101 protein-coding genes, 1 tRNA gene, 1 other RNA gene and 2 pseudogenes (2 of these 105 only partly in view) are annotated in these 115,343 nt (G+C 52.5%); 33 read left to right on the plus strand and 72 right to left on the minus strand.

Going from position 1 to position 115,343, the window contains the following annotated elements:
* The 5 genes from gcvT to B9P82_RS08790 all read right to left on the minus strand — a co-directional run.
* Positions 1-837: the 5' portion of a glycine cleavage system aminomethyltransferase GcvT gene (gcvT, locus tag B9P82_RS08770; RefSeq protein ID WP_101700206.1), read on the minus strand. The gene continues 258 nt to the left of window position 1, outside the view; only the first 837 of its 1,095 coding nucleotides appear in the window; it begins with the start codon at positions 835-837; its stop codon lies off the left edge, out of view.
* Between the two features lie 452 nt (positions 838-1,289).
* On the minus strand, positions 1,290-2,492 hold the full coding sequence (gene ubiI / locus B9P82_RS08775) for an FAD-dependent 2-octaprenylphenol hydroxylase (protein ID WP_016154357.1): 1,203 nt from the start codon (positions 2,490-2,492) through the stop codon (positions 1,290-1,292).
* Between the two features lie 139 nt (positions 2,493-2,631).
* Positions 2,632-3,810, minus strand: a complete 1,179-nt coding sequence (ubiH, locus tag B9P82_RS08780; protein WP_016154358.1) for a 2-octaprenyl-6-methoxyphenyl hydroxylase — start codon at positions 3,808-3,810, stop codon at positions 2,632-2,634.
* A complete protein-coding gene (gene pepP / locus B9P82_RS08785; RefSeq protein WP_047357826.1) occupies positions 3,807-5,132 on the minus strand; it encodes a Xaa-Pro aminopeptidase in 1,326 nt (441 codons plus the stop codon). Before pepP ends, ubiH begins: the two co-directional genes overlap by 4 nt.
* A 24-nt stretch (positions 5,133-5,156) precedes the next feature.
* Positions 5,157-5,735, minus strand: coding sequence for a YecA/YgfB family protein (locus tag B9P82_RS08790; RefSeq protein ID WP_016157420.1), 579 nt, complete (start codon positions 5,733-5,735; stop codon positions 5,157-5,159).
* Between the two features lie 167 nt (positions 5,736-5,902).
* On the opposite strand from B9P82_RS08790, the gene zapA reads away from it, so the two are divergent.
* The 3 genes and pseudogenes from zapA (at position 5,903) to B9P82_RS08810 (ending at position 7,072) form a co-directional block, all read left to right on the plus strand.
* Positions 5,903-6,232, plus strand: coding sequence for a cell division protein ZapA (zapA, locus tag B9P82_RS08800; RefSeq protein ID WP_003026980.1), 330 nt, complete (start codon positions 5,903-5,905; stop codon positions 6,230-6,232).
* A 41-nt stretch (positions 6,233-6,273) separates the two neighbouring features.
* Positions 6,274-6,457: non-coding RNA, 6S RNA (ssrS, locus tag B9P82_RS08805), on the plus strand.
* A gap of 19 nt (positions 6,458-6,476) precedes the next feature.
* Positions 6,477-7,072: pseudogene (locus B9P82_RS08810) on the plus strand (5-formyltetrahydrofolate cyclo-ligase).
* Positions 7,073-7,453: 381 nt separating this feature from the next.
* Here B9P82_RS08810 and serA read toward each other — a convergent pair.
* Both serA and rpiA read right to left on the minus strand, forming a co-directional pair.
* Positions 7,454-8,686, minus strand: a complete 1,233-nt coding sequence (gene serA / locus B9P82_RS08815; protein ID WP_016154363.1) for a phosphoglycerate dehydrogenase — start codon at positions 8,684-8,686, stop codon at positions 7,454-7,456.
* Between the two features lie 270 nt (positions 8,687-8,956).
* The gene (gene rpiA / locus B9P82_RS08820) at positions 8,957-9,616 is read right to left on the minus strand and encodes a ribose-5-phosphate isomerase RpiA (RefSeq protein WP_016154364.1); all 660 of its coding nucleotides are present in this window, start codon (positions 9,614-9,616) and stop codon (positions 8,957-8,959) included.
* A 170-nt stretch (positions 9,617-9,786) separates the two neighbouring features.
* Between rpiA and argP the strand changes: the two genes are divergently transcribed.
* The 5 genes from argP (at position 9,787) to B9P82_RS08850 (ending at position 16,326) form a co-directional block, all read left to right on the plus strand.
* Entirely contained in the window at positions 9,787-10,680 is an 894-nt protein-coding gene (argP, locus tag B9P82_RS08825; protein WP_003825477.1) for a DNA-binding transcriptional regulator ArgP, read from the plus strand.
* A gap of 226 nt (positions 10,681-10,906) precedes the next feature.
* Positions 10,907-13,051, plus strand: a complete 2,145-nt coding sequence (scpA, locus tag B9P82_RS08835) for a methylmalonyl-CoA mutase (protein ID WP_101700207.1) — start codon at positions 10,907-10,909, stop codon at positions 13,049-13,051.
* Positions 13,044-14,039: a methylmalonyl Co-A mutase-associated GTPase MeaB gene (gene meaB / locus B9P82_RS08840; RefSeq protein ID WP_016154366.1), complete on the plus strand. Its 996-nt coding sequence runs from the start codon at positions 13,044-13,046 to the stop codon at positions 14,037-14,039. The genes scpA and meaB overlap by 8 nt, the downstream gene beginning before the upstream one ends.
* A 10-nt stretch (positions 14,040-14,049) precedes the next feature.
* On the plus strand, positions 14,050-14,835 hold the full coding sequence (gene scpB, locus B9P82_RS08845; RefSeq protein WP_016154367.1) for a methylmalonyl-CoA decarboxylase: 786 nt from the start codon (positions 14,050-14,052) through the stop codon (positions 14,833-14,835).
* Between the two features lie 24 nt (positions 14,836-14,859).
* Positions 14,860-16,326 carry an acetyl-CoA hydrolase/transferase family protein gene (locus B9P82_RS08850; RefSeq protein ID WP_101700208.1) on the plus strand — a complete coding sequence of 489 codons (1,467 nt, stop codon included), beginning with the start codon at positions 14,860-14,862 and terminating at the stop codon, positions 16,324-16,326.
* Here the strand turns inward: B9P82_RS08850 and B9P82_RS08855 are convergent.
* The 3 genes from B9P82_RS08855 to argO form a co-directional block, all read right to left on the minus strand.
* Positions 16,323-17,219: a LysR family transcriptional regulator SrsR gene (locus B9P82_RS08855; RefSeq protein ID WP_046274941.1), complete on the minus strand. Its 897-nt coding sequence runs from the start codon at positions 17,217-17,219 to the stop codon at positions 16,323-16,325. The genes B9P82_RS08850 and B9P82_RS08855 overlap by 4 nt on opposite strands.
* A gap of 186 nt (positions 17,220-17,405) precedes the next feature.
* Positions 17,406-18,128 carry an oxidative stress defense protein gene (locus tag B9P82_RS08860; protein WP_029139653.1) on the minus strand — a complete coding sequence of 241 codons (723 nt, stop codon included), beginning with the start codon at positions 18,126-18,128 and terminating at the stop codon, positions 17,406-17,408.
* A gap of 93 nt (positions 18,129-18,221) precedes the next feature.
* Positions 18,222-18,857 carry an arginine exporter ArgO gene (gene argO / locus B9P82_RS08865; RefSeq protein WP_003027005.1) on the minus strand — a complete coding sequence of 212 codons (636 nt, stop codon included), beginning with the start codon at positions 18,855-18,857 and terminating at the stop codon, positions 18,222-18,224.
* A 200-nt stretch (positions 18,858-19,057) separates the two neighbouring features.
* On the opposite strand from argO, the gene dctP reads away from it, so the two are divergent.
* Positions 19,058-20,104, plus strand: a complete 1,047-nt coding sequence (gene dctP / locus B9P82_RS08870) for a TRAP transporter substrate-binding protein DctP (RefSeq protein ID WP_101700292.1) — start codon at positions 19,058-19,060, stop codon at positions 20,102-20,104.
* Positions 20,105-20,145: 41 nt separating this feature from the next.
* On the opposite strand, the gene B9P82_RS08875 is transcribed toward dctP, so the two are convergent.
* From B9P82_RS08875 to tkt, 11 genes are all read right to left on the minus strand, one after another.
* Positions 20,146-21,006, minus strand: a complete 861-nt coding sequence (locus tag B9P82_RS08875; protein ID WP_019077645.1) for a small-conductance mechanosensitive channel MscS — start codon at positions 21,004-21,006, stop codon at positions 20,146-20,148.
* Between the two features lie 191 nt (positions 21,007-21,197).
* Entirely contained in the window at positions 21,198-22,277 is a 1,080-nt protein-coding gene (gene fbaA / locus B9P82_RS08880; protein ID WP_003027029.1) for a class II fructose-bisphosphate aldolase, read from the minus strand.
* 88 nt (positions 22,278-22,365) lie between these two features.
* Complete coding sequence (gene pgk, locus B9P82_RS08885) at positions 22,366-23,529, minus strand: phosphoglycerate kinase (RefSeq protein WP_003027032.1); 1,164 nt, start codon at positions 23,527-23,529, stop codon at positions 22,366-22,368.
* 39 nt (positions 23,530-23,568) lie between these two features.
* Positions 23,569-24,597, minus strand: a complete 1,029-nt coding sequence (epd, locus tag B9P82_RS08890; RefSeq protein WP_016154379.1) for an erythrose-4-phosphate dehydrogenase — start codon at positions 24,595-24,597, stop codon at positions 23,569-23,571.
* A 286-nt stretch (positions 24,598-24,883) separates the two neighbouring features.
* Complete coding sequence (locus B9P82_RS08900; protein ID WP_016157432.1) at positions 24,884-25,594, minus strand: nucleoside/nucleotide kinase family protein; 711 nt, start codon at positions 25,592-25,594, stop codon at positions 24,884-24,886.
* Positions 25,591-26,100, minus strand: coding sequence for an MltR family transcriptional regulator (locus B9P82_RS08905; RefSeq protein WP_016154381.1), 510 nt, complete (start codon positions 26,098-26,100; stop codon positions 25,591-25,593). The genes B9P82_RS08900 and B9P82_RS08905 overlap by 4 nt, the downstream gene beginning before the upstream one ends.
* Positions 26,101-26,115: 15 nt before the next feature.
* The gene (gene glpX, locus B9P82_RS08910; protein WP_016154382.1) at positions 26,116-27,087 is read right to left on the minus strand and encodes a class II fructose-bisphosphatase; all 972 of its coding nucleotides are present in this window, start codon (positions 27,085-27,087) and stop codon (positions 26,116-26,118) included.
* Positions 27,084-28,361 (minus strand): zinc-binding dehydrogenase, encoded by a 1,278-nt coding sequence (locus B9P82_RS08915; protein ID WP_016154383.1) that lies wholly within the window; start codon positions 28,359-28,361, stop codon positions 27,084-27,086. The genes glpX and B9P82_RS08915 overlap by 4 nt, the downstream gene beginning before the upstream one ends.
* Before the next feature lie 24 nt (positions 28,362-28,385).
* Positions 28,386-29,765 carry a PTS mannitol transporter subunit IIBC gene (locus tag B9P82_RS08920; protein ID WP_016154384.1) on the minus strand — a complete coding sequence of 460 codons (1,380 nt, stop codon included), beginning with the start codon at positions 29,763-29,765 and terminating at the stop codon, positions 28,386-28,388.
* Positions 29,766-29,792: 27 nt separating this feature from the next.
* Positions 29,793-30,236, minus strand: coding sequence for a PTS mannitol transporter subunit IIA (gene cmtB, locus B9P82_RS08925; RefSeq protein ID WP_047414452.1), 444 nt, complete (start codon positions 30,234-30,236; stop codon positions 29,793-29,795).
* Between the two features lie 316 nt (positions 30,237-30,552).
* Positions 30,553-32,544, minus strand: coding sequence for a transketolase (tkt, locus tag B9P82_RS08930; RefSeq protein ID WP_016154386.1), 1,992 nt, complete (start codon positions 32,542-32,544; stop codon positions 30,553-30,555).
* Between the two features lie 279 nt (positions 32,545-32,823).
* On the opposite strand from tkt, the gene B9P82_RS08935 reads away from it, so the two are divergent.
* Complete coding sequence (locus B9P82_RS08935) at positions 32,824-33,582, plus strand: metalloprotease LoiP (RefSeq protein WP_016154387.1); 759 nt, start codon at positions 32,824-32,826, stop codon at positions 33,580-33,582.
* A 111-nt stretch (positions 33,583-33,693) separates the two neighbouring features.
* Here B9P82_RS08935 and speB read toward each other — a convergent pair whose 3' ends face one another.
* The 5 genes from speB to B9P82_RS29315 all read right to left on the minus strand — a co-directional run bounded on the left by speB (position 33,694) and on the right by B9P82_RS29315 (position 37,976).
* Positions 33,694-34,614: an agmatinase gene (gene speB / locus B9P82_RS08940; protein WP_016154388.1), complete on the minus strand. Its 921-nt coding sequence runs from the start codon at positions 34,612-34,614 to the stop codon at positions 33,694-33,696.
* Between the two features lie 132 nt (positions 34,615-34,746).
* Positions 34,747-35,478, minus strand: coding sequence for a hypothetical protein (locus tag B9P82_RS08945; RefSeq protein WP_101700209.1), 732 nt, complete (start codon positions 35,476-35,478; stop codon positions 34,747-34,749).
* Between the two features lie 152 nt (positions 35,479-35,630).
* Positions 35,631-37,607 (minus strand): biosynthetic arginine decarboxylase, encoded by a 1,977-nt coding sequence (speA, locus tag B9P82_RS08950; RefSeq protein ID WP_016154389.1) that lies wholly within the window; start codon positions 37,605-37,607, stop codon positions 35,631-35,633.
* Positions 37,608-37,615: 8 nt separating this feature from the next.
* A complete protein-coding gene (gene yqgB, locus B9P82_RS08955; protein ID WP_049041971.1) occupies positions 37,616-37,747 on the minus strand; it encodes an acid stress response protein YqgB in 132 nt (43 codons plus the stop codon).
* Positions 37,748-37,838: 91 nt separating this feature from the next.
* Positions 37,839-37,976 carry a hypothetical protein gene (locus B9P82_RS29315; protein ID WP_269149342.1) on the minus strand — a complete coding sequence of 46 codons (138 nt, stop codon included), beginning with the start codon at positions 37,974-37,976 and terminating at the stop codon, positions 37,839-37,841.
* Positions 37,977-38,515: 539 nt separating this feature from the next.
* Between B9P82_RS29315 and metK the strand changes: the two genes are divergently transcribed.
* From metK to ruvX, 8 genes are all read left to right on the plus strand, one after another.
* Complete coding sequence (metK, locus tag B9P82_RS08970; protein ID WP_003027071.1) at positions 38,516-39,670, plus strand: methionine adenosyltransferase; 1,155 nt, start codon at positions 38,516-38,518, stop codon at positions 39,668-39,670.
* Positions 39,671-40,067: 397 nt separating this feature from the next.
* Positions 40,068-41,462: a galactose/proton symporter gene (galP, locus tag B9P82_RS08975; RefSeq protein ID WP_016154390.1), complete on the plus strand. Its 1,395-nt coding sequence runs from the start codon at positions 40,068-40,070 to the stop codon at positions 41,460-41,462.
* Between the two features lie 77 nt (positions 41,463-41,539).
* Positions 41,540-42,037: a SprT family zinc-dependent metalloprotease gene (locus B9P82_RS08980; protein WP_101700210.1), complete on the plus strand. Its 498-nt coding sequence runs from the start codon at positions 41,540-41,542 to the stop codon at positions 42,035-42,037.
* Between the two features lie 94 nt (positions 42,038-42,131).
* Complete coding sequence (endA, locus tag B9P82_RS08985) at positions 42,132-42,839, plus strand: deoxyribonuclease I (RefSeq protein ID WP_101700211.1); 708 nt, start codon at positions 42,132-42,134, stop codon at positions 42,837-42,839.
* A 75-nt stretch (positions 42,840-42,914) separates the two neighbouring features.
* On the plus strand, positions 42,915-43,646 hold the full coding sequence (gene rsmE / locus B9P82_RS08990) for a 16S rRNA (uracil(1498)-N(3))-methyltransferase (protein ID WP_016154393.1): 732 nt from the start codon (positions 42,915-42,917) through the stop codon (positions 43,644-43,646).
* A gap of 12 nt (positions 43,647-43,658) precedes the next feature.
* Positions 43,659-44,606, plus strand: a complete 948-nt coding sequence (gene gshB / locus B9P82_RS08995) for a glutathione synthase (RefSeq protein WP_016154394.1) — start codon at positions 43,659-43,661, stop codon at positions 44,604-44,606.
* A gap of 176 nt (positions 44,607-44,782) precedes the next feature.
* Complete coding sequence (locus tag B9P82_RS09000) at positions 44,783-45,346, plus strand: YqgE/AlgH family protein (RefSeq protein ID WP_016154395.1); 564 nt, start codon at positions 44,783-44,785, stop codon at positions 45,344-45,346.
* On the plus strand, positions 45,346-45,762 hold the full coding sequence (gene ruvX / locus B9P82_RS09005) for a Holliday junction resolvase RuvX (RefSeq protein WP_003825428.1): 417 nt from the start codon (positions 45,346-45,348) through the stop codon (positions 45,760-45,762). The genes B9P82_RS09000 and ruvX overlap by 1 nt, the downstream gene beginning before the upstream one ends.
* Here ruvX and B9P82_RS09010 read toward each other — a convergent pair.
* Positions 45,759-46,739, minus strand: coding sequence for a type IV pilus twitching motility protein PilT (locus tag B9P82_RS09010; RefSeq protein WP_101700212.1), 981 nt, complete (start codon positions 46,737-46,739; stop codon positions 45,759-45,761). The two genes, ruvX and B9P82_RS09010, sit on opposite strands and share 4 nt — an antisense overlap.
* 17 nt (positions 46,740-46,756) lie before the next feature.
* On the opposite strand from B9P82_RS09010, the gene B9P82_RS09015 reads away from it, so the two are divergent.
* The 8 genes from B9P82_RS09015 to B9P82_RS09050 all read left to right on the plus strand — a co-directional run bounded on the left by B9P82_RS09015 (position 46,757) and on the right by B9P82_RS09050 (position 53,212).
* Positions 46,757-47,461: a YggS family pyridoxal phosphate-dependent enzyme gene (locus B9P82_RS09015; protein WP_101700213.1), complete on the plus strand. Its 705-nt coding sequence runs from the start codon at positions 46,757-46,759 to the stop codon at positions 47,459-47,461.
* 18 nt (positions 47,462-47,479) lie between these two features.
* Positions 47,480-48,046 carry a YggT family protein gene (locus B9P82_RS09020; protein ID WP_016154401.1) on the plus strand — a complete coding sequence of 189 codons (567 nt, stop codon included), beginning with the start codon at positions 47,480-47,482 and terminating at the stop codon, positions 48,044-48,046.
* A complete protein-coding gene (yggU, locus tag B9P82_RS09025) occupies positions 48,043-48,333 on the plus strand; it encodes a DUF167 family protein YggU (RefSeq protein WP_101700214.1) in 291 nt (96 codons plus the stop codon). The genes B9P82_RS09020 and yggU overlap by 4 nt, the downstream gene beginning before the upstream one ends.
* 7 nt (positions 48,334-48,340) lie before the next feature.
* The gene (locus B9P82_RS09030; protein ID WP_016154402.1) at positions 48,341-48,934 is read left to right on the plus strand and encodes an XTP/dITP diphosphatase; all 594 of its coding nucleotides are present in this window, start codon (positions 48,341-48,343) and stop codon (positions 48,932-48,934) included.
* Positions 48,927-50,063: a radical SAM family heme chaperone HemW gene (gene hemW / locus B9P82_RS09035; RefSeq protein ID WP_047357839.1), complete on the plus strand. Its 1,137-nt coding sequence runs from the start codon at positions 48,927-48,929 to the stop codon at positions 50,061-50,063. Before B9P82_RS09030 ends, hemW begins: the two co-directional genes overlap by 8 nt.
* Positions 50,064-50,376: 313 nt before the next feature.
* Positions 50,377-51,363 (plus strand): TRAP transporter substrate-binding protein, encoded by a 987-nt coding sequence (locus tag B9P82_RS09040; RefSeq protein WP_016157444.1) that lies wholly within the window; start codon positions 50,377-50,379, stop codon positions 51,361-51,363.
* Positions 51,364-51,407: 44 nt separating this feature from the next.
* Complete coding sequence (locus B9P82_RS09045; protein WP_101700215.1) at positions 51,408-51,911, plus strand: TRAP transporter small permease; 504 nt, start codon at positions 51,408-51,410, stop codon at positions 51,909-51,911.
* Complete coding sequence (locus B9P82_RS09050; protein ID WP_016157446.1) at positions 51,911-53,212, plus strand: TRAP transporter large permease; 1,302 nt, start codon at positions 51,911-51,913, stop codon at positions 53,210-53,212. Before B9P82_RS09045 ends, B9P82_RS09050 begins: the two co-directional genes overlap by 1 nt.
* Positions 53,213-53,275: 63 nt before the next feature.
* Here B9P82_RS09050 and ansB read toward each other — a convergent pair whose 3' ends face one another.
* From ansB to trmB, 4 genes are all read right to left on the minus strand, one after another.
* Positions 53,276-54,322 (minus strand): L-asparaginase 2, encoded by a 1,047-nt coding sequence (gene ansB, locus B9P82_RS09055; RefSeq protein ID WP_101700216.1) that lies wholly within the window; start codon positions 54,320-54,322, stop codon positions 53,276-53,278.
* Positions 54,323-54,510: 188 nt separating this feature from the next.
* Complete coding sequence (locus B9P82_RS09060; protein ID WP_016157447.1) at positions 54,511-55,230, minus strand: YggN family protein; 720 nt, start codon at positions 55,228-55,230, stop codon at positions 54,511-54,513.
* Between the two features lie 49 nt (positions 55,231-55,279).
* Positions 55,280-55,606 (minus strand): YggL family protein, encoded by a 327-nt coding sequence (locus B9P82_RS09065; RefSeq protein ID WP_016154406.1) that lies wholly within the window; start codon positions 55,604-55,606, stop codon positions 55,280-55,282.
* Positions 55,606-56,325 (minus strand): tRNA (guanosine(46)-N7)-methyltransferase TrmB, encoded by a 720-nt coding sequence (trmB, locus tag B9P82_RS09070; RefSeq protein WP_016154407.1) that lies wholly within the window; start codon positions 56,323-56,325, stop codon positions 55,606-55,608. The genes B9P82_RS09065 and trmB overlap by 1 nt, the downstream gene beginning before the upstream one ends.
* A gap of 160 nt (positions 56,326-56,485) precedes the next feature.
* On the opposite strand from trmB, the gene mutY reads away from it, so the two are divergent.
* The 4 genes from mutY to B9P82_RS09090 all read left to right on the plus strand — a co-directional run bounded on the left by mutY (position 56,486) and on the right by B9P82_RS09090 (position 60,488).
* Complete coding sequence (mutY, locus tag B9P82_RS09075) at positions 56,486-57,538, plus strand: A/G-specific adenine glycosylase (RefSeq protein ID WP_101700293.1); 1,053 nt, start codon at positions 56,486-56,488, stop codon at positions 57,536-57,538.
* A 27-nt stretch (positions 57,539-57,565) separates the two neighbouring features.
* On the plus strand, positions 57,566-57,841 hold the full coding sequence (locus B9P82_RS09080) for an oxidative damage protection protein (protein ID WP_016154409.1): 276 nt from the start codon (positions 57,566-57,568) through the stop codon (positions 57,839-57,841).
* Between the two features lie 94 nt (positions 57,842-57,935).
* Positions 57,936-59,021, plus strand: a complete 1,086-nt coding sequence (mltC, locus tag B9P82_RS09085; RefSeq protein WP_016154410.1) for a membrane-bound lytic murein transglycosylase MltC — start codon at positions 57,936-57,938, stop codon at positions 59,019-59,021.
* A 210-nt stretch (positions 59,022-59,231) separates the two neighbouring features.
* On the plus strand, positions 59,232-60,488 hold the full coding sequence (locus tag B9P82_RS09090; protein ID WP_101700217.1) for a nucleoside permease: 1,257 nt from the start codon (positions 59,232-59,234) through the stop codon (positions 60,486-60,488).
* Between the two features lie 55 nt (positions 60,489-60,543).
* On the opposite strand, the gene B9P82_RS09095 is transcribed toward B9P82_RS09090, so the two are convergent.
* Positions 60,544-62,679, minus strand: coding sequence for an ornithine decarboxylase (locus B9P82_RS09095; protein ID WP_101700294.1), 2,136 nt, complete (start codon positions 62,677-62,679; stop codon positions 60,544-60,546).
* Positions 62,680-63,146: 467 nt separating this feature from the next.
* Here B9P82_RS09095 and B9P82_RS09105 point away from each other — a divergent pair, with 467 nt between their 5' ends.
* From B9P82_RS09105 to B9P82_RS09115, 3 genes are all read left to right on the plus strand, one after another.
* Positions 63,147-63,854 (plus strand): DUF554 domain-containing protein, encoded by a 708-nt coding sequence (locus B9P82_RS09105; RefSeq protein WP_047357842.1) that lies wholly within the window; start codon positions 63,147-63,149, stop codon positions 63,852-63,854.
* 105 nt (positions 63,855-63,959) lie between these two features.
* Positions 63,960-64,035 (plus strand) — tRNA-Phe (locus B9P82_RS09110).
* Between the two features lie 175 nt (positions 64,036-64,210).
* Positions 64,211-65,401: a tyrosine-type recombinase/integrase gene (locus B9P82_RS09115; protein ID WP_101700218.1), complete on the plus strand. Its 1,191-nt coding sequence runs from the start codon at positions 64,211-64,213 to the stop codon at positions 65,399-65,401.
* A 52-nt stretch (positions 65,402-65,453) separates the two neighbouring features.
* On the opposite strand, the gene B9P82_RS09120 is transcribed toward B9P82_RS09115, so the two are convergent.
* The 40 genes and pseudogenes from B9P82_RS09120 to B9P82_RS29385 form a co-directional block, all read right to left on the minus strand.
* The gene (locus B9P82_RS09120; RefSeq protein WP_101700219.1) at positions 65,454-66,443 is read right to left on the minus strand and encodes a hypothetical protein; all 990 of its coding nucleotides are present in this window, start codon (positions 66,441-66,443) and stop codon (positions 65,454-65,456) included.
* A 349-nt stretch (positions 66,444-66,792) separates the two neighbouring features.
* Positions 66,793-70,143 (minus strand): hypothetical protein, encoded by a 3,351-nt coding sequence (locus B9P82_RS09125; RefSeq protein ID WP_143704265.1) that lies wholly within the window; start codon positions 70,141-70,143, stop codon positions 66,793-66,795.
* A 202-nt stretch (positions 70,144-70,345) separates the two neighbouring features.
* Entirely contained in the window at positions 70,346-71,707 is a 1,362-nt protein-coding gene (locus B9P82_RS09130; RefSeq protein WP_101700221.1) for a hypothetical protein, read from the minus strand.
* A gap of 433 nt (positions 71,708-72,140) precedes the next feature.
* Positions 72,141-72,425, minus strand: a complete 285-nt coding sequence (locus B9P82_RS28865) for a hypothetical protein (protein ID WP_246842099.1) — start codon at positions 72,423-72,425, stop codon at positions 72,141-72,143.
* A gap of 44 nt (positions 72,426-72,469) precedes the next feature.
* A complete protein-coding gene (locus B9P82_RS09135; protein WP_246842101.1) occupies positions 72,470-74,473 on the minus strand; it encodes an AAA family ATPase in 2,004 nt (667 codons plus the stop codon).
* A complete protein-coding gene (locus B9P82_RS09140; RefSeq protein WP_101700222.1) occupies positions 74,448-75,113 on the minus strand; it encodes an ABC-three component system middle component 1 in 666 nt (221 codons plus the stop codon). The genes B9P82_RS09135 and B9P82_RS09140 overlap by 26 nt, the downstream gene beginning before the upstream one ends.
* Positions 75,094-76,326, minus strand: coding sequence for an ABC-three component system protein (locus B9P82_RS09145; protein ID WP_101700223.1), 1,233 nt, complete (start codon positions 76,324-76,326; stop codon positions 75,094-75,096). The genes B9P82_RS09140 and B9P82_RS09145 overlap by 20 nt, the downstream gene beginning before the upstream one ends.
* A 56-nt stretch (positions 76,327-76,382) precedes the next feature.
* Positions 76,383-76,631, minus strand: a complete 249-nt coding sequence (locus tag B9P82_RS09150; protein WP_101700295.1) for a PerC family transcriptional regulator — start codon at positions 76,629-76,631, stop codon at positions 76,383-76,385.
* Complete coding sequence (locus B9P82_RS28870) at positions 76,618-77,406, minus strand: hypothetical protein (protein WP_246842103.1); 789 nt, start codon at positions 77,404-77,406, stop codon at positions 76,618-76,620. The genes B9P82_RS09150 and B9P82_RS28870 overlap by 14 nt, the downstream gene beginning before the upstream one ends.
* A gap of 17 nt (positions 77,407-77,423) precedes the next feature.
* Complete coding sequence (locus B9P82_RS09160; RefSeq protein ID WP_101700224.1) at positions 77,424-78,794, minus strand: VasL domain-containing protein; 1,371 nt, start codon at positions 78,792-78,794, stop codon at positions 77,424-77,426.
* A 103-nt stretch (positions 78,795-78,897) separates the two neighbouring features.
* A complete protein-coding gene (locus B9P82_RS09165) occupies positions 78,898-79,368 on the minus strand; it encodes a hypothetical protein (RefSeq protein WP_101700225.1) in 471 nt (156 codons plus the stop codon).
* A gap of 14 nt (positions 79,369-79,382) precedes the next feature.
* Positions 79,383-79,832: a type VI secretion system baseplate subunit TssE gene (gene tssE, locus B9P82_RS09170; protein WP_101700226.1), complete on the minus strand. Its 450-nt coding sequence runs from the start codon at positions 79,830-79,832 to the stop codon at positions 79,383-79,385.
* 2 nt (positions 79,833-79,834) lie between these two features.
* Positions 79,835-81,064 carry a DUF3396 domain-containing protein gene (locus B9P82_RS09175; protein ID WP_101700227.1) on the minus strand — a complete coding sequence of 410 codons (1,230 nt, stop codon included), beginning with the start codon at positions 81,062-81,064 and terminating at the stop codon, positions 79,835-79,837.
* A 9-nt stretch (positions 81,065-81,073) separates the two neighbouring features.
* Entirely contained in the window at positions 81,074-82,363 is a 1,290-nt protein-coding gene (locus tag B9P82_RS09180) for a VRR-NUC domain-containing protein (protein WP_101700228.1), read from the minus strand.
* Positions 82,363-84,894 carry a type VI secretion system Vgr family protein gene (locus tag B9P82_RS09185; protein WP_101700229.1) on the minus strand — a complete coding sequence of 844 codons (2,532 nt, stop codon included), beginning with the start codon at positions 84,892-84,894 and terminating at the stop codon, positions 82,363-82,365. The genes B9P82_RS09180 and B9P82_RS09185 overlap by 1 nt, the downstream gene beginning before the upstream one ends.
* A 4-nt stretch (positions 84,895-84,898) precedes the next feature.
* Positions 84,899-85,426: a type VI secretion system lipoprotein TssJ gene (gene tssJ, locus B9P82_RS09190; protein WP_101700230.1), complete on the minus strand. Its 528-nt coding sequence runs from the start codon at positions 85,424-85,426 to the stop codon at positions 84,899-84,901.
* Positions 85,427-85,502: 76 nt separating this feature from the next.
* On the minus strand, positions 85,503-86,582 hold the full coding sequence (tssG, locus tag B9P82_RS09195; protein WP_101700231.1) for a type VI secretion system baseplate subunit TssG: 1,080 nt from the start codon (positions 86,580-86,582) through the stop codon (positions 85,503-85,505).
* Positions 86,546-88,315, minus strand: a complete 1,770-nt coding sequence (tssF, locus tag B9P82_RS09200) for a type VI secretion system baseplate subunit TssF (protein ID WP_101700232.1) — start codon at positions 88,313-88,315, stop codon at positions 86,546-86,548. The genes tssG and tssF overlap by 37 nt, the downstream gene beginning before the upstream one ends.
* Before the next feature lie 27 nt (positions 88,316-88,342).
* Positions 88,343-89,005, minus strand: a complete 663-nt coding sequence (locus B9P82_RS09205; protein ID WP_246842104.1) for a DUF2726 domain-containing protein — start codon at positions 89,003-89,005, stop codon at positions 88,343-88,345.
* Positions 89,006-89,018: 13 nt separating this feature from the next.
* A complete protein-coding gene (gene tssA / locus B9P82_RS09210; protein ID WP_101700234.1) occupies positions 89,019-90,638 on the minus strand; it encodes a type VI secretion system protein TssA in 1,620 nt (539 codons plus the stop codon).
* On the minus strand, positions 90,639-94,010 hold the full coding sequence (locus B9P82_RS09215; RefSeq protein ID WP_101700235.1) for an ImcF-related family protein: 3,372 nt from the start codon (positions 94,008-94,010) through the stop codon (positions 90,639-90,641).
* 26 nt (positions 94,011-94,036) lie between these two features.
* Positions 94,037-95,197 (minus strand): hypothetical protein, encoded by a 1,161-nt coding sequence (locus tag B9P82_RS09220; protein ID WP_101700236.1) that lies wholly within the window; start codon positions 95,195-95,197, stop codon positions 94,037-94,039.
* A gap of 2 nt (positions 95,198-95,199) precedes the next feature.
* Positions 95,200-95,457, minus strand: coding sequence for a PAAR domain-containing protein (locus tag B9P82_RS09225; RefSeq protein ID WP_101700237.1), 258 nt, complete (start codon positions 95,455-95,457; stop codon positions 95,200-95,202).
* 19 nt (positions 95,458-95,476) lie between these two features.
* Positions 95,477-96,223 (minus strand): hypothetical protein, encoded by a 747-nt coding sequence (locus B9P82_RS09230; protein WP_101700296.1) that lies wholly within the window; start codon positions 96,221-96,223, stop codon positions 95,477-95,479.
* Between the two features lie 8 nt (positions 96,224-96,231).
* Positions 96,232-97,092, minus strand: a complete 861-nt coding sequence (locus B9P82_RS09235) for a hypothetical protein (RefSeq protein WP_101700238.1) — start codon at positions 97,090-97,092, stop codon at positions 96,232-96,234.
* Entirely contained in the window at positions 97,089-99,584 is a 2,496-nt protein-coding gene (locus B9P82_RS28875) for a penta-EF hand family protein (protein WP_246842106.1), read from the minus strand. Before B9P82_RS28875 ends, B9P82_RS09235 begins: the two co-directional genes overlap by 4 nt.
* Positions 99,585-99,595: 11 nt before the next feature.
* Positions 99,596-101,950 carry a type VI secretion system Vgr family protein gene (locus B9P82_RS09245; RefSeq protein WP_101700239.1) on the minus strand — a complete coding sequence of 785 codons (2,355 nt, stop codon included), beginning with the start codon at positions 101,948-101,950 and terminating at the stop codon, positions 99,596-99,598.
* Positions 101,950-104,607 (minus strand): type VI secretion system ATPase TssH, encoded by a 2,658-nt coding sequence (tssH, locus tag B9P82_RS09250; protein ID WP_101700240.1) that lies wholly within the window; start codon positions 104,605-104,607, stop codon positions 101,950-101,952. Before tssH ends, B9P82_RS09245 begins: the two co-directional genes overlap by 1 nt.
* 168 nt (positions 104,608-104,775) lie before the next feature.
* Positions 104,776-105,266, minus strand: a pseudogene (locus B9P82_RS09255) (Hcp family type VI secretion system effector).
* Positions 105,267-105,270: 4 nt separating this feature from the next.
* Positions 105,271-106,953, minus strand: coding sequence for an OmpA family protein (locus tag B9P82_RS09260; RefSeq protein WP_101700242.1), 1,683 nt, complete (start codon positions 106,951-106,953; stop codon positions 105,271-105,273).
* Entirely contained in the window at positions 106,953-107,681 is a 729-nt protein-coding gene (tssL, locus tag B9P82_RS09265; protein WP_101700243.1) for a type VI secretion system protein TssL, short form, read from the minus strand. The genes B9P82_RS09260 and tssL overlap by 1 nt, the downstream gene beginning before the upstream one ends.
* On the minus strand, positions 107,678-109,027 hold the full coding sequence (tssK, locus tag B9P82_RS09270; protein ID WP_101700244.1) for a type VI secretion system baseplate subunit TssK: 1,350 nt from the start codon (positions 109,025-109,027) through the stop codon (positions 107,678-107,680). The genes tssL and tssK overlap by 4 nt, the downstream gene beginning before the upstream one ends.
* 18 nt (positions 109,028-109,045) lie before the next feature.
* A complete protein-coding gene (gene tssC / locus B9P82_RS09275) occupies positions 109,046-110,593 on the minus strand; it encodes a type VI secretion system contractile sheath large subunit (protein ID WP_101700245.1) in 1,548 nt (515 codons plus the stop codon).
* Between the two features lie 34 nt (positions 110,594-110,627).
* The gene (gene tssB / locus B9P82_RS09280) at positions 110,628-111,128 is read right to left on the minus strand and encodes a type VI secretion system contractile sheath small subunit (RefSeq protein ID WP_101700246.1); all 501 of its coding nucleotides are present in this window, start codon (positions 111,126-111,128) and stop codon (positions 110,628-110,630) included.
* A 675-nt stretch (positions 111,129-111,803) separates the two neighbouring features.
* Entirely contained in the window at positions 111,804-112,415 is a 612-nt protein-coding gene (locus tag B9P82_RS09285; protein ID WP_101700247.1) for a DUF2913 family protein, read from the minus strand.
* Positions 112,416-112,506: 91 nt separating this feature from the next.
* Complete coding sequence (locus B9P82_RS09290; RefSeq protein WP_101700248.1) at positions 112,507-113,055, minus strand: YagK/YfjJ domain-containing protein; 549 nt, start codon at positions 113,053-113,055, stop codon at positions 112,507-112,509.
* 75 nt (positions 113,056-113,130) lie between these two features.
* Positions 113,131-113,547 carry a putative zinc ribbon protein gene (locus B9P82_RS09295; RefSeq protein WP_101700249.1) on the minus strand — a complete coding sequence of 139 codons (417 nt, stop codon included), beginning with the start codon at positions 113,545-113,547 and terminating at the stop codon, positions 113,131-113,133.
* Positions 113,535-113,957: a putative zinc ribbon protein gene (locus B9P82_RS09300; protein ID WP_101700250.1), complete on the minus strand. Its 423-nt coding sequence runs from the start codon at positions 113,955-113,957 to the stop codon at positions 113,535-113,537. The genes B9P82_RS09295 and B9P82_RS09300 overlap by 13 nt, the downstream gene beginning before the upstream one ends.
* A 266-nt stretch (positions 113,958-114,223) precedes the next feature.
* Positions 114,224-114,484 (minus strand): helix-turn-helix transcriptional regulator, encoded by a 261-nt coding sequence (locus B9P82_RS09305; RefSeq protein WP_101700251.1) that lies wholly within the window; start codon positions 114,482-114,484, stop codon positions 114,224-114,226.
* Positions 114,485-114,636: 152 nt separating this feature from the next.
* Positions 114,637-115,343, minus strand: partial view of an inovirus Gp2 family protein gene (locus B9P82_RS29385; RefSeq protein ID WP_371412080.1) — the 3' portion only. Its footprint extends 13 nt past the window's final position; only the last 707 of its 720 coding nucleotides appear in the window; its start codon lies beyond the right edge, outside the window; its stop codon occupies positions 114,637-114,639.

Below are 115,343 nucleotides of genomic sequence, written 5' to 3' on the forward strand. Positions count from 1 at the left end.
TTCGTGGCCTTTTTCACGCTGCATTTCCAGCGCTTCCCGACCGATAAAGTCGCGGTCAGTCGGTTCCCACGCGATGGTCCAGCCCATGTTGGCCGCCAGCGGAGAAATGGCTTCGTCCATCTCCTGACCGTACAGGTTCATGCCGGCTTCCAGACGCAGCGTGTCGCGCGCGCCAAGACCGCAAGGTTTGACACCTGCTTGTACCAGCGCACGCCAGAAGTCTGCCGCCTTTTCACTCGGCATAGCAATTTCATAGCCTGCTTCGCCGGTATAACCGGTGGTTGCGATAAACAAATCACCCGCCTGAACGCCGAAGAACGGCTTCATGCCTTCTACCGCCTGACGCTGCTCGTCAGTAAACAATGTGGCTGCTTTTTCCTGCGCGTTTGGACCCTGCACCGCAATCAGCGACAGATCGTCTCGAACGGTGATGTCGATGGCGTAAGGTTCAGCGTGTTGGGTAATCCAGGAGAGGTCTTTTTCGCGGGTGGAGGAGTTTACAACGAGGCGGAAGAAATCTTCAGTGAAGTAGTAGACAATCAGGTCATCTATCACGCCGCCCGAAGCGTTGAGCATACCGGAGTAGAGGGCTTTACCCGTCTTCGTTAGCTTCGCGACGTCGTTTGCCAGCAGATAACGCAAGAACTCCCGGGTGCGGCTACCGCGCAGGTCGACGATGGTCATATGTGACACATCAAACATTCCGGCATCGGTGCGAACAGCATGGTGTTCATCAAGCTGAGAACCGTAATGCAGTGGCATCATCCAGCCATGGAAATCTACCATGCGCGCGCCACATAGCGTGTGTTGTTCGTACAAAGGAGTCTGTTGAGCCATCTTTTCCTCGTTGAATAAGCGGGGCTACCAACTCTTTCGCGGTGAAATTTTCGCCACGAAACCCAGCACCGCAGCCGCTCCAGGGGCCACGACGCAAACGTTCTCTTTGTCCTGAACTTACCACCGAAACAGACGCTAAACCATAAGGCAAAATTAACCATCACATTAGCTTATGGCCAAAAACAGCAAAATCACCGACAGAACAAAAGTCCATCCATACGGCAAATAATCAGAATAAAAAATAAATACAAGCTGGAATTAACAGCACCAACCAACATTAAATGTGGAAAAATTGTCAAAAATGGCGTTATGAAAAAAACGTAATATTAAAAAAACTAATGCGAAAAAAGGCGTGGAATTAGATTATTTCAAATGAGAGAAGCACCCCGACGCGCAGGCCGGGAGTGGAAAGTGTGACGGGTCTCAAACTCTTAAGATTGTCCTTACGGACGCTAGCGTAACCACTCAGGAAGATCGTTCAGTCCCATCGCCTGGCGGATGAGCTGTGGTTTTACGCCTGGCAGGGTATCGGCCAGTTTCAGACCAATATCACGCAGCAGTTTTTTCGCCGGATTCTCGCCTGCAAACAGTTCACGAAAGCCCTGCATACCGGCCAGCATCATCGCTGCGCTGTGCTTACGGCTGCGCTCGTAGCGACGCAAATAGAGATACTGACCAATATCTTTGCCCTGACGCTGGAGCCGCTTCAGCTCATCGATCAGCTCCGCCGCATCCATAAATCCAAGGTTAACCCCCTGACCCGCCAGCGGGTGGATGGTATGCGCCGCATCCCCCACCAGCGCCAGACGATGAGCAGCGAACTGACGGGCATAGCGTCCCGTCAGCGGAAACGCCTGACGCTCGCTTTCAAGGCTGCACAGCCCCAGGCGATTATCAAAAGCGATATTCAGCGCCTGATTAAACTCGTCAACGCTTGCCTGCTGCATGCGTTCTGCTTCTTGCGGCGAAAGCGACCAGACGATAGAGCACAGGTGCGGGTCACTGAGCGGCAGGAACGCCAGGATCCCCTCACCGTGAAACGCCTGCCGCGCAACCGCGCCGTGAGCTTCCTGCGTACGGATAGTCGCCACCAGCGCATGATGACGGTAATCCCAGAAAGTGAGCGGAATATCCGCTTTGTTGCGCAGCCAGGAGTTAGCGCCATCGGCGCCGACCACCAGGCGAGCTGTCAGCATTGCGCCATCTTTCAGGGACAGAAATGCCTCATTCTCACCCCAGGCTACCTGCTGTAACTCAGCGGGCGCCATCAGCGTAATATCCGCTGAACGCTGCGCTTTTTGCCAGAGTGCGTAATGGATCTCTGAGTTTTCAACGATGTGGCCTAAATGGCTGTAACCCATGCTCTGGTCATCAAACGCAATACGCCCAAAGCTGTCTTTGTCCCAGACTTCCATGCCGTGGTAGCAACAAGCGCGACGGGCAACAATGTCGGACCAGACGCCCAGTCGGCTAAGCAGTTTTTCACTGGCGGCATTAATGGCCGATACGCGAAGCTGAGGAGGTGCATCCGCCGCCAAAGGCTGCGGAACATGTTGTTCTAACACTGCAACGCGCAACCCGCTGCCCTGCAAGCCGCAGGCAACCGCCAGTCCCACCATGCCGCCACCAACAATTGCTACATCAACACTTTGCACTGTTTGCTCCTGAAAATAGGACAATCAAAAACCGTAGGCCGGATAAGGCAAAGCCGCCATCCGGCATTACTTCCGCGACATTGCCTGATGGCGCTGCGCTAATCAGGCCTGCTTTTTTAATTCGGCCTACAGGTTATATCTATCGCGCAACCCAACCGAGGGTCCGCTCCGCCAGCGCATCGCGCGCAGGCGTGAATAATTCCATCGCCATCAGCCCGACATTACGCCCAACGACCAGTGGGGCCCAGCGATTGGCAAACAAATACACCAAATTGTTGGTCACACCAATCGTCGTTTCGCGATCGCGTTCGCGGCGCTGCTGATAGCGTGCCAGCACCGCATAATCACCGATATCTTCCGCGCAGTTTTGCGCCTGCGTCAACGTCTCAGCCAGGCTCATCACGTCGCGCAGACCAAGGTTGAAACCTTGTCCGGCAATGGGATGCAGCGTCTGTGCTGCGTTCCCCACCAGCACAGTACGATGGGTAATGGCTTTTTGCGCCGAGGTTAATGAAAGTGGATAGGCGTTGCGTTTACCGGCTTGGGTAATACGCCCCAACCGCCAGCCAAACGCAGTTTGCAGTTCGCGGCAAAATTGTTCGTCGGACCAGGCCATAATCTCATCACGCCTCTCCAGCGGATGGCACCACACCAGCGAGCAGCGACCATCAGACATCGGTAGCATTGCCAGAGGACCATATTGCGTGAAACGTTCGAACGCTCGCCCGTCATGCGCAACGGAGGTCGTGACGTTGGCAATCACCGCCAGTTGTTCATAGGGTTGTTGCTGCCAGTCAACGCCGCAGGCGGTAGCCAGCGCGGAGCGCGTGCCATCGGCGGCCACCAACAGGCGACCATTAATCATCTCACCATTTTCCAGCGTAACCTCAACGCGTTCCTGCGTGCGTGACACGCTGGCTACACGGTCGGGGCAGTGCAGCGTGATGCCCGGCGCTTTACGCAGCAGCGCAAACAAACGCAGCCCGACATCGTGCAGTTCTACCACCTGGCCCAGCGCCGGAATACGGTATTCCTGCGCATCCAGCGTCACAAATCCGGCATGGCCGCGATCGCTGACGTGAACCGTTTTGATCGCCGTTGCGCAATCGGCAATCGCCTGCCATACGCCAATTCGCGCCAGCTGTTGGCAGGTCCCTGCCGCCAGCGCGATCGCCCGGGCGTCAAACCCTGGATGGCGGTCAGTTTCAGGTTCGCTCGCTTCTATCAGGTGAACAGGCAGAGTCCCGTGGCTGAGCTGAGAAATGGCCAGCGCCAGCGTCGCACCGACCATACCACCACCAACGATAATCACGCTCATTGCAGTCGCGCCGCAGCCATTAAGGCTTCAATGTCATCCGCTTTCTTCACCACGCTGGCGGTCAGGTTCTCATTGCCGTCCTCGGTGATGAGGATGTCATCTTCAATACGAATGCCGATACCACGATAAGCAGGCGGCACATCGGCGTCCGGTGCGATATACAGCCCCGGTTCGACGGTGAGCACCATTCCTGGCTCGAGAATACGTGAGCGGTCCTGACCATAAACGCCAACGTCGTGCACATCCAGTCCCAGCCAATGGCTAAGACCATGCATAAAGAATGGGCGATGCGCATTTTCGGTAATCAGTTGGTCGATCTCGCCGTGCAAAATGCCAAGCCTCACCAGACCCGTAATCATGATGCGCACCACTTCGCCGGTGACTTCCTGGATGGACGTCCCCGGGCGATACAGGCGCAGGCTGGTCTCTAATGACTCCAGTACGATGTCGTAGATTTCACGCTGAGCAGGGGAAAATTTGCCGTTTACCGGGAAGGTACGCGTAATGTCGCCCGCATAACCTTTGTATTCACACCCGGCGTCAATTAACACCAGATCGCCATCGCGCATTTCACTTTCATTTTCGGTGTAATGGAGAATACAGCCGTTTTCGCCGCTGCCGACAATCGTGTTATAGGATGGGTAACGCGCGCCATGGCGAGTAAACTCGTGGTGAATCTCCCCTTCCAACTGGTATTCAAACATTCCCGGACGGCATTTTTCCATCGCGCGGGTATGCGCCAGCGCACTGATCTCTCCAGCACGGCGCATGACCGCAATTTCTTCTGCTGATTTGAACAAGCGCATTTCATGGACCATTGGACGCCAGTCGATGATCGCGGCGGGTGCGTGCAGATTTTGTCTGGAGCCTTTACGCAGTTTATCCAACGCCGTGCACACAATCTCGTCTGCCCAGGCATATTCGCCCTGCGCGTGATACACCGCGTCCAGGCCATTGAGCAACAGGTGCAGCTGTTGGTTGATTTCACTGAAGGCCAGCGCCCGGTCAACGCCGAGTTTTGCCGGTGCGGCATCCTGGCCCAGACGGCGGCCAAACCAGATCTCCGCCGTCAGATCGCGAACCCGATTAAACAAAACGCTGTGGTTATGAGTGTCATCACTTTTAATCAGCACCAGCACGGCTTCCGGTTCGTTAAAACCGGTGAAGTACCAGAAATCACTGCTTTGGCGGTACGGGTATTCACTGTCCGCGCTGCGCGTCGCTTCAGGCGCGGCAAAAATCAGCGCGGCGCTGCCGGGCTGCATTTGTGCCAGTAAAGCCTGGCGACGACGCTGGAATTCTTGCTGAGATATCTCGCTCATCACACTCTCCTTTGCGTTTCGTTCTTAGTGCAGAGTCGGTTTACGGACTTCCGGCGCGGTCGGCTGCTGACGCGTAAACGTGTCATGACACAGCAAGGCGGCTACGCGCACGTATTCGATAATCTCTTCGAGCGACATTTCCAGCTCTTCCTGATCTTCGTCTTCGTCATATCCCAACTGAGCGATATTGCGCAGGTCGTCAATCGCTTCACCGGTTTCACCGGTCACTTTGTCGAGCTTTGGCTGCGTAACGCCAAGGCCCAGCAAAAAGTGGTTTACCCACCCCGCCAGCGCATCGGCACGATCAAACACGCTAACGTCGTCGCCTTCAGGTAGATAAAGCTGAAAAAGGAAACCGTCGTCCTCGAGGGCATCGCTGGTGGCAGAGTGCATTTTCATCAGTGCCTGAGCCAGCTCGTGACCGAAGGCCAAACCTTCGTTCGTCAGGTCGTGCAGCAGCGGCTGCCATGAGCTGTCGTTGTTGCCGCCGCAAATCATCCCGCTGATCAAGCCGTGCATTTCGGCCGGGGTTAATCCAGCCCCTTGTTGGTTCAAAAACTGGCTAACGTCGTTGTAGCCAGGCATTTCGTTCTGTATAGACATAAGCATTCGTCATCAAAGGGAGGAATATTCATGGTATGCTACCACTTTGGACCCTGGTGGACCAGAAAAGGGCTTGTATCTTGATACCAGGGTAGCTATAGTGTCGCCCCTTCGCGGACCCAAGGTCTGGAGACGAAGGCAGCGCAGTCAATCAGCAGGAAGGTGGCATGTCTGCACAACCCGTCGATATCCAAATATTTGGCCGTTCACTGCGAGTGAATTGCCCGCCTGAACAAAGGGATGCGTTGAATCAGGCTGCGGACGATCTTAATCAGCGATTGCAAGATCTGAAAGTTCGCACTAGAGTCACAAATACTGAGCAGTTGGTTTTCATCGCCGCGTTGAACATCAGCTATGAATTAACTCAGGAAAAAGCGAAGACGCGTGAGTACGCGGCGAGCATGGAACAACGTATTCGGATGCTACAACAGACCATCGAACAGGCGTTGCTTGATCAGGGTCGCATAACCGAAAAAACGGGCCAAAACTTTGAATAACACTTTTCGGTTTACTGTGGTAGAGTGACCGTGAAGACAAAATTTCTCTGAGATGTTTGCAAGCGGGCCAGTCCCCTGAGCCGATATTTCATACCACAAGAATGTGGCGCTCCATGGTTGGTGAGCATGCTCGGCCCGTCCGAGAAGCCTTAAAACTGTGACGACGCATTCACCTTGAACCAAGGGTTCAAGGGTTACAGCCTGCGGCGGCATCTCGGAGATTCCCTTCTACCTGGCAACAGCCATGACACTACTTTCTGAACTCCCTTTATCCCGGCAAGAAATTCGTCAACTGATTCGACAGCGTCGTCGCGCGCTGACCTCTGAACAGCAACGACACTACGGTCAGCAAGCCGCGACCCGAATGCTCAGTTTTCCCCCTGTTGTATTCGCGCATACTGTGGCGGTATTTCTCTCGTTCGATGGTGAACTCGATACCCAGCCGCTGATAGATCAGCTGTGGCGAGCGGGCAAGCGCGTTTACCTTCCGGTTCTTCATCCCTTCAGTCCCGGTAATTTACTGTTCCTGCACTATCATCCGCGCAGCGACCTGGTGACCAATCGCTTAAAGATCCAGGAACCACGGCTTGATGTACGCGACGTATTGCCACTGTCAAAGCTGGACGTACTGATTACGCCGTTAGTGGCATTTGATGAGGACGGGCAGCGCCTGGGCATGGGCGGTGGATTTTACGACCGCACGCTACAAAACTGGCAGCAGCACAAGATCCAACCCGTGGGCTCGCGCATGACTGCCAGTTAGTAGAAAAATTGCCGGTTGAAGAGTGGGATATCCCGCTGCCAGCGGTGGTGACGCCGTCCAAAATCTGGGAGTGGTAGCCGTTTTTTGCCGATTGACAGCGCCGTTTTTTTGACCTAAATTCCTCGGTGAAGGGTGAGGGAGGCGAACCTCCCTCCTGCGTACTCTCTGTTAATATGCTGGCCAAGCGATGATTAACAGGATCAGCAGCATGATGACGTATCTCATCATCGTCCCTTTCCTTTTTAGAGCCCCTGCTTCGGTAGGGGCTTTCCCGTTTCAGCGCTATGCTGCGCCCCTATCGTAAATTCCTTTTATTGCTGTACAACACGCAACGCTGCCTTTAGTTGCCAACTGCGGCAAAGCTCGAAAACAGAATGTATGCGTTACAGAAAGAGATTTTGAGGCAGGGAAATCAGAGGAAAGATGGGCAGGTCAACCGCCTGCCCATGTAGAGGAAATCAGTACAGCAGACGAGCGCGAATGGTTCCCGGAAGGGCTTTCATCGCCAGCAGCGCTTTCTCCGCCACATCTTCATCCGCTTCAATATCAATAACCACATAACCTACCTGCGCGGAAGTCTGCAGATACTGCGCGGCAATGTTGACGCCCTGCTCGGCAAAAATCTGGTTCAGTGCCGTCAGTACGCCCGGACGGTTTTCGTGAATGTGCATCAGACGACGACCACCGTGCAGCGGCAGAGAAACTTCCGGGAAGTTTACCGCAGACAGCGTAGAGCCGTTGTCGGAATACTTGGTCAGTTTCCCAGCCACTTCCAGACCGATGTTTTCCTGCGCTTCCAGCGTTGAACCACCAATGTGCGGCGTCAGGATCACGTTATCGAAATCACACAGCGGCGAAGTGAAAGGATCGCTGTTAGTTGCCGGCTCGGTTGGGAATACGTCGATTGCAGCCCCCGCCAGATGTTTAGTCGCTAATGCGTCGCACAGCGCAGGAATATCAACAACCGTACCGCGTGCGGCGTTAATCAGCAGCGCCCCCGGCTTCATCAGCGAAATTTCACGCGCGCCCATCAGGTTTTTGGTGGAGGCATTTTCCGGCACGTGCAGACTGACCACGTCGCTCATATTGAGCAGGTCGGAAAGATGCTGTACCTGCGTGGCATTGCCAAGCGGGAGTTTATTTTCAATATCATAGAAAAAGACATGCATCCCGAGCGATTCCGCCAGAATGCCCAACTGAGTACCAATGTGGCCGTAGCCGATGATCCCCAGTTTTTTCCCACGCGCTTCAAAAGAGCCGGTAGCCAGTTTATTCCACACGCCGCGGTGCGCTTTGGCGTTCGCTTCGGGTACGCCACGTAGCAGTAGCAGCAGTTCGCCAATCACCAGCTCAGCAACGGAACGTGTGTTAGAGAATGGTGCGTTAAACACAGGGATCCCGCGCTTTGCCGCTGCACTTAGATCAACCTGGTTGGTGCCGATACAGAAGCAGCCAATCGCGACCAGTTTCTCTGCGGCGTCAATCACATCTTCAGTCAGATGGGTACGGGATCGCAGGCCAATGAAGTGGGCATCACGGATGGACTCTTTCAGTTGTTCAGTGTCCAGAGCACCTTTGTGAAACTCGATGTTGGTATAACCTGCTGCACGAAGGCTTTCGAGTGCTTTTTGGTGCACGCCTTCAACCAGCAGAAATTTAATCTTATCTTTCTCCAGTGATACCTTTGCCATTTCCCCGACCCTGTCTTTTTTGTTCAAACTGATGTGTTGTGTGTGGGATTTTCATCCGTCTCTTCAACATATCAAAAAATAATATTGCGGCAATATGAACGTTTGCGTCGCCGTGCTGAAGAAATGTCATTCAACGGGAAATGTCAGAGGAAAATACTGGCGATAACTTTTTCTTTGGAGAGATCGGCAGGACAATATTATAAACGTGACACAAGTCACCAAATTTGCCCTGCCAAAATTTTTTTAACGGGAGAAGACGCTCCCGTCAGATCATTTTACGATAGTTTTCACGCCGTCAGGCGTACCGATCAGCGCGACATCCGCACCACGGTTGGCAAACAGGCCGACGGTTACCACACCTGGAATCGCATTGATGGCATTCTCCAGCGCGATGGCGTCGAGGATCTCCAGACCGTGCACATCGAGGATGACGTTGCCGTTGTCCGTCACGACGCCCTGACGGTATTCAGGACGACCGCCCAGCTTCACCAACTGGCGAGCCACAGCGCTGCGCGCCATTGGGATCACTTCGACCGGCAGCGGGAAGTTGCCGAGAATATCGACTTCTTTAGACGCATCCGCGATGCAAATAAATTTCTTCGCCACGGAAGCAATGATTTTTTCACGGGTCAACGCTGCGCCGCCGCCCTTGATCATCTGCATGTGACCGTTGATTTCATCCGCGCCGTCAACGTATACGCCGAGGCTATCCACTTCGTTAAGATCGAACACGTGGATGCCAAGGCTTTTGAGTTTTTCAGTCGATGCGTCCGAACTGGATACCGCACCTTCAATCTGACCTTTCATTGTGCCCAGCGCATCAATAAAGTGTGCGGCTGTTGAACCTGTACCTACGCCCACAATGGTGCCGGGCTGTACATACTGAAGTGCCGCCCATCCTACTGCTTTTTTCAGTTCATCCTGCGTCATGATCGTTTCGCCTGTGGTGTGAATATGGTGGGAAAATTCACGCGCATTATAGAACATTGTGCAGAAAAATGTCCCCACACCCGCTCGCAAGCGGCGGATTTCGTCTTTACCCAATCAAAAATTGTGTCATAGTGCAGAACAAGCAAAAATTTCAGGAGTGCGTCAAAGCAATGAAACGTCCGGACTACAGAACACTACAAGCACTGGATGCGGTTATTCGTGAACGAGGATTTGAGCGCGCGGCGCAAAAGCTGTGCATCACGCAATCCGCGGTTTCACAGCGCATAAAACAGCTTGAGAATATGTTCGGACAACCGCTGCTGGTGCGCACCGTACCGCCGCGCCCAACGGAACAGGGACAGAAACTACTGGCGCTTCTGCGCCAGGTTGAACTGCTGGAAGATGAGTGGCTGGGCGATGAACAAACCGGCTCGACGCCGCTTCTGCTTTCGCTGGCGGTGAACGCCGACAGTCTGGCGACCTGGTTACTTCCGGCACTGGCCCCGGTACTGGCTAATTCACCGATTCGACTGAACCTGCAGGTTGAAGATGAAACCCGAACCCAGGAACGTCTACGTCGGGGTGAAGTGGTCGGTGCGGTGAGTATTCAACATCAGGCGCTGCCAAGCTGTCTGGTGGATAAACTGGGCGCGCTGGACTACCTGTTTGTTGGCTCTAAACCTTTCGCCGAGCGTTATTTCCCAAACGGCGTCACCCGTTCCGCCCTGCTGAAAGCCCCGGCGGTCGCGTTTGACCATCTTGATGATATGCACCAGGCGTTCCTGCAACAAAACTTCGACCTGCCGCCGGGCAGCGTACCGTGCCATATCGTTAACTCGTCTGAAGCTTTCGTCCAGTTAGCCCGTCAGGGAACAACCTGCTGCATGATCCCACACTTACAGATTGAGAAAGAGCTGGAAAGCGGTGAGCTTATCGACTTAACCCCAGGCCTGTTCCAGCGTCGGATGCTGTACTGGCACCGCTTTGCACCAGAAAGCCGCATGATGCGCAACGTCACCGACGCGCTGTTGGCCTATGGCCACAACGTACTGCGTCAGGATTAACTCCTCGAACAGAGGCCGGATAGCGGCGTAAAGCCTCATCCGGCCTGCAATCCTTTCCCCTCATTTCATGCTATTCCCGCCACGTCTTTGAAATACATCACAAAATAAAACACGCCACACGGCAAAAAACGACGTCCTGTTGGCTATTTTTTGCTGGCGACAAGCCAAATGAAAAAGCACACCGTATTCGCAAAGATTCAACTTATTGCGTAATACGGAGCAAAAAATGGCAAACGTGCAGGAGTGGCAAACACTCGCCAATAAAGAACTCAGTCGACGGGAAAAAACCGTTGAGTCGCTGGAAAGACAGACGGCGGAAGGGATTGTCATCAAGCCGCTGTACACCGAAGCGGACCTCGATAATCTGGAAGTCACGGGCACCCTGCCCGGTCTGCCGCCTTACGTGCGTGGCCCGCGCGCCACTATGTATACCGCGCAGCCGTGGACGATTCGCCAATACGCCGGTTTCTCTACCGCCAAAGAGTCCAACGCCTTTTACCGCCGTAACCTCGCCGCTGGGCAAAAAGGGCTTTCCGTTGCCTTTGACCTTGCCACTCATCGTGGCTATGACTCAGACAACCCGCGCGTGGCGGGCGACGTCGGCAAAGCCGGCGTGGCGATCGATACCGTCGAAGATATGAAGGTGCTGTTCGACCAGATCCCGCTGGATAAGATGTCGGTATCGATGACCATGAACGGCGCGGTGCTGCCGGTACTGGCGTTTTATATCGTCGCGGCGCAGGAGCAAGGCGTGACGCCGGAACAGCTCACCGGGACCATTCAGAACGATATTCTGAAAGAGTACCTGTGCCGCAACACCTACATTTATCCGCCAAAACCCTCCATGCGCATTATCGCCGACATCATCGCCTGGTGCTCAGGCAACATGCCGCGCTTTAACACCATCAGCATCAGCGGCTATCACATGGGTGAAGCCGGGGCAAACTGCGTACAGCAGGTGGCGTTTACGCTGGCAGACGGTATTGAATACATCAAGGCCGCGCTTTCCGCCGGATTGAAAATTGATGACTTCGCCCCGCGCCTGTCATTCTTCTTCGGCATCGGCATGGATCTGTTTATGAACGTCGCCATGCTGCGCGCTGCACGGTATCTGTGGAGCGAAGCGGTCAGCAGTTTTGGCGCGACCAACCCGAAATCTCTCGCTCTGCGTACCCACTGCCAGACCTCAGGCTGGAGCCTGACCGAGCAGGACCCTTACAACAACGTGGTACGAACCACCATTGAAGCGCTCGGCGCTACGCTTGGCGGCACCCAGTCTCTGCATACCAACGCTTTTGATGAAGCGCTCGGTCTGCCCACCGATTTCTCCGCCCGTATTGCGCGTAATACGCAGATCATCATTCAGGAAGAATCAGAGATCTGCCGCACCGTCGATCCGCTGGCCGGATCGTATTACGTCGAATCACTCACCGATCAAATCGTGAAGCAGGCGCGCACGATCATCAAGCAGATTGATGAGGCAGGCGGCATGGCGAAGGCGATTGAAGCCGGACTTCCTAAACGGATGATCGAAGAAGCGTCCGCGCGCGAACAGTCGCTGATCGACCAGGGTAAGCGCGTTATCGTCGGGGTGAACAAATACAAGCTGGATAAAGAAGACGACACGTCGGTGCTGGAGATCGACAACGTGAAGGTGCGCAACGAGCAGATTGCCTCACTGCAGCATATCCGCGCCACCCGCGACAATGATGCGGTTAAAACCGCGCTATCCGCGCTGACCCACGCCGCGCAGCAGAATGAAAATCTGCTGGCAGCCGCCGTCAACGCCGCCCGCGTTCGCGCCACGCTCGGTGAAATCTCCGATGCGCTGGAGGCCGCCTTTGACCGTTATCTGGTTCCCAGCCAGTGTGTTACTGGGGTGATTGCGCAAAGCTATCACCAGTCCGATAAATCCGCCGATGAGTTCGATACCATTGTTGCGCAAACAGAACAGTTCCTCGCAGAAAATGGCCGCCGCCCGCGTATTCTGATCGCCAAGATGGGTCAGGACGGCCACGATCGCGGCGCAAAAGTGATCGCCAGCGCCTACTCCGATCTCGGCTTCGATGTCGATCTCAGCCCGATGTTCTCCACACCGGAGGAAATTGCCCGTCTGGCGGTAGAAAACGATGTGCATGTCATTGGCGCATCATCGCTGGCGGCGGGTCATAAGACATTGATCCCGGAGCTGGTCACCGCGCTCAAAGGCTGGGGACGCGAAGACATTTGCGTCGTCGCCGGCGGGGTTATTCCGCCACAGGATTACGCTTTCCTGCACGAGCATGGCGTGGCAGCCATATATGGCCCAGGCACGCCAATGCTCGACAGCGTCCGCGATGTGTTAACCCGTATCAGTCAGCATCATGATTAACGCCGCCACGCTTGAGGATACCGTCCGCCGCTTGCGACTCGGTGAACGGGCTACGCTCGCCCAGGCGATGACGCTGGTCGAAAGCAATCACCCGCGCCACCAGCCGCTGAGTACGCAATTGCTGGACGCGATTATGCCGTTCACCGGTAACGCCCTGCGTCTGGGGATCACCGGCACGCCGGGCGCGGGTAAAAGCACCTTTCTGGAAGCATTCGGCATGCTGTTAATTCGCCGCGGGTTACGGGTAGCGGTGATCGCCGTCGATCCCAGCAGCCCGGTCAGCGGCGGCAGCATTCTGGGTGATAAAACCCGCATGACGGAACTGGCTCGCGCAGAATCTGCGTTTATACGTCCGGTTCCTTCCAGCGGTCATTTAGGCGGCGCCAGCCAGCGCGCCCGCGAATTAATGCTGCTGTGCGAGGCGGCGGGCTTCAACGTGGTGATTGTGGAAACCGTCGGCGTTGGGCAGTCAGAAACCGAAGTCGCAGGCATGGTGGATTGCTTTCTCTCACTGCAAATCGCCGGCGGTGGCGACGATTTGCAGGGCATCAAAAAAGGCCTGATGGAGATGGCGGATCTGGTCGTCATCAACAAGGACGACGGTGATAACCGTACCAGCGTTGCCATCGCCCGCCATATGTACGAATCCGCCCTGCATATTCTGCGCCGCAAATATGACGAGTGGCAGCCGCAGGTTCTGACCTGCAGCGCCCTGGAAAAACGCGGCATTGAGGAGGTTTGGCAGGCGATAACCGACTTTAAAACGTGCCTTACCGCCAGCGGTCGACTGGAAAAAGTCCGCCAGCAGCAGGCGGTGGAATGGCTACACAAGCAGGCTGAAGAAGAAGCCCTGCATCTGCTGTTTGCACGGGCTGATTTCGACCAGTATTTCCAGCAGACGCTGCTGGCCGTCAAAAACAATGATCTTTCGCCGCGCACCGGCCTGCGGCACATCAGCGAATTTATCCAGCATCATTACTTTCAATAAAGAGAACATTATGTCTTATCAATACGTCAACGTGGTCATCATCCAGAAAGTCGCGGTCATTGAGTTCAATTACGCCCGCAAGCTCAATGCCCTGAGCAAAGTGTTTATTGACGATCTGATGCAGGCGCTGAACGACCTCAATCGTCCGGACATTCGCTGCATCATTCTGCGCGCCCCGAGCGGGGCCAAAGTGTTCTCTGCCGGGCATGATATTCATGAACTCCCCACCGGACGTCGCGATCCGCTCTCTTATGACGATCCGCTGCGTCAGATAACTCGTATGATCCAAAAATATCCGAAGCCGGTGATCTCCATGGTTGAAGGCAGCGTCTGGGGCGGCGCGTTTGAGATGATCATGAGTTCCGATCTGATCATCGCAGCCAGTACGTCTACCTTCTCCATGACCCCGGTCAACCTCGGCGTGCCCTATAACCTGGTGGGCATCCACAACCTGACCCGCGACGCTGGTTTTCACATCGTTAAGGAGCTGATTTTTACCGCCTCGCCCATCACCGCTCAACGCGCTATGGCGGTCGGGATCCTCAACCATGTCGTTCCAACCGAGGAACTGGAAGATTTCACCCTGCAAATGGCGCATCACATCTCGGAAAAAGCGCCGCTGGCAATCGCCGTCATCAAAGAAGAACTGCGCGTGTTGGGCGAAGCACACACCATGAACTCTGACGAATTCGAGCGCATTCAGGGCATGCGCCGCGCGGTGTATGACAGCGAGGATTATCAGGAAGGGATGAACGCGTTTATGGAAAAACGTAAACCTAATTTTGTTGGCCATTAATCACGTCCGACGAAGGAGACGGCCATGAAACGGATGAGCGCCGAACAGGCGGCAGAAATTATCCAGCACGATGATATGGTGGCGTTCAGCGGCTTTACCCCCGCGGGTTCGCCAAAAGCGTTACCCACCGCAATTGCCCAACGCGCCTGCGAACGGCATCAGGACGGGCAGCCTTTTCAGATCCGCCTGCTGACCGGGGCGTCAATTGGCGCCGCCGCTGATGATGCACTATCCGCGGCGGATGCCGTTTCCTGGCGTGCGCCTTATCAAACCTCATCTGGCCTGCGCGAGAAAATTAACCAGGGCCAGGTGAGGTTTGTCGATCTCCATTTGAGCGAAGTCGCGCAGATGGTTAATTACGGCTTTTTTGGCGATATCGATGTTGCCGTCATTGAAGCTTCCGCCATTGCGCCGGATGGCCGGATTTGGCTTTCCAGCGGTATTGGCAATGCACCCACCTGGCTGCTGCGGGCGAAAAAGGTGATTATCGAGTTGAATCATTACCATAATCCACGCGTGGCTGAGTTTGCCGACATCGTAATACCCGGCGCACCGCCGCGGCGTAACAGCGTGCCCATATTTCATACCATGGATCGCGTGGGCAGTCAGTGCGTGCAGATAGACCCCAGGAAAGTGGTCGCGGTGGTGGATACCGAGCTGCCCGATGCCGGGAATGTGTCGGATAAAACCAATCCGCTCAGCCAACAAATTGCCGATAACGTAGTCACTTTCCTACTGACAGAAATGGCGCACAAACGCATTCCAGCAGAGTTTCTGCCCTTACAAAGCGGCGTGGGCAATATCAATAACGCGGTAATGGCGAGACTGGGAGAGAATCCGGATATCCCGCCCTTTATGATGTATTCAGAGGTGTTACAGGAATCGGTGGTGCATCTGCTGGAAACGGGCAAGATCACCGGTGCCAGCGCCTCCAGCCTGACCATCTCAGCCCCGTCGCTACAGAAGATTTACGACAACATGGACTTCTTCGCCAGCCGAATTGTGCTGCGCCCGCAGGAGATCTCCAATAACCCGGAAATCATCCGTCGGCTGGGGGTCATTGCACTCAACGTTGGGCTTGAGTTTGATATCTACGGCCATGCCAATTCCACGCACGTTGCGGGCGTGAACCTGATGAACGGTATCGGCGGCAGCGGGGATTTCGAGCGCAACGCCTATCTGTCTATCTTTATGGCGCCGTCGATTGCCAAAGGCGGGAAAATCTCAACCATCGTGCCGATGTGCAGCCATGTCGACCACAGCGAACATAGCGTTAAAGTGATCGTGACCGAACAAGGGATTGCCGATCTGCGTGGGTTATCTCCGATGCAGCGGGCGCACACGATTATCGATAACTGTGCGCATCCCCTTTACCGGGACTACCTGCACCGCTATCTGGAAAAAGCGCCCGGCGGGCATATCCATCACGATCTCAGCCATGCGTTCGATCTGCATCGCAACCTTCTCGAGACAGGATCGATGCTCGGTTAACTTGCCGTACCGTCACGATCTTCAGCAATATGCTGGAGCATGGTGCCGGTATAGCGATGATTTTTCAGCGAATAGAGAAACTCCTGCATATACATGGGGCTGCCGGGCGCGTCGAAATACTTTAGCGTCGACGGATTCACCAGCCGCCAGGCAAAATGAGGGATCACCGTCAAAAACTGCCCGCGCTCCACCGCGCTAATCTTGGCCATAAAGCTGTACGGACGGTAGATAATCGTCGGATTGATCCCACAGGGCCGCATATAAGCATCCAGCATCGCCTCAAAGTTGGCGCGATTCTGGAAGCGCATTTGCAGCCAGGGTAGCTCGCGCAGCAGATCCTGCGGCTGTTTCTCTTCGTAGCGCCGGGAAACGAGAAACCCCAGACGTAGCGGAGGCAGTTCGCTGATCGCCAGATTTTCCAACTCCTGTACGCGGGGAGAAACGTGCTGCGGCGAGATAATGAAATCCAGTTTGCGGTCGAACAGATTATCAATCACCCCATTCTCACTGAATTCAACGGCCTGGGCCGTAACGCCGTCATATTTATCGCCAAGGCTAATCAACTGGTCAAAAATAATCGTTGGATAAGTATTATCGATACCGATGACGATTTCCCGCGAGCGACAAGAGGCGTTATGGATTTCATTATCAATGGCAGAGAGGCGCTGATAGACGGGAAACAGCTTCTGATACAGCTCCTGTCCGGCTTTATTCAGGCTGATGTTGTTATCTTTACGGGTAAACAGCGTATAGCCGATTTGATCTTCCAGTGCAGCAATGCTTTTACCGAAAGGCGATGCGGTCATATGTATTTTTTCTGCCGCTCTGGCGATGTTATTGGTTTGCGCCAGCAGAATGAAATTACGCATCTTTTTCGAGATAAAAATATCCATAGCGTCCCCTTAAAAATCGCTATGGCCTATCCTCATTACCACGAAAAAAAAGACTGAATGTGAGGTCTCATTTTTACAGTTGCTCACAGAAAAAACCGGCTGGAATGTTTTGTCGGCCTGATGAGACGCGTAAGCATCGCCATCAGGCTAAAATCTTGCCGGATGGCGACTTACGCCTTATCAAGACTACTTATTGGTTACTGTAGGCTCAATCTGGAAGACGACATCAACCTGATCGTCAAACTGAATAACCGGCTGTTCGTAGGTTTCCTGAGCGGAGGTTGCAGGCGCTGCATCTGCTTTCATCATCCGTACCATCGGGCTCGGTTGATAATTGGAAACGTGGTAACGCACACTGTAAACGGGACCCAGTTTGCTATTAAAGCCGGCGGCCAGCTGTTCAGCCTGATGAACAGCATCATCAATCGCCGCTTTACGCGCTTTGTCTTTGTAAGCATCCGGCTGGGCAACGCCCAGCGATACCGAACGAATTTCATTCAGACCAGCCTTCAGCGCGCCATCAAGCAGAGCGTTGAGTTTGTCCAACTGACGCAGCGTGACTTCAACGGTGCGCACTGCACGATAACCTTTGAGGATGCTTTTGCCGTTCTGGTAGTCGTAGTCCGGCTGCGTACGCAAGTTTGCAGCGCTAATGTCTTTCTTCGCTATCTGGTTCTGTTCAAGGAAGGACAGATATTGCGCCACGCGCTCATCGGCCTGCTTCTTCGCGGAAGCCGCATCCTTTGCAGCAACGTTCACTTCAATCGCCAGGGTGGCGATGTCTGGTGTTGCATCTACGCTTGCCGTTCCGGAAGTCACGATGTGCGGTCCATTTGGCAACTCATTTGCCTGTACCGATAGTGCGCTGAATCCGACTAATGCCGCCAGGGCCATTATTTTGAACTTCACGGTCGTTCCTCCATGTTTCATTAATTACCCCAAAACTCAGGGCACATGCAGGCAAGCTTAGCCGATCTCGCTGCGTTGTCCATCAGACAACACTTAGTTGAACAGCGCATGAACGTGCGCAACACCTTCTTTTGCCAGCTGAAAAGCAATAAACCACATCACTAATCCTACCAGCGTATTGATGATGCGCTGTGCTTTCGCAGTTCGCAGACGTGGTGCCAGCCAGGCCGCCAGCAATGCCAGACCGAAGAACCACAGGAACGAAGCGCTGACGGTTCCCAGTGCAAACCAGCGTTTAGGCTCAACGTCCAGTTGCCCCCCCAGACTCCCGAGTACCACAAAGGTATCCAGGTAAACATGTGGGTTGAGCCATGTCACCGCCAGCATAGTGGCGATAATTTTCCAGCGCCCCTGCTTCATCACTTCGGCGCTGGCCAGTTCCAGATTACTGCTCATCGCCGTTTTTAGCGCACCGAATCCGTACCAGAGTAAAAATGCGACCCCGCCCCAGGTGACCAGCGCCATCAGCCATGGCGACTGCATCAGCAAGGCGCTACCGCCGAAGATACCCGCGCAAATCAGCACTAAATCGCTGATGGCGCAGAGTAAAGCAATCATGATGTGATACTGACGACGGATCCCCTGATTCATCACGAAGGCATTTTGTGGACCAAGCGGAAGTATCATGGCTGCACCAAGCGCAAGCCCTTGAAAATAGTAGGATAACATGTAAAACATCTCACATAATTGTCTTGTGGGCAGACTATACTGCGCGGGATTCATTAGAGGAAATGGATAATATTAATCAGTAATTAGCATTATTAATAATACCGTGCACACTCCCCTCCATATTCAGTCTCTGACAATAGCGATTGTGCGTTACCCGGGGTATGCTGAAAGATAAATCTGTCTATACCAAAGGAATGGGTATGAAGCATAACGCGAACATTTTTCTCTTCTGTGCCTCGCTGGTAGTTACCAGTTTGTGGCCCACTGTCGCCAGCGCAGACAGAACGCTGCGCTATACCGATCACGAGCCATATGGCAACATGCGTACCCGGCTCATAAAAGAGACTTTTTTTCGCGCGATCGAACAAGAGTCGCTTGGACGTTTGAAAATCGACGCTCACTGGAACGGCGAGCTGTCCACCAGCTATGACGCCTTAAAAACTATCGGCCAGGGCAGCGTGGCGGATATGGGGATCGTGGTCCCTGAGTACACGCCCGAACAACTGCCGCGACACCAGATTTTTAAGAGCTTCCCCCTCGGACCGGGTCGTGGTGAAGCGCAGGTTAACGCCTTTCAGCGGATTTTCCGCGAGTATCGCCAGTTTGGTCGCGAGCTGGAAAACAACAATCTGGTGAATCTTCAGTTTTTCCTCGGCTATCCGGTTGGATTTTTTACTACCAAACCGAACGTCAATTTGGCACAGCTGAATGCAAGCCAATGGCGGACCGCCAGCTTTTGGCATCAATCATTTTTACGCAACGCGGGCGGCGTGCCGGTCAGCATGCCATGGAATGAAAAAATTACCGATGCGCTTCAGACCGGACAGCTTGACGGCCTGATGGTTAACCTCGACAGCGGAGATGATATCCATGCCCAGCGGGCGGCCCCCTATATTCAGCTCTCCCCTTCGCTCTGGCTCGGACACGTTTATCTTCTGGTGATGAATAAAGACGTCTGGGATAGCCTGGACGTGAAAGATCGCGCAGCCATCAATCGGGCCGCCGCCATGACGCAAAAGCGTATTGGCGCAGTGCAGGACGCAAGCCTGACCGCAATGGCGAAAAAGATGGCAAAAGAGGGTGCACACGTTCATTACCTGACCAACAGCGAGCTGAATGCGTGGCAAGCCGCTACCGGGTATCAGCACGTTCAGGCCGAATGGATTGCCCAACAGGAAAGTAAAGGAATAAACGATGTTGGCGAGCTGATGCAGGGTGTCAGCGCAATTCTTAACAAGACGAGATAAATCAACGCCCGCCTCTCTCTGGCGGGCGTTTTTAGCTGAAGTTACTCGGTCGCGTTCTCTTTCACGCGTTTAAAGTTCACATCCATCTGCGGGTACGGGAAGCTGATACCGTTGGCGTCAAACTCGCGCTTAATACGCTCCAGTACATCCCAGTAGACGCTTTGCAGATCGCTGCTGTTGCTCCAGACGCGTACGACGAAATTAATCGAGGAAGCGCCCAGCTCATTCAGGCGCACCGTCATTTCACGGTCTTTTAGGATGCGATCTTCAGACTGGATGATATCAGTGAGGATTTTTTTCACCTGATCAATATCGGAGTCGTAGGCCACGCCGATAATAAATTCGTTACGACGGACCGGCTCGCGAGAGAAGTTAATGATGTTCCCGGCAATGATTTTACCGTTTGGGATCACCACAATCTTACCGTCTACGGTACGCATAGTTGTGGAGAAAATCTGCACGTTAAGCACGGTTCCCGCAACGCCGCCAAGGTCTACATATTCACCCGCGCGGAACGGACGGAACATCACCAGAAGCACGCCTGCGGCGAGGTTGGACAGCGACCCTTGCAGTGCCAGACCGACAGCTAAACCTGCGGCACCGAGAACGGCGATCACGGAGGCAGTTTGCACCCCAACGCGACCCAGCGCGGCAATCAGCGTGAAAGCGATAATACCGTAGCGCACCAGTGCAGAAAGAAAGTCGGCAACGGTGGCATCAATTTTACGCGCCAGCATCAGGCGATTAACGGTGTTTGATACGATACGCGCCACGATCATACCGATAATGACAATCGCGAGAGCCGCAACGATGTTGACGGCATAGCTCAACAGTAGTTCCTGATTGCGGACCAGCCAGGTGCCCGCACCGTTTATGCTGTCGACAACATTCAAATCTTCCATTCAATATTCCTTTTTTGCTTACCCAAACGGGAGAAATAAAGCCGCCCTAACGGGACTGGCAACCTGACAAGGGTAAACAATAAACTCAGATTTTGCCAAACAGATCACAGAATTCTCTGTCAGCAGCACATTGAAATGGCAATAAAAAAGGCCCGCATTTGCGGGCCTCATGTCACGTTGGACGGCGTAAATTACAGAACGTCAACCGCGTTCAGTTCTTTGAAAGCCTGTTCCAGACGGGTGATCATAGTTGCCTGACCAGCACGCAGCCATACGCGCGGATCGTAGTATTTCTTGTTCGGCTGATCTTCGCCTTTCGGGTTGCCCAACTGACCCTGCAGGTAAGCTTCGTTTGCTTTGTAGTAGTTCAGAACGCCTTCCCAGGTAGCCCATTGGGTATCGGTATCGATGTTCATTTTCACTACGCCGTAGCTTACGGAGTCTTTGATTTCCTGAGCAGTAGAACCGGAACCACCGTGGAAGACGAAGTTCAGGCTGTTATGCGGCAGGTTATGTTTCTTAGAAACATAGTCCTGAGAGTCGCGCAGGATGGTCGGGGTCAGAACTACGTTACCCGGCTTGTAAACGCCGTGTACGTTACCGAAGGACGCTGCGATGGTGAAACGCGGGCTGATTTTGCTCAGCTCGGTGTATGCGTAGTCAACGTCTTCCGGTTGGGTGTACAGTGCAGAAGCGTCCATGTGGCTGTTGTCCACGCCGTCTTCTTCACCACCGGTGCAACCCAGTTCGATTTCCAGAGTCATGCCCATTTTGGACATGCGCGCCAGGTATTTGGAGCAGATTTCGATGTTCTCTTCCAGAGACTCTTCAGACAGGTCGATCATGTGAGAAGAGAACAGCGGTTTGCCAGTTGCTGCGAAGTGTTTTTCACCCGCGTCCAGCAGACCGTCGATCCACGGCAGCAGTTTCTTCGCGCAGTGGTCAGTGTGCAGGATAACCGGAACACCATAGTGTTCAGCCATCTGGTGAACGTGATGCGCACCAGAGATAGCACCCAGGATTGCAGCGCCCTGAGGAACATCAGACTTCACGCCTTTACCCGCGATGAAAGAAGCACCACCGTTGGAGAACTGTACGATTACCGGCGCTTTAACTTTTGCAGCGGTTTCCAGAACGGCGTTGATGGAGTCGGTACCAACGCAGTTAACAGCTGGCAGAGCAAAGTTGTTTTCTTTAGCTACCTGGAAAACTTTCTGTACGTCATCACCAGTGATTACGCCTGGTTTTACGAAATCAAAAATTTTAGACATGTTGCGAGTCCTGTATCTTCGGCCTTGGAAAGGGGGCGCGCTCGACAGCGCGCTAATAATTGGGCAGGTTTCCCTGCCCATCAATGTCTTACTTTTTAGCACGCTCTTCGAGCATGGCTACTGCTGGCAGTACTTTGCCTTCCACGAATTCGAGGAATGCGCCGCCGCCAGTAGAGATGTAGGAGATTTTGTCAGCAATGCCGAACAGGTCGATTGCTGCCAGGGTGTCACCGCCGCCTGCGATAGAGAATGCTTCGCTGTCTGCGATAGCATTAGCAACGATTTCAGTACCTTTGCGGAAGTTCGGGAATTCGAACACGCCAACCGGGCCGTTCCACAGAATGGTTTTCGCATTCTTCAGGATGTCAGCCAGCTGCTGTGCAGAAGCGTCGCCGATATCCAGGATCTGCTCGTCTTCTTTTACATCGCTAACGGATTTAAGCGTAGCCGGTGCAGTTTCAGAGAATTCAGTCGCTACGCGAACGTCAGTCGGGACCGGGATATCGCAAGTCGTCAGCAGCCGCTTAGCTTCATCAACCAGGTCAGCTTCGTACAGGGATTTGCCGACGTTGTGGCCTTGAGCAGCAACGAAGGTGTTCGCGATACCACCACCAACGATCAGCTGGTCAGCGATTTTTGACAGAGAGTCCAGAACGGTCAGTTTGGTAGAAACTTTAGAACCACCAACGATAGCCACCATCGGACGAGCAGGTTCTTTCAGCGCTTTACCCAGCGCATCCAGCTCAGCAGCCAGCAGCGGACCTGCGCAAGCTACGTCGGCGAATTTACCGATACCGTGGGTAGAAGCCTGCGCACGGTGAGCGGTACCGAAAGCGTCCATTACGAATACGTCACACAGCGCAGCGTATTTTTTGGACAGTGCTTCGTCGTCTTTCTTCTCGCCTTTGTTGAAGCGAACGTTTTCCAGAACAACCAGTTCACCGGCAGCGACTTCAACGCCGTCCAGGTAATCTTTTACCAGGCGAACCGGAGCAGACAGTTTGTCTTTCAGGTAGTTAACAACCGGCAGCAGAGAGAATTCTTCGTTGTACTCGCCTTCGGTAGGACGACCCAGGTGGGAAGTTACCATCACTTTAGCACCCTGTTTCAGGGCCAGTTCGATGGTCGGCAGGGAAGCACGGATACGCGCATCGCTGGTTACTTTCCCTTCTTTAACTGGTACGTTCAGGTCCGCACGGATAAAAACGCGTTTACCAGCCAGATCCAGATCGGTCATCTTAATTACAGACATGGTGAATCCTCTCGTTGATTCATAAAGTTTTGTCGACGCTCAAGCGTCGAGCCTGAAACCAATAGCAGCCATCGCTAACGTTGTGTCGAGCATACGGTTAGCAAAGCCCCATTCATTATCACACCAGACCAGCGTTTTGATCAGGTGAGCGCCACTCACGCGCGTTTGCGTACCATCAACGATGGCGCTGTGCGGGTCGTGGTTAAAATCTACAGAGACCAACGGTAATTCCGTATAGTCAACTATACCATGAAATGCACCTTGTGCTGCTTTTTGCAGCAACTGGTTGACTTCACTGGCTTTTACTGGTTTTTTCACCGTCACGCTTAAGTCGATCGCCGTCACATTTATGGTCGGTACACGCACCGCAATCGCTTCAAAACGATCGTTAAACTGCGGGAAAATTCGCGTGATGCCCGCCGCCAGTTTGGTATCAACCGGAATAATAGACTGGCTGGCCGCTCGCGTGCGACGCAGGTCAGGATGATAGGCATCAATAACCTGCTGATCGTGCATCGCGGAGTGGATCGTGGTGACGGTACCAGACTCAATGCCGTAAGCATCATCCAGCAATTTAATGACGGGTATTATGCAATTCGTGGTGCAGGAGGCGTTGGAAACGATCCGGTGTTCAGCGCGCAGCTGATCCTGATTAACGCCATACACAACGGTTGCGTCGATGTCGTGACTACCAGGATGTGAAAAGAGCACTTTTTTTGCACCAGCGGCAATATGCGCCTCGCCGTGTTCGCGGTTGCCGAAGACCCCCGTACAATCCAGCACAACGTCGACACTCAGTTCGCGCCAGGGAAGCGCATCGAGCGTTCGCTCATGCAGAATGCGGATCGCGTCATCGCCAACGATGAGCTGGTCACGTTCCTGACGAACATCCCAGGCAAAACGTCCATGGCTGGTGTCATATTTCAACAAATGCGCCATGCCTGCAGCATCCGCCAGTTCGTTGATTGCCACCACGGTGATTTCCGCCCGACGCCCGGATTCATACAAAGCACGAACCACGTTGCGTCCGATGCGACCGAAACCATTAATCGCTACGCGTACGGTCATAGGTCTCCTGCAAGGATTTCTCAGAAACGATGTGGCAGACAGAGTAATGCAGCAAATCGCTCAGGGAAACCTTACCTGTCGCAAACTGCGACTAATTGGTTAATTGTCGAACATTTAATCGACTGAAACGCTTCAGCTAGAATAAGCGAAACGCGGAATAAAAGGAATGATTGTCCAGCCAAAGAAAACAGTTATCTGACGCACATCACATTTTTCCCGCTGAGACCGGGGGAAATTATTCCAGTAAGCCGTAATAATCATTACGGCTTACTGGAATAATTGGCCTTCACGCAATCCGATATTCACCAGATTCCAGCATCTCCAGCGTCAGGTCACCAGGCAGACTCGCTTCCAGTACCCGACGAACATTCGGTCCGTCGGTACGCTCATAAAACGCCTCAGCGTCAGCTTGTGATAGTCCGCCCGCCAGTTTACGGCCTACCAATCGTGTACGGAGCGCGTTGGCAGGTGCACGAATAAACAGCGAGTAATCACAAAACTCAGCTAACGCCCGCCACCTTTCATCATCGCGTAATAACCAGTTACCTTCCACAATCACAATCGGCGCGGTCACTGTTATAGCCGCTTCTACCGGATCGTGTTTTTGCCGGTCGTACTGAGGCCAGGTGCCCTCCCCTTCCCTTATCAAACGTAGATTCTGTGCAAGCTTATCCACATCAAAGGTTTCCGGCGCACCTTTGTATGCTCGCAGGTTATGAGCATCCAGCCAGGTGTTGTAGTGATGGAAGCCATCCATCGGCAGCGTCTGGATCTCCGGCAGGCCAGGATCCTGACGGGAGAGATATTCCCAGAAGGTGGTCAGCGTCGATTTACCCGTACCAGGCGGTGCGCTGAGAAAAACGATCGTTCGTCGCTGCGGGTGAGTGGCGTGTATTTTTGCCAGCTGTTGTAATAACGGTTTGTGGACGTTCTCTATCTCATCATCACGGTAATGTGCTTCAACCTGTAGCCCATTCACCGTTAGTTTGATTTTCACGGCGTTAATTCCTTTAAAATCGCCGTCACTGCCAGCGTCATTGCCGTCTTGACCATTGCGCTAAAGCGCACTTCGGACCACGCAGCAAAGTCGGCAAATTTCATCGACTCCAGCGCACCGTAGAGCGTTGCGTTGCGGGTGATACTGTTCACGTTGCTGACAAAATCCCAGGTAATGTCATCGGCAAAACCGGGGATATTATCCTGCTCGTTCAGGTACTGATAAAACTGAGAGAAATGGGTGATGTCGGCATAAAGCCATTTATCCATTTTTCCCAACGCATAAATCAGACGTAACGCAACGTCGATATCGTCAAGCGGTCCACTCTGGGCGAGTAACGGCTTCACTGCATATTCCACGATCTCTTCATCGTTATTAACGAACAGCGACGGTAGAAAGCGCTTAATGCCCTGGAGCAAAATGTTATGTGCCGTCGTCATAAACGAGAGTAAATTATTTTGAGCATCCAGTTGCTCAAGCACATCGTCTTCTGTCAGCGTCGTCATTCGTTTCTCGATAAATCACCATGAATGCAGAGAGTCTATTATATTACACGTTCGATCCGCGCCGCCGATCAGTAAAGTTTGCGTGCGCACACCATTCGCAACCTGTTGGATCCCTTTCACAAGATCGCCGCCCGTGACTCCTGTCGCGCTGAAGAGGATCTTATTTCCTCCTACCAGTTCGTCCAGCGCGTAGATCCGGTTGATCTCAACGCCCATTTCCGCGCAGCGCTGATGTTCCTGTGCCGCAATCAGACGATTATCTGCGTTATTTCCTTTCGCTTCGCAAAAATCAATCAGTTCGGCCTGCATATCACCCCCCAGCGCTTTAACCGCACAGGCTGAAATAACCCCTTCAGGCGCGCCGCCAATGGTATACATCAGATCATAAGGATTCTCCTGCATACAGGCCAGCACGCTGGCGGCCACGTCACCATCGGGCAGAGCAAAGACCTTGACGCCAAGCCGTGTCGCCTCGGCAATCGCTGGTTGAAGGCGCGGCTTATCCAGCGTCACCATCCGCAGTCGCTCCAGCGGTTTACCCAACGCCTCTGCCACATTACGCAGATTATCTGCCAACGGCAGCGCCAGATTAATCGCCCCTTTCGCAAACCGATTAACAACCAGTTTTTTCATGTACATATCAGGAGCGTGTAACAAACTGCCGCGAGGGGCAAACGCCATGACGGCCAGCGCATTGCTTTGCCCCATAGCCACCATTCGGGTTCCTTCGATAGGATCAACGGCGATATCTACCTCAGGTCCGGTGCCGGTTCCCACTTCCTCACCAATCCACAGCATCGGGGCTTGATCAATCTCCCCTTCGCCAATAACGATGCGTCCGCGAATGGCAATACTGTTCAATGCTTCCCGCATTGCCGTCACAGCCAGACCATCAATCTTGTTTTTATCGCCGCACCCGGTTTGCGGCCAGGCTGCCAGTGCAGCCTGCTCCGTGATACGAAATAGCGGCCATGCCAGCGACATCATATCGCCGCCTCCCCGATATCAACGCCAAAGTGTGCCAAAAGGTATTTTTCTGCCTTTTCATTCCAGATACCGTGCGTCTCCTCCACCAGTAGCGCCAGTTCTTTGAATAATGGGTCAGTTTTCCCTTTCTCGGCAAAATCAGCAATGGCGGTTAGTGGCATGGTAACGCCGTTATATATCAGCTTCTTACCTCCGGGGATCGCCGGTAAATTCAATACAGTTTCCGGAACGGCATCAAGGCCGCCAATGTGCGTCACCATAAACGACGGTTGCAGTTGGCCAGTTGCACTGAGCGCAATGGCCTCTTTCATATCATCCGTTGAACCACCGGATGTCCCGACAACGTGAGTGCTGTTGTAGTGCACGTTATAAAAATTAAACGGCACTTTGAAGTTACTGTCCGTAGGGCCGGCAAAAAAATTCAGGCAACCATCTTCCGCGAGTAAATCATCAGCCATCTCAACAACTGCAGGCACTGCCGCATACACAAAGACATCATCAAAACCTGCGTCATGAGTTAACGCTCGCAGCATCGCTGTCGGAGAATCCATGCCAGTAGTATTCACATAGATGAGCTCAATCCCCTTTTCAGCCGCCAACTCAACGGGCAACAGTTTTTTAGCTTGCGCCAGTCGTGCTTCGTCAATATCGACCACCACCACGCGCGACGGCTGAATATTCCCGTTAATGGCATAATCTATTGCACCAATACCCATCGGCCCGGCGCAGGCCAGAAGCGCAATGTTCCCCCCTGGCTTAATCCCCATGCGATGCTCATAAACGTAAGGCGTGGTGTGAAAATTCGCGTTATACGCGCCAATAATGCAGCACATCGGTTCTGCCAATGAGGCGGCAGCAAAATAAGAGCCGTGATAAGGCAAAACGCATCCGAGGTTAATCGCCACTTCCGGGATAATCATATATGTCGCATTGCCGCCAAAATATTCGTAGCTGTATCCCGCTGAATATCCACTAGGCAATCCCATCGCGGGTTGCAACACAAAACGCTGACCTTTCTTATATTTATCCGTCAGGTTTTTTCCCACCTCAACAATGATACCTGCACATTCATGTCCGGTAATAACCGGATGATTTTCCAGATCGTCCGGTACGCGTTTATGATCGCTCCCCAATGCTGCTGCTTTCCAGGTAGACAAACAAACGCTATCGGATATTACGCTTACTAACAATTCATTATCTGTAATTGCAGGCAGTTCAAACTCGCGGATACGAATATCCTGCTTGCCATATATGGCAGCAACTTTCGTTTTCATATTCACTCCAAAAATATAAGAAGGCTAGTTCGCAGTAATGCGTTTAAATAAATCATCCAACAATGGGTCACCAATATAGTTCTTAATCAGCACTAATGGCTTTTCACTTACACGTTTAACACGACCTTCAAGACTGGCATGGGTGACAATAATATCGGCATCTTGCGGAACGTTTTCGATAGCATAATGCGTCACAGTAATATTCAATCCCGCTTTCTCCAGACGCTTACGAAACGTGGTTGCCCCCATAGCACTGGAACCCATTCCTGCATCACAGACAAAAGCGACACGTTTAATGTTTTTATAAGAGAATTTCCCTTCCTGCTTCATCGCTTTGACGGTTCTGGCTGATTCAGCAAAGTCATCTTCACTTTCTGTTTCAACGTTCTTTTCCATTTTCAGGATGACAGAGGTAATAACAAAAGTAACAACGGTTCCCGCGGTGACTCCTGCAATGGTCGCGAGGAAAGAACCTTTCGGCGTTAATGCCAGATAGGCGAATATGGATCCTGGGCTTGGCCCCGCAACTAACCCACCGTCCAGCAGGTGGAATACCCACGTCCCGGTCATTCCCCCGGCAATCATCGCGATCAGGGTCAGAGGCTTCATCAGCACATACGGGAAATACAGTTCATGAATACCACCGAGGAAGTGGATAATCATGGCGCCTGGCGCAGACTTTTTACTCATTCCTTTGCCAAAGATAGCAAAGCCGAGTAACAAACCTAATCCCGGCCCTGGGTTAGATGCCACCATGAAGAAAATTGATTTTCCCGTTTCAGAAGCTTGCTGCATCCCCAGCGGATAATACACCCCCTGATCGATGGCATTGTTCAGAAAGAGGATTTTTGCCGGCTCATTGATTACGGATAGCAACGGCAGATAGCCCGCATGAACCAACGCTTCAATACACTCCTTCACAAAATTATTGGCAATGAGAACCGCCGGGCCGATAACTTCAAACCCCAGCAAGCATAAAAGCATTCCCGCAATACCAAGAGAGAAATTATTGATAACCATCTCGAAGCCTGCAGGAATGCGTTTTTCCAGCAGACGGTCGATATGCTTAATCACCCAACCGCCAAGCGGCCCCATTACCATCGCGCCAAGGAACATCGGGATATCCGCGCCCACAATAACGCCAATAGAACCAATGCCCCCCATTACCGCACCGCGTTTCCCGCCAACCAGATGTCCCCCTGTGGAGCCAATCATGACGGGCAGTAAATAGGTAATCATCGGACCGACAATTTTGGCGAAATGCTCATTCGGCATCCAACCAGTAGGAATAAATAATGCGGTAATAAAACCCCAGGCAATAAACGCGCCGATGTTGGGAATGACCATTGCAGTCAAAAACCCACCAAAAGCCTGGACTTTGGCACGAGCAGACTTGTTTTCCATAATAATGTCCTGAAAGGAAACCGTTAATTATGCTTGAGCGATAATATCCGCCAATTGTTTTTCTGATTTAGCCGCTAACAAAGCGGTTAGTGCTTCCTCTTCACATAATAATTCGCTTAAGGCCTGAATAGCGCCAATGTGTGAATCAGCATTAGCCGCCGACAATCCGATTAATAATCTGATACCTTCATCGTCTTCGGAAAATTTCACTTCCTGTTTGAGAAGCGTTAATGACATACCGGTTTTTAACGCACCACACTCCGGTCGAGCGTGCGGCATGGCGACGCCTGGCGCTAAAATATAATAAGGACCATTGTTAATCGTTGAGTCTTTAATGGCCTGAATATAATCTGAATTGACATAATGATTGGCAAGTAAGGATGACATAGAAAAGTCAATTGCCTCCTGCCAGTTCTTTGCTGAATTTTTTATTGAGATAGATGATTCGGGAAAGTAATCAATCAGCCGCATACATTTTCCTTATTTTATTTTTAGGGTACGAGTTAGCGTTAAAAATAAAATACGCGCACGGCGAAATGAAATCAATCGAGGAGAAAACTACATACAGCGCAGAATGTTTTTTGGTGATGCCTTTAAAAACAATGAATTGAGAAAAGAAATATAAAAGTCAACAGAAATAATGTGATTCAAGTTACAAATATAAAACATCGCTAAATATCATATTTGTGATGCAAATCTACATTTTCGGGTTGCACACGACCAAATAAATTTAATTACTTTAAAAAAACGGGCCGCATAAGCGACCCGTTTTCACCTGTAATCAAAATTACAGCAGTTCTTTTGCTTTCGCGACAACGTTGTCGACAGTGAAGCCAAACTCTTCAAACAGCAGCTCAGCCGGTGCAGACTCACCAAAGGTAGTCATACCAACGATAGCGCCGTTCAGGCCCACGTATTTGAACCAGTAGTCTGCGATACCCGCTTCCACTGCAACACGTGCGGAAACAGCTTTCGGCAGTACAGACTCGCGATAAGCGGCATCCTGTTTGTCGAACGCGTCGGTAGACGGCATGGAAACAACGCGCGCTTTAACGCCTTCAGCGGTCAGTTTGTCCCAGGCAGCCACAGCCAGCTCAACTTCAGAACCGGTAGCGATGAAGATCAGTTCCGGCTGACCGGCGCAATCTTTCAGCACGTAACCACCGCGCGCGATGTTCGCCAGTTGCTCTTCGGTACGTTCCTGCTGTGCCAGGTTCTGGCGGGAGAGGATCAGCGCGGTTGGACCGTCCTGACGCTCTACACCGTATTTCCATGCAACGGCAGATTCAACCTGGTCACACGGACGCCAGGTGCTCATGTTCGGGGTCACACGCAGCGAAGCTACCTGCTCTACCGGCTGGTGAGTCGGGCCATCTTCGCCCAGACCGATGGAGTCGTGGGTATAGACCATCACCTGACGCTGTTTCATCAGCGCAGCCATACGCACCGCGTTACGGGCATATTCCACAAACATCAGGAAGGTGGAGGTGTACGGTAGGAAACCACCGTGCAGAGAGATACCGTTAGCGATAGCGGTCATACCGAATTCACGTACACCGTAATGGATGTAGTTACCGGCAGTATCTTCGTTGATAGCTTTAGAACCAGACCACAGAGTCAGGTTACTTGGTGCCAGGTCAGCGGAGCCGCCGAGGAATTCAGGCAGCAGAGGACCAAACGCTTCAATCGCGTTCTGAGACGCTTTGCGGCTGGCGATTTTCGCCGGGTTAGCCTGCAGCTTAGCGATGAACTCGTTCGCTTTTGCGTCGAAGTCAGACGGCATTTCACCTTTCATACGACGGGTGAATTCAGCGGCTTCCTGCGGGAAGGCTTTCGCATAAGCAGCGAACTTCTCGTTCCATGCAGCTTCTTTTGCCTGGCCTGCTTCTTTCGCATCCCACTGCGCGTAGATTTCAGACGGAATTTCAAACGGCGCGTATTTCCAGCCCAGCTGTTCGCGGGTCAGTGCGATTTCTGCATCACCCAGCGGCGCACCGTGAGAGTCGTGGGTACCGGCTTTATTCGGGGAACCGAAACCGATGATGGTTTTGCACATCAGCAGGGACGGTTTGTCGGTCACAGCGCGAGCTTCTTCAACTGCGCGCTTAATCGCGTCAGCATCGTGACCATCAACGCCACGAACCACGTGCCAGCCGTAAGCTTCGAAACGCTTAGCGGTGTCATCGGTGAACCAGCCTTCAACGTGGCCATCGATAGAGATGCCGTTGTCATCGTAGAACGCTACCAGTTTACCCAGCTTCAGCGTACCGGCCAGGGAACATACCTCGTGAGAGATACCTTCCATCATGCAGCCGTCGCCCATGAAAGCATAGGTGAAGTGGTCAACGATGTCGTGACCAGGACGGTTAAACTGCGCCGCCAGCGTTTTTTCGGCGATAGCCATACCCACAGCATTCGCAATGCCCTGACCCAGAGGACCGGTAGTGGTTTCAACACCCGCGGTGTAACCCACTTCCGGGTGACCCGGCGTTTTGGAATGCAGCTGACGGAAGTTTTGCAGCTCGGACATCGGCAGATCGTAGCCGGTGAGGTGCAGCAGGCTGTAAATCAGCATGGAGCCGTGGCCGTTGGACAGCACGAAGCGGTCACGGTCAGCCCAGGACGGGTTAGTCGGGTTGTGGTTCAGGAAATCACGCCACAGGACTTCGGCAATGTCAGCCATACCCATCGGGGCACCCGGGTGACCGGATTTGGCTTTCTGTACTGCGTCCATGCTCAGCGCACGAATAGCATTGGCAAGCTCTTTACGTGAGGACATTTTGACTCCAGATCGGATAATGAAGGCTGAGCCCTTAACGACTTGACGACAGCGCGTTTTGGGCTACGCCGGAAAAAAGTGCCAACAATGTAACCCAAGCCGCGTGTCATGTACATGGAGCATCCTTTTACCGCTTCAGAAATCTCTGGATCATGCGCGCAAGTTGCGCAATCTTCTCGCCCGCTGAATGTTCTTTTCTTTATACTAAGGCCGAGCGTCGGTTTACCTGCAAACGACGCATTTTTTAGAAAAATCCTGACTTTGTGCGGAAGAGAAAAAATGAAAATTCGCGCTTTACTGCTTGCTACGAGCATGGCGGCGGCATTGACCGGCTGCCAGAACATGGACTCAAACGGACTGCTTTCTTCTGGCGCAGAGGCTTTTCAGGCCTATAGTCTGAGCGATACTCAGGTAAAAGCGCTGAGCGATCAGGCCTGTAAAGATATGGACAGCAAGGCTACTATCGCCCCTGCCAGCAGCGAGTACGCAACGCGTCTTGGCAAAATCGCCGCCGCGCTTGGCGACAACATTAACGGCCAGCCGGTGAACTACAAAGTCTATATGGCGAAAGATGTGAATGCCTTTGCCATGGCGAACGGTTGTATCCGCGTGTACAGCGGCCTGATGGATATGATGACCGATAACGAAGTTGAAGCGGTGATCGGCCACGAAATGGGCCACGTCGCGCTGGGTCACGTGAAAAAAGGCATGCAGGTCGCGCTGGGCACTAACGCCGTACGTGCAGCAGCGGCTTCCGCTGGCGGCATTGTCGGCAGCCTGTCGCAGTCGCAATTGGGCGATCTTGGCGAGAAACTGGTGAACTCGCAGTTCTCCCAGCGTCAGGAATCCGAAGCGGATGATTACTCGTATGATTTGTTGCGCAAACGTGGGATCAATCCGGCAGGACTGGCTACCAGCTTTGAGAAACTGGCTAAACTGGAAGCAGGACGCCAAAGCTCAATGTTTGACGATCACCCGGCATCTGCAGAACGTGCGCAACACATTCGCGATCGCATGAGCGCAGACGGGATAAAATAATCCTCGAACAGTGCCGGATGGCGGCGTGAACGCCTTATCTGGCCTACAAATTCAGCAATAATGTAGGCCGGACTAGCGTCAGCGACATCCGGCAAAATAGTCCGAAACCCGTTATTCGCCTTTCTTCGCCGCCTGGATATACAGCATTTCCAGTGCCAGCGTAGCCGCCGCCAGCGCGGTGATCTCTGACTGATCGTAGGCCGGAGCCACTTCCACCACATCCATCCCGACGATATTCAGATCTTTCAGACCACGTACCAGCTTGATCGCGCGATCGGAAGTCAGACCGCCAATCACGGGCGTACCGGTTCCTGGAGCAAACGCCGGATCGAGGCAGTCGATATCAAAGGTCAGATACACCGGCATATCACCAACAATCTGCTTAACCTGGGCGATGATGTCATCTACGCCGCGATCGTTCACCTGGCAAGCATCCAGCACGGTAAAGCCGTTATCTTTGTCGAACTCTGTACGAATACCGATCTGCACAGAGTGATTCGGATCGATCAGACCTTCGTTCGGCGCAGTGTAGAACATGGTACCGTGGTCGAATTCACAGCCGTTAGCGTAGGTGTCGGTGTGGGCATCAAAGTGTACCAGCGCCATTTTACCAAAGTGTTTAGCATGCGCGCGCAGGAGCGGCAGCGTGACGAAGTGGTCACCGCCGAAAGAGAGCATGCGCTTACCGGCAGAAAGCAACTTCTCAGCATGCGCCTGCAGTTTTTCACTCATTTCACGGGCATCACCGAACGCATAAACCAGATCGCCGCAGTCCACCACGTTCAGGCGCTCGCGCATATCGAAGTCCCACGGGAAGCGATTGTGTTCCCACGCCAGGTTAGTGGAAACCTGACGGATCGCAGCCGGACCATGACGACCGCCCGCGCGGCCAGACGTTGCCATATCAAACGGTACGCCGGTGATCACCCAATCGGCGTCGCTGTCATACGGCATGAAGTTCATCGGCAGACGCAAAAAACCAAAGGCGTTAGAAACCAGGGAGTTGTCGTATTGATGACCTAAGGTGCTCATGGCAAAAACCTCATATTCGTCGGTATAAAAAAACCCTTCCGCGTCGTTAGGCCCGACGAGGAAGGGTTAGATTTTTTAAAACAGATTTTGTGTAATTATCGCCTTAAAACTTCCCCGCTTCAAGCAGCGCGTTTATTGACGACATGGCGGCGGGGCATAACCATTACTGTCCGCCGGGAATGCCTGCGCGGAGCAAGGCGGGAGCGTTTTTACGACCAGGCCCTGCAAAGCAAATGCGGCGAAACCAATCACTCCGATGTTGCGCTTGTCACCCTGCGCAGAGTTAGCGGCGTAGGAGTTTGAAGCATCAGAAAACCGAAATTCGGCTTCAGTATACTTATCTTTTCGGAACCCTTTGATTGCCAGCGAATCTCCCGCATTAACAATATAACCGCTGTTATTCAGCGAACCAGGTTTGCCGTTAAGTACATCAAGCCCATCTACAGTCGCGACGATTTCATAGTTCGTATCTCGACTGTGATTGCGCACATACAATTGATAATTTGTCCCCACCCTGGCTGGAAGACTATATTGCCATTGCCCAACAGAAGAGTTGTAAAGACGGGTAATAGGGATAGAATTAAAATTAGCATCGCGAACAGCATATTCCAAATCACTAATGCGTATGCTGTATACTCTATCGTAACCCGTCGAATACTTTGCAGAATAATTTATTAATATGACTTCGGCAGGGTCGCGCTCCGCACGTTCTACAGATACGCCCGTTACCGTTGAGTGCACGTCGCCGCCCCAGGCCGTTCCCACGCCTGGCGAAGGTGCACTGCTATAATATGCGGGCACGGAACAGCCACCAGCAAGTAAAAAAATTACGGCAAAAAACACGTTCCACTTAAATCCCTTCATCTCGATTCCTTTTCTGTTTCCGAGTTATTACATCGGCAACAGTAGAGTTCTAAAAAGATAAAAGAAAGAGTTGCCACCATATTTCAGATTTCATTAATAAAAAAAGAGCCGGTTTATATAAATAAGCCGGCTCTCAAGCAGATATATCTTAATTACTCGTCTTCGAGATAGGTATATCCGTACAGTCCTGCCTCAAACTCTTCGAGGAACTGCTGCTGCAACTCGGTATCCAGATCGGTGTTTTTCACCTGGTCACGGAACTGAGTTAGCAGGGTGTTCGGATCCAACTGCACGTATTGCAGCATATCCGCCACGGTATCCCCTTCATCAGATAGCTCAACTTCCACGCTGCCGTCAGGAAAGACGAACACGTCAACCGCTTCGGTATCACCGAACAGGTTGTGCATGTTGCCAAGGATCTCCTGGTACGCACCCACCATAAAGAAGCCCAGCATCGGCGGGTTCTCCGGGTCGTATTCCGGCATCGGCATGGTGGTCGCAATGCCGTCACCATCAACATAGTGGTCGATAGCGCCATCAGAGTCACAGGTGATATCCAGCAGAACCGCACGGCGCTCAGGAGCTTTGTTCAGCCCTTCCAGCGGCATCACCGGGAACAGCTGATCGATCCCCCACGCATCCGGCATCGACTGGAACAGCGAGAAGTTGACGTAAATCTTATCCGCCATACGCTCCTGCAACTCGTCGATAATCGGACGGTGCGCGCGGTTGCTCGGGTCGAGTTGTTTTTGCACATCGTGACACATGTTCAGATAGAGCTGTTCTGCCCACGCGCGTTCCTGCAGGCTAAAGGTGCCTGAAGAGTACCCAACGTGAATATCGTGCAGATCCATTTGGCTGTCGTGCAGCCATTCACGCAGCGAACGACGGGTTCCCGGCTCATGCATCTCTTGCCAGGTTTCCCACATGCTTTGCAGGGCACGCGGCGCATCGTCAGCCGGAGGCGTTGCTTCGGTATGCTCGCTACGCTCAACGCCGATAATATTAGACACCAGCACGGTATGATGCGCGGTAACAGCGCGACCGGATTCGGTAATTACCGTCGGGTGCGGCAGACCGTGCTCTTCACAGGCGTCGCCAATGGCCCAGATGATGTTGTTCGCGTATTCGTTCAGGCCGTAGTTTACGGAGCAGTCAGACTGCGAACGGGTACCTTCGTAGTCCACGCCCAGGCCACCGCCCACGTCGAAGCACTGGATATTTACGCCAAGCTTGTGCAGCTCAACGTAGAAACGCGCCGACTCACGTACGCCGGTGGCAATATCACGAATGTTCGCCATCTGTGAGCCGAGGTGGAAGTGCAGCAACTGAATACTGTCCAGACGACCGCGCTCGCGCAGCATTTCTACCAGTTGCAGCACCTGGTTTGCCGCCAGGCCAAATTTCGATTTCTCTCCGCCGGAGGACTGCCATTTGCCGGAACCCTGCGACGCCAGACGCGCACGCACGCCCAGACGCGGAACAACATTCAGTCGTTCAGCTTCATCCAGCACGATAGCGATTTCAGACATCTTCTCGATGACCAGATAGATCTTATGGCCCATCTTTTCGCCAATTAGCGCCAGGCGGATGTATTCGCGGTCTTTATAGCCGTTACACACGATCACGCTGCGGGTCATTCCGGCATGAGCCAGAACGGCCATCAGTTCAGCTTTAGAACCGGCTTCCAGCCCCAGCGGTTCGCCGGAGTGGATCAGCGATTCAATCACGCGACGGTGCTGGTTAACCTTGATCGGGTAAACGAGGAAATAGTCACCGTTGTAGCCGTAAGACTCACGGGCGCGCTTAAACGCGGCGTTAATCGAACGCAGACGGTGTTGCAGGATCTGCGGGAAGCAGAACAATGCAGGCAAACGCTGGCCCTGCGCTTCACGGGCTTTCACCAACTCAGCAAGGTCAACGCGCGCTTCTGGTACGTCGGGATCCGGGCACACGCTGATGTGGCCCAGTTCATTGACGTCATAGTAGTTATTACCCCACCAGGCAATATTGTAAGTACGCAGCATCTTGCTGGCTTCCTGGGAACTCATTGCAACCTCCTGCATGGAGCGTAGTACACCGTGTTCGCCTGCTGACGAAGGCGAACCCAAAGAAATGTCGTCAGACATAGCGAACCTCAAATTTTATTAACAAGTGTAAAACAGTTGACTACTATCGCAATCCGAAGACGCGATAACAACCCAAATACAGGCAGAATTTCCAGCAGATAGTGCTGACGCTCCGACTGTGCGACCGGTTTCTTTTTCATATCAATGTAAACACGTAACCGAACTTAATGCTGACGGTTCGGCGAAACCACGAGAAAACTCTTGTTTACCAAGAGCGCCCTTGTTCAGTTCTTAGTGACCGTTGCCGGCCCTGGAGTCCTGAGAAGCGCCGAGATGGGTATAACATCGGCAGGTATGCAAGATGCAGATTGCGGGGGACATATGTACACCAGAACGGTGCGACAGATTCAGCAGAATACAACGGTTCATTATCTCGTATCACCTCCACGGTTGCTCCTGACGGAACGAACCCACAAGCCAAAGCTAAAGTTTTAACCCGGCTGGAAGTGGCAACACGATGAAAACGTCGTGTGCTTTTTTGTCTATCCTCAATAAATCGAGTTGCGGGAAGGCGGCAACGCAGTGAATCCCCGGGCGCTTACAGGAGTAAGTGACTGGGCCGAGTATTGCCAACGCACATGCAACTTGAAGTATGACGGATATGAGCCGCGCGCCGCGTTTTATACCGACAACAGTACGAAAAAGCAAAAGATAAATACGCGCATTGCCAGCACCGTCAGGAAAAATTTCCAGTTACATTTTCAATACAATGCGAGCTCAATCAAAAAAAGCTGGAAATCAGGCGCAGAACCGACTTAAAATAGCCGTCCAGATGTTAATCCATCTATACCGATTAACACTCAGACTGCCAGTGTCCGTCATCTGCAGACTCATGGTAGAATCTTCTACACATGGCTATTCCACTCGACAGTTTGAGCTAACTACATTCTCCTTAGGTGAAATTAAATATGGCAAAACACCTTTTTACGTCCGAGTCCGTATCAGAAGGGCATCCTGACAAAATCGCTGACCAAATCTCTGATGCCGTGCTGGATGCAATCCTGGAGCAGGATCCGAAAGCACGCGTTGCCTGCGAAACCTACGTCAAAACCGGCATGGTTTTAGTTGGCGGTGAGATCACCACCAGCGCATGGGTTGATATCGAAGAGATCACCCGTAACACGGTTCGCGAAATTGGCTATGTGCATTCCGACATGGGCTTTGATGCCAACTCTTGTGCGGTACTGAGCGCGATTGGTAAACAGTCTCCGGACATCAACCAGGGTGTTGACCGTGCGGATCCGCTGGAACAGGGCGCAGGCGACCAGGGTCTGATGTTTGGTTATGCAACCAACGAAACCGACGTGCTGATGCCAGCCCCGATTACCTATGCTCACCGTCTGGTGCAGCGTCAGGCTGAAGTGCGTAAAAACGGCACCTTATCCTGGCTGCGACCGGATGCAAAAAGCCAGGTAACCTTCCAGTATGACGACGGTAAAATCGTCGGTATTGATGCGGTTGTTCTGTCGACTCAGCACTCTGAAGATATCGATCAGAAATCGCTGCAAGAAGCCGTTATGGAAGAGATCATCAAGCCGGTACTGCCGACTGAATGGCTGACAGCTTCAACCAAGTTCTTCATCAACCCAACCGGTCGTTTCGTTATCGGCGGTCCAATGGGTGACTGCGGTCTGACGGGTCGTAAAATCATCGTTGATACCTACGGCGGCATGGCCCGTCACGGCGGCGGCGCATTCTCTGGTAAGGATCCGTCTAAAGTTGACCGTTCCGCAGCTTATGCAGCCCGCTACGTAGCGAAAAACATCGTTGCCGCTGGCCTGGCTGACCGTTGTGAGATTCAGGTTTCCTACGCAATCGGCGTGGCTGAACCGACCTCTATCATGGTGGAAACGTTCGGTACTGAAAAAGTGCCTTCAGAACAGCTGACCCTGCTGGTGCGTGAGTTCTTCGACCTGCGCCCGTATGGCCTGATTCAGATGCTGGATCTGCTGCACCCGATTTACAAAGAAACCGCCGCTTACGGTCACTTTGGTCGCGAACATTTCCCATGGGAAAAAACCGACAAAGCCGCCCTGCTGCGTGAAGCTGCCGGTCTGAAGTAATTCCCCGACGGCTCAATGCTTATGAAGACCAGCCTCGTGCTGGTCTTTTTTTATGTCATTTGCTTCCCATCCCCCATCGCTATAACCACGCTAATTTCATTTGCTTCAATAACAAATGAAAGCGATTACATAGCACGGTATTTCTATCCACCTTGAATTCACATCTCTTCGTTACCAGCATTGCATCACTGTTACATCATATTTCAGCATTGTCTTAAAATCAGCCAATCAACTTTATTCTATAATAATAAATAATGTTAACTTTCAACTCATTAAACAATAATCCACATGAATGCCAGTGTAACCGATTACACTAATGTGATGTGATTCGCATTTTTTTACCCCGTACTCACCTACCCTTAACATCAACAAAACTAGCTACCCAACGGAGGGCATCATGCCTGACAATAAAAAAACGGGGCATTCCAACAAAGCCATGACATTTTTTGTCTGCTTCCTGGCAGCCCTGGCTGGATTACTTTTTGGCCTGGATATCGGTGTTATTGCCGGTGCTTTACCATTCATCACCGACGAGTTCCAAATTACCCCACACACTCAGGAATGGGTGGTGAGTTCCATGATGTTTGGTGCGGCAGTGGGCGCCGTCGGCAGCGGTTGGCTCTCCTTCAAGCTGGGGCGTAAAAAAAGCCTGATGATCGGCGCAATCCTGTTTGTTGCCGGTTCGCTGTTCTCCGCCGCAGCGCCAAACGTTGAAGTGCTGCTGGTTTCCCGCGTGCTGCTCGGCCTGGCAGTCGGCGTTGCGTCTTATACCGCACCGTTGTACTTGTCCGAAATCGCCCCGGAAAAAATTCGCGGCAGCATGATTTCTATGTATCAGTTAATGATCACTATCGGTATTTTAGGTGCGTATCTTTCCGATACGGCATTTAGCTACAGCGGCGCATGGCGCTGGATGCTGGGCGTGATCATCATCCCTGCCCTGTTACTGCTGGTTGGCGTCATCTTCCTGCCGGACAGCCCGCGTTGGTTTGCGGCTAAACGTCGTTTTGTCGATGCCGAACGCGTTCTGTTGCGTCTGCGTGACACCAGCGCTGAAGCCAAACGCGAGCTGGATGAAATTCGTGAAAGCCTGCAAGTGAAGCAGAGCGGCTGGGCGCTGTTTAAAGAAAACAGCAACTTCCGCCGCGCGGTTTTCCTCGGCGTCCTGTTACAGGTGATGCAGCAGTTCACCGGGATGAACGTCATTATGTATTACGCGCCAAAAATCTTTGAGCTGGCGGGTTACACCAACACCACCGAACAGATGTGGGGGACCGTTATTGTCGGTCTGACCAACGTGCTGGCAACCTTTATCGCCATTGGCCTGGTTGACCGCTGGGGCCGAAAACCTACGCTGATCCTCGGCTTTATCGTCATGGCCGTCGGTATGGGCGTGCTGGGTACAATGATGCACGTGGGTATTCACTCGCCAGCCGCACAATACTTCGCTGTCCTGATGCTGCTAATGTTTATCGTTGGCTTTGCGATGAGCGCCGGTCCGCTGATTTGGGTACTGTGCTCTGAAATCCAGCCGCTGAAAGGTCGCGATTTCGGCATCACCTGCTCTACCGCAACTAACTGGATTGCCAACATGATTGTCGGCGCAACCTTCCTGACGATGCTGAACTCGCTGGGCAGCGCCAACACCTTCTGGGTCTACGGTGGCCTGAACGTACTGTTCATCTTCCTGACCCTGTGGCTGATCCCTGAAACTAAAAACGTCTCTCTGGAACACATTGAACGTAACCTGATGAAAGGTCGTAAACTGCGCGAAATTGGCGCACACGACTAATCTCGTTAGGCTTCCTCCCCCGTGGGAGGGAGCCTTCCTCTTGCAGTCCCTTCCCTGTCGCACTATCCTCTGGCGTTATGAAAACCTCCCGTCTCCCGATCGCCATCCAGCAAGCCGTTATGCGCAGCCTGCGGGAAAAACTCGCTCAGGCCAATCTCAAGCTCGAACGCCAATACCCGGAACCAAAGCTGGTTTACCAACAGCGCGGAACCGCCGCGGGTACCGCGTGGCTACAAACCTACGAAATTCGTCTTAATCCAGTTTTGCTGATAGAGAATGTTGACGCGTTCGTTAACGAAGTGGTGCCCCATGAACTGGCGCATCTACTGGTGTGGAAACACTTTGGCCGCGTACCGCCGCACGGGAAAGAGTGGAAATGGATGATGGAGAGCGTGCTAGGCGTACCGGCCCGGCGCACGCATCAGTTTGAGCTGCAATCCGTGCAGCGTAAGACCTTTACATACCGCTGTAAGTGTCAGGAGCACCAACTGACCGTCCGCCGCCATAACCGCGTTGTACGCGGCGAAGCCACCTACCGCTGCGTTCACTGCGGTGAACCGCTGGTTGCAGAATAATCTTCAGAATTATCAGGAACTTTTCTGATCTAACTGATTGCATACAGGAATGACTTTCGCTACGTTGCGGGCTCGTTTTGACACGGAGTTCGTGATGTACCGTAATCTTTCTTTTGCTGCGGCCCTGTTAGCCGCTGCGTTTTCAGGCTCGGTTTTAGCCGAAGGCATCAACAGTTTTTCTCAGGCAAAAGCAGCGGGCGTTAAAGTTAACGCCGATGCGCCAGGCGATTTCTATTGCGGATGTAAAATTAATTGGCAAGGAAAAAAAGGGGTCGTTGACCTCGAATCCTGCGGCTATAAAGTGCGAAAAAATGAAAACCGCGCCAGTCGAATTGAATGGGAACACGTTGTCCCCGCCTGGCAATTTGGTCATCAGCGCCAGTGCTGGCAGGACGGAGGGCGTAAAAACTGCGCTAAAGATCCGGTCTATCGCAAAATGGAAAGCGATATGCATAACCTGCAGCCCGCGGTGGGTGAGGTCAATGGCGATCGCGCAAACTTTATGTACAGCCAGTGGAACGGTGGTGAAGGCCAATATGGACAATGCTCCATGAAGGTTGACTTCAAAGAGAAAGTTGCCGAGCCGCCAGCCCGCGCCCGTGGCGCCATCGCGCGTACCTATTTTTACATGCGCGACCAATACAACCTGACGCTCTCCCGCCAGCAAACTCAGCTTTTTAATGCCTGGAATAAGCAGTATCCGGTCACCGATTGGGAGTGTGAGCGCGACGAACGCATTGCGAAGGTACAGGGGAACCATAACCCCTATGTGCAACGCGCTTGCCAGGCGCAAAAGAGCTAACCTACACTAGCAGCAATATTTTTTAACCATGCCCTGGCCTTTTGCAGCTCAGGGCCATGACGCGGATGTTTAACTATGCGCATTCCTCGCATTTATCACCCTGAGCCACTCACTTCCGGCAGCCAAATTTCACTGTGTGAAGATGCAGCCAACCATATCGGCCGCGTGCTGCGTATGGGGCCAGGCCAGGCGCTACAGCTGTTTGATGGCAGCAATCAGGTATTCGACGCCGAAATCACCCACGCCAGTAAGAAAAGCGTGGACGTGAAGGTGCTTAACGCTGAACTCGACGATCGAGAATCGCCGCTGCACATCCACCTGGGCCAGGTGATGTCGCGGGGTGAAAAAATGGAATTTACTATCCAAAAATCGATTGAACTGGGTGTAAGCCTCATTACGCCACTTTTTTCTGAGCGCTGCGGCGTTAAACTGGACAGCGAACGCCTGAACAAGAAGCTCCAGCAGTGGCAGAAAATCGCCATTGCCGCCTGCGAACAGTGCGGTCGTAATCGGGTGCCTGAAATTCGCCCGGCGATGGATCTGGAAGCGTGGTGCGCCGAACAGGATGAAGGTCTGAAACTGAACCTGCATCCCCGCGCCAGCGCCAGCATCAATACGCTGCCGCTCCCGGTGGAACGCATCCGCTTGCTGATTGGCCCCGAAGGTGGGCTGTCGGCAGATGAAATTGCCATGACCGCACGGTATCAGTTTACTGATATTCTGTTAGGACCTCGCGTTCTGCGTACTGAGACAACTGCGCTCACCGCCATCACCGCGCTACAGGTGCGTTTTGGCGATCTGGGCTAACGGAGAAGAACAATGATCAAGCTCGGCATCGTGATGGATCCCATCGCAAGCATCAACATCAAGAAAGATTCCAGCTTCGCTATGCTGCTGGAAGCGCAACGTCGCGGTTACGAAATTCATTATATGGAAATGGCCGATCTCTATCTGATCAACGGTGAAGCCCGCGCCCGTACGCGTACCCTGAGCGTAGAGCAGAACTACGACAAATGGTATGAGTTCAATAGCGAGCAGGATCTCCCGCTGGCAGATCTGGACGTCATTCTGATGCGTAAGGATCCGCCGTTTGATACCGAGTTCATCTATGCAACCTATATTCTGGAACGTGCAGAGGAGAAAGGGACGCTAATCGTCAACAAACCGCAGAGCCTGCGCGATTGTAACGAGAAGCTGTTCACCGCATGGTTTGCCGACCTGACACCGGAAACGCTGGTCACGCGTAACAAAGCGCAGCTGAAAGCCTTCTGGCAAAAACACAGCGACATCATTCTCAAACCGCTGGACGGCATGGGCGGCGCATCTATTTTCCGCGTCAAGGAAGGCGATCCGAACCTTGGCGTCATTGCCGAAACGCTGACCGAGCACGGTACCCGTTATTGCATGGCGCAGAACTATCTGCCGGCAATTAAAGACGGCGATAAACGCGTGCTGGTGGTCGATGGCGAACCCGTTCCGTACTGCCTGGCGCGTATTCCACAAGGCGGCGAAACCCGTGGCAACCTGGCAGCCGGCGGTCGTGGCGAGCCGCGTCCATTAACCGACAGCGACTGGGAAATTGCACGTCGCATTGGGCCAACGCTGAAAGCAAAAGGTTTGATTTTTGTCGGTCTGGATATCATTGGCGACCGTCTGACGGAAATTAACGTCACCAGCCCAACCTGTATTCGTGAAATTGAAGCGGAGTTCCCGGTTTCGATTACCGGTATGCTGATGGACGCCATCGAGGCACGTTTGCAGAAATAAATAAGTTGCCGGATGGCGATGCCTTCGCGTCTTATCCGGCCTACATTCGCACCCCGTAGGCCGGATAAGGCGAAGCCGCCATCCGGCAAAGCTATCTTCAGAGGGTGACATCTTCGCGCTTTGCCCACATACTGGGCTCTGTTGCTTTTTTGAACCAGGAAACAGAACCTCTGACAATGAATTTACAGCATCACTTTCTAATTGCCATGCCTGCTCTCCAGGATCCGATTTTCCGCCGTTCCGTGGTGTATATCTGTGAACACAATGAGAACGGAGCAATGGGGATTATCGTCAATAAGCCTCTGGAAAACTTACAAATTGAAGGGATTCTGGAAAAGCTGAAGATTACTCCAGAAGCACGCGATCCTGCCATTCGTCTGGACAAACCGGTGATGCTCGGCGGCCCGCTGGCGGAAGACCGTGGATTTATTCTACACACCCCGCCGTCACGCTTTGCCTCCAGTATTCGCATTTCAGATAACACGATCATCACCACCTCCCGCGATGTACTTGAAACCCTGGGTACACAGGAGCAACCATCTGAAGTGCTGGTTGCGCTGGGCTATTCATCATGGGAAAAAGGTCAACTGGAACAAGAGCTACTGGATAACGCCTGGCTCACTGCTCCCGCAGACCTCAACATCTTATTTAAAACGCCGATTGCCGACCGCTGGCGCGATGCGGCGAAGCTTATCGGGATTGATATTCAGACCATGCCTGGCGTGGCGGGACACGCCTGATGAGCGGAACATTACTCTCTTTTGATTTTGGTACGAAAAGTATCGGCGTCGCGGTTGGTCAACGCATTACCGGTACGGCGAGACCCTTGCCCGCCATCAAAGCACAGGACGGTACGCCAGACTGGAGTTTGATTGAACGTCTGCTAAAAGAGTGGCAGCCGGACGAAATCATTGTCGGCCTGCCGCTCAACATGGATGGCACCGAACAACCCCTTACTGCGCGCGCGCGCAAATTCGCTAACCGCATTCACGGTCGCTTTGGCGTAACCGTAACGCTGCACGATGAACGTTTGAGCACCGTCGAAGCCCGCTCAGGCCTGTTTGAGCAAGGCGGATACCGGGCGTTAAATAAAGGCAAAGTAGATTCCGCTTCTGCCGTTATTATCCTTGAAAGCTATTTCGAGCAGGGCTACTAAAGTCGCCCCTGCGCCTGGCGCTGCTGCTGACTTTGTGCAAACGTCTGCATACCTGTCTGCTGCCCGGTTTGAATCACACCGGGTAGCTGATGCGTTTTCCCTTCGCGGATCAAATTGCCCACGGCGGGAGTGTTGACGAGCAGTTCGAATAGCGCCACGCGTCCTCCCTGCTTATCTTCCTCCAACTTTTGCGAAAGTACCGCCCGCAGGCTGTCTGCCAGCTGGTTACGCACCGGATCTTTCTCCTGAGCGGGAAAGGTGTCCACCAGCCGCGCGATGGCCTGCGCCGCCCCTCGCGTATGTAAGGTTGCCAACACCAGATGCCCGGTCTCCGCTGCCGTTAAGGCCAAACGAATAGTTTCCACGTCGCGCAGCTCGCCCAGCAAAATGACGTCGGGATCTTCGCGTAACGCGCCGCGCAAACCGGCAGCAAAAGAAGCGCAGTGTACGCCCACCTCCCGCTGTTGAATAAGACAACGCTGGCTGGTGTAGCGATATTCAATCGGATCTTCCAGAGTCAGAATATGCCCCGCAATATGTTGATTAAGGTACTCCACCATCGCCGCCAGGGTGGTTGATTTACCGCTGCCGGTGGCTCCAGTGACCAGAACTAATCCATTTTCACCGTGCAGCAGTTCAGGTATGGCCTCCGGGGTCTGGAGATCGTCTAAACGAGGACATTCAAGCGGTAGCAATCTTAGCGCCAGCGAGGTTCCCTGTTGATGAGCAAATGCGCTGGCGCGTAGACGCCGGGAGTCCACCAGCGTAAGGGCAAAATCAATCTGCCCCTGTTCCCGCCACTGTACCTGTTGTTGCTCACTGAGCCAGCACATCAGCAGATTCTCCACGTCAGGGGGAGTAAATGGTGCTATTTCGACTTTTCCACCTATGCGCCAGCGCGCAGGCCATGCATTGCACAGGTGTAGATCCGACACGTTATGCTTTACACTAAGGGCCACTATTTCTTCCATATTCATATGAACATCCTCGGAAAATGAACGATATCGCGCATAACCTGGCACATGTCCGGGACAAAATCTCAGCCGCCGCGACGCGTTGCGGGCGGTCTTCAGAAGAAGTTATATTGCTTGCAGTCAGCAAAACCAAACCTGCGAGCGCCATCGAAGAAGCCATGACCGCAGGGCAGCGTGCCTTCGGTGAAAACTATGTCCAGGAAGGGGTGGATAAGATCCGCTACTTTCAGGAAAAAGGCGTTAACGATCTGCAGTGGCACTTTATCGGCCCGCTGCAGTCGAACAAAAGTCGTCTGGTCGCTGAACATTTTGACTGGTGCCATACGATTGATCGTCTGCGTATCGCTGCCCGTCTGAGCGAACAGCGCCCGGCGGAACTGCCGCCGCTCAATGTGTTGATTCAGATTAATATCAGCGATGAGAACAGTAAGTCAGGTATTCCGCTTGCAGAGCTTGATGCACTGGCCGCTGAAGTCGCCGCGCTGCCACGCATTACCCTGCGTGGTTTGATGGCGATTCCGGCGCCAGAGTCAGATTATGTAAGGCAGTTTGAAGTTGCACAGCAAATGGCGGTAGCATTTGCCGGGTTGAAAACACGTTACCCAAGTATCGACACGCTCTCACTGGGGATGTCTGATGATATGGATGCCGCCATTGCGGCGGGTAGCACGATGGTGCGCATCGGCACTGCCATTTTTGGTGCTCGTGATTACACTAAAAAATAAGGAAAACTAAGGAACACCATGAATACGTTGACCTTCCTGCTCTCAACGGTAATTGAGCTGTATACCATGGCGCTGCTGCTGCGCGTGTGGATGCAATGGTCTCGCTGCGATTTCTACAACCCGTTCTCGCAGTTTATTGTGAAAATCACTCAGCCCATTATCGGGCCGTTACGCCGTATCATTCCGCCGATGGGGCCAATTGACAGCGCATCGGCATTAGTTGCGCTCGTTCTGAGCTTTATCAAGGCTATCGTGCTGTTTAAGGTGGTTACGTTCCAGCCGATTATCTGGATCGCCGCCGTGCTGATTGTCCTGAAGACCATCGGACTGCTGATTTTCTGGGTTCTGCTGGTGATGGCGATTATGAGCTGGGTCAGCCAGGGCCGCAGCCCTGTGGAGTACGTGCTGATTCAACTGGCGGATCCGCTGCTGCGTCCTATTCGTCGCTTACTTCCAGGCATGGGCGGGATCGATTTCTCGCCAATGATCCTGGTTCTGCTGCTGTATGTCATTAACATGGGCATCGCAGAAGTGTTACAGGCGACAGGTAACATGCTGCTGCCGGGGCTGTGGATGGCGCTATGAGTGCCGTTACCCCCTGCGATAACGGTCTGGTTTTACGGCTCTACATTCAGCCTAAAGCCAGCCGTGACAGTATTGTAGGTTTACATGGCGACGAGCTAAAAGTCGCCATTACCGCCCCACCGGTTGATGGGCAAGCCAATAGCCATCTGGTGAAGTTTCTCGGTAAACAGTTCCGCGTGGCAAAAAGCCAGGTCGTCATTGAGAAGGGCGAGCTTGGTCGTCACAAACAGGTTAAAATCATTCATCCGCAACAGATCCCGCCCGAAATTGCGGCGCTAACTGATTAGGTATCCCATGCAAAAAGTTGTCCTCGCGACCGGCAACGCCGGTAAAGTGCGTGAACTCGCCTCTCTTCTGAGTGATTTCGGTCTTGATGTTGTTGCCCAAACGGATCTGGGTGTTGATTCTGCAGAAGAGACCGGGCTGACGTTTATTGAGAACGCCATTCTGAAGGCACGTCATGCCGCGCAAATTACCGGTTTACCCGCCATTGCTGATGACTCCGGTCTGGCGGTAAATGCCCTTGGCGGCGCGCCGGGCATCTATTCAGCCCGCTATTCCGGCGAAGATGCAACCGATCAGCAGAACCTGGAAAAACTGCTCCACACCCTGCAGGATGTTCCTGATGACAAGCGCCAGGCACAATTCCACTGCGTGCTGGTGTATATGCGCCATGCAGACGATCCAACACCTGTGGTTTGCCACGGACGCTGGCCGGGCGTTATTGCCCGTGAACCTGCCGGAAACGGTGGTTTTGGCTACGACCCAATCTTCTTTGTGCCCTCCGAAGGGAAAACCGCCGCCGAACTGACCCGCGAAGAAAAGAGTGCGATTTCTCACCGCGGACAAGCGCTGAAGCTGCTGCTGGATGCCCTGCGTAATGGTTAAGCTTCCGCCGTTAAGTCTTTACATTCACATCCCGTGGTGCGTGCAGAAATGCCCGTACTGCGACTTCAACTCGCATGCGCTTAAAGGCGAAGTTCCTCATGACGACTATGTGCAGCATCTGCTGAGCGATCTGGATTCTGAGGTGGCCCACGCCCAGGGCCGCGAGGTAAAGACGATTTTTATCGGTGGTGGTACGCCGAGCCTGCTTTCTGGCCCGGCAATGCAAACGCTGCTCGACGGCGTGCGTGCACGGCTGAATCTCGCCGCAGATGCAGAAATCACGATGGAGGCGAATCCCGGTACGGTGGAAGCCGATCGCTTTGTGGATTATCAACGTGCTGGCGTAAACCGTATCTCCATTGGTGTACAGAGCTTTAGCTCCGCCAAACTCGAACGTCTGGGACGTATTCACGGGCCGGAAGAAGCCAAACGTGCAGCGCACCTGGCGAGCGGTCTGGGACTACGCAGCTTTAACCTCGACCTGATGCACGGTTTACCGGATCAGACGCTGGAAGAGGCGCTGGGCGATTTACAGCAGGCCATCGCGCTCAACCCACCGCATCTTTCCTGGTATCAGTTGACCATCGAACCGAATACGCTGTTCGGGTCCCGACCACCGGTATTACCGGACGACGACGCGCTGTGGGATATTTTTGAGCAAGGCCACCAGTTGCTGACCGCCGCGGGGTATCAGCAGTACGAAACCTCAGCCTACGCCAGACCGGGTTATCAGTGTCAGCACAACCTAAATTACTGGCGTTTTGGCGACTATCTAGGCATTGGCTGCGGCGCGCACGGCAAAGTCACTTTCCCAGACGGTCGCATCCTGCGCACTACCAAAACGCGACATCCGCGCGGATACATGCAAGGACGTTATCTGGAAAGCCAGCGAGATGTCGCCGAGGCCGATAAGCCGTTTGAGTTCTTTATGAACCGTTTCCGGCTGCTGGAAGCCGCGCCTCGCGCGGAGTTCACGCAATATACCGGGCTTACCGAAGACGTTATTCGTCGACAGATCGATGAGGCCATTGCCCAGGGCTATCTGAGTGAATGCGATGAATACTGGCAGATTACCCAACACGGTAAGCTATTTTTGAATTCTCTGCTGGAGCTGTTTCTGGCGGAGTAATCTCTGTGCGCCTGTCGGCGCATTTTCTTCTACAAATTCCTCTAAATATTGTACTCGGAAAAACCGAGTACAATGCACGTCATTTATTGACAATAACCATATTAATTATTTTATTCATTTTAAATAGCCTCTTCACCAACATAAATATATTGAACACAGCGCACAAAATAAGATCAAACTGCTGCCATGCAAAAGGTATGTGATCTATATAGTGGATAGATGTCTGACAACTATATTAATTTATCATACAGAAAAAGGTGAACCATCATCAGATGTCAACCAATTACTGTACCTTAAAGCACGGAGCTTACTTATGAAAATCAAAACCTTTTCCCGCTCGCTAGTCTGTGCGTCCTTGTTGGCGCTACTTAGCACTGGCGCAAATGCTGCTGAAAAAGTGACTCTCAAACTGGCACACAACCTTGAACGTAGCCATGTGGTTCACCAGGCTTTCGAAGAAATGGCCAAAGAGGTAAAACAACTCTCCGACGGTAAAATGATTGTACGTATATATCCCAGTAGCCAAATGGGTAATGCCCGAGAAACGATGGAGTTGTTACAAAATGGCGCGTTGGATATGACAAAAGGTTCTGCCAGTGATTTAGAGTCATTTGATAATATTTATGCCATTTATAATTTACCTTTCTTATTTAAAGATCAAAACCATTTCAATAACGTTGTATTTGGTGAGGTAGGTAAAGACATTATGGAATCCACAAAAGAAAAGGGATTCTTTGCGTTATCTGCTTACGTTGCCGGCACGCGTAGTTTTTATGCCAAAAAACCTATTACCAAACCAGAGGATCTGAAAGGTCTGAAAGTCCGCGTTCAACCCAGCCCCACAACCATTAAAATGGTTGAACTGATGGGCGGATCGCCGACCCCCATTTCCTTCGGTGAGGTTTATACCGCTATGCAACAAGGTGTAGTGGATGGCGCAGAGAATAACGTTCCATCGTGGGTGCAAACACGTCATATCGAAATAGCTAAAGTCTTCTCCGAAGATGAGCACGCCTCTATTCCAGATTTTCTCGTTATCTCAACCAAAACATGGAATAAGCTGACCCCGGAGCAACAACAGATCCTTCGTCAAGCGGCTAAAAATTCCGAGGCTTATCAACAAAAGTTGTGGGATAAAATCGATGCTGATACCCGCGCTCAAGCAAAAGCTATGGGTGGCGAGATTATCAAAGTTGATAAAGCCCCTTTCCGCGCCGCTGTTCAACCGCTGTTTGATGACTTCAAAAAAGACCCAAAACATGCAGCTCTGCTAGCGAAGTTTGAAGACGCAGTACAATAACCCTTTGGGCCATTGATTGGCCCTGTTTCACCAGGAAACTCACCATGATACTTAACCGCCTTAAGCTTGCGGTAGACCGCGTCATTGCCGCATTTTCGGTCATCGTAATGATTGCGCTGGTAGTGTGCGTAGTCTGGCAAGTTTTTAGCCGCTACGTGCTCAATCAGCCCAGCACCTTAACTGACGAACTGGCACGCTTCTTAATGATCTGGGTCGGATTATTAGGTGCAGCTTATACCGTAGGCGCCCAGCGCCACCTGTCTATCGATCTACTGTTCATGTCGATTAATAAACGTAAACAGGCGTTATTGAGCTTATTCATTAATCTGCTGATTTTTGGCTTTGCAGGTTCAGTCATCGTTACCGGCGGTATCAAGCTGATTAATAAAACGCTGGCAACGGTGCAAGTTTCTGCGGCCATGCAAATTCCAATGGGTTACGTGTATATCATCCTGCCGCTCAGCGGCGCAGTCATGATGTTCTATGCCCTGTGGTTTATTCACCAAAATATTCAGCAACTGAAACAATCTTCGCAGGGAGTAATTTGATGGAAGGCTATATCGCACTAACCCTGTTTGGCTGCTTCTTTGTCCTGGTGTTCATTGGCGTACCTATTTCGTTCTCTATCGGTATCGCCACTGTAGCCTCAATGCTGCTGATGTTTCCTTGGGATGTTGCCGTTATCACTGTCTCTCAACGTCTGGCAAACGGATTAGATAATTTTGCCCTATTGGCGATCCCGTTTTTCATTTTCGCAGGTACGCTGATGAACAGCGGTGGGATCGCCATCCGGCTAATTAACCTGGCGCAGGTGATGGTTGGGCGAGTTCCCGGCTCACTTGGTCATGTCAACGTGCTGGCAAACATGATGTTTGGTTCGATATCCGGCTCTGCCGTTGCCGCTGCTGCAGCCGTTGGCGGTACGCTTAATCCTATTCAGACAAAGCAAGGATACGACCCAACCTTTTCGACAGCCGTTAACGTTTCCTCCTGCATTACCGGGCTGTTAATTCCACCATCAAATGTGTTAATTGTGTTTTCTCTTACTGCTGGCGGTGTTTCAGTTGCTTCGTTGTTTATGGCGGGTTATTTACCAGGGATCCTGATGGGGCTTTCGATCATGGTGGTATGCGCCATTATCGCCAAACGCCGTGGTTATCCCCTGTCGGAAAGGCCAACCTGCGCACAGGCAGTAAAAGCACTTCTGGATGCGCTACCGAGTCTGTTACTGGTCATCATTGTGATGGGGGGTATTTTAGGTGGGATCTTTACCGCAACAGAAGCCTCAGCGATTGCGGTCGTCTACACCTTCATTCTCTCGGTGCTGATTTACCGGGAAGTAAAATGGCGTGATTTACCAAAGCTGATCCTGGAATCAGTCGTGATGACCTCTATCGTACTGTTACTTATCGGCTTCTCTGTCGGCATGTCCTGGGCAATGACCAATGCCGATATTCCCTACATGATCAGTGACACATTAATGGGTATTTCCGATAATCCACTGATCATCCTACTGTTAATCAATATTGTACTACTGGTTGTTGGGATCTTTATGGATATGACACCGGCAGTCCTGATCTTTACCCCCATTTTCTTGCCAATCGCTCAAGAGTTAGGTATGGATCCGGTACATTTCGGCATCATGATGGTCGCCAACCTGTGCATTGGTCTGCTGACACCGCCGGTAGGAAGTGCATTGTTTGTAGGCTGTTCGATTTCTGGCGTGAAGATCCAGCAATTGATCAAACCCCTGCTGCCGTTTTACGCCGCATTGCTGGTCGCACTCATGATGATCGTATACATTCCACAGATCTCTCTGTTTATTCCACAGATGCTGGGGTTGATGTAAATACGAAGAGTAACTGCTTCTGGAGAATGCCCCAACGCTACGGTAGGGGCATTTTTTATGCCATTAATACTGATTAAACATTTCCTGGATCTGCTTAGGATCCTTGGTTTGGGTCAGAGCCAGTTGCAGCAGAACACGCGCTTTTTGCGGGTTCAGAGAGCCTGAAGCCACAAATCCGTATTTCGCATCATCAACTTCAGCATCCTGGGTGGTGGCGCCCGTTGGTACACGGGATGAGCGCACCACAACAGTACCTTTATGCGCGGCAGTTGCCAGCGTATCGAAAATAGTTTTATACAGGTTACCGTTACCTACACCCGCACTGACGATCCCGGCGTAACCCGCGTCTACCAATGCTTTGGCTGGCAGATCGGAGGCGTTAGCGTAGTTGTAAACAATCCCAACTTTCGGCAGCTCGGTCAGCTTAGATACATCGAACGGCGTGGATGTGGTGTGCTTACGCGCAGGCGTACGCTGGTAGTCGATTTTACCGTTATGGATATAACCCAGCGGACCATAGTTAACGGATTTGAAAGTAGCGACATCCGTGGTGTTAGTTTTGGTCACGTCGCGACCATCCATAACGGTGTCGTTCATCACCACCAGCACACCACGGTTGGCAGAGGCTTTGTCTGCGGCGGTTACCACGGCGTTATACAGGTTGAACGGGCCATCAGCGCTCATACCCGTAGACGGACGCATTGCGCCGACCATCACTACCGGCTTGTTGCACTTGACTGTGAGATCGAGGAAATAGGCGGTTTCTTCCATGGTATCCGTACCATGTGTTACCACGAAGCCGTCAGTTTTATCACACTCGGTATTAATCTTTTTCGCCAGCGTTAGCCAGACTTCATCATTCATATCCTGGGAGCCGATGTTCACCACCTGCTCGCCTTTCACAACGGCGATATCTTTCAACTGAGGTACGGCATCAACCAAATTTTCTACGCCGACTTTGCCTGCCGTGTAGTTAGATTTTGTTGCGGAGTCACCACCGCCGGCAATCGTCCCGCCGGTAGCTAAAATAGTGATGTTTGGCAGTGCAAGCGCCGCGCCGCTGAAACCCATAACCAGTGCGGCAAGTGCCGTTCTCTTGAAAAACTCCATGTTATTTCTCCAGTTACTTGAATTTGCAGCATTATGTCTATCTTACAGATGAATAATGTGACGCCATCCAATTAACCAGATTTATATCTCCATCAAATTGTTATTCTTAGAGATGGATATCAAAAAAACAGAAAAATACAAAATAAAACGGCACAGAATGTTTCTGTGCCGTTAAAAAGAGGTGAAGATTATTTCAGAGTGCTAACCAGCGTTTTACGATCGTTTTCCAGCGTCACGACGCGGGCACAAACATCTTTGCCAAACTGCTGGAAGTCTTGTTCCTGATTCTTCCATTCGTTCTGAATTGAGGTTTGCAAACCTCCGAGGCTTCCGAGCACGCCCTGCAGCGGATTACCACCGCCTTTGAGCACGGCTTTCGCCCCCATCTCGTTGATGCTGTCCTGCAAAATACCGCCCATCGCCTGATTGACCAGCTGTTGTCCATCCGCGCGAACCTGATCAATCGCCTTATAATGGAAGGTCAGGCCGTCAGTGCGATGCTCAATAATGCGGTTCATCTGCTCTTTCAATTGCGCATCCAGCTTAGTTAAGCGGCCACGCATGTTGCTGCTTTCGCCGACCTCTTTGGCGATGATTTTATCCAGCGCCACGCGACCTTTCTCCACGCGCGCTCTGGCACCTTCATCAATCCACGGCAGACTGCTACGCAACGCCGCCTGATAATCTTTGGCCTGTTCACGCTGCGCGGCGTTCAGGTTGTACTGTTTACCGTTAAAGGTGACATCACCGGCCTGGGTTATGACCAGGTTGCCGTTCTCACCCTTCACCTGTACCGTTTGTGGACTCAAAATCACATCGTCACGCGGGGTGACGCTGCACTGATAATCAGCATGTGCGGCCATCGCCGTGAACGTTAGGACTGCCGCCAGCAGCGTTTTGCGCATCATATCTTTCCCTCAATACAAATTGGGCCGGCATTTGCCGACCCTTTGCTACTTAGTCCCACCAAATATCGAAAAGTTCGCTGGTGCGCACTTCTTCGAGTTTGTGCTCTTCCAGCCACTTACGCACGATAGCCTGATGTTCTTCGGTGCATTTGCCGATTTCCTGCAGACAGATCAGACCTTCCCAGGCCAGATAGCCGCTGCCGTCAAAGGCCAGCTTGTTCGGTTCGATAACTTCATTGATAAAATCATCAACAATTTGATCGACCTGCTCTCCAGATGTACCTTCCGGGAAACGCCATGCAACCGAAAATCCTACTTCCTGGAATTCGTCGATGTGCATTTTTTTACGCAGACGACGGCTACGGTTCTTTGCCATTATTTCACCCTCTCGAACATTAAGTCCCATACGCCGTGGCCAAGACGATGACCACGTTGTTCAAATTTGGTTACCGGGCGCGATTCCGGGCGCGGTACGTAATCGTTACTCTCTGACTGGTTTTTATACCCATCAATCGATGACATCACTTCAAGCATGTGCTCCGCATAGGCTTCCCAGTCGGTTGCCATGTGGAACACGCCGCCCAGCTTCAGCTTGCTTAAGATATGCTCAGCAAACGGTACCTGAACGATACGGCGTTTATTATGACGTGCTTTATGCCACGGGTCAGGGAAAAACAGCTGAACCATAGATAAAGAATTGTCAGGAATCATTTTATGCAGGACTTCGACGGCATCATGGCACATGACACGCAGGTTCTCGACGCCCTCTTCATGAGCTGAAGCCAGACACGCGCCAACGCCCGGTGAGTGAACCTCAATGCCGAGGAAATTTTGCTCCGGACGCGCTTTCGCCATCGCCACCAGCGAAGCCCCCATACCAAAACCAATTTCAAGCGTGACTGGCGCATCGCGACCAAACAGCGCAGCGAAATCCACAGGTTCTTCGCTGAACTCAACGCCCATCACCGGCCAGTAGTTTTCCAGCGCGTGTTCCTGCCCTTTCGTCAGTCGCCCCTGGCGACGAACAAAACTACGAATCCGGCGCAGCGGGCGGCCGTTTTCATCAAATTCCGGTGAAATGACGTCGTTCTTCATAAAAGTTTAGTCTGCTGTGTTTGAGTTCTGAAAACGGGCATTATCCAAAGTTAGTTGCCGGATGCAAGTAAAGGAAGAAAGTGAGCAGCGGAAAGTTCCGGTTTACACCCCGTTGCCGCTGTGCTGCAATCTTGCCCCCGGCAATAATGAAACGGTAATCATGCAAGCGTCTCAATTCTCGGCTCAGGTTTTGAGCTGGTACGACAAATACGGGCGGAAAACGCTGCCCTGGCAAATTGATAAGACGCCTTACAAAGTATGGCTCTCTGAGGTGATGCTGCAACAAACTCAGGTTGCGACCGTTATCCCCTACTTTGAGCGCTTTATGGCGCGCTTCCCAACGGTAACGGATTTAGCCCATGCGCCGCTGGATGAAGTCCTGCATTTATGGACCGGGCTGGGCTATTACGCCCGAGCGCGTAATCTGCATAAAGCCGCGCAACAGGTTGTGACGCTGCACGGCGGCTCATTCCCGCAAACCTTTGATGAAGTGGCCGCCCTGCCAGGCGTGGGACGTTCAACTGCAGGCGCGATCCTTTCGCTCTCCCTGGGTCAGCATTTTCCGATTCTTGACGGTAACGTCAAACGAGTGCTGGCTCGCTGTTATGCTGTAAACGGCTGGCCGGGTAAAAAAGAGGTCGAAAAGAAACTGTGGGAGTTGAGCGAGCAGGTTACGCCAGCCCATGGGGTTGAGCGGTTTAATCAGGCGATGATGGATTTAGGCGCCATGGTCTGTACGCGCTCAAAACCCAAATGTTCCCTGTGTCCGTTGGAAAATGGCTGTGTGGCGAGCGCCGATGCAAGCTGGGCGCTGTACCCAGGTAAAAAGCCCAAACAGACATTACCAGAACGGACGGGCTATTTTTTACTGATGCAGCATGAAAACGAGGTGTTGCTCGCGCAGCGACCACCCAGCGGCTTATGGGGTGGCTTATACTGTTTTCCGCAGTTTGATGATGAGGATGGGCTACGCAACTGGCTGGCGCAACGGCAAATTAACGCAGATAATCTGACCCAACTTAATGCGTTTCGCCATACCTTTAGCCATTTCCACTTAGATATTGTGCCTATGTGGCTTCCCGTGTCCTCATTCACCTCATGCATGGATGAAGGCAACGCGCTCTGGTATAACTTAGCGCAACCGCCGTCGGTCGGACTGGCGGCCCCCGTGGAGCGTTTGTTACAGCAATTACGTGCCGGCACACATGTTTAACGTACCGGTCGATAAAGAGGATTTTTTATGAGCAGAACGATTTTTTGCACTTTCCTGCAACGCGAAGCAGAAGGACAGGATTTTCAGCTGTACCCGGGCGATCTGGGAAAACGCATCTATAACGAGATATCTAAAGAAGCATGGGCGCAATGGCAGCATAAACAAACCATGCTGATTAACGAGAAGAAACTCAATATGATGAACGTTGAACACCGTAAGTTACTGGAACAGGAGATGATTAACTTCCTGTTTGAAGGTAAGGATGTGCATATTGAAGGCTATACGCCTGAAGAAAAAAAATAAGCATCGCTTGCTGGCAATCTCGTAGGCCGGATAGGGTGCTTGCACTGCCATCCGGCAAAACGATACAACAACAAACACAACACGCACTCCCGGAATGATGAAAAAATTTCTCGCGCTTGCTGTTATCGCGCCGTTGCTCATCTCCTGTTCCAGTTCGACCAAAAAAGGCGACTCCTATAACGAAGCCTGGGTCAAGGATACCAACGGTTTTGATATTCTGATGGGGCAATTTGCCCATAACATTGAGAATCTGTGGGGATTTAAGGAAGTGCTGATTGCGGGTCCGAAGGACTACGTAAAGTATACCGATCAGTATCAAACCCGCAGCCATATCAATTTTGATGACGGTACGATAACCGTCGAGACCATTGCCGGGACAGATCCCGCCGGACATCTGCGTCTAGCGATTATCAAGACGTTGCTGATGGGCGATGATCCGGGTTCTATCGACCTCTATTCCGATGTCGACGACATTAAGATTTCCAAAGAGCCGTTCCTGTACGGGCAGGTAGTCGATAATACCGGCCAGCCTATTCGTTGGGAGGGACGTGCAACCAATTTTGCCAACTACCTGCTACAAACGCGACTGAAAAAGCGCAGCAATGGCTTGCGTATCATCTATAGCGTGACGATCAATCTGGTCCCGAACCACCTTGATAAGCGCGCGCATAAATACGTCGGCATGGTACGTCAGGCTTCACGTAAGTATGGCGTCGACGAGTCACTGATTCTGGCCATCATGCAAACCGAATCCTCGTTTAACCCGTATGCGGTCAGCCATGCCGATGCGCTGGGACTCATGCAGGTGGTACAACACAGCGCCGGAAAAGATGTGTTCCGTTCGCAGGGGCGCTCAGGCACGCCAAGCCGTAGCTTCTTGTTTGACCCGGCCAGCAACATTGATACCGGTACTGCCTATCTGGCAATGCTGAATAATGTCTATTTGGGCGGCATTGATAATCCGACCTCGCGTCGCTATGCGGTGATCACCGCGTATAACGGCGGCGCGGGCAGCGTGCTGCGCGTGTTCTCGAACGATAAAATTCAGGCCGCAAACATCATTAACAGCATGTCCCCTGGGGACGTTTATCAAACGCTGACCACCCGACACCCATCTGCTGAATCACGCCGATATCTTTACAAGGTCAATTCCGCACAAAAATCATATCGTCGCCGCTAATGTATCCCTCTCTTGCCCCCTAAAACGGGGGCCTGAAGAGGGAAAAACGTTAACTCCATCACTGTTTTGCTTTGCAATCCGAAATTGTTTGCAAATATTTGTCACAGGTAACAAAAAAAGAGTGCCTCTCGTTGATAGAATCACATCATATAGCCACGGCAAATGTGCCTTTTAAAACATTCATCCGCATTACGGTGTGAGGAAATTAACATGAATCTTAAGCTGCAGCTGAAAGTTCTCTCGTTTCTGCAGTTCTGCTTATGGGGTAGTTGGCTCACTACCCTCGGCTCCTATATGTTTGTCACCCTTAAATTTGATGGTGCATCCATTGGCGCGGTGTACAGCTCGCTGGGGATCGCCGCCGTGTTTATGCCTACGCTGTTAGGGATCGTGGCTGACAAATGGATCAGTGCGAAATGGGTGTACACCATTTGTCACCTGGTCGGCGCAGCAACGCTGTTCGCCGCAGCCGAAGTCACCACGCCAGGCGCCATGTTCTTTGTGATCTTGCTTAACTCACTGGCCTATATGCCAACGTTGGGGTTAATCAACACCATCTCTTACTATCGCCTGCAATCAGCCGGGATGGATATTGTTACAGACTTCCCGCCAATCCGTATCTGGGGCACCATCGGCTTTATTCTGGCGATGTGGGCGGTAAGCTTCTCCGGCTTTGAACTGAGCCATATGCAGCTGTATATCGGCGCGACGCTGTCCGTCGTATTGGCGCTGTTTACCCTGACGCTGCCGCATATCCCGGTCGCCAATCAGCAGAAAAACCAGAGCTGGTCTTCCATGTTGGGCCTGGATGCCTTCGCGCTATTTAAAAACAAGCGTATGGCGATTTTCTTCATCTTCTCTATGATGCTGGGCGCAGAGCTGCAAATTACCAATATGTTCGGTAATACCTTCCTGCACAGCTTCGATAACAATCCGCTGTTCTCCGGCAGCTTCATCGTTGAACACGCGTCAGTGATGATGTCGATTTCGCAGATCTCCGAGACGCTGTTTATCCTGACCATCCCGTTCTTCTTAAGCCGTTACGGTATTAAGAACGTGATGCTTATCAGTATCGTGGCGTGGATGCTGCGCTTCGGCCTGTTTGCCTACGGCGATCCAACACCGTTTGGTACCGTGCTGCTGGTTCTGTCGATGATTGTTTACGGCTGCGCCTTCGACTTCTTCAACATCTCTGGCTCCGTGTTTGTAGAGAAAGAAGTTCGCCCTGAAATCCGCGCCAGCGCACAAGGCATGTTCCTGATGATGACCAACGGCTTCGGTTGTATTCTGGGCGGTCTGGTGAGCGGTAAAGTAGTTGAACACTATACGCTGAACGGTATTACCGATTGGCAGACCGTGTGGCTGATCTTCGCAGGTTACTCGCTGGTTCTGGCTTTTGCCTTCGTTGCGCTGTTTAAATACAAACACGTACGCGTTCCGGCAGGCGCCCAGACTATCACGCACTAATCTTTATTGATTAAATAGGGTCACCTGATGGTGGCCCTATTTGGTCAGATGACGCTTACTTCAGAACATATCCATACAGACGTTTAATACCGTCTGCATCCGTTTCACTGTAAACCCCTTGCAGCTCCGGCGAGAAGCCCGGCAGCAGGTTTATGCCCTCTTCCAATGCCAGGAAGTAACGTTGCACCGCCCCGCCCCATACTTCGCCCGGTACCATGCACAGTACGCCCGGAGGATAAGGCAGCGCGCCTTCTGCCGCAATGCGACCAGCGGCATCACAAATACGCACCAGTTCAACATCACCGCGGATAAAGGCGCTGTTAGCATCCTGCGGGTTCATCGCCACGGCAGGCAAACTCTCCTGACGGAACATCGCTTTTTGCAGATCTTTCACATCAAAGCTGACGTACAGTGAGTGCATCTCCTGACACAGTTCACGCAGCGTGTAATCCCGGTAACGTACCGGATACTTGTTGAAGACGGTGGGCAGCACGTTTGCCAGCGGCGTATCGTCTTCAATATGCTGCTCAAACTGCGCCAGCATCGCGACCAGTTGCGCCAGTTTCTCAGCGCTTTCTGCCGGGGTCAGCAGGAACAGAATCGAGTTAAGGTCGCATTTCTCCGGCACGATACCGTTTTCACGCAGATAATGCGCCAAAATCGTCGCCGGAATACCAAACTCAGTATATTGCCCGGTTTGCGCATCAATGCCCGGAGTGGTTAACAGCAGTTTGCAGGGATCGACAAAATACTGGTCGCGTGCATATCCAGAAAAACCATGCCATTTAGCACCAGGTTCGAAGCTAAAGAAGCGACGCTCGCTGGCAATCACCTGTGTCGGATAGCTTTCCCACGGTTTGCCATCTACTACCGGAGGAATAAACGGTTGAAGCAGCTTACAGCGGGTAATAATCGCTTTGCGGGCCTCGATCCCCAGCGTCACACATTCCGCCCATAGCCGACGGCCGCTCTCGCCTTCATGGATTTTGGCGTTAACGTCCAGCGCCGCAAACAGCGGGTAAAACGGGCTGGTGGAAGCATGCAGCATAAACGCATTGTTCAGACGCTTATGCGGGCAGAACCGCGCCTGGCCGCGAATATGGTTATCCTTTTTATGGATCTGCGAGGTTTGCGAGAATCCGGCCTGCTGTTTGTGTACCGACTGAGTGACAAAGATCCCCGGATCGTTAGCATTGAGCTCTAGCAGCAGCGGCGCCCCATCGGCCATCATCGGGATAAATTGCTCGTAACCGACCCATGCGGAATCAAACAGGATGTAATCGCACAGGTGACCGATCTTGTCGATCACCTGCCGGGCGTTGTAGATCGTACCGTCATAGGTACCCAACTGAATGATCGCCAGACGGAACGGGCGCGGTTGATCAGCCTTTTGCGGCGCAACTTCTCGAAGTTGCTGGCGCAGATACTCCTCATCAAAGCAGTGCTCATCAATGCCGCCAATAAAGCCAAACGGATTACGCGCCGCTTCCAGATAAACCGGCGTAGCACCCGCCTGGATCAGCGCCCCGTGGTGGTTCGATTTATGATTATTGCGGTCAAACAGCACCAGATCGCCGCGCGTCAGCAGCGCATTGGTGACCACTTTATTGGCCGCAGAGGTCCCATTCAGCACAAAGTAGGTTTTATCCGCGTGGAAAACTTTCGCAGCAAATTTCTGCGCATGTTTCGCTGATCCTTCATGAATCAACAGATCGCCAAGCTTAACGTCAGCGTTGCACATATCCGCGCGAAACAGATTCTCACCAAAGAACTCATAGAAATGTCGGCCCGCAGGATGCTTCTTAAAAAACTCACCGTGTTGGTGTCCCGGGCAGGCAAACGTGCTGTTCCCCATTTCGACATACTGGGTAAGCGTGTCATAGAACGGCGGCAGCAGCTCTTCCTCATACTGACAGGCCGCAGATTCCAGCTCCAGCCAGTCCTGATCCTGACCGCGAATTACCGCATTAACGCCCGCAGGCATATCAACATCAGACTCTGCGAACAGAAACACAGGTAGATGAAAACCGGTGCGTTTCAGCAAAGCCAGGATCCCACTGCGGCTGTCCGCAACGGTAATGACGACTGCCGCAACGTCAGTAAAATCAGTACTGTCCAGCGACACCACCTGACGATGGCTGGACAGACGAGAAACCAGTTCACTACTGGCGGCAATTTTCATTGATTTCATAAGCGCAATAACCCGTTTCGGGAAAATCAAAAGTCCCGGACAACGCCGCATGGCTTTGCCCACGAAATGACAGGTCAAACTGGTTACCAGCCCCGCCCGCCAGACATCAGTAAAAGCAGATAGCCTCTGATTTTACTGTTATCCTGCAGTGAGCGTGCGCTGCCCTCACCGCATGGTGGGAGCGTAAAGATAAGTCGCGGGAAGGGGCAAACGTCGCGCAAAAAGGCGATGTTGAAGGCGATGTAGGGGGAGTAATATCATCCCAGGCAGCCCCATTCAGACAGGATAAAATTCGCGCAATCATGGCACCTTTCACTTACAGGCGCAAGATAAAATCCTGTGCGAAACCTTACAGATAAGCAAGCATTTCGTCTGAAAGTTGCGGCATAATAATGCAATCTGAAACATAATTTCACCCAGCTAATTGCCTTTAGTATCAAGACGATGATGGGTAAGCAGGAGCAAATGTGGTAATCGGACCCTTTATTAATGCCAGCGCCATTTTATTTGGTGGCATTCTCGGCGCGCTGCTCAGCCAGCATATACCAGAACGTATTCGGGTCTCCATGACCTCTATTTTCGGGCTGGCCTCGTTAGGGATTGGTATCTTGCTGGTTATCAAATGCGCCAATCTACCGGTGATGGTTCTGGCAACGCTCGTCGGCGCGTTAATTGGCGAGTTTTGTCATCTGGAAAAAGGGATCAATGCTGCGGTAGCCAAAGCGCAGCAGCTTTTCACCCGCTCGGACGCCAACGTAACGCACGAATCCTTTATTCAAAGCTATGTGGCTATCATTGTGCTGTTTTGCGCCAGCGGTACCGGGATCTTCGGTGCGATACATGAAGGGATGACAGGCGACCCGAATATTTTAATCGCCAAGTCATTTTTGGATTTCTTCACGGCCATCATTTTTGCCTGTTCATTAGGAATCGCGGTATCCGCCATTTGCATGCCGATGCTGGCAATCCAGTTAACGCTTGCCACCTGTGCAGCACTGATTTTGCCCCTGACGACGCCAGCTATGATGGCCGATTTCAGCGCCGTAGGCGGTCTATTGCTGCTAGCAACCGGTTTGCGTATTTGTGGCATCAAAATGTTTGCGGTTGTGAATATGCTTCCTGCCCTGCTGCTGGCAATGCCGCTTTCCGCCGCCTGGACGGCATTTTTTGCCTGAGAATGCGTGCATTAGCAGCAATGTGGTGATAGATTGTGCAGTCTGCATTGATTTGAAGAAATTTCGTTGACGAAGCGAAGCGAATCGGGTTTAATGCGCCTCGTTGCCCGGATAGCTCAGTCGGTAGAGCAGGGGATTGAAAATCCCCGTGTCCTTGGTTCGATTCCGAGTCCGGGCACCACTTTCACTTCTATGTACGTCTCCCAAACTCCACAAAACTCAAGTATAATCACTGCCATACATCACTTTCTGACATTTCGAACTCCACTGACCTCAACTCAACTCTCTCTAAATCAAGTTGCATCTGGGGGCTTTTCAGGGGGCTCTTCTTGTTCAATGAAATTTGAGGCCCCCATATGGCACTGACAGCCCGGCAGGTCGAGACCGCTAAGCCTAAAGAGAAAGACTATAAACTCTCTGACGAACGTGGCCTTTTTCTCCTGGTGACCACCACCGGAAAACGATACTGGCGGATGAAATACCGTATCGCCGGTAAAGAGAAAAAGTTATCTATAGGCGTTTATCCTGAAATCTCTCTGGCTGATGCACGTGTAAAACGCGATGAAGCCAGAAAGGTGATTGCTGAGGGTGGTGATCCGAGTGAGAAAAAGCAGCTCGAAAAACTGGCCAAAAAGATATCCGTCGTAAATACCTTCAGGGCGCTCGCTATCGAGTGGCATAAGCACAAGTCTATCTCATGGTCGGAAAGCTACGCTGAGAGCGTTCTGGAAGCACTGGAGAAGGATATCTTCCCGCATGTAGGCAAACGTCCTGTCGCGGAGATCCTGCCTCTGGAGATGCTGGAAGTTTTACGGCTGATTGAAAAGCGAGGTTCGCTGGAAAAACTACGTAAGGTCAGGCAGTACTGCAATCAGATCTTCCGTTATGCTATCGCAACAGGACGTGCAACGATTAATCCGGCAGCGGAACTCACCGGTACACTGACTGCACCAAAGACAGAACACTTCCCTCACCTTCAGGCTTCTGAATTACCGGCGTTCCTTGCCAGCCTGGCCGGTTACCATGGCAGTTGCATTACACGTATGGCAACCAGCCTGTTGCTACTGACGGGGGTCCGTACGATTGAGCTACGTGCAGCTGAATGGCTCGAGTTTGACCTAGAGAATGCGATCTGGACGATCCCAGAAAGTCGTATGAAGAAACGCCGCAAACATCTGGTACCGTTGTCAAATCAGGTTCTGGCGATCCTGCAGGAACTCCGTACCTACACTGGTCAGTACCAACTGGTATTTCCAGGGCGCTGTAATATCAACAAACCGATGAGTGAGGCCAGTATCAACATGGTGATCAAACGCATTGGTTATGATGGCAGGGCTACCGGCCACGGCTTTCGCCACACCATGAGTACCATTTTGCATGAGCAGGGGTTTAATACAGCCTGGATCGAGATGCAACTGGCTCATGTGGATAAAAACTCAATTCGTGGAACCTACAACCACGCGCAATATCTTGAGAATCGCCGTGAAATGATGCAGTGGTACGCTGATTATATTGATAGGCTGGAAGGTACAAATACCTCAGCATAAAAGCTCAGCCCATAAAGGGCTGAGCTTTAGCGTGTTATTCTTTTTTTAGTAATTAGCGCACACTCTTCCGTATGTAATCGCCACCGAATAATTTTTCCATTTTATCCTTAATACTTTTCAAACGTTTATCAATGTAGATACTATGAGTGGCTTTTAAACCAGACAATCTCATCAACGCCTGCGTAGTTAAGAATTGTTCTTTATTACTATCACAGACATATATTAGAAGTTCCATATTGGATTCTTTTAAAAACGCGCTAACTTCCTCATTATATTTCACTATCAACTGTGCATATTCATCCTTCAGACCAAGTCGCTTAACATGTTTTTTAAGTTTCGGTGTTTTTATATCAGCTAAATCATCAGGCCTGACCGTGGCGAATGAGTTGTAAAATTTCCTGAGATCTGTCACGTTATCTAAAAGACGTTTTAAATCCATTGATGGAGAGATGGCACTAACTTTTCCCAGTTTACTTTTAATCCAGCTCTCCTGGGGGAATATTTCTCCATTTTCATCTTCAACTGTTTTGAATTTTTGCACATCAACAAACACATCCCAGTTATTTGTTCTCCGAGCATCATAGAGAAAACGCAAAACCTCATTGGGGAAGGTATTATAAATTTCGCTTAGTTTACCTTCAACCTTTTTGACTGTTTTTTCAAGGTCCACAATATAACTCGCCGTTTCCAGTTTTTTTCCGAGTAATAATGACATTTTCTCAAGTGCTTCTTTCCGGTCAAGTTCATCATTAACACGATTCTTTTCCCGGATGAAGTCATCATGGGCTGAAAAATAGTTTACCGCACAATCACAACCAATCAGTGCTTCAACACCTTCCAGAGAAACACCCAGCCAACCATTATTGTGTTTCTGACGACAAATACCTTTATTTGTACGTACCTGACAAATATGCCTTTCCTTAAAAGAATATTTACCAATGAGTTTATGAAAATTATCAGGGCTGATCTCATAATGTGGATCAAAAGCAGGACGTTTACAAATATCATCGTAGCTTAAAAAACGCTCAGAGCATGTGGTCATTAGTTCTCCTGTCCTGGATTAAACTCTGACACTGGGGTCGTATACAGCACTGGTTAAATATACACCAGGTTGGCGATAAAAACAACACTACGTCATGTAACGCAATGAAGAGTACAGGAGATATTCAGGGTAAGCGCTAAAAGCCAAGTGATAACCCGAAAGGCGCGGATACGGGCACCACGTTGGCTGCAGCGCGCATAGATGCATAAACTGACGGCTGGTAATTAATCGTTTTGTTATCGGATTCGGTGATTGCCTGAACGCACTCCCCCCAATACGACGGCAATGACACAGAATGAATGGCAGGCTCACAACAGATGATTAGCCGCCACCGAACAGCTCATAACCTTCATTTTCGTTCAGATGCTTTTTCGGAAATGCGGTCGGAAACAACATGATTCCTATGAAGAAGTGCTCCCTTGGCGCTATCCTCTTTAACTTCCCCGGACCAAATAGCGTAAAGCTCACTGACTTTTTCATCACCCAGTTCGTAGGCAAAAAATGTGGAACCAATCACACGTGGTTTTATTCGCCATTCCACATATTCATTATCAGGTTGTCCATAGAATTGTCTTACCGAAGGCTTAATATAGCGCTTATCAATATCCTTCTCGATGGCGGGATGATTCGATAGCAGGTGTACACCGTTATGGTATGGAAATGCCACAGCCGCTAATGCGTTATCTTTTGCAATCTGGATAGCCACATCGAAAAAGGCATCAACAATAGACGAACTCGTGTGTGTGGCCAGCATCTCGTCAGTTGGGTTAATGGCCCGAATGATGAGGCAGTTTTTATCTGAATGCAGTACCTTAATCGGTTCAATGTAGATTAGGGCCATACCCGCCACACATCGTTGCTTTTGGTTAAAAACTACCAAATGGGCATGCCGGGGCTCTTCCCACATTAGAGTATTGTTACGCGTACACAGACCGACTGTCTGTTTAGCAAAGAAGGCAGCAGGATGTTTGGATAAAAAGGCAGACAACATTGTTGTAAGCTCCCCGGATTTATCCTGCACGAATTTGCTTTTCTCTCTGATTATCCAGCGCTGACATACAGTCAAAACTAGCTCCTGAGCCAGCCGGAATCCTTCAAGCAACTGTTCTGCTCCACCACCCGCTGAACATACTCTATTTCCGGCAAGCCTCTCTGCAAGAAATGCAGCGTCTGAGTCGTCGAATTGCCGGAGAAATCTGGCAGAATGTTCACTGAGGGCATCAGGCAGGGTACTGTAAAAAAGCTTCTCCAGTTGCTCAATCCGTTCGAACGTTTGCTCCCCTTCTTCGGCCATATGAGCAACAATCTCCAGATCTCTGGAAATCCACTCAGCGACTACAGAATCGGCTTGCGCGGCTGAAAGTAACACTCCCAGATGGGCCGCCAGAGCCCATGGGTCACTGGCGGCGTGATATAATCTTCTTGCTTTCAGGTGCTTACATGCCACAAAAATATCACCATATCCCTCGTTTCTGAACTTCGTGCTATACGCCGCAGCTGCAGCCATCGCAAGTAAGCTTTTTCGTTCAAGCGAATTTTTCAACTGACGGACTGAACCCTGCCACACCATCGGATAATGGCTGCGAAGTCTCATCCCTGCCAGGTGAGTCTCATATCCAACTAGTTTTGCCCAGTTCATGCCAATCGATTCAGTGGAAGAACGGTACAATAGCGCTATTGCATCCACCTCAAGCGCATCCAGTACGGGTGATGAAGGCCCCTTACCACAAAGTAAGTCATTAATCAGGGGAGTCAGCGCGGTCAGTTTAGCATTGAGTATCTCAGGAGCATCCCATGCACTACCCACAACGCTCTTCAGGAGAATACCGCCTGTCTGTTGAAGCACCAGCGGTAAAACGGGAAGCAATGCCTGTAACTCACTTGCAGACTGTGCCTCATAGGCTTTGTCGTACGATGCCTTCATTTCTTCATCGGCGCGGTAAGGCCGGCTCCCTAAAACGCCTCTGACGCGGGTAGTGACAGCATCAACAATACAATGTCGGTTGCCCTTGACGAAGCTGAAATTGTTTCGATTAAAAGCATCTTCAAGCAGCAGATAATAGACATCATCAATTCGCCACCAACGATCGAGCCCGTGAATACCACGAGCATGGAAGTACCAGTTTCTGAGCGCCTGAACACTGCATAAACCACAATTCTCAACGAGAAAAGTCAACATACTGGGTCCGAGGGTAACAACAGGTGATATCTGCTGTAATTGCTTAAAATCGGAAACAGGAACCACACCTAATAAATATATGTACCCTGCTGAATGTCCCCCTCTCAGGGCCTTTGCCACCCAATCGGCTATAACTTCAAACTCCTGACCTTTTCCTCGACCATCTAATATACTTAACCATACATCCAGCAAGTCACCTGATGAGTTTTTATAACAAACCTGGAAGGCAAGTATGGCGGAGGCAGCCCCATATCCATATTTAGTCAGTACGGTCAGAAAGTCCGATAATTTTTCTGGCTCAGAGAGATAATCACCGCATAGCGAGATCTGTTCAATACTCATCAAATGTGGTTCTGCCGCAAGCATGTAAAGTTGTTCTACAGGAATTAGACTATTTTCCTGACCGCTAACAGTCAGTATCAGCGACTGGCATTGAGCCAACCCACTAATATCAGCGCCAAGTTTTTTTAATTCTTCGGCAAAATCTACAGAAAGCGTACGATGAGAATTGAGTAACCTTCTGAATTTCATAACGTCTGTTGCTGATACAGCACCCAGTATATTCAGAACAAAGAACCAATTTTCTGGTGAGGTGCGCCAGAACATATCTCCAGCCTCATCAAATAAAGCGCTTATATCAACCTGACCATTTTTATGCATGATGCTCAGGTTTGTAATAAGTTGAGGTGGATTAAAGGAAGTTAACGGATAACGAAACACACCTGCAATATATTCCCTATCAATACCGCTGCTGAGCAATAATTGAATTACATTCTTTACACGAGGATAAATCTCCACATCGTCAATATAGTATCGACAATAATCGTCCCCCTTGTAATTTAGCCATTCAATCTCTTCCCGGGTAGTCACAATTTTCTCTTTGACGAGTATCCGGGCAAAATACCCCCTCAACTTAAAGTGACCATATTGACCATAGGGTACGATGTCGCTGACATTACGAATCCCTACATCATAAGTCGCCTTTATCCAGTCAGGATCGAGACGCTGTAGCGCCTGAAATTCTTCCCATGTAGAAGGGAGGTCTAAACGCCTTAAGGCGAAATCAATGCCAGCGGTGAATCTCACTGATTCCAGAGGAAACATCCGCGAAAAATATTTATTGAATATATATTCCCGCCCCTCATAAGTGCGCACCTGAAGCAAAATTGAGTGCATCTGACGCATAGTGAAACGTAGCGGAACAAATATTTGCGCGATATGTCTTAGCAGTGACCAACGTTTTGGATACAGAGAAGTAGATAGCGGGATCCCCAAAGCACGTCGAACATGATGCTCACACCCTATTTCATCAGGGTTTCTCAGGTAGCGAAAAGAAACTTGCTCGCGAAATTCAATAATCAGCTTTCGAAGTCTCCCGTAAGGATGAGGAGGTATAGTTCCATCAAATAAAACCTGATGACCACAACTTGTTGTATTCAACTTACAATATTTCAGGAGACGGGTCCGGAAATCGCGATAAGTTTCCTGCTCTTCGTTAGCGTCTATCAATGTATATCCCACTTATATTCAATACAGACAAATAAAAATAAAATTCTATGTGAGGTAAGAAGTTAAATTACCCATTACACCTTAATTATCTGATACCTTTCCACCATAGTTATATTCCTGTCAGAAAGCCTCTTTTCTCGTTCGGTTGCACTCAGAAACGTGTTTTTATTCCCACGCCACATTACTCTCACGCGATATCTAATAAATGAAAAAATCAGTATTCAAGGTACTCATTTAATATAGAAACCATTTTCTCCGACTCTCCCTTCAGCGCCATATTCAGCAATTTTCTGTAATCCATGCTGCGAACATTCAGAGACTGATTTGGCTCATAGTTGATACAACGGCCATTATCCAGTGCGTGGCAGGAGCGACTGGTCCGATGAGACATCAGATAATACCTGGCACAATGCCCGATAACGGCAAATAACCGGTATGCCGGATCATCAATCCCCGATTTCGGCCTTACTTCAAAAGACTGGTATTGATCGCCACCATTAGTAATATGTTCCCATAACGAAACGGTATCAGCTACACCAGTTTTCGACAGATCATAGACAATATTCCCTTTTGGATCGCCCGTATCCAGTCCCACCAGTCCGAAGAGTACATCCTGTTCAGCCCTGCTGAGGGGCAATAGTGTCCGGTATTTATTCTTTTTAATCTGATTTAAAATGACAGAATAATGATCACCTTTAAATTGACGGGTTAGTCCCCGTGCCAGCCGGTCAAACTGTGACTCAAGGCAACGTAACGCAATCAGCATTTCCTTCTGCCAGACGACGGAGACAGGATCATCATCCGGTACCTCAATGTTATTAACCGCATATCCGTATTCAAAACCATAAGCCGTTTGCCTGGCAGGACGCCAGCCAGCAGAGTTGAGTGCGACGTCATTAGAGGATGCCACGCAGAGACAAGTTTCGTTTATCTGGAAATCATCAGGAATCGGCTGGCTTAGCGGCCATTCAGGTCGATATCCTGTCGGATATAACCTCGCAATAGCCTCCCGGATCGCGGGTGACAGATTATCGCTAAGGCGGGTCCGTTTTTCGTCTTGAGCATTCAGCCTTTCTAGCGAAAGTGGCCAGGGCTCCCTCACTCCGCCCACCAGTTCCGGAACGCCTTCCCCATGAGCAAAAATATGCGGATAACTCTGATGATGCCTTACCGTTGAGGAAAATTTTTTATCTCCCCCAGCGGGATATTGATACGCAATATCTTCCCTTTCCAGCCAGTCGAAAAATGCAGCATCCAGACATACTTCAAGTCGCCGATCAATAATCAGTACATCCGGCTTCCCGGTTATTTCCTTTACATACTTGTTTGAATAACTGCGGGACCAGAAATCGCAAAGAAACCCCGTAGCTGAAAACATGCTTTCCGGAATGAAGAAATGGCGATAATGAAGGGGTAAATTTTCAAACGAAATGCCGGCAACATACACAACTTCAAAACCATACTCATCTGCGTTTGCAATCATGTCATCAAACCGCACGATTCCGTACTCAGGGTGTCGGAAAACACGTTTGCATGTCTGAACAGTAAAATAGTGAACTCGCTGATACAACGACATTATGACTCACCTGTATTGAAGTTGACGGACATATCGATATGCCAGACGGCTTTATATTTTCATGCGATAAACCATGAATAATGAACACCTTTGATAATGAAAGACGCCATACTGGCGACGTTTCTATCAGTACCCGTCACCGTGCGCCATGCCTCGCTGAGTATCCCGCTCATCCTCATACCACCTGACCTTCACCGGATGGCGGAGACCAAGAGCATAACTCTGGTTTACAACAGCAGATTTCGTCCGTCCGGTCAGTCTTCTGGCAACACGAGGGCCTTCATTCACGTAATATTTCTACTGGATACGGTTTTCGTCCTCATGTCAGCGTCGACGGTAAAGATCCAGATAGACACATTCTATCCTCACTACGAGGGCTGTCAGAAGATCTTTGTAGCGACGCCAGGCTCTACCAGGTGGTCATGTGTCGCATTTACAAAGCTTCTTTCGCCAAAAGCTGCATGTTGAGCGAACTTGTTGCCAAACCTGCTCTGTCGAACCGGTAGCGCATATAAGCTGAAATATCGTCCTCGTGTGAGGAGACAACCAACTGACAATGCTTGAGCTCACAACGGAGTAGATCGGTCAGGGATGCAACGTTGACTTCATCCAGGGATTGAGACGGGTCATCAATCAGGATTAGAGGCACCTGTGAATAGACTTTGTTGAGCGAGAGGAAGAAGGCAAGGCTGAGGGCGGACACTTGCCCAGAACTCATGGACATCACTGCATCGTGCTCAGACTTCTCGGCAGTCAGGAACCTTAATTGCGTACCTTCTCGGCTCTGATAAACAGGCCCAGGCCACGTTGGTAGTTTTGGATCAGACGGCCACTGTAGATGTGGAATATGAACTCAATAGCCGAAATTGTCTGGTCGGTATAACTTTGCTCTGTCTTCTTCAGTGTACTGCGGAGCTTTTCGATTTTATCTTGTGCTTTTTGGGCTGCCTTAGTTTCCTTTTCGATAACTTTAAGCTCGGTAATACAGGTTTGGAGCCTGGAATTTTGAGCCTCATTAGCTTTAATCGATATGTACTTCTCTTTGTCCTTCAGATCTTCAGCCGTGACTATATAGAAGTCCTGTAAGTCTTTGAAAGCGCGATTTGTGGTTTCTCGCCAATCCTCCGGCAGCGCTAAGGCATCAGCTTCAACCTGTTTTTTATTTCTTAGAATTTCCTTAAGCTTTTCAAATCGTTCATCTACTACGTCATCAATTTCCGTGAATGCATAAGTAAATTGAATATTTTCGCTTTGCAGGTTCTCCAGTAGCTGGATAATTGCCGGGAGCCGAAGCTTAATTCTGCTCAGCGCCACATGAAGATTTGGTTCAAAGGTAGGCGTAAGAAGTTTCAGGCGGTCTTGTATATGGGTGTTGATGAGTTTCAGCTCAGCGTCCATAGCAGCAATAAGGATAACTAAGTCTTTACCGTCCTGCCCTAGCGAATCAGAGATCTGCTTAGTTTTTGCTTCAATGGCATCAACCATTGATTTGTGATCTTCCCAGTCAGCGCCACAGAGGGGGCACATCTTATCGTCGGGATAGGACTTTTTATGTTCCTCAAGCAGTTGCTTTTTCAGATGTTCCAGTTCGGCTACGACATTCGCGTTGGTGCTGCTTTTTTCCGCTAGTCTGTTTCGGGATTCAATTTGTAACTCAAACCACTCAAGGCGCCCATCTTTCCAGTTTGGTAGTGATCGGGCTTCTTCGACCTTGATGACCTTAGCACCGCGTTTGATGATGTTTGCTGAGCGCTCTAATTCATCAATCTCCTGCTTGATAGCTTCAAGCCCATCAAGCTTGCCAAGGTCTTTACCGAACCGAGCCAGGCTTCTCATTGATTCCTCATTACGCTCGATGGCAGCATCGATTGTCTCGTTGTGAATCCTGGTTTTTATCGTGGCTTTGAGTGGCAGAAGGGCAATAATCTTACGAACTGATTCCTGGTAGGCTGCATGGTCTACCGCAGAATACGATGAGAACAGTATCTCCTTGTCCCATCCAGGTTGGACATCAGTCGTCGAGAGCTTTTTGTACTCAACTACCCCAGCCTCTGCCTGCAAGGTGTCCCTCAGGGTGGCTATCTCTTCTTTAAGTGATGCAACTTTTACCGTGCGTTCTGGATTGTTGATGTACCTTGTAAGTTTAGTGTAGATAGTGTTGCAGTTTTCGATCTCAGCTTCAACATCGCTGATGTTAAAGAGGTTTCCAAGTTTCTCCTTACGTTCGTCTACCCGAGTGTGTAACAGTCGGTTTTGTCCTTGCTCGAGATAGTTAAGGAAAGAGAAGTTTTCCCTGAAATTTTTTCCGAAAATTTCGTCCAGGAAGTTGTTGTCGCGCAGATTGTTCTTGGTGAAATCAGATGATTCAAATTCTGGTAGCTCATAAAGCCTAAAGTTCCCATATTTGTCTGCACGATTGTTTGCTGGTTTTTTGAATATCGCCGCAGGGCAATGTCTGGCTAAAACAAGTTTGCGACCATCATTAATGAATTCAATCTTGATGCAGAGATCGTTATCGCCAGAGCGACTGTTCCAGAAGAGATTGTCTGCATAGTCTCTCTTGTTCCTGGTTAATAATGTATTGAATAGATTTTGTATTCGATTGATCTGGCCGGTAAGCAGCAGTTCGATTGCGTCGAAAATGCTTGTTTTGCCATAACCGTTTGGGCCGTCAAGAGTTAGCAAGGACGCCCCGCCAAGGTCCAATAAAATATTCTTGAATGCTTTGAAACTAGAGACTTCAATCCTGGATATTTGCCATTTCATTACGAATCATTTCCTTGATAAAGTCGTCAGCGTTTTTGTCTGTGACTTGCTGGATAGTCGAATATATATCGTTCAGGTCGGTTTCAGCTACAGCTTCAGCAGCTTGCAACCTCAAGGACACAAGGTTCCCTTGATGACCAGGTAGTTCTAAGAATGGAAGCTTGATAAAGGTCTTCGCAGCAAAACTGTATTGTGTTGCAACAAGAGGGTTTTCTTTATATTCAAGAAATTCCTTTTTGTCAGAAATCACAGATACCAGTTTGTCGTAGGTAAAATTAGCGAGCACGCTTTCTTCCGCAACACTGTAATAGAGGACATATTTTTTATAAAAGTGCGGATCTTCCTCAATTGCAAAAATTTCTTCTTCGTGATCCTTAAACCTGGCCAGAACATCAAGGCGATGGATACAAATCAAGTCGCAGTTTTTCTTAAAGCTTGGGTTTCTGAGAAATTCGTCAGGAGCAAGTTGATTGATTCTGTTATTTAGTTCGGCCGGATCCAGGAGATCGTCAAGATTATGTAGGACTGCAAACCTGATAGCAGATCCAGACTCGCGAATATAAAAGCTTGTGTTGTCCATGTCGAGTTTACTGACAAAGTCATGGGCCAGAAGTGCTTCATTAATGAGTTGTTTTATCATTCAGTCGTTCCTCCGCGTCGTCTTTTGTTATGACACTAATGCATAGCGACTTGGTGATGTTGCTCTCAAACTTTTCAGTGGTTTGCTTGTTGTCAAAGTCATCCGAGCTCGTGAATTTTGTATTAAAAGTGAATGAGGTTTCCGCTTTACTGGCGATTAAATGGTTGTACTCAAAAAGCAGTCTCAGCAGATCTCCGTTGTTTTTCATTTCACGGATCATGTCAAACTCACACTCTTCGCTTTCATCCACGTCAAGAGCGGTAGGTACGTAGAACCGATTTACGCTGTCAAGATAGTGCGGAAGATGGTTGAATATAGGTTCCATCGAAATAGCCTGTATCAGCTTGGTGTATCGCCTGATGTCGTTCTTCTGAACGTCTTGAAACCGCTCGGATGGTTTCATCATCTGGCAAAGGGTTTTTAATTCTTTGATATGCGTTTTGCGAATATGCTCACTCAGAAGTCTGGCTCTCTCATAAGTGGCATCACTCATTGTTGGTAGCATCTGATCCAACCTTTCTTCTAAATGGGTTTGGAGCCTGGCCTTTAATTTAACTGCATAGTAATCCCTATTCTGGTAGGGGTTTTCGGTCAGCAGTTCCGTTAAAATACTCCGGGCCTTGATACGACCCTCGTATGCGGCTTTGTCTTCTGAGATCCCGTCAACTTGATTCAATTTATGGTTATGTATTGCCTTGGTGCTAATTTTTTCTGACAGTAAGCAGTAGTTAAAATTTATAAGGTTATCGCTGACAATGATTGACTGTTTTTCACATAATTTTTTTATGAGTTCTTTGGTCAGTCCTTCAATCTCATCCAAACCACAATGATAGTTGTCTCCATAGCGATAGAATTTTACTGTTTCTCCGCTAGTGCCTCTGTGATCGCCTGTCTCATCTAGCGGGACAGATACATGGAAGTAACGAGTTGTCCCCTTGATTTTATCGTGTTCGATTAAAGTTGACTGTTCCAGCGCCTTGATATAACCACTTCGATATTTACTTATCTTAGCTTTGACTTGATGGGCGGTGTAGAGTTTTCCGTTTTTATAAATAGCGAAGTCGTCACTGCTGTCTAGCTGCAGCTCGAAGTCCAGATCGTTATCGTGAATCAGTTTAAGAGTGTGATATAACGCAATTTTCCCTTGATAAACGAAGCCGCTCCACGAGGATACGGCACTGGCTGGATACTTCTCATCATCTTCTTGGCTCACATGATCTCCTTTTATCGTTAGCGAGCAGCCAGTTAGCATAATGATATTACTGCTTTTCAAGACGTATGCGTATTTCTAACATCAGACCGTTTATTGACCCCTCCTGGCTGACTCAGTCCTATCCGCTCCTGAGTAGTCTTTGCAGCCCTCGCGATTTCCATCACATCCAGTTTCTCCGGGGAGTTGATGGGCTTCGCGCAGGAAAAACAATATTTTCTGTGCTGCATCACATCAAGCCAGCGACTGGCAGCCCTGCGCCAGAGACCAGCAGCCTCCAGCTTTTGTGCAACCTCATCCTCCACCATCATGTCTTACCTTTGATACCCGTTTTTTCCTTTTGAAGGACCTCAGCCCCAGACTGGTTACCCTGTGCTTTATCGCCGGGATCGTCCTGTGGGGAAGCTTCTCCTTTACCCCACGGGCACCAGACTCAGGATATATGGCTCTTAACAGGCTGTCTTCATCAGGCAGCCAAAGCCGGGCCTCTGTCAGCCCCATTTTTCCGGCCTGGGCAAAAATGGCCTCCCGGGTACGGGCTGGCAGCAACGCTTTTATTTTATCAATCCCTTTACTGTAATGTGCCTGCATCAACATCAGCTCGCTTTCCGTCCAGGGTCTGTTTTTCCATGTTCCAAGGCCAAATTTGACCACTGCAGCCCTCACCGCACTGACGCTTCTGCCCAGTCTGGCGGCAATTTCTTTTGTTGGCAGATTGCCGTAATGCTTTTCCAGAAAGGACTTATCTTCAAGGCTCCAGCTACTGCGACCAGTGAGCCCGGCAAGGGATGCCTGCTGGCAGATAGCCTTGCGTGAACGCCCGAGTAACAATGACATTACATACTCTATACCTTCTGTATAGTGGGTCCGGAGCAATGCCAGCTCCTCTTCCGACCAGGGTGGCGTCACGCCACGGGACAGACCTGAAAGCTGAACAATCCGGGCCACCCCATTGGTAGACCTGCCAAGCCGTTCCCCGATTTCACGGGCAGACAGCTGACCATAGTGTTGTTCCACAAACGTAATTTCGGCAACCGACCACGGTGTCCAGTGATTACGGTGACGCTGCGTTTTATCCACCATGTCAGACCTCCCTGGTATCAGTCGCGTTGTTTTTCCTGCGCCAGCGTAGATATTTGAGCCCGGAGGTGCTGCTCAGCCTGTTGGACCTGCTGCTGACGCTGCAGCGAATCTTCAGGGAGTAGCTTCAACTGCCGAAGCTGTTCTTCCACCGGCACGGTCTGCCGGAAGCTTGTCAGCATGCCAAAGACCTGCGATTTAAGTTCACTGACGGTAATGTATTTTCCTCTCTGACCATCTAGCGCATTCAGTTTATCGGCAAGTGCCTGAAGCTGTGTCATCCCTTCATGCCAGCCGTTAATTGTATCGAGAGGAAGTACTGAGATATTAATCTGTTGCTGCCACTGCTGTGCCAGAGGTTTAGCCTGTTCCGGCCACAGCGCCTGAGCCTGTTCTGTGAGTTTTCGGCTGTAAGCAAGATTCCAGTCAGGAGGAAGCTTGTCCAGTCGGGCAATCTGCTGTTGTGTCTGTGCTATCACAGTTTGTGCTGACGGAGATTGCTGGCGCAACATATCCAGTTGTTCAGGAGTGAGAGGTATAGGTAATGGTGCCAGTGAGGCTGCAAGATGGGTCAGTAGTGGATCAGTACGGTGAAGATACTGCCAGCCCCACACTGCGGCAGCGCTTATCACCAGCATGGTACACATCCCGGCAGCGAAAGATTTCCATTTTTTAACCGGCGCAGGCATTACTGCCAGCACCTCCACGTTCGGCTGCGGTTCCGGCTGCGCAACGTACACCCACTTCACTGCGCTCTCTGGCGTATCACCTCCAGCAAGGTCTCTTGTGGCCGCTGCCGCACCATTCATCACAGTGGCAGGCAACACGATGCCCGACTGAATGTTCGGTCCGGTGCTGGTTGTGTTATCACTGTTTTCCAGCCGGACAGCGCTGTTGTGCATCAAAGTACGCAGGGCATCGAGCTGGCTCAGATGCTTAAGCTCCAGACGCTGCAATACTTCGCCCAGGCTGGTGAGCAATTGCTCTGCCTGATACAGCTGGCTGAGGTCACTGTAATTGAGCGGGAGCGAGCGCATCCGTTGCTGCAGACGCTGACTCAGACTGCTGAGGATTTCCATACGGGCATGGACTGGCTGCGGCCATAACCCTCCCCACTGATGACTTATCAAAGCCTCGAGTATCGTCAGCCCTTCATTGAGCCCGAATAAGCCGGCAAGTTGCATACGGGCCAGCGTGTACCAGGCTGCCGTCTGTAGCTCCACACCGTTCTGCTCAAACAGTGAGAGGCAGAGTTTTTCGACATAAAGCCAGTTCACGTCCGGGCGCGCCGGATGCGTCAGCTTACTCAGTTCATCACGCAGGGCGGCATAATCCGGTAGCATGCGCGGGTCGCCGCCGGTTTTTATTTTGCGGGGAGTCATGTCATTCATGGCCAGTTGTCCATCAGGCGTATCAGGATACTATTGAAGATTGTCGTTTATGCAGCTTCGCTTTCTGCATATTCAGAGGGGACGGGTACTGCAATACCCGCAACTATGGCAGAAGCGCCAGGATCAAACTAAAAAATGTACTTTCATCAAAACACTGCCCGGGGCAGGATAATGTACCAGGAGGAGTAAAAGTCCAGTTGTTCACCGTTCCAGACCGCATAAATAATCGCCCCAAAGGCGTCACGAGTCCTTCATTATGGTAGTTCACCTCCACGCACCCGGTCACGCCCTGACCGTACAAAAATACCGGCATAAACTTTACGGCCCGGTCGTCGACACACAGGACGATACCGGAAATATCAAAAGCGCCGCCCTCCACCAGCAGGTCCGTGACGGATGCCGTGAACGCCTCCACACTCAGTCCAGTATCCACCAGCCACGCGTCCATCTGCTCCTGAAGCTGGGTGATGCGCAGGCGAAATTCTGCGATATCGGCCAGAGTCTTGCTGGTAAACGAGACCGGGGCAGGCTGTCTGGCCTGCAGTTTTTTGAGAAACTGTGCTTTTACTGACATGGTGTTCTCTGGCCTTACAGACGGGTAGTCGTGTCAAGATATTGCTGTTGCTTCAGGTGTCTCAGCATCACTCGTCCCTCGGGCATAAACTCGGTGCCATAGCGTACGAGACCAATGCCCTTCAGCTCGGCATCAATGGCGTAACTCAATTCGCCGGGGACGTTCTGCTCCAGCAGAACGACATTAATGGATTTCAGGCGGGGCTCATATTTCAACAGGGCTGCAGACAGCGTCGACATCAGCTTATGTGCGGTGCCGGGAAGCCCCTGTAGAATTGTGGTCATATCCGGCAGGCCATAGTCCGGCAAATGCGCTAGCGTGCCTGCACGGCAGTTAAGGATCCGTTGCATGTTGTCCAGAACCGACAAAATGATCTGATTTTCTTCACTGATATGCTGAAGGTCGAGATCACCGACAAAATTGCCATAAAGCATCTCGCATAATGAGGGCGAATTGCGCGGCATGATCAATTTCCCTCATCAGGAGCTATGTCAAACACGCTGCCGCCATCATCCCTTTCCAGCAGTGACCAACGGGCCGGGTGCTTCTGACCATGCTTATCTTCATACTGCGGCATAATCTGCCCAACGCGGGTTTGGGTGTACTGCGTCGCCCCGTTAACAATGGAGGCCCATCGACCGTCAAACGGTGATGTTTCGCCGCTCCAGCAGGTGATCCTGACCGGCTCCCAGGACTTACCTTCATCGTCTTTATCCAGCGCAGCACTGGCTTCATCGAAGCGTCTGTACCACTTCATTGTGGATTCTTTATCAAACTGGAAGTTTTCATGTTCAGAGTAGAAATGTAGAGAGCGTGAACCGTTAAATCGTACAGGCTTAATTATCTGATTTACTTTCACCAGTAAGGGCGGTAATTCTTCAGTTTGTGTCTCACCCAGACCAGGCGGTAGTGCTCCAGCCTTGAGAATAAGGCCTCCATCATACGGCAGCAGTTCAATCTCTGGTGTGTTCTTCAGTCGATGAGCAAGTTTCTCTTCACCGCCAAGTTTTTCCAGCCAGGGATTGCCCAGGATAGTGAACCAACAAGCCCCTTTCAGGCTGATTGCAGCCCCGGAGCCTTCAAGGGTGCCAATAGAATCCACCATCACGCCGGGAAAGCGCTGAGCCAGTTTATATTCATAAGGGAACATCCGGTGAAATTCGTAAGGAAGAACAAATGACAGACCAGCATAACCACTTTCAACGGCAAAAGTATTACACAGCCACATTAACCAGGACTGGTAACGCTCTTTACCATCCGATTCTTTTAACATCGTTAGCGGGAATGTCAGTTTGATAACAGAACGATTACTGTCATTATGGAATATCCTTTTCCCCATAATGATAATTTCATAGTCAGGGGCATGATAGTCTTTCTCTGAACTCCCCAAATACCATGAGAAAATCTCTTCTGGCGTTGCATCCAGAATTTCTTGCCTTTTTTTCTGGTAGTTATTTCCCGTAATTCCTGTCCATTTTTTTCTATATACCGTTTTCTTCAGATAAGATTTAAATTGATCATAAAAACGATCCACACACTCCACCATCTTCTGGCGCACTTCTGGTGTATGACCATCCTTAAAAAAAACGGTAATTATCAGGCCAAGATTTACTGCCTGACTGCTGTCCTTGTACTTCACCGACGCTTCTGGCAGCCATTTTTCAATATAATTCAGTTCTAAATCATTCAGTTCCATTATCTTTCCTTATTGGGTTGCCAGCGCACCGACGGTTCCGGCTCCCAGAACCGCTGCCAGCGCTTCCCAGGCAGTGATCGCCAGACGAATAATCAGTAAAAATGCGGCCAGCAGCGCTTCCGGGACACCTAACGTCACCACTAACACCCCTACACCTACTGCAACAAGTACCACGCCAACCGTGACAGCCACATCCGTCAGTACCTGAACCCAGTCGACCTGTTTCAGCATATCCAGTTTCATATCGGTGGCTTTCTGGATTTTCAGCCACGCAGCCCGAAGCTGTTCATCCGTCCATGAAGCCGCTGCGCGTCCTGTCTGACTGACCCAGCGCCATGCCTGATGTCCCTGAGAGTATACCCATTCTCCACTGTCGTTCAGCCAGCCCGCGGCCTGACTGAGCTTTTGTTGCATCTCTTCTGACAGCGCATGCCAGCCGGCAGCCATATTGTTAATCACCCCTTCGCTGAGGTCAGCCACGGCTTTCCCGGCATACGTCCAGGGTTCGACTTTCGCAGGCATCGGGGTGGCAGGCGGGCGTGGGGTGAAAATGGGTGGGTACAGGAACAGCGGCCAGTATTTCGCCCCGCTGGTCTTCCAGGCTTTCATCGTCACATTGACCACCTGATCGCTCCACTGCTGCTCCTCGGGCCGACAATCGTGGATCTCCAGAATGGTCATGCGTTCCTCGTTACCATATCCCCCAACAATTATCATGTAATCTTCGTACTGTTCTTGGTCAAGTTTGTCCCCCGGAAACTTTACCTCCACCAGGCGCTCCAGATTATCAGCATGCATCTGGCCTTCCGTATCCTGCCCAGAAAGCCCCGGCCAGCGATCATTCATGTTTTTTACAATAATGACATCCGGACGACGATAAATCCCTTTACCCGGCACCGGGAAAGGATTGGTGGTGTGCCGCCTGCCGGCACCTTCGTCCAGTAACGTACTGCTGAGAAACGGACGTGGCGGAGTGGTGCGCATATCAAACGGGACTTCGGCTTTGTACCACCACCGGTAATCGCGTTTGATCTCATCCACGCGAATAAGTCCACTGAGCATCAGTTGCTTCAGGCTCATTTGATAGCTTTTGCCGTTGCGACGGATTTCTGCAGACAACCGTGGAAAACGCATCGCGTACTCCACCTTGATGTGCAGGTATTGCCGGTTATCGCTCGTCGGCAAACGCGACTGTTTCTCCACCATCTCAACGCCGGTTGTCGTACAGTCCCACGGCTGATTATTGGTCCCGGTGGGAATGTCAACGCCCGGGGTATCGGGTAAATCGGGCAGTTCCATTACACATCCTCCCTGTATTCGGTTGTCAGTTGCTGTTGGTCTCCATCACCGATAAACCACATGGATTCTTCCGGCTGCGGCTTGTCCGATACGACATGAAGGTCTACAGCTTCCTGCTCACGGGTATATATCGCTACGGTCCGGCCCTCTGCATCACTGAATCCGCTTGCTTCCTGTCCGGAAGGGGTCTTCAGGTGATAGGGCCTTCCTGCAAGGAGCCTGCCCTGCTCATCCTGCAACTGGTAAACAGCAGAATAAGCATGTGAAATGCCCATCTCAGGGAAAACAAGTGGCCGGCTGCTTCCCCCTTCCGTGTCCAGCCGGCTGGCCTTGCGGGTATAGGTACCTGCAGTCTCGTACTTGATTTGCCCCTGCTCGATAAGGATGGAGCTCCCGCCGCCCACCAGCCGTATTCGCTTTTTACCGGCCAGCAGCATCTCTTTTGCAGAGATGAGAGTCAGTTTCTGCTCCGCACTCAGGTTCATCATCCCGTGCTGCGCCTGAAACTGTACCGGCCCCTGAGCCGAAATCAGGCTCAGCTTGCCGTGTTGAGCAAACATTCCCACGCTATCGCCCGCCAGTCCGGTGATATGCCCCTGGGTCCCGATACTGATATCACCACCGGCATTCAGGGCAATATTGTCAGTGGCCACCAGCTGCAGATGCTCTGCGCTGGTAAAAGCCATCCCCTCGGGTGCTGAAAAGTGGATCATCTCATTGAGGGTTTTCAGCCGTGCGGCGAACATTGCCTGCTGGCTGGCGATATCAGCTTCGAGGGCTTTCGCCTGTCGGGTTGCTGTGGCCAGTCCCTCGATTTGCGTCCGGAGGGTCTCAATCTCTCTGAGAGCCACGTCCATATCCAGCACATCGCCTTCGCCGTGCACTTTGCCATCGGCGGTGACCAGCAACCCCTTCGCCACACGGATGACTCCGAACTCATCGGTGCGCAGTTCAAAGCCGGTGCCCCGTAGCGCGTTCTCCGCGTCCACGATGTGGCCCAGGTTAAGGGCAGTGGCCCCGAACGGCGTGCTGAGTGCGATATGTTCACTCTTGAGCTGGTCTTCCATCCGCAGCTCGTTCTGACCCGCGGTGCGCAGGATGTTCTGGCTGCGGTTGTCCCGGGTGACCACGTCCGGATGTTCAGAGTCATGAAACGCATGGGCGATATACGGCCGGTCCGGGTCACCGCCGTCAAAGGCAATCCCCACTTCAGTGCCGTCAGTCAGCGGCGTATGCCAGCCGTACGTTTCTCCGGCATAGGGTTTGGCCTGGCGTATCCACAGATAGTGATAACCCGGCTCTGCGTCTTCACGGCTGAAGTCCAGCTTCACGCGGTAACGCCCCGTTTCATCGAGATGGGCATACGGCGCATTCTTCTCGTCGCTCTCAACGCGGGCCGTCAGCGTGCCGGCGATCAGCGGGCGTGGTACAGTCTCAGGTCTGAAGCAGAATTGCTCGCTGTAGGGTATGCCCCATACCGAAACGTGCAGACGGGTATCCCGGGCCGCGCGGAAGGTGGTGAGTGTAATCACCATCCCCTCTTTCAGCTCCGACACGCCACTGTCGCCGGTCTCCAGCACCATCCCGGGCGTCAGATGACTGGCGTTACTGAACAGGTGCAGGCGAATGGCCCTGTTCAGTTCACGTTCGTGATGGATACGAGCATAAAACGCCCCGCTTTCGGTTTCCGGCTCAGAGGTGGTGTCATCGCCCGCTTCGCGGTACGGGGCCGCGTAGCGGTAATGTTCGCCGGTGGTGGCCGCCTCGTTTCTGACGGTTGCGGTCGCATCCATCGGCGTGCTGGCGGTGCGGTAGTTATAATCCCGTGTGGCCACACTGCCGGTCACCGTGTGGTGCCACACTCTGGCATCCCACACCGCTTCGGCTGCGCCGTCATGGAGGGCAGAAGGCTCACGATACGGCAGGCGTACATCAAACTGATACTGAAGCTGGCTGTCGGCGAAGGTCACCGTATCAAGACCAGTGGTGGTGTTGACCCCGGTGCGGAACCAGATGCCGTCTTCGGCCAGTATTCGCTGAATAAACTGCAGGTCGGTCTCACGCCACTGGGTTATCAGTTCGCGGACCGGGTAAGTCCGTTCCAGCCGGAATTCAAAATCAGCTCCTTCCAGCCCGTGGCTGCGCAGGACCTGCTCCACCAGTTCCGGTACCGAAACATTCTGCCAGACCGCGCAGCGGCGGGTATGGGCCAGCAGCGTCAGGCGCGAGGAAAGCGTCACAGCGAAATGCGTCTGGTCCACGGTCTCTTTGAGGACCTCAAAAGCGGTGATAATGCCCTGCACAACCCGGCCTGAGAGCATGCTGAGGGTGGCGTACTTCAGCATCGCATCCTCGCGGGTAATACCTTTCTGAGGTGTGGTGAACTCAATGCGCCATTTGAACGGCGTATTCAGCGCTTCTCGCCCGTGGAAGTTCAGCACATCCGGCTTCAGGATACTGTCGCTTATCTCGAGGCGGTAGCGGGTCTGCCCGTCAAACAGCGCCAGCCAGTTATCGAAGGTGGTGTCCATGGGTTTACTCCTTCACCGGAACCAGGGTCAGCCCGGTGCTGTTGAGCTGGATGGTGCGCGGCTTGTCAGGGTCGAGGTCGTCGCGGCTCAGTACCAGCTTCCAGGTGTTGTTTTTGATATCCGGCCGATTAAACAGCCCCACCACCGCCACAAATTTCGCGTCTTCGTTCATCGGCATATTGAGCGTAACGCTGCCTTTGGGCATCACCAGCAGAGACTTGCTGGCGACGATGTCTTCTTTCAGAGTGGAGTCCGCATCGCGCAGCAGTTTCTGGTAGTCGGCGGCATCCACCTTCTGGCGGTCCTTCAGCTGGTAGACCTGCACCATGGTGGCAAGCGGCGCCTGGCTTTCATCTGCGTTGATGGCCGCACGCGGCTCAAAGTCTAGGCGCAGCACCTTTATTTTTTTGTAGAAAATGGCTCTGGTTGCGCTGACGGTGCCGTCCGACACGGCCTGAGTCAGGCCACATGCGGTCAACAGGGAACAGAGCAGCATCAGTGCGGCGCTGCGCGACAGGGAAGCGAAAGTCATTCGTGGAGTCCTTTTCAGCGTTCAGAAACAGGGGCGTGTTGAATGTGTCTGGTGTTGGGTATTGCTTTCAGGAATATCAGTCGAAGCGATAGCCGCCGGGCTCGGCCAGCCGCAGGGTCTCACAGGTCAGGCCTTCACAGGTGCCCAGACTCACGGTGAGGTGCGTACGGGTCGTGGGACGGTCGCGCCTGAGACCCAGTACGCCGGTGCGGCCCAGCTGAACCCGGCTTGCCTTACCCAGACGTGGTTCAGGCAGACAGCTTACCGGTACCGTGAGGCGAAGGCGTACATCGGAGCGATAACCCATGTACACCCGCAGCAGCACCATCAGGTCAGTGTGCAGCTGACCGCCGGGCAACCAGCCCTGCGCCTCCTGCGGATTGTCAGTCGCCAGCATCAGGAGGATACGGCTGCAGGCTTCTTTCCCGGTCCTGCCGAGTGTGGCCCGCTGTGACAGCGACACGCGGCTGGCTTTGCCGAGTCCACTGCGGCTCTCCACGGGGACTTTCACCGGGTCCGGGCTGATAACCGTGCTCAGGGTGTCCGGGGCCAGCAGGCTCACCAGCTGGCGGATGCCTTCGGCGTTTCGGGTTGGCAACCGCATGGTGCCAAGCAGCGCCAGGAATCGGGAGACCGGCGTGGCAATCTGCTCCGCCGTACCCGGGATGCCAAGACCGACCAGTCCCAGCAGGCACTGAGATGTGTCATCCACGCCGCCGTCTTCGAAGGTGGCCGGGTAAGCGTATTTGCGCCAGATACGATAGTACTGGGTGTGAATACGGTGGCTGAAGATATCGAGAAACGCTGTGGTGGCTTCATACCCCTCCCGGCGCTGCGCAATATCATCGAGGTACGCCGTCGGTAGCGGGGAGTCCACCCCGTACATTCCGAGGAAAGTGGTCCGCACCGTCGGCGACAGCTCCGGGTGGTCCTCATCGGTTTCAACCGCCTTCAGTTCACTGACCGGGAAGCCCATTCCCGGCCACGGACGAAAACGCACCGGGTCGGCGGACAGTTTCTCGGTACTGCCCAGTTTCGGCGCGTCCGGGTTCTCCTGCTCCAGCAACTGACAGAAGCGGTAGAAATTAACCCGCCAGATGTCGTCGCGAAGCGCTTCTGTCAGCCCGGAACGTGCTGGCTGTGATTCTCTTTCCATCGCAGTCGTTTCCCTGTCGGTTGCAGGACCAGCGTGAGCTGATTGAAGAGGTGGACATCGGCATAAAGGGCAAAGAAGCGATGCAGCATCTCGCCAAACAGCGTGACGTCGCCCTCCCCGGCAAAGTTATCGGCATTAAGGGTGATTTCAATGTCCACCCCGCGCAGCATAAAGCCCTTTTCAAAGCGACGGATAAGCGTGTGCTTCACGGCAACAATCGCCTCCAGGCGTCGGCGGTTCATCTCATCGTCGGTCCAGTCATACAGCGCCAGCGTGCCGCGTAACACTTCAGGGTTATCCATCATGCTTAAGAAACTTGAACCCAGATGGCTCATCACCCGCCAGTGGAAGCGGTCATTTGCCGGTGGGTAAAGCGGCAAAGTTGGCACCTTCAGGTTCATGACCCGAACCGGCACTTTACCCGCCTTCACCACCCTGTCCAGCAGCGTGCTCTGGAGTGAGCGGCGCGGCAGCTGACCGTTGGTACCTGTGATGCGGATGGAGAGCGACTCCGGGGTCTGTGACAGTTGCTCCAGTTCGAATGACTTACCGCCAAGGATAAGCCAGGTGTCATACAACCCCGAGGGACCGCGCTTCACGCGGGTGTGGAAGTAACGCTCCGGCGCGTCATGGCGCATCATGCCACCGCGGTGGCGGAAACTGGTGAACGGTACGTACGGATGTTTGCCGTTTTTCACCGCACCGTGAATGGAATCCACACTGTAGATTTCCGTATGACCGTCCTGCACGCGCATCGGCCGCAGCAGGTATTCGTTCTGCAGCGGGTCAGGCGTCAGCGGGTCCGCTTCCAGTGAGAACAGGTTAATGACCGGCGCACAGTGCAGGCGGAAATTATCGGTCTCAAACGGCATGTCTGACGACCAGCCGCCATCGAGCACGATATCGGTCTCAAACCAGGTGGTTTTCTGACTCAGCCCGGCAAGCTCCAGACCCGTAAGCTCCACGAACATAAACTTCTCGCGGAAGCTGAAATACTCCAGCAGCAGCTGGTAGCCACTGAATGCTGAGTCCCCTTTAGGCCAAAGCCGGTCGGTATCATCAAAGCCCATGGGTTTACACCAGCCGTCAAAGCGTACCCGCTCAGTACGGGTCTCACTGTGGCGGACATACATCGCCTGCACCCGGCGCGTCAGCGCCAGATGCAGAGCCGAGGCCACCGGGCTGTCGGCATCCAGGTAAATAGCCACCTTATCAATCCCGGCTTTCGACCAGTCCACCTTGTCCGGGCATTCGAAACGCAGACGGATGGCGGCGCGGCCATCCGGTTCGGTCTGCAGGCGGGCCTCAGCCAGGTGCAGCGGCTGCAGGGGCACTTTGCGGGTGGTGCGGTACTGACAGACCGTATTATCGGGACCGACCGGACGCGACAGGATGGAAAAGCCGTTTTCAAGCACTTCCATTTTGCGAAGCTGGCGCCAGTCCGGCGTGAACGCCACTACCGACAGCGACGGAATGGTGCGCATGTAATGTGGCCACAGCAGGCTCACCAGCCCTTCGGTCAGTTCCGGCAGGTCATCATCGAGCTTTTCACGCAAACGGCCCATCAGGAAGGCAAAGCCCTCAAACAGGCGCTCGACATACGGATCACGGGCCCCGGTTTTATCCAGATTGAGCATCGCTGCCCGATCGGGGTGGGCGCGGGCAAATTCTTTACCGGCTTCGCGCAGGTAACGCATCTCGGCTTCGTAATAGCGAAGGGTTAGATCATCCATGGGAGAAAGTACTCAATTCAGTAAATTTCAGGAAACGGCCATTCTTTCTTCTACAGCCTTACGACGCTCCCACACGGGAGGTTGAGCGTTCATTTCGTCAACGTTGACACGAAGTAACGGAACACCGGCCATTTCAAACAGATGTTCGAGCCGTTTATCACGTGCAATGCGCTCATCAAGTTCATGGCTTTTATCATCCAGTTCAATGACGCAGACAATCTTGTTATTTTTTCTGGAGACCAGAACATAATCCACGGACATCGCATTAAACTGGGTAAAGAAACGCGCTCTTTCTTCAGCACTGAACGCCTCCTGCTCCGGTAACTTCAGGAAGCGCCCGGGACTCACCTGGCAAAATATCCGACAATATTGACCAAACCACGCTTCGAGCTTTTCCAGATATTGTCTTTCGGTCGGGGTTGTCATGTATTTTTTGTTTTCAAGAATGACACCTTCTTCCACCATTCCCCAGAACAGGTCCTCCTTCTCTTCCCAGCGAGAGTTTCTGTATTTTACGGCTGGATGTAGCGACGACGCGGGGGGACAAGTTGTTGGCTGAGCTTCGCTTCGGACAGTACGGTTCTTCGATGTGGACTGCCGAAAGGATTTTCGCTGACTTTTTCTGTGCTGCACTCCAACCCAGACGCCAGCACCAAAGCTGGCAGCGACCCAGAACAAAACATCCATCATGTTTACCTCTTTTCTAACCGCACAGCACCATCGCCCGGGCGGGGTCAATGGAAATCAAGCCAGCCAGCAGTTCATCCATTTCCGGGGTGAGCCGGGCTTTGTCGCTCTCGCTGCGACCAGCTTTCAGACGCAACAGCCGAAGACGGCGGGCAAGCACGTCAAACAACAGTCCAGGCTCCCAGTCACTGAGGGTCAGTTGCGGTGCACTGGCTGTGAGCTCACCGAGCAGGTGCAGGGCAAGCTCGTTGCGGCCGTACTGCTCTGCCACCCGCGCCATGAGTAAACGAATTAACCAGCGGCTCCGGGGTGAGGCCATGTCCGGACGATTCTGAAGCCAGGTCAGCGCTGCCTCCGGGCCATCGCGGTCACCTTTTTCCATCGCTTCCACTTCCAGCGCAGATATGTCATCTGTCTGGCCTCCGTTTGCCACCGCAGGCGCATCGGCAAACCCGGGCATGTCATCGTTGACCTTTTCGGCTATCCAGTTCAGTGTCACCTCATCGGCCAGAGGCGTGCCATCGTTCCAGGCAAGCGTCTCCAGGCCTGGCAGGCGTTTCAGTAACAACCTCAGGTCGCTGAGGATGTACTCTGCCCAGTGCTCCCAGGGCGCACCAGCCCGGCTCAGCCCCTGCCACAGATACCACTGCAAATCGAGCCAGAAGCGGTTACCGCCCTCAGAGAACATCACATCCACCTGCTCAACCAGTTCAGTCCAGCTCTGCTGCAGGTACAGACGTTTAAGCTGGGCGCGGTAGTCAGCCTTTGGCGGCAGCAGGCGTGTCCGCCCGGCTGCATCAAGAGCCGGAAGTTGCGTCACCAGGTCCCAGCGGGCGGCCTTCATCATCCTGTGAGCGGCAAGCCAGCCCTGCGGCTGCTCAACCACCCAGCCGGACAGCACCCGCAGCTGACGGACCAGTTCCACTTCCGATTTGACAGCCACGGTTTCCGGTACAGCAGTGCCTGACGTCGGTGTGCTGTGGGTACTTTCACCTGAGCCGTCCGGTCCTGATGAAGCCACCGGTGTATCCAGCCCGCCGCTACCGGCCAGGCGGGTTTCCAGCCTGCGCAGCAAACCGGCAAAGTCAGGGCGTTCCGCATCCGGCAGCTGTTCCAGGGCCGTTTCCAGCAAGCACAGCGCGGCTGCTGTTCTGGCTGTCTCCTCACGCGTCACGTCCGCCCAGCGCGAGAATGTATCGAGCACTTTCTCACTGTTCAGCCAGTCGAGTGCGGCCAGTCTTGCGGTGCTGCGCTGTGGGTGGCAGTACTGCCCCGCCTGCTCCAGCATGGCTGCCAGCAGCATGATGCCATCCGTCAGCCCGGTATCGCCATCACGCTGCAGACGGGCAAAGACATACCAGGTGACCACACGGATATCACGGGCCTGGTGGGTCAGAATACTTTCCGCCAGGCGGCAAAGCGTATCGGTATCGGTACCGGAGAGTTTGTTGATTTCCTCGCGCATCAGCTGGAAATCATCCTCATAGGTCGGGTCATCCCCGACCCCATTACCCGTCGGGAGTGGTGTCAGCCACGGCGACCACAGAGAGAGGCTTTCCCGGCTCTTAGTGAGCAATGTGGTACGCTGGCCCGCGTCCGGAAGACACAGGGTCAGGAGCGTTTCTGCTGTCGCCATTTATTCGTCTCCGGAAAGGGTGAGTGAGCCATCAGTCGCACCCACGGAAAAAATAGTCTGTGGCAGACTGAAGCCCTGCAGTTCGAGCAGCGCCAGTGGCCCGTTGCTAAGCTCACTGCGCATGATAAATTTCAGAGGATTACCGTCCGGCGTGATCCACACCAGTTGGGTACGGCTGCTGTCGAGCGGGGTGATAAGCGCCTTATCCAGCAAACGGATGAAGCCCCAGTTTCCCTGATTACTGGCATACAGGCGCATTTCTGTATTGACTGAGCGCCAGCTCAGATCCACACCGGGGTAATACGTATTGCCCGGCCAGGTGAAGCTCTGCCAGCTTTCCATCTGGTTGAAGTAATCCAGTTTCTGACCATCGAGCGTCAGCTGGGTGCGGGCCACATCGCGTGACGGTCGGGCCATCAGTTCGAAATGAACCCCGGCATCGCCCTGGGCAAAGACAATATCCGAGATATCGGCAAGCTTATTGATGGCGGCGAGAAACGCCGGGCTGATGCTCATTCCCTGGCTGGCAGCCGGATTCACCACCCAGTGACTGCCTTCCTGATGCAGCATGCCGCCGAGATTGTTTTTGATAAATGCCGCGATACGCCCGGAGTCGCTGCGCAGGAACTGGGCCAGCAGTGGCAGTGAAGCATCGCTGCCGGTGGCCTTAAACGGATAGCGTCCGGCAAAGGCGGTGTTCCACTGCGAAACAATGGTGCTCTGCCAGCGGGCATTGAGGCTGCCTGCCGCCGGAGCCAGCACCTGACGCCAGGCCAGATCGAGCGGCTGCACAAACAATGACTGCCCGAATCCGTTCCACTCCTGCCCGAGACTTGCCGCTACCAGAGAGCCGTAGTCACGGGTGTCGGTCAAATCGATGGCTTTTCCCTGGAAAACAGTCTGGGCCAGCATCTGCGCCATCGCCTGCGGATCAGGGGCGCTGGTCACCTGCTGCAGCTTGAGACGCACCTGGGTTACACGGGCAAGCCAGGACTGGAAGCTGAGGTTACCGTTTGAGCCGGTACCGTCCTTGCCGGCCATCAGCCCCGTAAGCGGACCAAAGACGCCATCCAGCGGCCCTTTCGGCCCCTGCGCCTGTTCAATAAACTGTTTTGCACTCTTCTGACGCCCCACCAGTTTTTTCGCCGAGTCCACCAGGGTGTCAGCCAGAGCCTCTCCTTTTGTCCCGGTCTGTCCCTGCCAGGCAAGCGTATTCATCAGCGCCACCAGAGGTGACTGGCGCACATCCGCCAGCAGGTTCAGCTGGGCAATCGCTTCGGAGAGCGAGGCGGCTTCATGCCACTGAATGCTGTTGGCCATGTTAAGCCAGGCGTTACCAAAATCGGTGAAATATCGTTCCGTCAGACGCTGTTTCAGCGCTTCCGGTGACACATCACTGCCCGGCTGATGGGTTTTGTCAGTCAGCACCCAGTCGATTTCATCGCGGCGGGTCTTCACCACTTCATCAATCGCATCTTCAACCTGCTCTTCCCACGCCTGACGGGTAAACATCCCCGGCACCACTTCTTCAGAAGAAAACAGGGTTGACGCGTCCGTGTCGCCGGTCATATCCGCCAGGGTTAAATCCGGCCAGTTTCGGGCAATGCGCCCGAGCATCTCCTGGTACAAACCAGATTCGGCGTTACGCTGCCCAATTTGTTTGAGCAAAATCTGGCGCACCGTCCCCACCAGTTCGCGGTCAGGGGGAATTTTCCACTCCGGGTGTGCCGGCAGGTTCTGCGCCCAGAAGCCGAGCAGCTTCGGCGCCTGGGTCTGCCACACGCTGTCCGGCACGCCGCTGCGGTGCGGCCAGGCCTTCAGCATATTGCCCGCCAGCCACTCCGCATCCGCTTTGTCTGGACGGGCCAGCATCAGGTAGCCTTTAAGCAGGCCGTAGGTCTGCTGGGTGGCTGACGTTCGTGCGGTGCTTGCCGGTGGCAACTGCACAAAAGCGTTAAGCTGGCGGTGAAGTTCGTCTGTCAGCGCATCACGCATCAGCTGCTGGTTGTTACGGGCGTATAATGGCCAGAGCATCTTCAGCGTGTCGCTGTCCTGGTTCAGGCCAAAGCGGGTGTACCACGGCGCACCGTGCACTTCGCGGTTCTGCAGGCGGGCAATGGTCTGCTGCAGTGCTAACTGGTTACGCAGGCGCTCCGGCAGAGGCTGTTTAGTGTCAGCGGCAACCCGGGCCGTATCCTGGGCCAGCCAGATTTGGGTGCGGTTGACGGACAGGGACAGTAGCGTGCCCGCCCCCCAGAGCAGTACCAGACCGAGCAGCACCAGGCGCAGCACCTTTTGCCAGTGGAAACCGATTTTACGGGCATGCACCTGCAGGCTGTCGTTTTCGAGCGCCTGCCAGACCGGTGGTGAAAGGCGCGCATGCGGCACCGTTTCGGTCCCTGGCAATGCCGGACTGAACATCACACCACGCAGACGGTATGGGGCTGGCCCTGACATCAGCGTGGTCAGCAGCGGAATCAGGGAGCGTCGCAACGAGCCGCGCAGGGCTTTCGACAGGCTCAACAGCCAGTGGTGCTGAGAGTTCTCCAGCAGCGCCGACACGCCTGGGGTTTGCAGGTCTGACGAGAGTGAGGTCAATGTCGAACGGACCTCTTCCGTTGTCGCACCTGGACCAAACAGCGCGCCGGCTGGAGGTACACCCACTCCGTCCTGGTCCCAGTAGCCTTCCCGGACAAGCCACAGCCAGACCGGCAGTTGCCAGCCCAGCTGAGTATCGGTTTTCTGACGTACACGCACCAGCGTGTCCTGCTTCGCCGTATCGGGCAGTGCAGCCGCGTTCATCACCTGCACCACGCCATCCAGCGGACGCTGTGGTCGCACTGCTTTCAGCACGGACAGGAACTCATCATCCGGCACGCTCTCCGCCAGACCGCCGTAAATAAGCACAATCCCGTCACTTTCCTGCCAGCGATCGCCCTTAAGACCCGGCACCACCTTTTCGATATCACTGTCGGTCCCCTGTACCAGCAACAGGCGAACTTTGGCTTTCCAGCGATGGCGGTAGCGCAGGCGCAGATGATCGACCAGCGCCTCAGCCACAAACCGGGAGGTGTCCGCGTCGGTATGCTTTGCTTCAGGCTGGGATGCAGCAGCCTGCTGTCCGGAGCCGACCACATCCAGCTTTCCCTGTTTCTCACCGTTCTTAGCGAATACGGTTTCAAGCACCCAGCCGATAATCAATGCTGCCAGCATCAGCAGCAGGCTGATTATCACTATGCCGGTCGTACTGAATGGCCCTATATTGAAGGTGTCCTTAACCCACTCCGGCCATAACAAGAGTGCGCCGCCAATGAGGCAGACAGACAGTGCGCCCAGAAGCAGCGCAAGCAGAAAAGTGGATGCGATTTTCATAACGGAGGAGAGCAATCCCTTGAGAGTTATTCTGGTGTGACAATACAGAGTTGTCGGTTGTCTTCAGCCAGTTCCGTGACAGTAAGTTGTGCTTTGCTGTCGTTCAGGCACTGGCGGGCTGCCAGCTGTAACGCCTGCCAGGGAGCGGCAACGCCCGCAAATCCGACAACCGTATCAATATGGGTAATTTTATCGGCTTTAAGCCCCGGGGCATGTGCCTCCCGGGCCTTGCTGAAGATATCGCCGGAGGCCATCTGGCCGCCGCTGGTCCAGGCCTGCTTCAGTGCAGTTTTTTCCAGTCCTGACCACATCATGACGCGCTCAAATGCCCGATCGAGATTGCCATCGCGACAGATCTGCGGCCGGTGAACCCTGACCGACACATCCGGAATGTCCTTCAGGCGGCAGTTGGTAAGCAGTAACATGGAAATGGCCTCGCCACTGTCCTCTGGCGGGTGTTCGTAAAGCTGAGCGCTGACCAGCAGTAACGCAGCAGCATGGTCATAATGGCAGTCCAGCCAGTAGTCCAGGATTTCCAGCCCCGTCAGGTCGCGGATACGCACCAGCGGGTGAATAACGCTTTTTTGCAGGAGCGATGGCAGTGTCGAAAACTGTTCACCGGTATCCACCGCCAGATAGCAGGTCAGCGTTGACGGGAGCAACGACACCAGATTCTGGACGTGGGCGATGACTTCCTGGCAATAATGCGCTTCACGGTCAGCCATTTCCCCGGCGACCGACAGCGCCCGGTGACGAACCGGATTGCCACCATTAACGGGCTCACAGGGCATCATCAGGGGCTTTTTGGCTAACACGGCCTCGTGTGTCATCGGGCTGGCAGACCCCAGCCCGTTAATCAGGGATTCACCGATAAGCCAGGCAAAGCGCTGTCCGCGCGCAACGTCTGCCCGGTACCGGGCGGCGGTTGTGGCGTTTTTTCTTTCACAACGTCCATGGAGGAGTGCGTAACCAAAATAACGCCCGACAACCAGCAAGCTCCACAACACGACAGGCAGTCCTGTTGCCAGTCCCCAGAAAGCTGCACCGGAGCGTTCGCCCTTCCATAACAGGAATGTGGTTGCAGCCCCTACCAGTAGCATCACAAGTCCTAAGAACAGCCAGCGTTTAAAACGCGGACGGGGCGGCAGTTTTTCCTGCGCGGGAATACGCTCAAGTTCAACCGGCACGTTTATCCCACCAGAGCATTGGGCAGTGAGCTGATAAGCGTGCAGCCGCAACCACACTTGTGGCCATGGAATGCCACAGGAACTCCGCGATCGCGATAATTTGGGTTACCTTCGACGATAGTGGTATCGCCATGCTCAGGACAGGAAACACGATCACCTTTACGGGCCACGCCGATATCGCCAAAGAACATGGTTGTTGAACAAGACAGCACTTCCCCGCCATGGGTAGTTTTGTCACCGAGACGAATAATTCCTTGCATATATTTTTGCGTTCCTTGTTCATTTTTCAATGTTTTTGAAAGGGTATAATGCTTTTTTATCTATGCTCTTTTTTATTTTCGACTTATCTACAAACGAAGGCCAATCATACGATTTGGTGATAAACTCCCATGAATAGAATTCATCACCACTATCTATAATTGATATATTCAGAACACTCCAACTCTCATCAGAGCAATGTGATTTTTTTGCGTAATCAGAATCAGAAAAACATGCCCGTATCTGCTCCTTACTATAAAATGGTATTTTAGAAAACACCGTCTTGTATGTCCCATCTTCATTTAACATCATAAAATCAGCTAGATCCATCTCCTTACCACCTCCTGAATAAGAAGTAGACCATTTCTGAACCAGAGCAACTGCATTTTGAGTTTTGCTTAATGGGTACAAGGCTGGAAAAATATTAATACCACTCTCTGATAAATCCTCCCCATCATCATCAAGACTATCTTTCATAGCATAGTTACTGAAGTCCCATACCTGAGAAACTAAATACCCTGCACCTGCGTCGTTTTTAATTCTCACAAGGACTCGTGATGATGTACTTAAGAAAATCTCATTTGGGTTATTTTTTCCCTTCCATATCTTTGCCTGATCATGTTCACCACAGTATTTTTTAACAGAGTTGCAAATGGCAGAATACTCAGCACTGTCACTTTTAACCCCAACAAATGGAACAGGTTTTATATCAGATGCTAAAACATAAGAAGAAAATAAAAAGTATGTCACCAGGATATTTTTTATCATTATGGCCATCAAGATTGCTTTATATCTTCAAACTTAACCCATCTAACCAACGGTTTCCCTTTAGGGCTAACGTAACCTACTTCTACCCATTTTTTATTCTGTGAAAATTGAATAACCTTAACCTTATCCCCAGCAACCAAGTATGCTTTTGTTATTGAACTTTCATCAGGGGATGAATATAGGTATGACTTACTGACATTAATTGATGTGGATGTCTCTAACTTGTTGATGTAATCTAAAACACCATTCAGCACCAACTGCCTTACATCCTTGTTTTCCTTTGATAAAGTTTGGTAATCGTTAACATTTTCACTACTCACTTTATCACAGCGCATCAAATTATTAGCATCCACTGTTTTTAGTGTTGAATATGAACCCTCAATTTTTCTTACAGCAGGTTTCATCGAAAGAAAATCAAAAGTGTCTGCATCATTATCATCAGAACTAGAAAGGATATCTTTACCCTTAGCCCATTGATAACCACAAGCCTCACCATCCCAATCACTTACGATGCAGCCATTACGCATATCAATAACACTACAATATGCTTTACTTACATACTGTTTCGCACCGTCACCAGAATCAAGATAATCACCGGCGACACTATTAACAACAAGATAGTTGCCGCTAGGTGAAACCTTACTAGATCCATCTTCTGTATAGTATCGATCTGTACGACTAAGATCGATTTTTTTTCCATTTTGACTAAATATCAACTTACTCCAAGCATCTGACTCAATATTATCGCCATGTTTAGGCTGGCTAAAAACAGCTGAATTTCCATTTTGAGACCTTACTTCTATATCAGCATGCGCAGAATTACAAACAGCGACAAACATCATAGATACAAATAAAAAATTGCTCTTCATAGTTTTGCCTTCAATTGATTATATCTTTTAGTAGAGTCAGTCATTCGTCGTGTTAGCCTATATTCATCCAATAATAGTCGTTCATTGCTTTCATGCTGAGCCCCCCACGTTTTTGGATCGGAGTTGATTGAAGGGTTATGGGAATGGAAATTTTTGATTGCTTCTTTGAAATCCGCTGTAACATTAGCGGGTCTATTAACAGACTCATCTAAAACCAATGCTCGTCCAAAATTACTTTTTGCATAATCTTTGATTTTAGCCCCATTACCCACAGAACCATTTTCTGCATGATGAAGCCGTTTAACAAAATCAAGAACTTGTAAATCCAAGTATTCTGGGAGAGATATAAGCTTAACTAATGCAGCCAGCGGCTTGTTGTGAATAACTTTTCTAAATGTGGTTTCACTACATCCATTTCTAATTAGATGCTTAAGCTCCGTTGCAGTTATTTTCTTGCCACCGGTCAATTCCGCATCGCTATAATACACGATAGAAGATGTACCACTCCCCTCAACAGTCCAACCACAATTGACAGCATGGGCAACATATAAATCTGAATGAGAATCTCTGAATGACGCTATCTGAGCGGATAACTCCCCTTTTCCTTCTAGTCCAGCGCCATCTTTTACAGTCTTCTGCATAGCCCCTGCGGTTATAACTTCGCTATCGTACGACTGGATCGCATCCATATTCCCTTCATTTTGAGACATTGCGATAAGAATATCTTTCTCATCCTCGGTGATCTCACCTGATTTCAACAACTCTTCCCAGCGAGGGTATTTATCCAAAGAAATTGTCCCGCTATAGATAGGACCATACTGAGTACCATATCTTGTTACTTTGAATTTATCAGCATATTTTAATTCACAGTCACATGCAGTCTCTTTCAATGCTGACAAAAATACCACTGGGTGCATATGCCAGACTGGCGCACCGCTGCTGAATCCCTCCACCTTGCTCATCCATTCCATGTCGTCAAACCACTTTTTGACATAGCTAACACAGAGGGGGTCAAGCTGTTTTAAAAACGTTCTCCATCGATGATGGCTGCTGCCGCCAAACCATTCACTGTCGTGTCTGACCACCATCCGCGCCGCGATATCCCTGACATCCAGCTCCGCGTAATTCACCGCGAGACGCAGTTCTTCGCCGGAAAGGTCACCGCTGTTATCACTGTCCATTTTCCGCAGCAGGGATTTATAGTAGTCAGAGACCTGTTTTTCCCGGATACCACGTTCAGGGCGTACCCACTCCGCAATTCTGGTGAACCCGTCCTTGATCCACCCCTCACGCAGGGATTTCGTCATATCGGATGTGGACGGTTCCTCAAATGTGCTGAAGCCCAGCTTCGTCAGGTCATACTGGTTGATATCTGCATCCACATCGGCTTCATTGAGCCAGGCCCCATCCCCGATATCAAACCAGCGCTTACCGTCTTTATCTGTGAACGGATGGCATTTGTCCTGCGGCATGATTTTGTGAATATCTTTCTTCACCTTTCCTTCAGTTTTGGTGAAGGTATCCCCGGAACGGGCATAGACCGAACTCTCCGGGTGAATATGAGCGTATTTCGGGCCAGTTTTCACCTGGGCCTTATTGCTCAGAAAATCGACCATCCGGCTGTCGGTGCTGATTACTTCAATGTGTGCGAACGCACTTTTCTCCACACCGTGTAAGTCGCAGGGGGCAATGTCTTCCGCGAGGTAACCCACGGCATCGCCAGCTGCAACTTCCATTTTGGTTGCCGGTTTAACGACGGTATCAAATGTGCCCTGCGCTACAGCCTGCTGCATCCAGGCCGGCAGGTGCGCCCTCCGTTTACCGGCAGGTGTCATATATTGCGGGTCGAGCGACACCCAGAACGCCCCGCCGGTCATTTCGGATTTGCTGTTGAGCATCCGGGCAAGCCCGAACGTCTGCGTCTGCCCCTTCAGATCGAAGGTGATCTCACGCAGCACAATGACGCTGTCGCCCGTTTTCAGCTTATTCTTCGCAACCGGAGCCTTATCTCCGTCTTTTTCTTTGCCGGTATATTCACGCTGACTCAGCCCGTCCCCCTTATCAGTAACCTGATACAGCTTGTGCTCCGGAAAGGCAGACAGCGGAGCAAGCCCGATATACAGCGAGTAAAAATCGAGGCTGTTGTCCTTTTTTTCGGGATCGGGGGTACAGGTCGATTTAACCAGCACAAACGTACTGGAATACTGCAGCGGGTTATTGATGTATTTACCGGTCAGATAGTCCTGATTAATACGCCAGGCCACCACTTCGCCGCCCGCCATAAACTGAAGCGGCACCGCCGTGTCTGCCGTCTCGTCTGTCAGCAAGGAACCCGGGGCACTCTTACTGGTGATGTGGATCCCGCCGTGCCACATGTTGTTTGTTCCGGCCAGCCAGGAGCCGTGTGGCTCCTGACAGAGCGGCTGCATCATGTCATCCGCGGTGGCGTAGTGCTCGCCATTGGCTTTTCGGGCAGGAAAACAGATTTTCATTCCGGTCATCCTTAACGTGAAGGGATATTACGTGTTTTGGGAGGCGTCACGCTGGCATTTGTCTGGCTGAACTTAGGCGGCGTGGTGTCCATGCTGCCACCAGCCATCGGCGAGCGGTAATGCGGGGATTTCACCAGGTAATCCCCCAGGGTTTCTTCCACTATGCCGCCGTTGTCCAGCGTGATACTGGAGCCGCCGCCATTGAGTCGCAGTTTAGGCGCACTAATGAGCAGCTCATCTTTGTTACTGCTGATGGTAAACAGCAGCTCTGATGTCATCTCCATCGAACTCGCCTCTGCGCGGACCTCAACATCCCCCTGATTGGCAATGAGCTTTGCCCCGGACTGATGAGCAAACAGCCCGACAGACTCACTGGCAGCCAGCGTGATGTTCTTCATTGCTCCCATATCCAGGTGCTGACCCGCACTCAGGATAGTGTTCTGCTTGCTGGCCATCTGAAGATGCTCACCCGAGGTGAACGCCACTCCCTGCGGTGCGCTACCCAACAATGCAGCGGACTGGAGGTCTTTCAGGCGGTTTTCCAGCAGGCTGTTTTGGCTTTCCAGGTCACAGGTGAGTGCCTTAGCCTGCTGCGCGAGAAGATTCAGACGGTTCATTTCTGCCGCCGACTGGTTAAGGCGCTCAATGGCCGGTGCCATATCCAGCACTTTGCCCTGCGCCGCTGGCTGCGCATCGGCGGTCAGGAACATCCCCCGTCCGGCACGCAGCGCGCCGTACTCATCTGTTCGCAGCTCAAACCCGGTACCGCGGAGTTCACGCTCACTGTCCACGACGTGGCCGCCGTTAAGCTGCGTCTTGCCAAAGGGTGTTGCGAGCTTGAAATGTTCTTCCTGACGCTTGTCTTCCAGGCGGAATTTGTTATCCCCCGCCGTACGCCAGATATTGCGCGTATGATTATCACGGGTGACGTGGTCCGGGTGTTCTGAATCGTGCTGAGCGTGGGCAATGTACGGGCGGTCAGGGTCACCCCCGTCGAACATCACCGAGACTTCAGTGCCATCAAGCAGCGGGGAGTGGAAGCCGTAGGTATCCCCGGCGTACGGTTTTGCCATACGCAGCCAGAGGTAGGCATAGCCCTGTTCGGTGCTGTTGCGGTCAAAATCGAGCCGGACGCGGTAGCGCCCCTGATTGTCGAGATACGCATAGGTGTCATGCTTCTCATCGCTTTCCACCCGGGCTGGCAGGGAGCCCGCCATCACCGGGCGGTTCAGCAGCGCCGGGCGGTAGCAGACCGTTTCACTGTACGGAATGCCCGTAAAGCGCAGCTGAAAGCCTTTGTCACGCGCACCAGAGGTGTGGACCCCGGTAATGACGATGCCGTCTTTGAGCGAATCAGGCAGACCACTGCCCTGCGGCTCCAGGACTTCACCCGGGGCCAGAACCGGGCTGCTCGCACGTCCCGTGACGGTCTGCTGGGCATTGAGGTAACGTTCATGACGCAGGCGGGCATACCAGGCACCGCTCTCCGGCGTTTCCGTATCCCCTTCACTCAGGAACGGCTCGGCATAGTGATACACCTCACCGGTGGTCGCCCCACTCTCCTGGCGAACCGTCACCGAACTGTCCTGTGGGGCCAGCGCATCGCGGTAGTTATAGTCGCGGGTAACCACACTACCGGTGACCACACGGTCTTTCGGCCGAATATCCCAGACGCTCTCCTGTCCGTTGTCGCTGGTGCGTGACGGCGGAATAATGGGCAGCTTCACGCCAAACTGATACTGCATCTGGCTGTCCTGGAAAATCACCACATCCTGTTCAATGCGGCCGTCCATCTCAAAGCGCCAGAAGATACCCACCTCAGCCAGCAGGCGCTGAACAAAAGCCAGGTCTGTCTCACGCCACTGGGTGATGAGCTCCCGGGCCGGATAGGTCTGAGACAGACGAAATTCAAAATCCGCTCCTTCCAGCCCATGGGAACGCAGGATTTGCTCCACCACTTCCGGCACCGACTGATTCAGATACACCGCACAGCGCTCGGTATGCTGCATCAGGGCAATACGCGGCACGAGTCGCAGGGCGTAGGTGATTTCATCCCCTGAGCCAGAGATCCGACGGAATGTATCCACCACGCCGTATACCGTGCGCACCGGCGCAGCCGGCGTGCCATCAAACAATGGCGTCTGAAAGGTGAAGGATGCCGGTTTCAGCATCATCTCATTGCTGGCAATGCTCGCCGCACAGGTGAAGGTGACATCGTAGTGCCACGGCTGGCTCAGCGTTTCACTGGCGCGAAAACGCAGCACGTCCAGAAAGTGTGAACAGTCATGGATATCCACACGATAACGGGACAGCCCCAGCACTTCGTCTGTTTTCTTCTGTGCTAGACTGCTCGGGTTCTCCATCATCAAGCCTCTCCTGTAGTGTCCGTGGCATCAAATTCAAGCACTATCCCCTCTTCGTCATTCCAGCAGAGCGTAAGGGAGTCCGGTTTCTGTTTCGCGGCCATGTGGGCCAGCAGTTGCTGGCTCAGCACCGGCAGGATTTGCTGGTTGAGCAGGTTGTCGACATTGCGCGCACCGGTGTCCGGCAACAGGCAGGCGGCGGTCAGCGCGTCATACAGGCTGCCATCAATATGCGTGGTCAGGCCGTAGTGACGGTTCAGGCGCTTGCTGACCTGTGACAGCTTCATTTCCACGATGGTGCGCATGGCGGCCTCCGCCAGAGGACGGTAAATCACCGTCTGGAAACGAGCGAGCAGTGCCGGCTGGAAGTGGTCGCGTAAAATCGGGCGCAGCAGTTCGTGCAGGTCTGCTTCGGTGGATTCAGGTTGTTCGTCCAGCAGTTGCATCAGGTGGTCACTGCCGAGGTTGGAGGTCATGAGGATGACGGTATTGCGGAAGTCGATTTCGCGCCCTTCGCCGTCACGCATAAAGCCGCGGTCGAATACCTGATAGAACAGGTTCATGACGTCACGGTGTGCTTTTTCCACCTCATCAAGCAGCACCACGCTGTACGGGCGCTTACGTACCGCTTCGGTGAGAATGCCGCCCTGACCGTAACCCACGTAACCCGGAGGCGAGCCTTTCAGCTGCGACACCGTGTGCGGCTCCTGGTATTCGGACAGGTTGATGGTGATGAGGGATTTCTCACCGCCGTACAGCACGTCCGCCAGCGCCAGTGCAGTTTCGGTCTTACCGACGCCACTCGGACCAACCAGCAGGAACACGCCCTGCGGACCATTCTCGGACGTCAGCCCGGTTTTTGCCGCACGCAGGCGCCGGGCGATGGCGGTCAGCGCCACGTCCTGCCCGACCACGCGCTTGCCGATTTCGTTTTCGAGTGTCAGCAGTTCGGTCTGTTCATCTTTCATCAGGGAGGAGAGCGGAACGCCGGTCCAGTCGGCAATCACGTTGGCAACCATACGGATATCCACATCCGGCCGGATTAGTGCACCGTCCTGCTGCAGAAAATTCAGCTGTTGCTGCAGGGTGTGAATATCTGCCTGACGACTGATGTCCTGACGGCAGGCTATCAGCTCCCCGACCAGCTGGCGCTCTACCTCAAGACGGGCTTCCTGCGTTTTCAGCTCCGATTCAAGCTCCGTACGCAGCGTGTCAATGACTGCCAGCCGGTCACCGTGTGACGATGCTCCTGCGGCAATGTCCTCCAGCAAGTCCTGTGTTTCCATCCCAAGCGCTATCAGACGGGATTTCAGGCGTACAATAGCTTCCGGCACGGTATCAAGACTCATGCGCACTCGCGCGGCGGCGGTATCCAGCAAATCAACCGCCTTGTCCGGCAACTGCCGGCCGGTCAGGTAGCGACGGGACAGGGTGACGGCCGCACGGACCGCATCGTCAGTGATGTGCACGTTATGGTGTTCGGCATAGCGGGATTTGAGACCGCGCAGCATCAGACAGGCGGTGTCGTCATCCGGCTCGTCCACCTTCACCATCTGGAAGCGGCGCTCAAGAGCGGCGTCACGCTCAAAATATTGTTTGTATTCAGACCATGTGGTGGCAGCGATGGTGCGAAGTTCGCCACGCGCCAGTGCCGGTTTCAGCAGGTTCGCTGCATCCGCGCCCCCCGCCTGGTTACCGGCACCGATAATAGTGTGGGCTTCATCGATAAACAGCAAAATCGGCACCGGCGACTGCTGTACAGCATCGATGACGTTTTTCAGGCGCTGTTCGAACTCACCTTTCACGCCTGCACCTGCCTGCAACAGGCCGAGGTCGAGAGTGCGCAGAATAACCGGTTTCAGGCTTTCCGGAACGTTGCCTTCAGCGATACGTAAAGCCAGACCTTCCACAAGCGCCGTTTTGCCGACGCCTGGTTCACCCACCAGAATCGGGTTGTTCTTGCGACGGCGCGAGAGAATGTCCACCATCTGGCGGATTTCAGTATCACGACCAAAGACCGGGTCAATCCTGCCCTCTTTCGCTTTGGCGGTGACGTCGAGCGTAAATTTATCCAGCGCATTTTGCAGCGCGGGGGTCAGTTCCCCCTCTTTCAGTTCTGCCCTCACCGGACGGCCAACAAACTCCACCTCACCACCGTGGCTCTGCGCCAGCTCTGCTTCCTGCTGCACGGCCGGACGTTCGTCCGACTGTGCGTCGAGCAGCGGACGCAGACGATCCAGCTGGCTCTGGCCCAGCGTCAGCAGCGGCCACAGCCCGTCACAGCGAACCAGTTTCTGTTTCTCAACCAGCGCCATCAGCAGATGGATGCTGCGAATTTGTTCCTCGCCGTTAAGAGAAGCAATCAGCCAGGCTTCCTGCAGCAGAGTCTGAATGGTATCAGACAGCTGCGGACGGTGTCGTACCGAACGCGGCTGTTTATCGAGCCAGCCCAGCAAATCCTGCCAGATGGCGTCCATGTCCCACTCGTAGCGGCGGGCCAGCACCGTCAGGTCACCTTCACCCTGCTCAAGCAGTTTCAGCAGCCAGTGCTCAGGCAAAATTTCTGCATGGGCGCGGGTCTGACACAGGGAGGCTGCCCCTTCCATCGCGCGGGCGCAGTAAGGGTTGAGACGTCGAAGGAGGATTGCCGGGTTTTCCATGTTTGCTTGCTCACTGTTGAGGACCGTTCAGGCACGCTACCGCCCCTGGCCGTTACCGAGGCCCATAAGGTCTGTTTCCGGGATGTGATGTTTTTTGCTCAACGCCCGCACAGGCAGACGCTCAGCAAAAGCAAAAAAGCGGACAGAGAAACTCTGCCCGCTCGTGACTTACGCGGTGGCGCGTTCGTTCCAGGAATCGGAATGAATGATGTTGCCGTCTTTGTAGGTCCAGGTGATTTTTTCGTAGCGCAGCTCAATCTGCTCCAGATGGTTGTGCTTCTCGAAAGAAGGATCCTTGATGTCGTGCATCACCGGATTCACCTTCACCACCTTCACGTTCTCAAGCTTCGTGTTGAAGTACTCCACTTCCTGACCCGCATCGTTGATTTTGTACCACTTGAATTCAGCGGATTTCAGGGTCTGACCGGTGGTCACCGCCTTGTACAGGTACGGGCTTGAGGAGTCGATTTCCTTGGTGAACCTGAACGGGGTGTGGATACGGGTACCGGTCAGCTTGCCAGTGTTGTTGTCGGTCGGGATGTACAGGTCATGCTGCTGTGCAACCACTTCGATGCTGCCGTCACGATCCTGAACGTCAACAGACCCTTTGATGTCCGCGCCGCCGTCGTCTTTCAGCCAAAGATAACAGGAATTGCCATGGAATTACTCTCCATTGTGTAGTGATGCGCCATCATCCTGCGATGACGCCTGGGTGTGGCCCGGTATCTGACAGGCATTCGCCTGCGGTACCAGACTGATTTCGACACGGCGGTTGAGCGCACGGCCCTCCGGGGTGTCATTGGTTGCGATCGGACGGCTTGCGCCATAGCCCTGCACCGCAAAACAGCTTTCCGGCACGTCACCGGTGTCACGCATCCAGTCACGCACCGCCTCGGCACGTTTCTGTGACAGCGTCTGGTTCAGCTGTGCATTACCTGTATTGTCTGTATGGCCCGCGACCACAATCAGCCAGCCCGGTTTGGCCTTAATGCCGACCAGAGAATTGACCAGCATTTTGGTCGAGCCGGTTTTCAGCACCGCTTTGCCGGAGTCAAACAGCGACATACTGTCGAGACGGACAATTTTAGGTACCGGCTTAAGCTTCGGTTTTGGCGGTGGCGGCGGAGGCACATACGTATCAATGGCCTGCTGCACGGCCAGCCACAGACGGTTGCCCGGATACAGCCCGAGCCCGAAGCGAGATGGCTCTCCCTGACGCTGCCAGCGCTCCAGCAACAATGCATCCTGCTGCAGGGCATGCAGGGCCTGCGCTTTCGGGGAATAGTGGTTCATCGGGATAGCCTGCCAGCGCTGAAGGTCGGCGCTGACCGTGCGGATAAGCGACTGGTTATGCCGTACGGACAGGACAATGGCACCCAGGGCGCATAACAGCAGAATCATCACCACCCGACGCGCGGTTTTGCCACCCTGCAACGGGGTGGTATAAGGAGCCAGCAGAGGAAGTACCGCATCGGCAAAATGCCAGCGCGGTTCACAGGCAGTGACATGGCCGGCAGGGGCAATGCGGGTCTGGCGGAACAATAACTGTGGCCACAGCGCGGCTGTCGAGGTGGATACCGACCCGAGACGCAGGGTGACAGCAAATGGTCGTAAGGCCGGACACAGCCTGTCCGCTTTGCTCAGTTCATCCAGCATCACGGCGTGAAGCAGCGATGTCGCCTGGGTCAGGTATGGCTGAATAAGAGCCGTCTGTGGGGACTGCTGCCATTCGCTGAGGGTGATGGCAGGTTCGTCTTCAGGACATACCAGGGTCGTATTTCCCCTTACCACTATCCAGGGCGTTTCCGGACCGCTGAATTCGGCACTCAGGACCACCGGCACGCTAAAGCCGGTCAGCTCCCGCAACTGCTTCATCTGCAGGCGGAATGCTTTCAAAGAGGCGCGCAACGGCGCCTCATCTTCATGCTGGTCCGGCAAACAGCGGTACATTACGGCGAGCTGGCCTGCCATCGTCGGCGTACGGGCCAGCAGACGCTCTGCAAAAGGCGTGAGTCCGGTCAGTTCCGTTATCCGGAGGTACCACCCCTGCGCCGTGCCGCGTGTCTGCCCTGCTGCGAACATGTTATCGTCCACATCCCCGCAGACCAGCACCACCGGTCCGGTATGACTGTCGGGCGGGAAAATTCCGGCCTCATCAGCCAGCTGTACCGGTCGCTGTTGACGGTAACGGCGACGAGCAAGCATGCCCGCAACCAGCAAGGCTACCAGAGTCAGGAAGGCTTTCCCGGCAACCGGCCAGGTCAGGAATCCCCATACCAGCCACAGCACGGCGGCAAGGCAGAGCACTACCGGCAGGGCCGCCCGGGCCAGGGTTTTTCCACGCATCAGGGCTGCTCCGGCAGTTGCTGGCGCAGCAGATCCTGCAACCACAAATGACCGCCCAGCCAAACCGCACCGGTCAGGATCACCGCCAGCACAATCCAGAACCAGACGGACCGCAGCAGGTTGTAACGACGGCGACCGGTCTTCTGAACCACCAGTGATGTCCCGCTTTCCAGCGGTGGCACTCGCTCATTCAGGGCAGCGATCACTTCATCGCGCTGAGACTGTCCCACCCCGGAGAGGCTGTATTGCCCCTGAAACCCCAGCGCCAGCACCCGCTGGTAGCAGGTCAGCACCGCAGGCTCCGGCGCGGGCTGACGCAGCACTTCCGCGATACGATCATACAAGGCTCCGCCCGCTCTCAGGGAGCCGAAGTAAACCGCCTGCAGTGGCGCAGAACGCCAGGCGCGTTGCCCGGCATCAAGGGTCATATTCAGCGCATCGGGGGCACTGTCGCCGGATACTGCCGCTTGCGCATTTTCCACTTTCTGAGCCACGGGTTTACGATTCATCACGGTTTCGTCCAGCAGGGCGCACTGGGCATAAGTGATGTGATCAATACTTTCAGCACCCAGCCCGGCGCGCTCCAGCGCCTCGCGCACGCTTTCCACCTGCGCTTTGCAGGCCGCATACAGCGCAGGGCCATCTGTCACCTGCCCACCGTGACGCAATTGCGCCACGGTTAGCCAGGTTTCCGCCATCAGGGCATCAATGTCGATAACCTTATTCATGAGCGCAGCACCGCAAACAGTTCAAGCTCCAGCTCGCCGAGCAGGGATGGAACGTAGAATACGCACACCCCCTGATCCAGCATTTCGCGGGCCGCATCACTCTCCATGTCCAGTACAAAGTACTGGTTCTCCAGACGCACAGGCAGTGCAGCAGGGACACGGCTCAGGGCAATGAGGCCAATTCCCTCGACGGCCACGCCGGATACTTCACCGACATTCGCCGGGGCACCGGCAATACACATCTCTGCGAACCGTTCAGCAATCTGCCATGCTGGCTGACTGGCTCGTACGGAAAGGTAAAAATCTGCTTCATCGCGCAGACGAATATCATGCAGTACCGCTTTCCAGGTTTCCGGATCCAGACGATCCATCCTGACCGCGACCACTCGTGACGGCAGGCTGGCCTCCAGCAGCTCACTGATGAGGTCAAACAGCGGCGGGAAAGTTTTTTCCGGCGCGCGGTGGTCATATCCCGGAATGGCATCCAGATCGTGCTCAAGCGAGAAGGTCAGCATACTGCCGGCAAGACGCGCCAGTTCGGCCCAGACCTGCTCAGGATGTCTGTCAGGGAAGCGCTCATACTCAGAAAGCACCCGTGCATGCGAGTTCAGGGCATTCAGCAACCAGAACAACGAAACGTCAGCGACCGCAAAATCGGCCATTCTGTCGTTGCTTTCACGACGCATGGACATCAGACGCTGACGACGGGAGCGCAACTGGCGATTCAGCAGCGCAAGACGTTCACACAGATTACGACTTGCCGAGAAGAGCGCCATCGGCGGGATAAAGTCAGGATCCTGACGCCAGCCCCCCTGCCCGTCCTGTAACAGACGGGCAATGGCGCAGGTATCCCAAGCACCGTTGTCTTCATGTCCGAAACGGAATGCCAGATTAAACCGGGCCACCGCCATCGACTCTTCTTCCTGACCGAAGCGGTCGGCGATTGTCTCCCAGGCTTCCCGATAGCGCAGCGGGCGCTCTGCAGGTAGCGTGTCTGTCTGCACATTCACGATCCCGGCCTGCATCACCGGTAACGCCACATACACTGTCACCGGGGCATTGCCGGCAGAAGCCGGTGCCTCGATCTCACGTGGCTCCGGAGGCAGGTCACTGAATCGGGTATCAACCAGTGTGTCATCCGGTAACCAGAGACGAAGTGACTGCGCCTGCACGCGGCCGGAGGCCAGCATCGCGTCATCAAGCTCAACCCGACCAACACCCCAGGGGAAAGCATTTCCACGGGCGGCAATACCAGCCCGGGAAAATGCATCCCATTCAGACTGCTGCTGGAACTGCTGAGGGGCCAGAAGTGCCCCTTCATTCCATAACGGACGATGAATTTTCATCCCTGATTTCCCCTCGCCTCAGGATTTGGCTTTCGGCATCTGGGAAACCAGCGACAGGTTGACGTCCATCCCTTCCACCTGGAAGTGCGGCACCGCATAGAGTTTCACGCGGAAGAAGCCCGGGTTATCTTCGATATCCTCCACGGTCACTTTGGCGTCACGCAGCGGGTGAGACGCCTGCAGCTCGTCGCCCGGGTCGGTCATTTCGGTGACCAGGCCACGCACCCAGGTGTTCAGCTCCAGCTCGAGCAGACGACGGTCTTTGGTGGTACCGATGTTTTCGCGCTGAATCAGCTTCAGGTAGTGAGCGATACGGGACAGCAGGAAGATATACGGCAGACGCGCGTTGATACGGCTGTTGGCCGTGGCATCTGCAGTGTCGTACAGGGCCGGCTTCTGCGTGGAGTTAGCGCTGAAGAAGCAGGAATAATCTCTGTTTTTATAGTAACTTAATGGAATAAAGCCCAAGTTCGCAAACTCAAACTCACGGGTTTCCGGGATCATCACTTCTGACGGGATCTTCACCTGATTGCCGGTACCCAGATCGTACAGATGAATTGGCAGGTCCTGCACGGCTCCGCCGGCCTGCGGGCCACGAATTTGTACACACCAGCCGTTGTTAATAAAGCTGCGCACCATATTGGACGCAAAGGCAAACGAGGCATTGGTCCACAGGTATTTGTCGTGATCCGGGCCTTTCACTTCTTCGACATAATTAAAGCTACGTACAGGTACGGTATCCGGGCCATACGGCAGGCGGCCCAGTACACGCGGCATTACCAGACCGATATAGCGGGCATCGTCTGTATCACGGAAGGATTTCCACTTGATGTACTCAGCGCGGTCAAAGTAGTTTCCGATGTCTTTAATGGCGGCCACATCCTCCATGCTGTCTTTCAGGAAGAATTTCGGGCCAGCAGAACCGATAAACGGCATGTGGGCAGCGGCGGAGACTTTTGATATATTACGCAGCAGGGCAACGTCCTGCGCAGACGCATCAAATTCGTAAGCGGAAATCAGCGCAGCGATCGGCTCTCCACCCGGGGTGTCGTACTCATCAATATATGTATGTTTATACAGTCCGCTCTGGATGATTTCCGGGCTGTCTTCGAAGTCCTGACGCAGGTCTTCTTTTGACATATCCAGCAACTCAACCTTCACGTTCTGGCGGAAATCGGTTTTGTCGACCAGCGATTTAACGCCACGCCACAGGCTCTCTACCGCCTGGAATTCTTCGCTGTGCATGACCGCATCCAGCTGACGGCTAATCTGCCAGTCCAGCTCCGCGATATGATGGTCAATCAGGTTTTTGTCGAGTTTCTCGACTTTTGAGCCCGATTTTGTCAGGCACTCCAGGAACACCTGCATCCCTGCCGTTAAACGTTCATCCGCCGTTGCATCCGACATCGCCTGCGCATCCTGCCAGATATCCAGCGCACTCAGCTCGGACACCGGGCTCAGGTTGATTTTTTCAAACAGGGACGCATAAACCCCGCCCGCAGCAGGACGTTCCAGTACCACACTCTCACCACCCGCGGCGTTCTCATTTTTTACAGACATCAGCATCTTCCTTATTAATCCGTTAAATCATCAGTGACCGTTATGGCTGTTTCGGTGCCAGGGCTGAAAGTTCAGCTCTGAGTTCTGCACTTAACGCCGGGTCGAGCAGAATTTTTTCCAGCTCCTTTCGGAAAGCCTGATTGTCCAGCAGGTTCGCTTTTAAATCGCGAAGCAGGTTGCGCATGGACAGCATTGCCTTCAGTTGCGGTATTTGGCGGGAGACCTCTTCAGGAGTGAAATCCTTCATGCTCCGGAAGGTCAGGCTGATGTTGTCTTCGCTACCGTCATCAGCCAGCGTGTTTTTAACGGTCAGACTGACTTTTGGGGAATATTCGGACAACACTGAGTCGAAATTATTTTTATTCAAATCAACTTTTTTGCGCTCAGACAGGGGGGCAAACTCCTGACCATTACTGAAGTCGCCCGCCACCAGCAATTTCAGGGGGAGCTCCGTTTTCTTGCTCGCACCACCGGTATGCAAATCAAGTTTTAAATTAATACGCGCTTTAGGGATTTCGGACTGAAAGGAAGAGTTAGACATGGCTGTCCCTGTTCTATGGAGTAATAGAAACGGTCAATGCCAGTGAGAAATAAATAAGAAAAAATTACCCTGCCAGAACAACTTTCCGGTTCGAGTCATCCGACGTAAATAAAAATCCCGGAACTAAAAAGCGGGCGCATTCCGTCCACCAGCATGCCGACGACACTGTACTTTGAGCATTTGTCTGAAATGAAAAAATTTCGGATAAGACCCAATAGCTGGAGTATAGGAACGTTCCCTGCCAGAGCGAAAACAAAAAAATGTAACAATATTTTACATTTTCAGATTTTAACAATTACAGATCATCTTTCTGATTTGTAAGAATTTTCTTGCATAGTCCCTTCAGGCCTTATGGGATAAGGATGTGCAGCAAATAATCAATTTAGCTTAGAGGGTAAAGTTGTACAAAATACCACCAATAACGTGAAATATCTGATTTTGTACTTTTATCAAAAATGAGAAGCAGGATGTGACTGAGCATGTGAAAAATTGATGACGTTTTCAGGTTTTATCATTTCTTATTATTCATTTAAACGGGGCTTATTTGTTTTCGTCAGAAGAAAGGAAATTTCACGACAGCCCTTTACACCTCCCTCAATACCAGGAGGTGGGCACGATCTGGATACCTGCCATTCAGGGAATTTCAGATTACCTGATGCGTTGAGAATATTTGTCCTATTGCTCAGGTTGTAATGCGATCCGGTTCGATGCCATCATGACAGACGGGAGGAGATGGTCCTGAAAAACCTCTGTACATGCTGACAGGTTGCCCGTCACCAGAAATTCCACCGGTGCAACCAGTTTGCCCTCATCCGAAAATCCACCGTTCAGTGCCGACTTCCTTACCAGCAGTGCATCTGTATCGCTGTATTCCTGGACCAGAAGCGCTTCATTGTCCCAGTCACCGTCACTCACCGCTGCATTGACCCAGCCCTGCGATTTAAGCTGTTCAATTGCGTAAGTCAGTCGATACAGATCCGATTGAGCGGAAACAGAACCTGTGCAGGAACGCCACAGATATTCAAGGCGATTAAGCAAACTGGCAGCCAGGCCGTTGTTGCGCCCCAGTACCAGTAACCCCTCAATATCGGATGCAATGGTTCGTGGAAACCGTTTTTGCTTATACGCCACCGTTAACCAGCGTAGCAAAAATGTATGCGTACTGAATGGCGACAATGCCTTGTCATCCTGCTGCGCGGTACGTAATGCGACAAGGGCGCACCAGGCAAAATGTGCAAGTTCAGCGACGGTTTGTTCCGGAGGTAGAGTATCGTGAGTTCTTTTCATCAGGGAATTATATCGGTGCTGAGGGTACCGGAAAAGACCAAAAAGTGATCGTGTGGGGTCAGACGGAACATCATCACGGTAACCAGTACGCTCACGGGCAAATAACACCCGTTCTGGCCGTAATCACGGGAGGTACCATGTTATCCATTCCGGCCTTCAACCGACCAAACGGCACGGTAAAAGAGTTCTTATCTGAACGACTGATGATGAAAGATGACATGCTGGTAACGTTATTATCAGTGTGTATCACCGCACACCATGCCTCTCTGAGTATCCTGCTCATGTCTTGCTGTACGACCACATCGCGCAAGGCTCCCAGCGTATCAAGATTCATCAGCAGCACCATTTTGCACTCTGGTGCACTGACAGACTCCCACATCCATCGCAGGACCGTTGGCGGTGAACTCTGGCGCGCCTGCTGACGCTGGCGCGAATATTCACCAATTCGCAGCCAGACTTCGGTATGGAAACGCAGAATCAATGCCCGATTATCGGTCATGGTTCCACTGCGCGGTAACAACGCGGTAAAGCTGAACGCCGCCAGTCGCGGGTAATGGTCAACGGCCTGTTGCAGAAATGCACGTGTGCTGACGGCATCCGCGCTGACAGTATCAGACGCCCGTATGTAAGAATGATTCACAATGCAGACTCTCTTTAGGTTAAATCAGGGAGGGAACCGCCTCTATGGCGGTATCGGGTTCATAAAGACGGGGAACTATCCGGTACTGCAGCAGTAGTTTCTCTGCCAGTTCACTTCTTCGATGCTGTAGATACCGGTCTGGCACCGGTAACAGTGCTTCACGCCCTGATAATGGTCACCGCACCACACACAGTACCAGGACAGCGTCATTACCGTTGCATCCAGTCCGTTGAGCATATTGCGCAGCTTCCTGTGCCGGGCCTCAGCTTTCACTTCCGGGTCAAGATGAGCACAGTTCATCAGCACATCCCGGGCCACGGTTTGCGTATCGTGTTCAAACCATGCCGGGTCGCTGAAAGTGCCGGCATGCAGCACCAGACGACAGCCACAGGAAGCACAGCTCCATATTTTCCCCGGTGCGCTCATGGCCTCACCGGCTGTCACAAAGTGACCTTCACGGTCATTTGCCAGGTAACATTTCAGTACGCGCATGCCGTTACCTCTGCAGTCCGGATTTCAGCATCAGAGAGCGTCCTGCTGAACTCACCGGTTCGGCAGGTCAGGCAATAGCGCTCACCGTGATAATTACTGTCGCAACCACTGCAGTGCCAGTCGGCGTAGAAAACCAGGGGACGGGCTTCCGGTACATAAGATTGCAGTTGCCGGATATGGCGGGTCCCTTTCGCTTCCAGGTTGACATACGGACAATGCTGTCGCCCGTTATCTGTCAGCATGTCGGACCGGTGTTCAAAGAACGGTCGCTCAGAGTTGTATTCAGGATGGTATCGCAGCGCACTGCCGCACAGGTGGCAGGTGTAGCGGTCATACGGATACCGTTGTGCCGTTCTGGCCCCGGTGGGACGACCATTACCGTCAAGGGCCATGAAAGATTTGGCGTACATCGTGGTGCTCCTTATCGCCAGACAACACGCAGACGTAAGCCGTCCCGGTATGGGCAGCGTGGCAGTGTGAATGCGGGTCAGTTATGCGTTAGCGGAAGATGATTCGTGGTATTCAGCCTCTGCAGACTGCCGGGGTTACGGTTTTGCAGGCGCTACAGAGGTGCGAAAACAAACGGGACAGGGTCTGGCACCACAGTACTGCCGCCGGCAACGGGGACACTTCCAGCGCGCCGGAATGCCCTGTGGTTGAGTATGGCGTCGTTTCTTCACTCGGGTATCCCTTCTGCTCTGGCACCGCGGGAGTCGGAAATGCGCTGTTGCATCCAGGTTTCCACCTCGCTTCTGCGCCAGCGGGAGCTGCGGCCCAGCTTGATGGGTCTGGGAAACAGGCCGTCGCCAATCAGTTTATAGAACCACTTGTCCGTCATACCGGTGTACGTGGTGATAAAGGTCATGTCGATAAGCGGGTCCTGAGCTGAAAGCAGTGTGTCAGGGCTGGCATTAATGTTCGAATTCGTCGTGGTCATGGTATTTTTCTCCCTCTGAGGATATGGCTGTCGGGAGACGTCCGGTAGTGGTTGAATCATGGGGTTACCGGTTCGCCTCAGAGGATAGGGAAACGTTGTAAAAAATTACCAGGCCCGTACGTTCAGGCCTGGTGAATCGATATATGCCTGGCTCAGCCGCGGCTGCAACCGAAGTTACGTTCACCATCGCCGGTGACTTTGGTTTCGCGTTTGGCAAGATAATCGGCCTGCGCCAGCGCCTGTTGAAGCTCTGTGGTATTACCGCGCGTCAGCCAGGACACTGGACTCGCAGGAAAACGCGCCAGAACGGCATGCGCCTGTGCATCCACTTTCAGGGCGCTGCACCACGCCTGTTTAATCATACCTGCAAGCGAATCCGGGTCTTTGTAATCTCCCGGTCCGCACCACGTATCGCGGTTCAGCAACAGCACCGCGTGGTAATGCTTCTTCCCTTTGATTTCACCAAACTCCCGCGCCCAGACAAAACGNCTGCACCACGCCTGTTTAATCATACCTGCAAGCGAATCCGGGTCTTTGTAATCTCCCGGTCCGCACCACGTATCGCGGTTCAGCAACAGCACCGCGTGGTAATGCTTCTTCCCTTTGATTTCACCAAACTCCCGCGCCCAGACAAAACGTAGCGTGGTCGGCCAGACGCGTTTGCCCTCGCGACGTTGCCGCGCCTGAAGGGCATCAATCCGGGATTTCAGGGAATCGGTGAAACGGGAGATAACAGCCGCATCGGTGGCCGCTGGCGTATCCGGCAGACGGAGGTCAACACGCAGGGCCAGTAATCGGGTGTAAGCGTTAAGTGCACAACTGAAGGTATCGGCGATGCGTTGCTGCCAGAAAGGGTCGT

Origin of the sequence: Citrobacter sp. L55 (genome assembly GCF_002850715.1) — a bacterium.
GTDB classification, from domain to species: domain Bacteria; phylum Pseudomonadota; class Gammaproteobacteria; order Enterobacterales; family Enterobacteriaceae; genus Citrobacter; species Citrobacter braakii.

Coding starts and splice junctions, on each gene's coding strand:
- B9P82_RS09140 (WP_101700222.1), bottom strand. CDS start 75,113: ATGATAAAACAACTCATTAATGAAGCACTTCTGGCCCATGACTTTGTC.
- B9P82_RS09135 (WP_246842101.1), bottom strand. CDS start 74,473: ATGAAATGGCAAATATCCAGGATTGAAGTCTCTAGTTTCAAAGCATTC.
- B9P82_RS09285 (WP_101700247.1), bottom strand. CDS start 112,415: ATGAAAAGAACTCACGATACTCTACCTCCGGAACAAACCGTCGCTGAA.
- B9P82_RS08945 (WP_101700209.1), bottom strand. CDS start 35,478: ATGAAGGGATTTAAGTGGAACGTGTTTTTTGCCGTAATTTTTTTACTT.
- B9P82_RS09120 (WP_101700219.1), bottom strand. CDS start 66,443: ATGACCACATGCTCTGAGCGTTTTTTAAGCTACGATGATATTTGTAAA.
- B9P82_RS08875 (WP_019077645.1), bottom strand. CDS start 21,006: ATGGAAGATTTGAATGTTGTCGACAGCATAAACGGTGCGGGCACCTGG.
- tssL (WP_101700243.1), bottom strand. CDS start 107,681: ATGAATAAGGTTATCGACATTGATGCCCTGATGGCGGAAACCTGGCTA.
- yggU (WP_101700214.1), top strand. CDS start 48,043: ATGAGTGCCGTTACCCCCTGCGATAACGGTCTGGTTTTACGGCTCTAC.
- B9P82_RS08790 (WP_016157420.1), bottom strand. CDS start 5,735: ATGTCTATACAGAACGAAATGCCTGGCTACAACGACGTTAGCCAGTTT.
- ansB (WP_101700216.1), bottom strand. CDS start 54,322: ATGGAGTTTTTCAAGAGAACGGCACTTGCCGCACTGGTTATGGGTTTC.
- tssA (WP_101700234.1), bottom strand. CDS start 90,638: ATGGCGACAGCAGAAACGCTCCTGACCCTGTGTCTTCCGGACGCGGGC.
- B9P82_RS08920 (WP_016154384.1), bottom strand. CDS start 29,765: ATGGAAAACAAGTCTGCTCGTGCCAAAGTCCAGGCTTTTGGTGGGTTT.
- mltC (WP_016154410.1), top strand. CDS start 57,936: ATGATGAAAAAATTTCTCGCGCTTGCTGTTATCGCGCCGTTGCTCATC.
- epd (WP_016154379.1), bottom strand. CDS start 24,597: ATGACCGTACGCGTAGCGATTAATGGTTTCGGTCGCATCGGACGCAAC.
- serA (WP_016154363.1), bottom strand. CDS start 8,686: ATGGCAAAGGTATCACTGGAGAAAGATAAGATTAAATTTCTGCTGGTT.
- B9P82_RS09165 (WP_101700225.1), bottom strand. CDS start 79,368: ATGTCAGTAAAAGCACAGTTTCTCAAAAAACTGCAGGCCAGACAGCCT.
- pgk (WP_003027032.1), bottom strand. CDS start 23,529: ATGTCTGTAATTAAGATGACCGATCTGGATCTGGCTGGTAAACGCGTT.
- B9P82_RS09060 (WP_016157447.1), bottom strand. CDS start 55,230: ATGATGCGCAAAACGCTGCTGGCGGCAGTCCTAACGTTCACGGCGATG.
- B9P82_RS09040 (WP_016157444.1), top strand. CDS start 50,377: ATGAAAATCAAAACCTTTTCCCGCTCGCTAGTCTGTGCGTCCTTGTTG.
- mutY (WP_101700293.1), top strand. CDS start 56,486: ATGCAAGCGTCTCAATTCTCGGCTCAGGTTTTGAGCTGGTACGACAAA.
- rsmE (WP_016154393.1), top strand. CDS start 42,915: ATGCGCATTCCTCGCATTTATCACCCTGAGCCACTCACTTCCGGCAGC.
- hemW (WP_047357839.1), top strand. CDS start 48,927: ATGGTTAAGCTTCCGCCGTTAAGTCTTTACATTCACATCCCGTGGTGC.
- B9P82_RS09000 (WP_016154395.1), top strand. CDS start 44,783: ATGAATTTACAGCATCACTTTCTAATTGCCATGCCTGCTCTCCAGGAT.
- B9P82_RS08905 (WP_016154381.1), bottom strand. CDS start 26,100: ATGACGACGCTGACAGAAGACGATGTGCTTGAGCAACTGGATGCTCAA.
- B9P82_RS09205 (WP_246842104.1), bottom strand. CDS start 89,005: ATGATGGATGTTTTGTTCTGGGTCGCTGCCAGCTTTGGTGCTGGCGTC.
- B9P82_RS09260 (WP_101700242.1), bottom strand. CDS start 106,953: ATGCGTGGAAAAACCCTGGCCCGGGCGGCCCTGCCGGTAGTGCTCTGC.
- ubiH (WP_016154358.1), bottom strand. CDS start 3,810: ATGAGCGTGATTATCGTTGGTGGTGGTATGGTCGGTGCGACGCTGGCG.
- endA (WP_101700211.1), top strand. CDS start 42,132: ATGTACCGTAATCTTTCTTTTGCTGCGGCCCTGTTAGCCGCTGCGTTT.
- B9P82_RS09225 (WP_101700237.1), bottom strand. CDS start 95,457: ATGCAAGGAATTATTCGTCTCGGTGACAAAACTACCCATGGCGGGGAA.
- tssB (WP_101700246.1), bottom strand. CDS start 111,128: ATGTCTAACTCTTCCTTTCAGTCCGAAATCCCTAAAGCGCGTATTAAT.
- B9P82_RS09015 (WP_101700213.1), top strand. CDS start 46,757: ATGAACGATATCGCGCATAACCTGGCACATGTCCGGGACAAAATCTCA.
- B9P82_RS08855 (WP_046274941.1), bottom strand. CDS start 17,219: ATGGATATTTTTATCTCGAAAAAGATGCGTAATTTCATTCTGCTGGCG.
- argP (WP_003825477.1), top strand. CDS start 9,787: ATGAAACGTCCGGACTACAGAACACTACAAGCACTGGATGCGGTTATT.
- B9P82_RS09305 (WP_101700251.1), bottom strand. CDS start 114,484: ATGACCACGACGAATTCGAACATTAATGCCAGCCCTGACACACTGCTT.
- rpiA (WP_016154364.1), bottom strand. CDS start 9,616: ATGACGCAGGATGAACTGAAAAAAGCAGTAGGATGGGCGGCACTTCAG.
- B9P82_RS09010 (WP_101700212.1), bottom strand. CDS start 46,739: ATGAATATGGAAGAAATAGTGGCCCTTAGTGTAAAGCATAACGTGTCG.
- scpB (WP_016154367.1), top strand. CDS start 14,050: ATGTCTTATCAATACGTCAACGTGGTCATCATCCAGAAAGTCGCGGTC.
- cmtB (WP_047414452.1), bottom strand. CDS start 30,236: ATGCGGCTGATTGATTACTTTCCCGAATCATCTATCTCAATAAAAAAT.
- B9P82_RS28875 (WP_246842106.1), bottom strand. CDS start 99,584: ATGAAAATCTGTTTTCCTGCCCGAAAAGCCAATGGCGAGCACTACGCC.
- B9P82_RS28870 (WP_246842103.1), bottom strand. CDS start 77,406: ATGGTGGATAAAACGCAGCGTCACCGTAATCACTGGACACCGTGGTCG.
- tssH (WP_101700240.1), bottom strand. CDS start 104,607: ATGGAAAACCCGGCAATCCTCCTTCGACGTCTCAACCCTTACTGCGCC.
- B9P82_RS29315 (WP_269149342.1), bottom strand. CDS start 37,976: ATGAACCGTTGTATTCTGCTGAATCTGTCGCACCGTTCTGGTGTACAT.
- B9P82_RS09020 (WP_016154401.1), top strand. CDS start 47,480: ATGAATACGTTGACCTTCCTGCTCTCAACGGTAATTGAGCTGTATACC.
- B9P82_RS09065 (WP_016154406.1), bottom strand. CDS start 55,606: ATGGCAAAGAACCGTAGCCGTCGTCTGCGTAAAAAAATGCACATCGAC.
- B9P82_RS09300 (WP_101700250.1), bottom strand. CDS start 113,957: ATGTACGCCAAATCTTTCATGGCCCTTGACGGTAATGGTCGTCCCACC.
- B9P82_RS08915 (WP_016154383.1), bottom strand. CDS start 28,361: ATGAAAACGAAAGTTGCTGCCATATATGGCAAGCAGGATATTCGTATC.
- B9P82_RS09160 (WP_101700224.1), bottom strand. CDS start 78,794: ATGAATGACATGACTCCCCGCAAAATAAAAACCGGCGGCGACCCGCGC.
- pepP (WP_047357826.1), bottom strand. CDS start 5,132: ATGAGCGAGATATCTCAGCAAGAATTCCAGCGTCGTCGCCAGGCTTTA.
- tssG (WP_101700231.1), bottom strand. CDS start 86,582: ATGGAAAGAGAATCACAGCCAGCACGTTCCGGGCTGACAGAAGCGCTT.
- trmB (WP_016154407.1), bottom strand. CDS start 56,325: ATGAAGAACGACGTCATTTCACCGGAATTTGATGAAAACGGCCGCCCG.
- tssK (WP_101700244.1), bottom strand. CDS start 109,027: ATGAAAATTCATCGTCCGTTATGGAATGAAGGGGCACTTCTGGCCCCT.
- metK (WP_003027071.1), top strand. CDS start 38,516: ATGGCAAAACACCTTTTTACGTCCGAGTCCGTATCAGAAGGGCATCCT.
- zapA (WP_003026980.1), top strand. CDS start 5,903: ATGTCTGCACAACCCGTCGATATCCAAATATTTGGCCGTTCACTGCGA.
- B9P82_RS09185 (WP_101700229.1), bottom strand. CDS start 84,894: ATGGACACCACCTTCGATAACTGGCTGGCGCTGTTTGACGGGCAGACC.
- tkt (WP_016154386.1), bottom strand. CDS start 32,544: ATGTCCTCACGTAAAGAGCTTGCCAATGCTATTCGTGCGCTGAGCATG.
- yqgB (WP_049041971.1), bottom strand. CDS start 37,747: ATGAAAAAGAAACCGGTCGCACAGTCGGAGCGTCAGCACTATCTGCTG.
- tssE (WP_101700226.1), bottom strand. CDS start 79,832: ATGCCGCGCAATTCGCCCTCATTATGCGAGATGCTTTATGGCAATTTT.
- tssF (WP_101700232.1), bottom strand. CDS start 88,315: ATGGATGATCTAACCCTTCGCTATTACGAAGCCGAGATGCGTTACCTG.
- B9P82_RS09115 (WP_101700218.1), top strand. CDS start 64,211: ATGGCACTGACAGCCCGGCAGGTCGAGACCGCTAAGCCTAAAGAGAAA.
- B9P82_RS09235 (WP_101700238.1), bottom strand. CDS start 97,092: ATGAAGAGCAATTTTTTATTTGTATCTATGATGTTTGTCGCTGTTTGT.
- ruvX (WP_003825428.1), top strand. CDS start 45,346: ATGAGCGGAACATTACTCTCTTTTGATTTTGGTACGAAAAGTATCGGC.
- glpX (WP_016154382.1), bottom strand. CDS start 27,087: ATGATGTCGCTGGCATGGCCGCTATTTCGTATCACGGAGCAGGCTGCA.
- B9P82_RS09245 (WP_101700239.1), bottom strand. CDS start 101,950: ATGATGGAGAACCCGAGCAGTCTAGCACAGAAGAAAACAGACGAAGTG.
- fbaA (WP_003027029.1), bottom strand. CDS start 22,277: ATGTCTAAAATTTTTGATTTCGTAAAACCAGGCGTAATCACTGGTGAT.
- B9P82_RS08850 (WP_101700208.1), top strand. CDS start 14,860: ATGAAACGGATGAGCGCCGAACAGGCGGCAGAAATTATCCAGCACGAT.
- B9P82_RS09030 (WP_016154402.1), top strand. CDS start 48,341: ATGCAAAAAGTTGTCCTCGCGACCGGCAACGCCGGTAAAGTGCGTGAA.
- B9P82_RS08980 (WP_101700210.1), top strand. CDS start 41,540: ATGAAAACCTCCCGTCTCCCGATCGCCATCCAGCAAGCCGTTATGCGC.
- B9P82_RS09045 (WP_101700215.1), top strand. CDS start 51,408: ATGATACTTAACCGCCTTAAGCTTGCGGTAGACCGCGTCATTGCCGCA.
- speB (WP_016154388.1), bottom strand. CDS start 34,614: ATGAGCACCTTAGGTCATCAATACGACAACTCCCTGGTTTCTAACGCC.
- scpA (WP_101700207.1), top strand. CDS start 10,907: ATGGCAAACGTGCAGGAGTGGCAAACACTCGCCAATAAAGAACTCAGT.
- B9P82_RS09180 (WP_101700228.1), bottom strand. CDS start 82,363: ATGGAACTGCCCGATTTACCCGATACCCCGGGCGTTGACATTCCCACC.
- B9P82_RS09095 (WP_101700294.1), bottom strand. CDS start 62,679: ATGAAATCAATGAAAATTGCCGCCAGTAGTGAACTGGTTTCTCGTCTG.
- B9P82_RS09080 (WP_016154409.1), top strand. CDS start 57,566: ATGAGCAGAACGATTTTTTGCACTTTCCTGCAACGCGAAGCAGAAGGA.
- dctP (WP_101700292.1), top strand. CDS start 19,058: ATGAAGCATAACGCGAACATTTTTCTCTTCTGTGCCTCGCTGGTAGTT.
- B9P82_RS09130 (WP_101700221.1), bottom strand. CDS start 71,707: ATGTCGTTGTATCAGCGAGTTCACTATTTTACTGTTCAGACATGCAAA.
- B9P82_RS08935 (WP_016154387.1), top strand. CDS start 32,824: ATGAAAATTCGCGCTTTACTGCTTGCTACGAGCATGGCGGCGGCATTG.
- galP (WP_016154390.1), top strand. CDS start 40,068: ATGCCTGACAATAAAAAAACGGGGCATTCCAACAAAGCCATGACATTT.
- B9P82_RS09090 (WP_101700217.1), top strand. CDS start 59,232: ATGAATCTTAAGCTGCAGCTGAAAGTTCTCTCGTTTCTGCAGTTCTGC.
- meaB (WP_016154366.1), top strand. CDS start 13,044: ATGATTAACGCCGCCACGCTTGAGGATACCGTCCGCCGCTTGCGACTC.
- tssC (WP_101700245.1), bottom strand. CDS start 110,593: ATGCTGATGTCTGTAAAAAATGAGAACGCCGCGGGTGGTGAGAGTGTG.
- speA (WP_016154389.1), bottom strand. CDS start 37,607: ATGTCTGACGACATTTCTTTGGGTTCGCCTTCGTCAGCAGGCGAACAC.
- B9P82_RS09050 (WP_016157446.1), top strand. CDS start 51,911: ATGGAAGGCTATATCGCACTAACCCTGTTTGGCTGCTTCTTTGTCCTG.
- B9P82_RS09175 (WP_101700227.1), bottom strand. CDS start 81,064: ATGGAACTGAATGATTTAGAACTGAATTATATTGAAAAATGGCTGCCA.
- B9P82_RS09150 (WP_101700295.1), bottom strand. CDS start 76,631: ATGGTGGAGGATGAGGTTGCACAAAAGCTGGAGGCTGCTGGTCTCTGG.
- tssJ (WP_101700230.1), bottom strand. CDS start 85,426: ATGACTTTCGCTTCCCTGTCGCGCAGCGCCGCACTGATGCTGCTCTGT.
- argO (WP_003027005.1), bottom strand. CDS start 18,857: ATGTTATCCTACTATTTTCAAGGGCTTGCGCTTGGTGCAGCCATGATA.
- gshB (WP_016154394.1), top strand. CDS start 43,659: ATGATCAAGCTCGGCATCGTGATGGATCCCATCGCAAGCATCAACATC.
- B9P82_RS28865 (WP_246842099.1), bottom strand. CDS start 72,425: ATGAGTTCTGGGCAAGTGTCCGCCCTCAGCCTTGCCTTCTTCCTCTCG.
- B9P82_RS09295 (WP_101700249.1), bottom strand. CDS start 113,547: ATGCGCGTACTGAAATGTTACCTGGCAAATGACCGTGAAGGTCACTTT.
- B9P82_RS09230 (WP_101700296.1), bottom strand. CDS start 96,223: ATGATAAAAAATATCCTGGTGACATACTTTTTATTTTCTTCTTATGTT.
- B9P82_RS09215 (WP_101700235.1), bottom strand. CDS start 94,010: ATGAAAATCGCATCCACTTTTCTGCTTGCGCTGCTTCTGGGCGCACTG.